Origin of the sequence: Paenibacillus sp. FSL R5-0636 (assembly GCF_037974255.1) — a bacterium.
In the GTDB taxonomy this organism is placed as follows: Bacteria; Bacillota; Bacilli; order Paenibacillales; family Paenibacillaceae; genus Paenibacillus_AQ; species Paenibacillus_AQ odorifer.
Genome location: NZ_CP150232.1, coordinates 461372 through 576714, shown reverse-complemented (window position 1 = coordinate 576714; position 115343 = coordinate 461372). Strand labels below are relative to the sequence as shown.

Sequence of the window (115343 nt, the reverse complement as noted above, 5' to 3'; positions counted from 1 at the left end):
AACGAGATCAGCTCTTCCATACCCAGAGCCGCGGGCGCAGGACTATCGCCCCCGTTCACGCCTGGCTGCATTTTCATCTTCATGCCAATGCGGCGGCGTCCTTCACGGCTCCAGCGCGAAGGCATCTGCACCGTTATTCCCCGATCGCGCAGCTGCTGCACCGTCTCCTTCAAAAAGAAATAAAGACGTTCTGGTTCCAAATCTGCCCCCGTAGGCGCAGGCTTAGCAAGAGCGCGCTGGATATCCGGCGATATCTTCGCAGCCCGGCCCAGCGCTATAAGCAGCTGCTGCTGGATATTGCGATAGCGTTTCCCCCATAACGTAAACTCTCGTTCCTTACTGCTCCAGATCGATTTGGCGGGAAACCAGAATTCCCCTTCTTCCTTATTCTCCGCCCAGAAGGTTAACCGCCAGACTTCATTATTGTCTTCTGGCGGCTCCAGCCGTAGCCCAAGACCCAGCTGCCCGCTCCGCGCTTCCTCTGGCTCTGAATGTGGCACATCGCTGCCAGCGGTCTCGTTCACAGTGACCAAAAGGTCCGTCACCTCTGCTGGAGTTCCTTGCACGGGTATATCTCGGCTTCCAGTGAGAAGGCTATTCCACCACAGTTCAGTTAAAGGAGAATAACCCCGGCGATAATTTGCTTTATAAGGGGTTAACTCACTTTCAATGCCCGCAATTACCTTTTTTATCTCAGCAGTCATTACAGCCTGCATAAAGGAGTAAAGCACATAAGCTCCAGCCTCATCGCGAGAGGATAGATCCCCTGCCTCTGCGATATGCGTTCCTAGTGCAAGAACAGGCATGGATGCTGCCAGCTGCAAAAAGATCTCTTTGTCCTCCTGCTTTCGGAAAGCTGGCGACCAGCAGACTGTCGCCGCCTGTTCTCCGCCGCGGCGACGTGAGCCCACGGGGCGTGGTGGCAAGGCTCCCGGCGTAATCCCGCCTGTACCCATCAGCTCCAGCGCAAAACGTGCCGCTGCTGCCCAGTAACGCAGTTCGCCGCCTGGCTCCACTCCCTGATCTCGGCATAACGTCTCATCCCATGCCAGAAGCAGTTGAAATGCATCGCTAGGAACCAAGGCGAGCCCTTCGAACGTTCGTCCGGGCAATCCGCGCCGGGCTGGCTTCCCCTCTACAGGGGGAGCCGGATCTTTCACTTCTGCCAGACGCAGAGCAGCAGTTGCAAAAGGACGCACTCCTCCCTGTAGCTCCATCCGCTTCACTACGCGAGTCCAAGCGTCAACCTTCGGCTCCGAAGTTTCGCCAGAGAAGCAAAATAAAACGTCCCCTAACCATATTGCATACAGATGCTTAGTCATCGGTGATCTCCTGTCTTTTAAGCAAGCAAAAAAAGAACCAGCCCCCCACCATCAGGAAGGGTAACTGCAACCTTTTCCGCGAGAAATAAATTTTGAAGCTATACAAGTAGAAGCCGCCTCTTCCTCTTTTAGAGAGGGGATGCACTCCTGCGGTAAATATAAGGATAAAGAACTAGGACAAAACTTATATTTTCTTGAATCTTCATCTCTTCATCTTATACGAAAAAGCGCTGATTTAAAAACATTTCTGCATATTTTCTGTAGATTTTTATGAAATAAAGTTGAAGGATATAGAAACACCCAGTAATTTGATTCATTTAAAATACCCCGCACTACTGCCCTGCTATCCAAGAATGTTATGACTCACTAGTCACTTCTTTTCTTTTTATAGTCTTAATTGTGCCAAAAAGGGGTATATTCTAAATAAGCAACACCCTATTAAAAAAGCTAGGGAGTGAATAATTTGAGACGTTATAATCCTTATAAATGGTGGAACCTCGTATTCTTTGTGGGTGTAATTATCGTAAATGTGCTGGCGGTAACCTTGCCTTTGGGCGGAAACAGTACAGGAGAGATCTCTGACAAATATAAGACTTACATGACTCCTGCTGGCTATGCCTTCTCCATTTGGTCGCTGATTTATTTATTGTTAGCCGGTTTCGTTATTTATCAATTCCGCTCCTATACAAGCTCTAGGGATTCTGTACGAGTTATTTCGTTCTGGTTTATCCTGAGCTGTGTTTTTAATATGAGCTGGCTTTTCCTCTGGCAGTATCTATACATCGAGCTTTCATTGATTGCCATGGTGTTAATGTTAATTTCAATCATTGTTATCTATCGCAAATCGCGCCAGATCGCAAATCCTACTTCAGGTGAGAAATGGTTGATCAAGCTACCCTTTATTATATACCTTGGCTGGATCTCTGTGGCTACTATCGTGAATGTTAGCGTTGTTCTAGAGAAAAATCATTGGGATGGATTTGGACTTAGCGGGATAACCTGGGCTGTGATCATGCTCTGCGTGGGGACACTGCTTGCGGTGTTAGTCAGCTATCCTAACCGAGACAGCATCTATCCTCTGGTCTTCGTATGGGCTTTCATCGCGATTGCCCTGGAACATAGAGAGGCTAATGCAGTCTTTGTGACGGGCACAATAACGGCAGGTCTTCTGCTGCTCTACAGCATTTGGCTATTGCTCACACCCCGCAGAAGATACAGCAGATACTGATTGTCCTTTTGATATTATAAAAAGGCAGGCTCAGAAGGTGATCCTTCTGAGCCTGCCTTTTTTGTAGATTAATTTAGAAGTGCGAAATCATATTTATTTTTTACGCGCTACCGCTTCGATCTCAACAAGGCCATCTTTTGGCAGACGGGCAACCTCAATGGCACTGCGGGCAGGATAAGGTTCTTTAAAGAAGGTGCTGTAAACCTCATTAACTGCTGCAAAATCATTCATATCCTTTAGGAATACAGTGGTCTTCACTACATGATCCAGTGATGCACCAGCCTCCTCAAGAATAGCTTGTACATTGCTAAGTGCTTGACGAGCTTGTTCCTGAACGCCTTCAGCCAAATTCCCTGTCTCTGGATTAAGGCCCAGCTGTCCTGAAGTGTATACCCAACTACCGGTGGTAATGGCTTGACTATAAGGACCAATGGCTCCAGGTGCTTTTGTAGTAGCTACTTGTTTTTTACTCATCTTGTTACCCCTCTCCATTAAACGCTGATCATTTATTGTCCATTGTAAGTCCTGTTCTCACCGTAATGCAAATTTATTAGCAGCCCGAAAAACTTATCGTTTTCCAATCACATGTATTACTTCATTCGTGTAGATATGCAAACCATGCGTGTCAGCAGAGGCAATGTTAACCATAGCTCTCGCCACAGTTACACCAGGAATGGCACGATATTTAGCTGCTTTGCCAACCATTACAAACTCCAGCGCTTTCATCAATCTAGCCGCGACGCGTTCTCCCAGTCTGAATTCCTCACGATGACCCAGCAGCAAGGATGGCCGAAACAAATGCAGCCCTTGAAAACCGATTTTGCTTAACGCTTCCTCTGCTCTACCCTTAGTCCGACTGTAGAAATTGCGCGATTTGGCATCTGCCCCCATGGATGAAACAACCAAAAACTGTTTAACACCGTGATCTCTCGCAATAGTAGCAGCTGCAAGCGGATAATCCAGATCAACACGTTCGAACTTCTCTTGTGAACCTGCCTTCTTGATCGTAGTCCCGAGGCAACAGAAGATGGAATGAACGCCTTCGAACGAATCGCTATACTCCGCCAGGTTCTCCCAATCCACAACGATTTGCTTAAGCTTGGGATGTTCTAAAGCTAATGGAGTCCGTACAAGCACTCTCACCTCACCCCAACCTTCACGATTCAGCAATTCCTCCGTAACCGCTTTCCCTACTAACCCAGTAGCCCCTAATACCAACGCAATCCTTAACATGGAATAGTCCCCTTTACTTCTATTCGTCCTTTAGAATACGACGGCCCAGCAGGAAGGCAAGAGCAATCATAAGCGTTCCCACTACCAACTGCATACCGTATACTTGGGTCCATTGCGGCCAGTGGGCAATTTTTTCATACAACTGTCCCCCGATAAGCGGGCCAAAAAAGGATGATAAACCCGTAAGCGCCGCATAGGTCGCCATATACATAGGCCGTTCTTTTTTCGGCGTGTCCCCAATAATAAAATTAAAGGCCAGCTGGTTGAAACCGCCTACACCTACACCAAAAACAATATGAGCGGCAAACAACACCAACAGCATCGGCAGCACAGACAAGAGTCCCCACATTAAAGAGGACAAGGCAATAATCGGCAACGTAAAGAACAACAGACGTTTATTGCTATATTTTGCATTTAGATTGCCCCAAACGTAGAAACTGGCCATCATAAAAAGAGTCTGGGACACATTAAGCAGTGATAACGTTTCATAATTTATATGAAGTAACTGCAACATGACATACGAATATAGCGGAACAGTTAGATTCTGCAGCAGCAACCAGGCGGCCAGAAACAAAGTAGACTTCATAAATAAAGTATCTTTAAGCGGTTTCTTAAACATCGGCAAAAATTTATGTTCTTCCGATTTCTCGAAAGGCACGTCGGGATAAAAAAAGAATACAACGACGTTAGAGATCGCGAAGATCCACACAACAATATAAAGAATCAGAAAGCCATGGCTCCCGGGATAACGATCCAAAACGATACCCCCACCATACATTACCAGACTACCGAGTGCATTCAGGAACGTATTACGAATCCCAAAATAACGTCCGCGCACACGTGCTGGAACAAGATCGCTGATCACAGAGCTCCACAGCACACCACCCGCCGTATTGGCAATAAATGCAGTAGTATATAAGGCTATAAAAGCCATGACCCAATACTCTTTAGGAAAAATAAACGGAATTAGCCCCGTAGAACTCCAAAGTATCCTATGCAGGCCGATAAAAGTAACCATAGCCCATTTGCGGCTTGGCAGCTTCTGAATCAAAAAAGCTACCCCGATCTGCATCACATTAACCAAGGTGGTAAGCGCTAGCACAAATCCAATTTGACTTGAAGTGGCTCCTAAATATAGTAGGAATCCTGTTAGAAACTGCCCTTGCAGCAGTACCTGGAAAATGGTCGATGGCACACCTTCCCAGGTAGCAATGCGCAAATTTCTGCGATGTACTGAGGTTTTACGGACACGCTTTGAACTAGTAACTGTGTGCTTAGTTTCCATGTTGTTCATAGAGAGGGGTAACACTCCTTTGATGCGGCATTTGCTTCATTCTACTCCGCATCAATCTACTGTCAATACGCCAAATTAACAAATAATATTGGAGCTTACTCTTCTATGATTTCGAGGGGTAAATAAAGCGAAAAACGGCTCCCTTTACCTTCCTCACTTTCTAAAGTAATGAAACCTCCGAGCAGTCTGGCCAAATCATTACTAATAGAAAGCCCTAATCCTGTTCCGCCATATTTTCGACTAATTGTTCGATCCGCCTGTTGGAAGGCTTCAAAGATCATGGCATGCTTCTCTGGTGCAATACCAATACCGCTATCTTCTACCTCAAATACAATCCAATGCTTCACAATAGCTCTTTCCCCACGTTCCTCTTGACGAATACGGAGTGCGACATGGCCAGACTTTGTAAATTTAAAAGCATTAGAAAGCAAATTGCGCAGGATTTGCTGAATCCGCTGCGGGTCGGAATGAATCATTTGTGGAACATTTTTTTCCATATCAATATTAAATTCCAGTTCTTTTTGTTTCGCTGTCACAGCGAACTGCATAGCCAGAATCTCTGGAATCTCACTAACACTTAAATCTTCATTAATAATATCTAATCGACCTGCTTCCACTTTGGACAGATCTAATATATCGCCAATAATCATCAATAATTCTTCACCAGAACGGCGGATAATAGCTGCATACTCACTCATTTCTGCTTCCGTAAGAGAATTATCATTGTCTTCAATTAATTGCGATAAATTAATAATGCTATTCAGTGGCGTTCTAAGCTCATGAGACATATTTGCCAGAAATTCCGATTTAAATTGCGAAGCCATCATTAACTGATCGGCACGCTCTTCAAGCTCGATCTTATTCTTATGCAGCTCCTCCGTCTGAGCAGACAGCTGTTCATTAGCACGCTCAATCTGTCCATTCCGCAAGAGACCCAATTGAAAGTCACGGATAATTAAGGAGAATAGAACACTTAGAACCAATCCGGCAGGGAAAGTAATCGGCATAATCTCTTTTATGTACTCTGGGGCGGGGATCACACCAAACACCATAATGTTGATTGCGTTCATTACATTTATGACTAGAATCACGATCAAACCTTTGTTCACCATACATAAGTTAGATCGTCTGACCCAGTAGCTAAGCGCAGCACAAACAAATCCTAGAATGGACAGATTAATGGTTCCGGCCATCGCCGCCTCATTTACTCCAAAAGTTAACCGTGTAAGACCTGTTCCTATACCGATCAAAACAAGAATGAAAGGATGCGGATAAGCCAGCGTTGATATAATAAGTGGCACAAAACGTAAATCAAAAATCACATGCTCACCCAGCCTATATCCAAAAAGAGTACTAATCCACCCGGCAAAAATGGCCAGTAATACCCAGCTTACCTTTTTTATTCCTACACTTGCATTTGAAATGGTGTTTTTATATATAAGATTAGCCAAATAGGCTACAGCTATTAGCATTGCGGTGTTTCCAAAAAATATTTTAAGATAACCCATAGATTCACTCCCACCTCGGCAAAATAAAAAACAACTTTCATCTCATAATACTACCATACTAAAGCCCCATTCGATAACTAACGCCCATGGACGCAGAAGAAGAGCGCAAATCAGATGCGATTTGCGCTCTTCTTCTGGAATTTTATATTAACGTCATTAGTAATGAATTAATCGCGGTAGGAACGTCCCCAGGTTTGGTACTCTTTCTCCGCGTCTTCTTTCGTATGTCCATAACGTTCTTGTAGTTTACCTACTAATTTATCCTTTTCACCGTCAATTACGTCAAGATCATCATCTGTAAGCTTGCCCCATTGCTTCTTGGCCTCGCCTTTGAGCTGTTTCCATTTTCCTTTAAATACATTGTTGTCCATTATAAGCTCATCTCCTTAGCTGAATTAATTAGGGTAGGATTGTTATCCCGTGTTACCTTTACTTACCCTTCCCCATTCGCTATGAATCTTTCCACATTTCAAGACATTCGCAAATTAAGTCGTATTCTGTCACATATATTTTTAAATATATGTATTCAAATCTTTTAAAATTTGATATAATCCAGATATAAATTAAATATTTAATTTTTTAAGTGATTTATTTCACAATGGTTTTCCTAGTCCATGTGCTAGAATGCCATCGGAGATAAAACAACATCATTAAATTTTTTCCTAATGTATGCCGATATAAGTCAAGATACTGTTACAAATGGGTAATAACGCATGAGATTAAAGTGACAAATATCATTTATAAAGTGATTTTTATCACTTCGCTCGACTATTAAAATGTTTTACATTTTAATATATATATTTTAAACTATATTTTTGGAGGTCATTTGAAATGAAAAAAGCTTCTGTTATCTTGTCGAGCGCACTTATCCTTGGATTGCTCGCAGGTTGTGGTAACAACACAGACAACGCCGCAGCCCCTACTAACGCACCAGCTGAAACAACTGCTCCTGCAACAAATTCCGGTAACGCTGGAACTGAAGCTGGGCAGTACAAAGACGGAGTTTACTATGGTACTGCTGACGTTGATGCTAAAACTGGCTGGCAATATTTCGCACTCTTAACTGTAGAAGGTGGAAAGATCACTAAAGCTGACTGGGATGCCTTTAACGTTAACACTGCAGGCGACCTGAAGAAAAAAGTTTCCGAAGATGGTAAATATGGCATGAAAGCTGGCGGTGCTTCTTCTGAATGGCACGAGCAAGCAGCTAAAGCTGAAGAATTCCTGATCGAAAAACAAGATCCAGCAGCTATAACTTTTGATGCTGAAGGGAAAACTGATGCCATCTCTGGTGTATCCGTACACGTATCTGACTTTGTAAAAGCTGCTCAAGCTGCTCTTGCTGCTGGTCCAGTAGAAGCTGGTCAATATAAAGACGGAGGCTACCATGCTGAAGGCGAAATGGACGCTGAATCCGGTTGGAAATCCACTGTTGACCTGACTGTTGCTAACGGTAATGTTGTAGCTGTTAAATTCAGTGGTTTGAATGCTGCTGGCGATGACAAGAAGCAATTCTCCGTTGATGGTAAATATGGTATGAAAGCTGGCGGCGCTTCTGCTGAATGGCATGAAGAAATCGCTTTGGCTGAAAAATACTTCCTTGAAAACAAAGGTGTTGCTCCAACGCTTGATGCTGAAGGCAAAACTGATGCAATTTCCGGCGTGAGTATTCATGTTGGTGAATATTTTACACTTGCAGAAAAAGCACTCGAAGGCGCGAAATAATTTCGCAGGACCTTCTGCAGCTAATCAGACGAATGAGGTGAATTTCTCTTGAAGAAGATAGTCATTTTGGGCGGCGGCTACGGCGGCGTACTCACGGCTAAAAAACTGGCAAAGAAATTTAAGAAAAACAAAGATGTTGAAATTACACTGATCGACCGGAATCCATATCACACTCTATTGACTGAGCTGCATGAGGTTGCCGCGAACCGTGCTCCAGAGGATTCAATCAAGATCGATCTTAAGAAGATTTTTGCGGGCCTTAAAGTAGATGTTGTTCTTGATGAGATCAGCAATATCGATTTCAAAAGCAGAAAACTTAAATCCGATAAAGCTACCTACGCTTACGATTACCTTGTAATCGGCACAGGTAGCAAACCAACCTTCTTCGGCATTCCAGGCGCAGAAGAAAACACCTTCTCCTTCTGGTCTTACGATGATGCGGTAGCATTGAAACGTCAAATCCGCGATATGTATACCAAAGCGGCTATGGAGAAAAATCCAGCTGTACGTCGTGCTATGCTAACCTTCGTTATTATCGGTGCCGGCTTTACTGGTGTCGAGCTGGTTGGTGAAATGGCTGAACAACGCGAGGAATTATGCAAGGAGTTCTTTATCGACCCATCCGAAGTAAGACTGATTGTGGCCGATATGGCTCCGAAGATTCTGCCTATCCTTCCAGATAAGCTGATTCAAAAAGCTGAAGCTCGCCTTCGTAAGCTGAACGTAGAAATCGTGACTGGCGCTAAAATCACCGAAGTAGGCAATGGTAGTGTTGCACTTGGTGAGAAAAACGTTGTCGATTCCCAAACAATTGTTTGGACTGCTGGTGTTGAAGGCTCCGAAATCGTTGGTGGACTTGAAGTACAACAACAAGGCCGCAAACGGATTGTTACGAATGAGAACCTGGAAAGTGTAGATCATAAGAACGTTTACGTAGTAGGGGACAACATTTTCTACATTCCTGAAGGTGAAACTCGTCCTGTACCACAAATGGTTGAGAACGCTGAACAAGCAGCTCCGATTGTTGCTGGCAACATTGCCGCTGACATTCAGAACACTGCTAAAAAAGCTTACAAACCAGGTTTCCACGGTACAATGGTCTCCATTGGTAGCCGCTACGGTGTAGCAAACGTTGGTCTGCCAGGTAAGTTCTTTATGCTTACTGGATTCATGGCAATGCTATCCAAACACTTTATTAATATGTTCTACCTGTCTCAGGTTGTCGGATTCAATAAAGTATGGACATATATGATGCATGAGTTCTTCCATGTTGAGAACCGCAAGAGCTTCTTGGGTGGTCACTTCTCCAAACGTTCACCTAATTTCTGGCTCGTACCACTTCGTGTTCTACTTGGTGGTATGTGGTTATACGAAGGTATTGAGAAGATCCAAAAGATTTGGAAAGATCCAGATAAGATTTTCTTGATTCCAGCTGCTCCTTTTGCAACGGATGCTTCATCAGCAGCCAGTGTTGCAGTAGATGCAGTTAAAGACACCGTAGATGCACAATCTGCAGCTTCAGCAGTATCCACTGCAAAAGAAGCTGTTGAAGCGTTGCCTGTACCTAACTTCGTATACAACATTACAAACTGGTTCATGGATTTGATGTTCTACAACAACGACGGAAGTTACACTTTCCTCGCGAAATGGTTCCAAATCGGTATGGTATGTGCAGAAATCGTCTTCGGTATTATGCTCATCGTTGGTCTCTTCACTGCACTCGCTTCTATAGCGACTGTCGCCATGTCGGTCATGATTTGGTCAACCAAAATGGCATCGACAGAAATGTTATGGTACGTTGCTGCTGGTATTGCCTGCATCGGCGGATCAGGAAGCACACTTGGTCTAGACTATTATGTACTTCCTTGGCTTAAGAAACAGTGGAAGAGAATTCCGCTCGTCAGACGATGGTATCTATACACCGACTGATAATAAAACCCTGAATTAGTGTAATTTATCATATAGAACATATGTGCAAATTGTATTTTATTAGGGTTAAATATTGATATACTTCAGAGTAATGTGTCCCTAGGACACATTACTCTCCTTATTTACAAGAAGAAAATAACCTTCCTAATCCTAGGAAATGGTGGTTTTTTCTTGAATGAATGGTTTTGTAGGGATGATCGGGGTATGGTTTCTTCCGGCAAAACCGACAAGAAGGAGAGAATCTTGTGAACAAACAACTCATAGAAGATACCCTCCGGTTGTTGCATACTGAAATGTCACCTATTGCCGGAATTGAGCTTCAGCCCTCTCCGGCTGCATGTGAACAGTTAATCTCGGTACTGGAACGCCATGATCTGGAATACAGCCGCAAAGTCAATTTGCTGGGTATTTACACTATTCTCACTTTGGCAGCAGAGCGCCATATGGAATGTATCCCACATCATCCCGACCTTACACGCAACATTTTGGATGGAGATTATTTGTATAGCTTTTACCTGCAGTTTGCGGTGAAATGCCGTGAGCTCGACTTAGTTGCTTATCTAGCTCCTTCGATCAAAAAAATGCAGATTAGACGGTCAAATGGAGACTTCGCGGAACATGATCCAGCTACTGGAATCGAAGAGTTCTTGATCCAAGAGTGCAGACAGCGTAATCGCACAAGCAAAGCCATTTGACAGGTGGGATCCATAAATGAAGCTGCATGAGGCCTTAAATATAGACATAAATGAAATCAACCGCGAAATCGTAAACCTTGTGGCGCGTGATAAAGATGTACCTAAGAAATCTCAGCTCGCGCAAAGTGTTCTAGAGCTTATAAATTCCGGTGGTAAACGCCTTCGTCCCCTCATGGTCATTGTTGGCAGTCGGTTTGGCCGTAAGGATACCGGCCGCAGAGCGCTTCAATTAGCTGCTGCTGCTGAATTTATTCATGCCGCCTCATTAATTCATGATGATATCATTGACCGTTCAGAGTTACGGCGGGGCGTACCCGCCTTACATATTAAGACGGGTACATTGTCAGCAGTACATGTTGGTAATTACATGTCCGCTCGGGTCATCGAGCTGCTGAGCAAATATACCGGAGATAAAAACAGATACGTTCATGACTTATCCTCTGTAGCTACCGCTCAGCTGTGTCTGGGTGAATATCAGCAAATGGAACATGCTTTTGATTATGAAATTACAATGGATCAGTATTTGGAGAAATCCTTAAACAAAACCGCTCTTCTTATGGCAACCTGCTTACGGGTTGGTGCTTTGTCCACTGAAAGCACCGAAGAAGTTGCCAATCTCCTTTATAATTTTGGAGAAGCCTTAGGGATGTCCTTTCAGATACAAGATGACTTGCTAGATTTCACACAGTCCGCCGATGTCCTAGGCAAACCTGCCGGTAGCGACCTGCGACATGGTCAGGTCACCCTGCCAGTGCTGTACGCCTTGCAGGACCCTAAGCTCTCGCCTGTGATCCGTGCAATCGGCCCGGATTCTTCCGACGCTGAAGTAGCACATGTGCTCACCCTAATTAACAATAGCGATGCCCTCGCTCGCGCTGAACGGGTCAGCCAGAACTATCTGGATAAAGCTGCAGCTATTGTGCAGCAGCTCTCCTCCTACCCGGCGCATGCTGATCTGGAAACGTTGCTGCAATATTTTGCGGACCGTGATCGCTAAAGCGTACGTTCTAATACAAATAAAAACGGATACCTCCCATTCACTTGGGGGTATCCGTTTTTTTGATTTAAACACATCATTTCATTGATCTTGTCGCAAATTCAAACCGATATTTTTCCGCTTCAACAAGACAAGCTAAACACGCAAACGCAGCGTAGCGCACATGAGCTCGTTTAGTCATTCTACTCCATCGGACGTAATTAGGGAAAACCTCCCTAAAATTAGCTACTAATCGCTCGAAAACTACGATATTAGGGAAAACCTTTCTAATAAAGTCCACTTTAGCATGCTTTTAAGAGTAACCAGCTATATTTCAGGGAGAAATTCCCTAAAACAGAGTTTAAAAATAATAAACGTAATAAGATTAGGGAGGTTTTCCCTAATCTTTGCATTTAGCTTCCCCCTTACAGAGCGGGGAGCGAGTCAACACAAAAAAGGAAAGCTAGCGTAGCCAGCTTTCCGATTCCTTTGCCTACCCCTTTTGGGTAGGCTATTGTCTTTTGTTGTTAGTTTGCGGGCAATGCGCCAATGCTCAGCCAGCCGGCTCACCAAAGCCAGCTCTCTAACTAACATAGAAAAAATCAATCAGCGTACACAATAATATCACTATGCTGATTACCTGATTTAGATTATAAGAAGCCACCTTCATCAGCTTACGATTCGAAGGTTTTATTATCTTATGCTCGGTCATCAGGAGCAATGTAGCGATGCCAATCCCAACCAGATACATCCAGCCGAGATCCTGCCATACGTATAGGAATAATAGCAGCATAATCATAATGAAATGTAGACCTTTGGCGATACGCAGCGCATTCTCTAATCCAAAGAAGCTCGGAATAGACCATAACCCATGCCGCCGGTCAAATTCAATGTCCTGAGTGCCGTAGATAATATCAAATCCGGCAATCCAGAGCATAACTACCGTTCCGATCACAAACGGTGTAAATGCGATATTTCCAGTTACGGCAAACCATGCACCAATCGGCGCGGAAGCAATGACAAAGCCTAAATATAAATGGCTGAGAAAGGTGAAACGTTTTGTATAAGAATAAGTCGATATCAATACGATTGCTACCGGCGATAAGAGCAGGCAGAGCAAGTTCAGCATGCCTGAAGCCACAATAAAGATGGCATAATTGACAATAACAAAGACAACCACTTCTTTTTCTGCCAGTAACCGTTGTGGCAAATGCCGATGTGCCGTACGAGGATTCTGTTCATCAAACGTACGGTCTGCCAGCCGATTGAATGCATTAGCGCCATTACGGGCACCGATCAATGCAATCAGACCCCAGATCATTACATGCCCTGATGGCCAGCCCCCAGCGGCCCACACCATAGAGATAATGGCAAACGGCAGCGAAAAAAGTGTATGAGAGAACATCACCAGTTCACTGAACATTTTCAGCTTTAGGCCTGCAGTTTTAAAAATGTTTAGAATAGCCATTCGTTTTCCTCTTTCTTCGCTACTTGAAATTCATTGTATTAGACATTAAGCTCCGCAAGGACTTCATTCAGGTTGTTAAGCAGCCCGTCGATATCCTCTTCCGTAATAATCATCGGCGGTTGAAAGGCTAGTACGTTGCGTCCTATACCATTTTTGCCGATCAGGTATCCTCTGTCTTTCATCGCTTCCAGCACTTGATCTGTAAGCGCCGCAGAGCCTTCAGCATTCTCACCAGCAAGCTCCGCTCCCAACATAAGCCCAATTCCCCGGACATCCACAATAAGCGAAGGATAACGCTCTTGAAGGGTCTTTAGCCCTGCTTTCAATTGTTCTCCGAGCAGCACTGAGCGTTCAGGAAGCCGTTCATCGCGAATATAATCAAGCACAGCCAGTGCTGTTGCAGCAGATACCGGATTGCCTCCAAAGGTTGAAGCCGACGGACGGTCCAGCGCAAGTGCAATCTCATCCGTTGTCGCAAAAGCCGCAACCGGAATTCCATTCCCCAGTGCCTTAGCCATACTTATAATATCGGGCACTACGTCAAAATGCTCCATAGCGAATATTTTGCCTGTACGACCAAATCCAGTTTGAATTTCATCAGCGATCAGAAGTACGCCGTATCTCTCCAGCAACATTTTGACCTCACTGAAGTAGGTTGGCGTTGGCATAATCATACCCCCATTGCCTTGGATTGGCTCTACGATCATCGCAGCGATAGTATTCCCCTTCTCCTCAAGCACTCGCTCCAGAGATTCCAGGGAGAGTGCAGCGGCTTCCTCCAGAGATAGTTCTGGATGATATGGGCGAGGAATAAACTCAACGTCATGATCCAAGTATTTATCGGTACGCCACATCGGCAGTCCTGTCACACTCATAGTTAGATTGGTACGGCCGTGTAGACCACTCTCCAATGCAATGAACCCCTTACGTCCTGTATACATCCGGGCGAGCAGCAATGCACCTTCATTAGCCTCTGAGCCGCTGTTCACGAAGAAGGTTCGGCGTAGACCGCCTGGCATAACCTCTTCCAGACGTTCAGCCAAATCCACATTTGGCTGAGTTAAATAGATCGTAGACGTATGCTGCAGCTGCTGCAATTGCTCAATCGTACGTCCAGTTATGGCTGGATTGCAGTGCCCACAAGCGACTACAGATACACCTGCGAAGAAATCTGTATATTGTTTGCCATTTTCATCATACACAAACTGCATCGAACCTCGCACAAGCTGAGGCGCATCGCGGTAAAAATGCTGTGTACACGGATAGAAATATTGCTTACGCCTCGCCACTACGGCTTCTCTTCCGATGAATTCTTGCTGTTCCATGATTAATTCCCTCTCTTCTTGTGAAAATAGTAACTTATTGATAGAGTACTGTGCATTCTTCTTACTAGCAGACGATATTTTGTCCCAAAAAATAGAATTAGTTAAATTGCAGCGAACCTAGAGTATAACCCGCATAAATGGGTTCAAGACCACCTAGCATGTCATCTTTCACTTCAGTACGATTCATAGCTTGTTGATAAGAAATTATAATTTCACGCAACTGCTGAGCACTATACGTCGCTCCTTCAATACGGAAGCTAGATATGCCTAGATCAATCATCTCACCAAGTAACGGTAAATAGCAGAGCTCTTTTGCGAACAAAAGATGGCAACGGCCGTGCTGATCACGATATACCGGATTCTCACCTTTGTCTGTTTTTAGAACCAATACATTATTGTGCACATATTGATTATCCTCTTCAGCGATAGGTTCCATTACTTCAGTATTCTCATAAAGGTCGTGCTCCATATACATTAGTGCAGGTGTACCATGTACAACAACTTCCAAAGGCGTGTCACAACGTGAGGCAAAGGTAGCAAAGTGCTCCAGCGTCATTTCCGGTGAAACCGAAAGCTGAGTCAAACCTAATTTTGCATATAATTGGGCGGAAAGATGATTGTAGACATTTAAACTACCATCTCCAATTAACGGATAACCTGTAGAGCTGTATCTGCGAATCGCTCCCAAATTAGTAACGATTATACCGTCGATCGGCAAGCGTTCTCCACCAAGCAATTGATCATATTGATCGAAATGCAGCTCGGTCATCATGCGTGGCAACCCTAAATATATTTTGCTATCGCCTTTTAGTTCACCAAGTTCCTTAATATCACGTTTTGTAAAAGGTCTGTCCGGTTCAAATACATCGCCCGGCAAATACAGACTATCCACACCCAGTTCCAATACTACGCGCGCCTGTTCCATATTATTCACACGTACAGCCAGCTTCGCTTTTGTTGTCTTAGGCTTCTTTTCTTGCGCCAAACGTTCCCGCAATTCCTCTACACGTTTTTCAGATAGCTCACGTTCTGCGGTTGGTGTGCTAAATACTTTTCCAGTGCTATAGAATTTGCCCGTACCTTCATAACGACGGTTGATATTAGCTAACCCTGGTTTACCAAAAGCATAAGCTGTCGAAAAGTCGCGCTTGCGGTTGTTGTACAGTTCTTTGGTATCAACCGTACGATCAAAACCAATCGGATCATCGATATATCGGTCAATGGCTTCGCCGTAGCTATTCGCCAGCATCACCATAAATTCCTTATCACGCATACGGCCCTCAATTTTAAAAGAAGTAATGCCTGATTCAATCAATTCCGGAAGATGCTCATACATAAACATATCTTTGACAGCCAGTGGATATTCAGCAGGATATACATATCCGTCTTTTTTAACCCGATAATCCCAGCGGCAAGGCTTCATACATTTCCCCCGGTTGCTGCTCATACCAAAAACATGGGAACTAAAGTAACAATTTGCACCATGCACAGAGCACATATCTCCATGAATAAAATATTCCAGCTCCATGCCACTCCGCTGACCAAGCAGCTTAGCTGTCTGCAGGTCCATTTCCCGCGAGGTAACTACACGAGTTACACCCAGATCACGCAGCGCATAGATCATCTCCAGGTTGTGAACATTCATCATTACTGAAGAGTGAATAGGAAGGTTAAGCTCCATCTCCCGAATAAGCTCCAACACTGCCATATCCTGAACAATCAAGGCATCCGGCCGAGCACTATCAAGAAAACGCAGGTATTCTCTAGCTTCTTCCACATCTTCCTCACTAAAAAGATTATTCACAGTGATATACACTTTTTTGTCTAGACGGTGTGCGATATCAAGTGCCTCTACAATCTCTTCATGAGTAAGATTATAACCTTTACGCATCATTCTCATATTCAATACAGGTCCACCAAAATAAACTGCATCACACCGTGATTGGATCACTTCCTTGAAAATCTCAAACGTTCCTGCGGGTGCGAGTAATTCAATTTCTCTACCGTTAAAATAACGTGCCATTCAAGTTCCCTCCCAAGTTGATACTACTAATAGGGAATGAGTATTATAACAAAGCTACTGCAATTCCCATGACCACAAACATCCCAATAAAAACAGTATCGAATTTGCCCCACCTTAGGCGGTGATACCGACTGCGGGGAGCATCCATGCGAAAACCGCGGGCTTCCATGGAATACACCAGATCCTGAGCACGCCTAAAGGCACTGGCGATAATCGGGACCAGCAGGGAGACTAACATCCGTCCCTTTTCCTTCAAAGGCAGCTCTTTTAGATCAGCTCCCCTTGAGGCCTGCGCTTTCATTATGATCTGCGATTCATCTAGAATCGTAGGAATGAAACGAAGTGAAATGCTGATCATCAGCGTGATACGGTCAGGGGATAAGCCAAGCTTTTTGAAGGGTGTCAAGATCCCCTCCAACCCTTGATTCAGCTTCCCCGGCGTTGTTGTGAAGGTCAGAAGCGCTGTAAAGGTGATAAGAAAGAACATGCGGATGACCGAAAATGCCCCTAATCTTAGCCCTCCCTCATAGATAGACCAGGAACCAAGAGTCAGCACTACCTCCCCTGTCTTCACAGACACCACCTGCACAATAAAGATAAATAACATTAAATAACGTAAAGGCTTAGCTGCTTTCAGGAAGTATTTAAGCGGAATCCGCGTGGAAGCCATAACGGCTATCGAAAAAATAGCCAACACAGCCATGGCCATCCACGAACGTGAGAGCAAGATAACAGCTACGTATAATAGCATGCCAGTGATTTTGGCACGAGCATCCAGCTTGTGCACCCACGAACCGGTCTCAATACTCCGACCTAAGATCAGTTTCTCATTCATGGTCATCCCTCTTTCCATCGGGCTTACCAGTGCTTATTGATTCCGCTGGCAGCGAAGCTATAAGCTCTGCCAGACTCTCAGCCGTCAAGCGGGGGACTTCATCCACAAGACCTAAATGATCAGCAACTGCACGCCAGTAACGAAGGGACTGCGGAACCGTCAAACCACACTGTTCCAGAATCGAAGGATCATCTGCAAGTGCCTTTACACTGCCCTGAAACGCCGTGCTGCCCTCTTTAAGTACAACCCAGCTGTCCGCATAGGGCAATAACTCATCCATCCGATGCGTAACGATAATGATCGTTCTGCCCTGCTCACGGCATAATCGCTCCAGCAAGCTGATAAGCTCTGCACGGCTAATGGGATCAAGCGTTGCCGTGGGCTCATCCAGAACGATGACCTCAGGGTCCATAGCTAGCACGGAAGCGATAGCCGCTTTACGCATTTGTCCACCGCTCAATTGAAAAGGATTCCGCTCCAGCAACGCGAGATCCAGCCCCATATCTGACATGGCCTGACGTGCACGTGACTTTGCCTCATCGAGACTCATACCGAAATTAAGGGGACCGAAAATGAGATCCTTTTCGACCGTATCTTCGAACATCTGCTGCTCCGGAAATTGAAATACCAATCCGACTCGGCGGCGCAGTGGCATTAGCTTAGGTGACTTCTCACCAGCCTGAATGGTTACATCAAGCACTTTTACCATACCCTCGGTTGGTTTCAGTATCCCGTTAAACATTTGCAGCAGCGTCGATTTACCTGAGCCCGTCGCCCCCGCAATACCAACCATCGAGCCAATGGGTACACTGAGGTTAATGTCCCGGAGCGCCGTCAGCTTCCAGAGGCTTCGTTCAGCGTAGGTGTAACTTACTTGCTGTAATTCTATGGCCATAACGTGTCTATAAGCTCCTTTTCACTGATCGGAACATCCACATGAATACCCTGGTTCTGCAGCTCGCGTGCAAGGCGCCAAGGATAAGGTTCACGCAGATGGCATTTTTCCAGAAGCTCCTCGTTCCGGAACAACTCCGCCGGTGTAACATCTGCAGCCAAACTACCTCCATGCAGCGCAAGCACCCGATCCGATGCCAAAATCTCATCTGCATCATGCGTAATCATGAGGATCGTGTACTTCCCTTCTGCCCGCATATCCTGCAGAATGCCGAGAAGGTCATTTCTGCTTCCTTCATCCAACATAGAAGAGGCCTCGTCAAAAATGACGATGCCTGGTTCCATAGCAAGAATGGAAGCGATAGCAACACGCTGCTTTTGGCCTCCCGACAGCTCACCCGGATGCTTGGACAACAGATGATTTATTCCTAGTCTTGTCGTATAGGAGTGCAAACGTTCAGCCATCTCTTCGTACGGCAAACAAAGCCCTTCCAGGCCGAATAGGATATCTTCCTCTACAGTGGCTCCAATAAACTGATTATCTGGATTTTGGAACACCATTCCGATACATTGCCGAATGCTTCCGATCGTTTCCTCACTAAGCAGCATGCCACTAACCTCAATCTCACCAGCCCCCTTAGGCAGCAGAGCATTAAGCAGCTTGACCAACGTAGACTTCCCGCAGCCATTAGGACCAACCAAGCTGACCCATTGTCCTTGTGAGATAGATAACGTTATATTTTGAAGAATCGGATGCTCGGGATCATAGCCAAACGATACCCCATCCAGAGAGATGACTGCTTGTCCTTCTCCCTCTAAGTCTTGACCTTCGTATGATTCATTCATGTTAGTCATCCTTCCGCTGATGTGACTAATCAGTCCAAAAATTCTTCAAACAGCGATATTTTTGACAATGACGCCACCAAATAACGGACTGCATAGCCCACGGCAATTCCTGTTACTACCCCAGTGATCAGCAGCATGGGAAGATAATAAAAAATACTAAGTGATGCAAATACCATAGAAGCTGCCAGCAGCTGACCGATATTATGTGCAATCCCACCAGCTATACTAATTCCGATCAAGCTTATACTCTTACCTTTGCCACTAATCAGCATCAGCACAAACATAACAACAAAGCTAAAAAGTGAACCAAATAAACTAAACAGCAAGCTTGAGAAGGTACCTAGCAGAAATGCAGTAAGCAGTGTTTTGAGGATGACAAGCAGGAAAGCATCCCGTCCACGTAAAAAGTAAATACAAGTCAAAATCATAATGTTGGCCAGTCCGAGCTTAGCACCCGGCACCAGTCCCATCCCGGATAACGGAATCTGTGCCTCTATTAAACTTAACACTACTGCCACTGCGGCGAAAATCGCAATAATCACTGTTCTTTTTAAAGCTGTTGCAGATTCACTACTGGACATAGGCATCTATATCATCCTCCCCCGACGCACTGGTGATTTCGACTAATACTCTATGCGGTAGACAGACAATCGTCTGTTTGGGCAGGGTAATAAAACCAAAACCTAGGCAAACTTTATCAGCGCAATCGGCATCGTACATTTCAATCCCGTAATCATGCACCTTCAAAATGTTATAGCCGCGTTCCGTGCGGACCTCAATGGTTTGTTCTTCTTTTGTAAGCTTTACCGTTTTAAATAACTCACCGTCCACCGTTACATTGGCTATGAGATTTTTACCGGCCCCACCTTTGTCATCATTGTCCGAAAACCATCTCGGTACGAGAAAAGCGAGCGCAGCAATCAATACGATGGAAATCAGCCACACATCTGCGCGTTTCATAAAAATCTCCCTTATTTTTTAATTAAAATCCAGACTTATTAATTATAACGGTCTACCCTCAATCCTTCAATCAATGTTGGAGTTTATTGTCAGTTTTAGAGAGCTGTTCACAAAATAGGCACGCAAAATAACCCCAGCAGACACAAGCCCTTCGTCTCTGGCATTTTCAGTTGTAGTTTGTAGCGTTTGCAAAAATATCCAACTTACATTTTAGCCCATTTGCACCGAGATCGCCCATCTCCTCTGGTTTACTAGCTTTTCCGGAATAATTCACAATTAACCCAATTTAAGTTACTTTCGAAATCTAAGCGCTCCCTATCGAGGTTTGTTTCTCTCTAGAATCAAATAAACCTTATCTTGGAATTCATTATTATATTTGCCTTTTAAACAATAGTGTGTTATATTTATATGGTATTTGTTTTTCGATATATTGAATATCCCCACCAAGAAGATGTCAGGCCGACTATTATACACATCGGCATTTTGGACAAAGAGGCTTTATGTTTTCTTGCAGTACTCTTCCTTTTTATGAGATTAAATTCGAAATATAGCATTCCGATTCACACTGGCGCGGTCAATGGAGCCGCAAGGGCAAAAGAGAGGTAGGGCTTTTGTCGTATTGGAAGGATTATTCTCGCCACACGGCTGCTGGAAATAACAAGGAATCAAGACACCCGTTACTCACGAACGGCGGGGGATGAATATAACGAGAAAGCATGACGGTACGATCCTTATTCAAGGACTACGTCATGTGTGGAAAAATATAGGCGCCCGATAACCGCTACCTAGCGGATATCGGGCGCTGTCTACGTTCAGGACTTATTTTACATATCGGCTTACAAAAGCTGTTACTACATCTATATACCCCGCCTTATCCGTATCATAAGACAATCCATGCCCCGCTTGCGGCACTATGAGCCTCTCTTTTGGACTCTGGCATGCCTCATACAATTCATTCATCATAGCAAAAGGTACAAAGTTATCCGCATCCCCATGAATAAAAAGAATCGGAACCTTCGCTTTCCGCACTTGTTTTAATGTAGAGGCTTCACCAAAACCATACCCCGCCTTCAAGCGGGTGATTAGACTTGCACTTTGAACGAAAGGGAAACTTGGCAAACGATACATGCGTCGTAGTTGGTAAGATAATTGTGCTTTTACTGAGGTATAAGCGCAGTCCGCAACAATAGCTTTTACCTGCGGCGGAAGATCTTCCCCTGAGGTCATTAGCACTGTAGCACCGCCCATAGAAACACCGTGAAGCACAATTTGAGCACTAGACCTAGTCTTTTTAATCATGTATTCAATCCATTGCAAATAATCTTTTCGTTCCGGCCAACCAAAACCAATGTAATCCCCTGCGCTATCTCCATGCCCCCTTGCATCGGGAATTAGGATGTTAAAGCCTAAGTTCTCGTAGTAGATTTTGGCGTACGCCCCCATATCCTTTGCTTTACCTGAATAACCGTGGGCTAGAATGGCTGTGCGTCCCGCAGCACGATTAGATTGGAGTAAGAAACCTCTTAGTTTAAGTCCATCTGCAGATACGATCTCAATATTCTCGAAGCTCTGGCGAGAGACCCAATCCTTCCCCTCCCCCCAAGAAGCTCCGGCAACCGGAGGATCAGCCTTCAGATTAGGATTATTACTTAGAAATACCTTTGGTGCTCGTTTAATAGCAATACCATAGAAGAAAAATCCCACATAGATTAGAATCCCTATGATGATTACAGCGCTAATAATGAACCATATCAATTCGCCTTCGCCATCCCCTCTTCATTTCTTTTGCAACAAGAGTATACCATCTACTTAGAATGCACCAAACTATCGCAATCATGACATACAAATAGAGCCGCCATCGGGACACCCCCCGAAAGCGACTCTATGTTGCTCTACCGTTTATTATTTATTCTTTTTGGAGAACTTGGTTCTCATTAATAATCCGATAAGTGCAAAACCCAAACCTGCTACATAGTAAGGTGCAGGACTTGATTCACCCGTTTTTGGCAATTCCTTCACAGGTGGCTTACCTAATGGGATCGTATCGTCCACTACGATGATTTCATCAGGTGTTGGTGTTGGCGTTGGTGTCACTGCCGGTACCGGACCTAATGGGATCTCATCATCATCAACAAGTACTTCTGTGCTATTCGACGGTGTTGGTACTGGCGCTGGTGTCGGCGAAGCTACAGGCCCAAGCGGCACAGGATCTTCTGCAAGAACTATAGTGCCAATTACGGATGATGGCGTGGGTGTCGGGAACACCGAAGTCTCTGGTGTTGGTGTTACCTCTGGCGTTACCGTCGGTGTCGGTGTTGCTTCAGGCGTTACCGTCGGTGTCGGTGTTGCTTCTGGCGTTGGCGTCGGCGTTGGTGTCACTGTTGGCGTCGGCGTCACTGTTGGCGTCGGCGTCGGTGTTGGTGTCGGCGTTGGCGTCACTGTCGGCGTTGGCGTCGGCGTCGGCGTTGGTGTCACTGTTGGCGTTGGCGTCGGCGTTGGTGTCACTGTTGGCGTTGGTGTTGGCGTCGGCGTTGGTGTCACTGTTGGCGTTGGCGTCGGTGTTGGCGTTGGTGTCACTGTCGGCGTCGGTGTCGGCGTTGGTGTCGGTGTCGGTGTCGGTGTCGGCATTGGTGTCGGCGTCACTGTTGGCGTAGGCGTTGGTGTCACTGTCGGCGTCGGTGTCGGTGTCACTGTTGGCGTCGGCGTTGGCGTTGGTGTCACTGTCGGCGTCGGTGTTGGCGTTGGTGTCACTGTCGGCGTCGGCGTTGGTGTCACTGTCGGCGTCGGTGTTGGCGTCGGCGTCGGCGTTGGTGTCACTGTCGGCGTCGGTGTCGGTGTCACTGTTGGCGTCGGTGTTGGTGTCGGTGTCGGCGTCGGCGTCACTGTTGGCGTCGGTGTCGGTGTCGGCGTTGGTGTCACTGTCGGCGTTGGCGTTGGTGTCACTGTCGGCGTTGGCGTTGGTGTCACTGTTGGCGTTGGCGTTGGTGTCACTGTTGGCGTTGGTGTCACTGTTGGCGTTGGTGTCGGCGTTGGTCCAGGTTCATCACCATCGTATGGATAGTGGTGAAATTCACCACCACCAGTCCCTTTGAGTGAAGCCGCCACTAAAGTACCGTTAATCTGACCATTAATAAAATCAACATGAGCATAGGGGGCAAGTATGCTTCCCATTACACCTATGCCTGCCATATCAAGATACGCAGCTTGGCTAAAGTTAAGCAAAATTTTCTTGCTGTTCAACACGTTATTAGGTAGAAATCCGAAGTTTTTCATTTTTACGTTAGAACCATCAATATTAATAATTGCTGTAGATCCTGAAGGAACATTTATTGTAATTCCATAGGTATTAGAGACGTTATCTCCTGGAACATTAAAAACATTGACCGCAGGATCTGTACCTGTCAGGGTAAGACTGCCATATTGGTACACTGTTGTTCCATTCGCCGGCAATGCTGCAAGTTCTGCTGATTTGTCCTTCAAAGACTGACCTACGGCTGAAAAGTCAATCGTACTCCCCTGTCTTTTTGTACCTCCCTTGAGGAGCGTTACATTCCCTGAAAAATCTCCCCCGTGCACGATATTCCCATAAACAGTACCTCCGTTGAAAGTAAGATTCCCTCCAACAACAAGTGTGTCAGTCAAGGAAACCTCAGCAGCGGTCAACCTATCTCCAACACTATAGTTGGTTAAAGTAACGTTACCTCCAGCAGCAAACCTTCCTTCCGTATCCGAAACCGTTGTTATATCCCCTAGAATAAACACGTTGTAGACCCCTGCAATTCCCAATGTAGAAGAACTACTAGCTCCAGCAACTCCAGCTCCTAATGAGGAAAGCCCACTACCTACCGTCAAAATCCCAGCTAATACAAGCGAGAGTAACGGTCTTATTCTTCTTTTCAAATGGCACACCTCCTAAAACTATGATTTATATTAATCAGAATAATTACCAGAAACTCTAAAGGACCTAACAACAAAAAAGACCGCCAAAAAGAAGTGGAATTCCCTTCTCATGGCAGTCGGACGGTCATTGTGCCTTTAAGACACTTTAGACTCCTGGACTTTGCGTCCCGCCCTTTCAGACGGTTTGCTATTATCATGACTATATATATGTATTACACTGCAAGTCCAGAACTGGTAGCCGAAGCATTCTCTCCAATAACCGTCTATGACTTTTAATACTTTTTGAATTAATAACAGTTTAGCGCCCGGCACCCACAATTGTCAATCAATTCCTTTCGATGATCCCCCTCATTATTACCATACAAAAAAAGCGCCTAAAGGCGCTTCGCATAAGGTTTTTCATTAAATTTTAAAGTAACTGTATATAGCCCAATATGGATATCCATAAGGGAACACTCAGAATTAAACCAAAAAACAATCCACGCTGGAGGCTGCCCTCTTTTTCCATCATAATTCTCCTTTATGTGCGTCCGATACATTAATTTTTATTATTACAATTTTAATATAATTTATTCTTCGTTATTTAGTTGTGAATTTAATCACATTGAATAAGCTGTTTAGAAATACCATTGATTATTTTTGGAATATCGGGGTAGAATACGAATATACGTTCCTATTAGAGGTGATGAGATTCATGCATAGAGCAGAAAGCAGGGACAACATGCTGGTGAAATCTTATTTATTGCTTCCGATGATTTTATCAGCTTTCGAACGGGACTCCGCCATTTTATCTACACACTTACGAACACCCGCCCCTTATCTGGAGGTGCTTGGAACAGCTGCTGCAGTAGCTACAACAGATCTAAGGGATGTTCGTGCAGAAATGAGAAGACGGGGAATCAAGGTGTATGAGCAAAACAGACTTAATACGGGAATTGAAGCCAAGTATATATGTCGTGGCTATCACGAACGAATGCTGCTGTTGAATGACATTGTTGCGGCTCAGGCTGCCATCCATATGCGCAGATACCTAGGGCTGGATATTTCCTCTTTTAAGAGTTACGAAGAACAGTATCAGATTAAATAAAGCTGTATAGAAGCCGCTCTACTCTCCCCCCAATCAATTAGTGAACAAAAAAATAGGCCTTACCATGGGAGTTGGCAAGACCTGAGAGAGATATACCACAAAACACTGGGGGGTGTTTGGTGTCTTCAATATATACCTCGAACCTGAAAAAAAGCTGATAGGCACATAAAAATTACATTAAAAATATCATTCGCCGTTCAGAAGTGATCCGAATGCTCCCACAAGCTTAGCCGACCTTTGGCTGGAATTGGATGGCGCAGTGAGTGAACCTCTTCAAGCTTCCAGGCAAAACGTCCTTCGCTATAGTCGCCAAAATCATATTCGTTCCCATTGATCCATTCCCTTAAATCCACCTCTGGAGTAACCACATAACATCCCGCGAGCTGACCTGTAGCAATAATAGCTCCTGTCGGCAAATTATTTGCTGTATAGCCATGTTTCGCCAATACTGATTTGTACGGTTCCTGTTCACAAATCTTTTTGTCAATCCTCATTCCGGCATGGATGCCTAACTCGCCGCGGTAGGCTGTTCTCCATGAACGAGTTTCAAACTCTTTTTCACCAAGAGCAATTAAGGTCGCCCAAGGCTGCCGTATTGTTATACACCGCATGATATCTATCCCCTTTGTTTATGTTGGACGTTTGTCACGGATGCCACGGATCTCGATCTCGCGTTGTGTAATCTTGCTCTCCTAGACTTGATAAATAATCCCAACCGTTTGGTCGATACTCATTTCCATGATTGATCGCCTCTAAAAATAAGAACATTCATTTTTATTATATACAAACAAAAGTTCTTATAAAAATATCAATATTATTGACATTCACCTGTAACTCCCCACAATTTAAACAAATAAAATAATTAAAATTGATAAAGGAGAATATAGTTTGTATACTAATCAAGTAGTTAGTGTGCAAACTATTTAAAGAGGGGAATTAATTTATGGACAACCCAGGACAGTTATTAATAAGAGTAAGTCTTGAAATGAAAAAAAGCTTAACAAAAAAACTTTTACTTTATAATGTAACAGCTCCTCAATGGGCAGTATTAAAAGATATATCTATTCATTTAGAAGGAACAACTCCAGCTATGATTGCAGAGCGAACTTACTCGGATCGCCCTACAATAACGGGTATACTCGAGCGACTTAAAGCAAAAGGACTTCTGGACATTAGAGATAATCCAAATGATAAACGATCAAATCTTGTATTTATTACAGATTCGGGAATGATAATTAAGAGTCAAATAGAAGTTCTTAGTGACGAAATCATGGATAACGCACTTAAAAATATTTCTGAACAAGAAATGTCCACGTTTATGAACGTGCTTAAAATGATCTATTTAAATATTAGTTAGGGAAGTGAGACTTATGATTCTAATCACAGGGGCAACCGGTAATGTAGGACGTGAAGTGGTTAACGAACTAAGGAAAAGTGAAACACCTTTTAAAATTGCCTCCCATCGAAAAGACAGTGAGTATGTTTATTTTGATTTTGAAAATGCTGATTCTTTTCGTCCAGCGTTAACAGGAGTGAAAAAATTATTTTTACTGCGCCCTCCTCATATAGCTGACGCAAAAAAATATTTCCAACCCCTCATAGATATCGCAAAGGAAGTCGGAGTTGAACACATTGTGTTTCTATCTCTATTGGGCGTAGAGAAAAACCCAATTGTTCCACACCATAAAATTGAAAAAATCATTAAAAAATCAGGAATTCCATATACTTTTTTACGCCCAAGTTTCTTCATGCAAAACTTAATTTCTCAACATGGGGAAGAGCTACGTAAAGAAAAGGAGATCTATGTACCCGCAGGAAAAGGCAAGACTAGCTTTATCGATGTTCGTGATATCGGTACTGTAACAGCTAGAATCCTAACTGAGAATGGTCATGAAAATAAAGGTTACTCGTTAACGGGAACTGAAGCGCTAGATTACTATGAAGTAGCTGAAATTTTATCTGAAGAGCTAGGAGAAACAATCAAATATGTTAATCCATCAGTTCTTCAGTTTAGAGATAAAATGTTAACAAAAGGAATTCAAAAAGAATTTGTGACTGTTATGATTGGAATTTACTTCACTGCAAAAATTGGATTAGCCAAAAAAATCACGCCCGATTTACAAATATTACTTGGTAAAAGACCCATTACATTCAAAGAATTTGCACATGACTATAAGTACGAATTAGTTTAATCATGGTGGTTTTTTGGCTAAACCATCAGGAAGCATTTCAGGATACATTGTTACTGCCGCGTGCGAGGGGAATCAATAAAGGTCGTCATAATGGATATGCTGCTGTTTATTCTTATATTGGTAATGTACAAAATGCTATGCCTGTGCAACCGATTTTAAACTAATGTCGTAACCACTAGAGGGGAAGGTCCATGATTCAAAAACCACGTACTACTATTAAATGGACTCTTATTTTTGTTTTTTTGTTATTAGTCACCGCCTGTAGTAAGAATGATGAAGTTTTGAAAGGAATTGTACATACAATAGATGTAGAAAATAAAAGAATTTTAGTAATTTCCGAATTAAAAGAAGAAGACTTGAACAAGGAATACAAGGAGGTGCTCGAATCTAATGAGTACTCTCAAGCCATTTGGGTAAATAAAGTTGCACCTTCTAAATATAAAAAAGGCGATGAGATTAATGTATTTTTTGAAGTAAGTGATGATTCATTCCCTGCACAAGTTACCGCCAAAAAAATCACCAAAATCAAGAATTGAGCAAAAAGAATAGAATCTACTATAAAGAAGCGGCTTCTCCAAAGGGACGGCGCTTCTTTATTATGAATAATCTCTCCCGGACGAAACATTTGCATAATCTGAATATAATAATTCTGGAACATTCTGTAAACTGAAAAAGCTCACCAACCGAAGCCAGTAGGCATAATCCCAAGCATTTGGGAATTTACTCTTTGTTGGAATTACTGAAACCTTACGAAACAACTATAGGAGCTTATACTTAATTCTCATTGTTCAAAAAGCATCTCAATCTGGTGAAATACTAATAACATTCGTAGATTGGAGGTTTACCATGACAGAAATTGACGAGAGAAAATGGGGACAACAGGATCCTATCAAAGAACCACCAGATCGTTATGCACAGTTTTTAAAAGTTGTATCACTAACCTTCGTGGCTGTCACATTCACTATTATTTTCACTGAGATGAACAGGGGCAGCTTTCCCCTTAAGCTCATTTTCTTTGTTATTGGACAATTCTTCATTTATGGATATGTGATGAAAAATGTGTCCAAGACCTCAGAAAAATTCAAAAATTTCTGCAAGAAATTAAAAATAAAACTACCCATTCTCTACATTCTATATTTCTTGTTTCTCTTCTATATTGGGCAACCATATTTATAAATTTACTCTGTGCAAAAAAGTGACCCCACCACTTTCGGCAGGGTCTAGATCTATTTTATAAGGGGGTTATGTGATTACTATAATCCTCTTAGCTTAAATAAGTATGAAGCCCGTCTAAAGATTTGCTGAAATATTATTATTTTTATCGAAACCGATCAAATATAGTAACGTATCAATCTTAATTTTCAAATTACTACATATACAAAATGGAGGTGTGTATAAAGATGAAAATATTGAGTCTATTGCTTGTAGCATTGTCTTCCATTGGAGTAGTTGCCACATTCGGATTTTCAACATTCAGCTTAATCACAGGAATTATAGGAGGGCTTATTGCAGCATTTGCAATTTCAGGCTACTTGCAGTCTGTCAGACGTGATTACCCCAATGAGAGCTATGAGAATAAACAAGTTAAGTATCAATCGAACTATAATACTTGGTAAGCAAAAGCCCCACCTTAAACTGGTGGGGTTTTTCATATTCCCAAACACTTGTAAAATCACTTTGTGATATTAATGGTAGAAGAAACAAACGAGGGATAATGGCTAGCTGTAGAAATGCTTTCACCGAAAATTCATTCCTTAGTTCATAGACTACTTGAGCTTTGTCTTGTTTGGTGATTTCCCCTTGTTTTGAACCTCTAGTTTAATCTGTGCAGGATATGATGTATAGCCCTTTTTAAAAGCTTCTTTCCCATGATGTTCATATTGATTAATCCAATTACTGTATGACAATTAAATAGAAGAGAGCTGCTAAAACAAACCGGTATAGAGCAAACCACTCCAATCGAAGTCGCTTAATCAGTTTGATGAACGTCACTACTGCAATCATTGCCACAAGAAAGGATGTCGCAAAGCCAATTAACATTAGAAGTAAATCGTCAGAACTCAGCAAATCACGATTATCGTACAAATCCAACAAGCTTGCACCAAACATAACTGGCACAGAAATAAGGAATGTAAAATCTGCGGCGGCTTTTTGGCTAGTGCCAAGCAACAGGCCACCTGAAATTGTCGAACCTGATCTCGAAAATCCCGGCCATAACGCCAAGCATTGGAACAGACCAATTCCGAAAGCCTGTTTATAATTAATCCCATCGATAGTATCAGCGGTTTCAGTCCGCCTATTTCGCGCTGCAATGATCATCAACACGCCACCAACAACTAGACCGATCAAAACAGGGGTTGGGCCAAATAATTGGCTTTTTATTGTGTCCTTGAAGAGAAGATATAGGATTAATGCTGGTAACATAGCCAAAATCATATGAATGACATTTAATCCTTTGCTTTTGGAAAAATCCATTCTAATCATATTAACCCCAATTTCCAAATACCTTTTCCAATAAAGAATTAGAACTGCCATCACTGCACCCAACTGAATAACAATTTTAAAAGTTATTGCAGCATCTCCCTCAAAGCTAAGCAAATCGCCTGCTAAAATAAGGTGTCCAGTAGATGATACTGGTAAAAATTCAGTTAAGCCCTCTATTATGCCAAGTATTATTGCTTTAATTACGTCAGTCATCAGTGGATTGTCCCCTTTCGAAAATAAAATCATTTAATTTCCAGTATAAGGGAGACACGTAAACTTCCCCATCGATTAACCTAACAATATTCAATTCAGAATGACATAATTGTCACATTGCTCATTATTTCAGTCTTAAGGGGGCTTTGGTTTGCAAAACACAAAATATTAAGTATAATGTTACTGTCGAAACGCTAAGGCGTCTGTACAGGATGGCTACCTGGCACTGATGATGGCAGGCCAAGCGCTTTATAAAGTTTTCTTTATGTGTATTTATACTTTAGGAGCGTGGTTATCTATGAAAATTAATATTACCGCACATTTTAACATTGATATTACTTTATCTCTTCATCTGTTAGCCGTAGCCAGTCTTGCTTATGAACTCAGTTCACTGACGAGCTCGTGAAATTCGAGCGAAAAGTATCTGTACTAAGACACCTTGTGGTGTCTTTTTTATTTTTATAGTAATTACCATCTAACCGATCTGCCCCCGCAAGAAAAAAGCAGCTTATGCTGCTCCTCCTCCACCATCCTTCATTCTGATTGCTGTCAGCTTGCGACACGCCTTCCATCTGCTCGACAGTGACCACTAGTCATACCGTTTTCATTAGCGATTTCGCCATGTCTTATCTTTTAGAAGAATGTTAGAAGCCAGGGGATTTAATGAAAAATGACGCGGTCCCGAAACCTCGGAAATCCGCGCCACGTATGGTTTTTTGGGATGCTGGTGAAGGGAATTGAACCCCCGGCCTACGCATTACGAGTGCGTTGCTCTACCCCTGAGCTACACCAGCTTAAGGCTGATTTTTCTGTCAAACAAAAAATATTATACAACTTTCAGCCAGAAACGCAAGCCTATTTCTCCCTGTTTTCCGCCCTCCTAAACTGCTAATCCACCTGTAGCTTACGCTCCACAGACTCTAACTTTCCACGGCTAGTGGAGGGTTTATCGCGGCGGTCGTCTATTTTAAGTGAGGTAGAGACACGTTCTGCACCTGCGGCAAAAGGAGACTCATGCAAAGCTTCTACCGCGGCAAAAATGCGTTGCAGAGGCCCTTCGATGATCGTCCCCATGGACGTAAGTTCATATGTAATCCCTTCTACTGTCTTCAGCACCCGCTGCATATCCGCAACATAGCTGCTAAGACTGGTACTGCCTGTTCCAATTGGAATAACTGTAACTTCAGCAATAGGCATGAGAATACCTCCTCGAAATTTTATAGTACCTATCTTCTTCCATTGTAACAATTCCACCGCTCTGTCACAAACTAAGCAAGATTATCCTCCCTTATCTTTTCTATTTCTTCTGATTACTTCAAAATATGACTTTGGGCTAAGAGTATTTTCTCATGCGCAAATTCTAGGGTCATCTGCACTATATTTATGGACTCTTTGTGGCATCTTTTCGGACAATTTATGAATCATTTCGCATCTCCCTGTGGATCAATTGTGGATTACTTATGGACAGCCTGTGGATCATTTGTGGAGTACTTTTAAAGAACCCGCTCCCCGCGCGGGTTTTCTAAAAAACTGTTTACAAACACAACATCTTGGGTTATTTTTATCTAACGACAACAAAATATAGTGGAGACAGGCGCTTTGATCCTTAACCGGATTTAGAGCTTAATAGGGAAGCGCGGTGAGAATCCGCTGCGGTCCCGCCACTGTAACCGGATGGCCTTCTTAAGCTTCTGGGAAGCTTGAGAATCCACATCTCCCGGCAGATGCCACTGAGGGTTAGGAACACCCTTGGGAAGGCGCCGAGAGATCCCACGGAAGCCAGGAGACCTACCTGTTTCGACGACACCAACTATTGATGCCTGCGAGGAACAGGGATGGTGTCCGCATGCGGTCATCTACGTAGAGACCTCTGCAAATATCCGTGTGGATATTTACATAACGCATCGGGCATTTTCTGCCATCCTCGGGTAGGGGATGCTTTTTTTATGTAATCAGAACAAATATACGACTGCTTATGGCAGTCCAACTTCCTATGGATATATGGATTTGATGATAGATGTTTTTCTTTTATACTGAGAGGAGAGCTGTACAATGACGTTGTTGGAGAGACAATTTAATGGAGTAGAAAATGCACGGGAAGTTCTTTTAGAAGAGCTCATTGATTTAGGCCGGGATATTATCGACAGTCGGGATATGGACCTATTGCGCGAGAATGCCAATTTGAATGGAGAGAGTTTCTCCGGTAAAATGAGCAAGTTCGGCAGTGAATATTCAAAATGGTACGCCCGCAATTTTACGATGCCGCCGCAGCTAGTGCAGGCTATTGATGACAATGTCGTCTATGTGCATGATCTGGATCAATACGCGATTGGAACGACGAACTGTATTTTTATCCCGTTTGATAAACTTCTCCGTGAAGGTTTCAATACCGGCAACGGCAGCGTTCGTCCTCCGAACTCAATAATGACTGCTATGTCTCTGGTAGCGATTATTTTCCAATCCCAGCAAAATGCTCAATATGGTGGTGTATCCGCCAATAAACTCGACTATGATCTGGCACCTTATGTAACCAAATCCTTCGCCAAGCTGTTCCGCAAGGGTCTGGATTATTTTGAAGAAGGACAAGCTGATGAATCTTTGGGCGAGATTACGATGAGCCGGACCGATCTGGCGGAGTTATATCCAAGAGCGTTCCGTTTTGCACTAAAGGAAACCGAAATCGAAACCCTGCAAGCGGCTGAAAGTATGGTACATAATCTGAATACCATGTCCAGCCGATCCGGTGGACAAATACCGTTTACCAGCATCAACTACGGTACTTGTACTTCACCAGAAGGTCAGCTTGTGATCAGTTCTCTGCTAACAGCAACTATGAACGGACTTGGCAGCGGAGAAACACCAGTGTTCCCGATTCAAATCTTCAAATGCAAGCAAGGAATCAATCAACAACAAGGCGATCCTAACTATGAACTGTTCCTAAAAGCGGCTGAATGTTCTGCGCGCAGACTATATCCAAACTTCGCTAATCTGGACGCTCCGCTCAACTTGCAGTATTATGATCCAAGTGATCCTGATACGGAGTTCGCTACAATGGGCTGCCGAACCCGAGTGCTCGGTGACCGTTTTGGTCGTAATCATTGCTCTGGAAAGGGCAACCTTTCCTTTAATACACTGAATCTGGTTCGGCTAGGTCTGGCACACGGCACAGTAACAGGCAGACGTACCATCGCAGACGAAGCTGGCTTCTATGAAGATCTAAATCATTATATGGATATTGCGCTGGAAGGACTTCTTCATCGGTTCCACATTCAAACCGCACAAAAAGCTAAAGCTTCCGATTTCATGATGCGAGAAGGCGTCTGGGAAGGCGGCGAGCATCTTGCACCTGATGACACTGTAGGCGATCTGCTAAAGCATGGCAGTCTGTCTCTTGGCTTCATCGGTATGGCGGAATGTATGAAAGCTATGTACGGCAAACACCATGGCGAGGATATGGAAGTTCATGCCAAGGCGCTGGCTATTGTGCGTCATATGCGGGACTATTGCGATCGGAAAAGTGAGGAACTGGATCTCAACATCACTCTGTTCGCAACTCCAGCAGAAGGTTTGTCCGGTAAATTCACAAAAGTTGACCGCAAGGTACTGGGTTCCATTCCGGGCGTAACCGACCGTGAATATTATACGAACTCTTTTCACATCCCTGTATACTTCGATCTGGGTGCTGCTCAGAAGATCAGCTTGGAAGCTCCTTTCCATGAATATTGCAATGCCGGGGCTATTTCTTATGTCGAATTAAACGGCAATGCCCGCAACAACCCATCGGCTTTTATCAAAATCATTAAATATGCGCTCGAACAACAGGTCAGCTATTTCAGCATTAACCATCCGATTGACCGCTGCTCCAGCTGTGGATACGAAGGCGTAATTGGGACAAACTGTCCTTCCTGCAACGCACATGAGAATGACGTGCACATCCGCCGTTTGCGCAGAGTTACAGGTTATTTAACCGGCGACTATCAGACCCGCTTTAATGCCGCCAAACAAGCTGAAGTACGGGATCGCGTTAAGCATCTATGAATATTTGCGGTTACTATCCGGAGTCGATTAACGAGGGAGAGGGCATGCGGGCCGTCCTCTTTCTCAGCGGCTGCCGCCATCGTTGCCCGGGATGTTTTAATCCCGAGACATGGAACTTTAAATATGGAGAAGTCTTCACCTTAGAACGACAACATGAAATTATTGCAGAAATCGCCGCTAACCCTTTGCTGGATGGTCTGACACTGGCAGGCGGCGATCCTTTTTTCTCAGCAGAAGAGTTGCTGGGGTTCATTCATGAGCTTCGCGCTGTACTGCCAGGCTTCTCAATCTGGATTTACAGTGGTTATACGTACGAAGAACTTACAGCCCTTCCCGGTACGCCGGAATGGGATCTACTTAAGCAGTGTCAGGTGTTAATAGATGGAAGATTTGTAGAAGAACTGAAAGATACTACGCTTCTCTACCGGGGAAGCTCCAACCAACGCATTATCGACATTCCGGCCAGCATGAACGGCTCGGAGGTCTTTCTGTGGCAGCCTGCTGCGCTATAATATATCAATTTTTGATATTGAAAATTAATTTGAAATAAGAAGGGATGAACTAACCATGCCGCAATTCGTAGTAAAACCGGATAATCGCCAACTGGCTTTTGATGAGAACCGTCTTTCCGTCTACGCTGACCGTATTCTGGAAGGTCTCGATCAACTAAATAAAGAAACTTTGCTGCGTGGAGTGAATTCCAAACTGCGTCGTGACTCGGTAAGCGGAGAAGAAATCAGCAACGCCTTCACCATGAGCGCTCTAGAGCTTGTAACAAAAGAAGAGCCTACCTGGAAGTTCGCAGCTGCCCGCGCCCTTCTGACAACCCTTTATAAAAAAGCTGCTGTTCATCGCCGCTACAAAGCTTATCCAGAAGAGCCTTACGGTGAATTGTATCCACTAATTACGGATCTCGTGAAAAAAGGAATCTATCGCGAAGAACTTCTAAGTCATTACACCAAAGAACAAATTATCGAACTAGGTGGGTGTATCGATTATACACGCGACCTTTTGTTTGACTATATCGGTCTGCTTACGCTATCCGACCGTTATTTGGCGCATGATTTTGACGGCCGTGTGATGGAGCTTCCACAAGAACGTTATATGATTATTGCCATGTACCTGATGCACCGTGAGCCAGCTGAGAAACGTCTTGAGCTTGTAAAAGAAGCTTATTGGGCTATGAGCAACATCTACATGACTGCTGCTACACCTACAATGTCTAATGCCGGCAAAAAGGTCGCTGGACAGCTATCCAGCTGCTTTATTGATACTGTAGACGATTCCCTAGAGGGTATCTTTGACTCCAATACAGACGTAGCACGTCTAAGCAAAATGGGTGGCGGCATCGGCGTTTACCTTGGAAAAGTACGGGCACGTGGTTCGGATATCCGTGGCCACAAGAACACAAGCTCCGGCGTAATCCCTTGGATTCGCCAGTTGAACAATACAGCAGTCAGCGTAGACCAGCTGGGCACACGTAAGGGTGCTGTAGCTGTTTATCTTGATGTATTCCATAAAGATATTCTCGCTTTCCTTGATCTTAAGCTGAACAACGGTGACGAGCGTATGCGTGCACATGACGTGTTCCACGGGGTCTCCCTGCCTGACCTGTTCATGGAAGCTGTAGAATCGCGCAGCCACTGGAACCTCTTCTGCCCTCATGAAGTGAAAAAGGTCATGGGCTGGACTGATAAAAATGGCCGTCCACTAGGATTGGAAGATTTCTACGATGAAGAGCTTGGCAAAGGTACTTTCCGTGAAAAATATGCTGAAGCTACAGCGAACCTGGAATTATCCCGGATCACTGTTCCTGCGATCGACATCATGAAACGGATTATGAAATCACAGCTAGAGACGGGTACACCGTACATGTTCTACCGTGATACCGTGAACCGGACCAACCCAAACCGTCATCAAGGTATGGTTTTCTCCTCCAACCTGTGCACAGAAATTATGCAGAATCAGTCTGCAACAGTAATTGAACAAGAAGAATTAGTAACTAAAGATGGCCAGACCCGGATCGTTATTTCCAAAATCCCTGGCGACTTCGTAGTCTGCAACCTGAATTCAATTCACTTGGCACGGGCGATTCCAGCTGGCGTATTAGAAAGACTTGTTCCGATCCAAGTCCGTATGCTTGATAACGTAATCGACATTAATAATATTGAAGTTCTGCAGGCACAATACACGAACAGCCAGTACCGCGCAGTAGGTCTTGGCACATTCGGCCTGCATCATCTATTGGCACTCAAGGGCATTCGTTGGGAATCCGATGAAGCCGTAGAATATAACAATCATTTATATGAACATATCAACTACCTGTTGGTTCGTTCGAGCATGGAGCTCGCCCGTGAAAAAGGCCGTTATCCGAAATTTGCTGGCTCCGATTGGGAGACTGGCGCATACTTCACTTCCCGCGGGTATGTTAGCGGTGAGCAAGAAGGTAAATATGTAACGACTGAGCAATGGCGCGAGCTGCAAGAAGAAGTAGCTAAGGACGGCGTGCGTAACGCTTGGATGTTCGCCATTGCGCCAAATGGATCTACATCGATTATTGCCGGCTCCACCGCCAGCATTGATCCGCTGTATGAACTGCTATCCTATGAAGAGAAAACAACTTATAAGATCGCTAACCCAGCACCGGATCTGTCCGACAAAACGATCTGGTACTATAAGACAGCATTTACAATTGACCAAAACTGGTCGATCCGCATGGCTTCTGCTCGCCAGCGTCACGTCGATCAAGGCCAAAGCTTTAACCTGTATGTTCGTCCTGACATCAAGGCTACCGAGTTCCTGGAACTGCATCTGAATGCCTGGAAGGGCGGCTTGAAATCAACTTATTATGTGCGTAGCCGTGCTTTGACTATAGAAGAGTGTGAATCTTGCGCTAGCTAATTATCTTAGTGCCCTGAATAGAAAAACGATGATGAATTTCGTAACTGCGAGGAATGTTTGGGCTTCCGGCCGCTGTTGTCATCAGATGTCTTGATCTTTACCGCTATTAGCGGATGACATCCGATGACAGCATATGCTTTCGATGCGAGCTTTCCTACGGAAAGCTTTCGGGCGAACGCTGACGCTCCTACAGCTCCAAACTTCCTCTCCGTTACTCCATCACCATCTTTCTATGAACAAGACACCAAAGAAAGATTACCCGCGCAAAAAATGGAGGGATAAGAAATGCAATTACAAAAGATTTTTAATACTGAAGCACCTAATCAATCCACACGCATTATCGACGGTGAATGCTCAGGTATTCTGAACTGGAACGATATTCGCATGCCTCATATGTACAAGCTGTATAAGGTGCTGCTGCTTAATCACTGGATCGCGGATGAAATTCCAATGTCCAAGGATGCGCAACAATTCCCGATGCTGGATGCCGAGGAACAACGCGTATTTAAGATTAATATCTCCCTACTCGCTGTGCTGGATTCGATGCAGACGATGTTCGTGAGCGACGTGAAGCGTTATTTCACCGATTCCTCTTTGGAAGCTATCTCCGCTATTATCGGGCAGCAAGAAGTGGTGCATAACCAATCCTATTCCTATGTTCTATCCTCTATCGTGTCGGAGAGTGAGCAGAAGGAAATTTTTGAATATTGGAAAAAAGACCCTGTCCTGCTGGAACGCAATCAGTTTATCTCTGATATTTATCAAGAGTTCCGTGATAACCCTACGAGACAGACCTTTTTCCATGCGCTGGTAGCAGATCTCATCTTGGAAGGGATTTTCTTCTACAGCACTTTCGCCTTCTTCTACAATCTGGCCCGTGACCAGAAGATGATGGCGACCAGCCAAATGATCTCTTATATTCAACGTGACGAGAATCAGCACTGCTACTTCTTCGCAGAAGTATTTAAGCAGCTGCTCGTAGACTTCCCTGAGCTGAACACCAAAGAAAACATGGATTACGTATACCGTACCATCGACCGCGCGGTAGAGCTCGAAACCAACTGGGCTTACTACACACTTACTAACGTGCGTGGCATTGATCTTAACGAGCTTAGCGACTACATCAAATATACAGCGAACAAACGTCTGACTTTGATGGGTATGGAAAAAGCTTACCAAGGTGTTGACGTTAACTGTATGCCTTGGATCAAACCATTCTCCGATGATGCGCTTAATGCTACCAAAACCGACTTCTTCGAAGCCAAATCCCGCAACTACGGTAAGGTTGGCGACGATAACGGATTCGACGATTTGTAAGACCGGATATATAACGAGCCCTATATATAAAAAGAGGCCATTCTCTACTTTCACAGTGAGATGGCCTTTTTGCTATAGCTTATATAATGCAAAAAGCGCCCCTCTCCCCTGGTATCAGGGATGAAAGAGACGCTTATACATTTGTTATTAGCACTAAGCACAGAAGGCTTGCTACTTAGTCTTATGCCTTGCGTTCCACACGATGTGTAGTTTCTTCTGCAAGCTCATCTAATGCATCGTTCAGGCGTAGCTTCAGCTCCTCAGCAAGCTCTACCACTCCGTGATCATTACGAACCACTTGAGAATCCACGGCATAAACGCCGCCAAGAATGTAACGTGCGCCCAGTACGGACAACACAGGTTTCAATGCGTAATCAATTGTGAGCAGATGTGCAAGACTGCCGCCCATGAACAGCGGGAGTACAACTTTCCCGGCCAATCCCTTTTGTGGAACCAGATCTAAAAAGGTCTTCAGCACGCCTGTATAAGAAGCTTTATAAACCGGGCTAACCACGATTACCGCATCAGCTTCCGCTACAAGGCCATTGGCTTTGACGATAGACTCACTTTCAAACTTAGTGTGAATCAAATCCTCCGCGGGTAGTTCTGCTACGTTAATACGCTCAACCTCGAAGCCCCGATTGGTTAAGCTGGCCTCCGCATATTCTATAGCTGCATTGATACGCGATACCAGGGAAGGCGTTCCGTTAATCACAACAATTTTAGCCACTTTTCCACCTCTTCCATCCCACTTAAGCAGCTCACACTGCTTTATTTATTATCCCGACAAAATTACTTTAAATTAATACTAATCCTAACGTAGAATTGATATTTTTGTCAAACCATAACCACTTGCGCTCCTCCCGCTCTTAAGTTATACTAAGCAACAATATTAAATCCAACAATCAGGCCAATGATCGGCATCCAACCGTGAGGCGTCGGCGACCGGAGTCTACAACAACTCCCTAAGTTCACCGGGTTTCGCCCGTTACCGCGAAGACCAAAGAGGGTCGGATTGTTCCTGCAGTTAAGGAGATTCGATCAACCTGGGTGGCACCGCGAGCTGACGCTCCTCGTCCCATGGATGAGGGCGTTTTTTGCGTTTTTTTAACCAAAAAGGAGCGAAACGGTATGCTGGATATGAACTGGATCAAAGACAATCAGGAACTTGTAAGAAACATTACGGCTTGGAAAAGAGTCGACTTCCCACTGGATGAACTGCTGGAATGGGATGAGAAACGGCGCGAATTGCGCCAAGATACGGAACAGTTGAGAGCCCAGCGTAACGGCCTGACCAAAGAGGTTGAACGACTTTTACGACAGGGTGACAGCGTGGCAGGAGAAGCAGTTAAAGAACAAGTAAGAGAACTGAACAACCGCCTGAATCTCTATGAGGCAGATCTAACTGAAGCAGACCGGCGCTGTGGAGAACTCATGCTGCTCGCACCAAACCCTGTATCGCAGGATACACCGATCGGTCATGATGATAAAGATAATGTAGAACTACGACGAACCGGAACGTTGCCGGAATTCGGCTTTAAACCGCGTGATCATGTGGAGCTAGGCGAGCTCCACAATATCATCGATATCCCCCGTGGCGTCAAAGCAGGCGGTCCACGCAGCTATGTGCTGAAGGGTGCAGGCTTGTTGTTACATCTGGCTGTACAGCGGCTGGCCATTGATGTACTGACTGCCCGCGGCTTCACGGTGATGGATGTTCCCGTGATCGTCCGTCCGGAAGCGCTGGAACGTACGGGCTTCTTCCCCGGCGGGATGGATCAGACCTATGAGCTAAACGGAGACAATCGCTGGCTGGTAGGCACATCGGAGGTGTCGCTTGTTTCGCTGTATAGCGATGAGATTGTCGAACTGGATTCGCCAATGCGGCTCGCCGGAATGTCGGCCTGCTTCCGCCGTGAGGTAGGATCGGCGGGACGGGACGTGCGTGGCCTGTACCGTGTTCATCAATTCTCAAAAATTGAACAAGTTATCGTATGTCGGAATGATGAGGGCGTGTCGGAGGGCATGCTGCAGGAAATTCTTGCGAATGCAGAGCATATTCTACAGCTCTTGGAACTCCCCTATCGGATCATGGCTGTCTGCACAGGAGATATGTCCCTGAAGACACATAAGCAGTATGACATCGAGACTTGGATGCCAAGCAGAGATGCCTACGGAGAGACACACTCGGCTTCCAACCTGCTCGATTTCCAGGCTCGTCGCTCGGGCATTCGTTACCGGGATACAGACGGTAAGCTGCAATACTGCCACACCTTAAATAACACCGCAGTGGCTACACCAAGGATCCTAATTCCGCTGCTGGAGAATCATCAACTGGAGGATGGATCCATTTACATTCCGCAGGCACTGCGTAAATATATGGATGGAATTGAACGGCTTGAGCTTCCGCACCAGTAATACTGTGTTGTCCAAATAGATTTTAAATTAATAATGCCCTTCCACTTCTCGATAAGAAGCTGGAGGGGCATTATTTTTGTTCCGATACATTCAATATAATTTTAATCTCTATTGTTTTCCCTATGTAAAAATTAACAAAACTCTAGAATAAATTTGTCGTAATCCATACTGAATTCAACAATATACATAACATGCAATTAACATGTTGGTGATCTATTAACCATAAAAATACTAGATTTATTATTAATATTGTATTTATGCACTGTTTTTATACTAAAATCACAACATTTCAATTTTTAGATTTAATTGATGCAAACTTTAATTTATATTCATGTAAGACAACCTTTCATTTTACATTTGAATGCTAAGATTTAATAGGTTGTAAATAAAAGATTCGAGGGGAGAATGACTTATCCAAATGATTATTTCTTCAAGAGTAAGAAAATGGTTCGCTACTGGACTGGCAATGTTAATGGTTGCCGGCAGTGTGTTACCAGCTGTCCAGACTGCCGAGGCAGCACCGGATAATAGCAACATTGTTATCTCGCAGGTCTATGGTGGTGGTGGAAACGGCGGAGCGGAGTTTAAAAATGATTTTATTGAATTATACAATCCTACGAATCATCCAGTAGATTTGAATGGATGGAAAGTTCGGTATACCTCAGCGGCCGGAACCTTTAGTAGTGGAACAGACTTAAATGGAACTATCCCGGCAAATGGATACTTCCTTATTGAGGAGGCCGCTGGAGCTGGAGGAACTAGCGACTTGCCTGCTCCTGATGTTAGCAAGGGAATCCTTGCTATGAGTGGTACAAATGGCAAAGTCGACCTCGTTGATAAATCAGGTACAACGATTGATTTAGTTGGCTACGGAACAGCCACAAATGTCGAGGGAATTGCGACCGCTGCTCTCTCCAATACGACAGCCGCTATCCGTAAAGCTGCGGCTGATGCACCGGCAGACAGCCGCGGTCTAGATACGGATAACAACTCTACGGATTTTGTTGTCCAAGCACCAAGTCCACGAAACAGCAGCTACGGTACATTACCTGAATTACCGGAGACTGCTAGTTCCGTATTAGCTTCACCAGCCTCTAATGCCTGGCCGGTAGGCACAGAAATATCTTTAAATTCTCCAACGGTTGGAGCATCCGTCTACGCAGCTGTTTATGGATCAGGTGGTTCAACTAATTTTCAACCTTACACAGGGCCTATTACCTTAACTGAGGACACTACGATTAAAGCGTATGCTTCAGAACCAAATGTGCCAGACAGCCCTGTATCGACTTTTGATTACACGATTCTGGCCAAAACAGATGTTGCAACAGCACGCCTTGCTAGTAAAGGTCAGAATATTTTAACAGAAGGTATCGTAACTCACATTAATGCAGCAAAAATTTATATTCAGGATGAATCTGGCGGGATCGTACTTTATGGATTTCCAGAGTTCGCAAACGTTGGAGATCGTGTTGAAGTAAGCGGCACAATGGATATCTACAGCAATCTGCAAGAAATCAAATTCCAAAGTGGACTTCAATACAATGTAGCTGCACAAAATGTTGGGGTGCCTGCACCAAAATTGATCACCGCAACCGACTTGTCTGCCGCGAACGGCGAAAGCCACGAAGCTCAGCTGGTAACTATGAATAATGTGACCATAGACAATGTAAATGGCAGCACGGTGACTGCTAGCCAAGGTGGACAACAATTCACAATTTTTTCAACCCTGCCTAAACTAGTTAAGGGTAAAACCTTTGACAATATCACTGGGGTTATCGAGCAATATAATACGACTTATCAATTCATTCCACTTAACGAAAATGCTTTGGTGGAAGAAACTTTTTCCGTTATGGCCAGCCCTGGCGCAGGTCGCATCATCAAAGGAAGTTCTGTGACCCTTTCCAGCCCTACTCTTGGAGCACAGATTTACTACACGACCAACGGAACTGAACCAACAACAGCAAGTAAACTTTATTCAGATCCGATTACAGTTAATCAAGATCTTACCGTCAATGCAATTGTCGTAGCAGATGGCAAGACAAGTAAGGTTTATACCTTTGCTTATAAAGCGTCTGAACTCCCTCGTATACATGATATTCAAGGAGAATCTCATGCTTCTGAGTATACAGGTCAGAACGTTTCTGATGTAGAAGGCATCGTTACCCAATACGGGTACACCTTTGCAACTGGCGCTTATAGAGGTTTCTTTATGCAAGATCCTCAGCCAGACGATAATGTAAACACTTCGGAAGGTATTTTTGTATACAGCACTAATTCATCCCTTAAACCTCAAATTGGAGATTTAGTCCAAGTTAGTGGAGCTATTTCCGAATACAACGAAGGTAACGCAAGTAATTTAACCTCTACTCAAATTACTATGACTTCAATAAAAGTGGACTCCTCTTCAAGTTATACTGTGCCGGTGCCTGTTGTACTTGGTAAAGGCGGGAGAGCAATTCCGTCTACCATAATTGACAATGACGGCATGGCTAATTTTGAGCCTAATGAAGATGCAATTGATTTCTACGAATCGTTAGAAGGTATGCTAGTCAAGCTCCCTACCCCTACGATTATCAGTCCTTATTGGACAAGTGGTAGCGGAAATTCTATGCTCTATAACATCCCTACAAGAGTAGAAAATGATACACCTGATGTCATCACACCAGCTGGTGGATTAGTTCTCAAAGAATACAACCAATACAATCCTCAGCGCCTCATCATCGCTTACGGAAATCCGGGGCAAGAAGTCATCACCGGAGATAAGTTCGCTGGAGATGTTACTGGTGTCATCGGATACAACAACGGTAACTTCAAAGTGATTCCGGAAAACGGTAAGCTTCCAGCCATCACTCCAAGTACCTTTAAGCAAGAAACAACTACTCTTGAAGTCAATGATAGTAAGTTGTTGATTGCATCGTATAACATTGAAAACTTCTACCCCGGTGTCGGAGCAACAAAAATCCAGAAACTAGCCGACTCCATCACAAACAATATGAAAAAACCTGACATTATCGGCGTTGTCGAAATGCAGGACAGCAATGGTGAAACCAATAATGGAATCACTGAAGCAAGTGCAGCCGAACTGATTAAAGCCATTGAAACCGCTGGCGGTCCTGTATATAAATACACAGACATCGCTCCGGAGAACAATATGGATGGCGGTGCCCCAGGCGGAAACATTCGCGTAGGATTCCTGTACAATCCAGCAAGAGTACAGCTTGCAGACAGTGTGAGCGGACAAAAAGGTACAGCTACACAACCCGTTGGATATAATGCAGCGGCAGATCAATTGACCTACAATCCGGGCCGAATTGATCCAACAAACTCTGCCTTTGCAAGTTCACGTAAACCCCTTGCTGCACAGTTCGTATTCGGTGGCGAAACAGTAATTGTGATCGCTAACCATTTCAATTCAAAAGGCGGCGATACCGGTCCTTTCGGAAACGTTCAGCCCCCTGTATTGTCCAGTGAAACACAGCGCCATAAAATCGCGGCGGTCGTAAACGGATTTGTCAAAGAGGTTCTGACTGCAAATCCTAAAGCCAACATCGTAGCTCTTGGTGATTTGAATGACTTCCAATTCACTAAAACTGCAACCCTCTTAAAAGGTACAGAACTAGACAATTTGATCGATACATTGCCTTTAAATGAGCAGTATACGTACACCTATGACGGAAACTCTCAAGTGCTAGATCATATTCTTGTCAGTAAAAATCTAACGGCTTCTTCTAAAGTAGATGTCGTTCATCTAAATGCCGACTTCTCACCATCGAATGGCCGGGTATCCGATCATGATGCGGTTTTGGCACAGATTGATTTTAATACTGCTGAAGACTTCCCACTAACCATTCTGCACACCAATGATACACATGCAGGATTAGATACTGTCAGCTCGCCAAACAACATCTTACGCCGTGTAACAGCAATCCAAGATGCCAAGGCGACTACAGAGAATCCTATTCTTGTAGACGCAGGTGATGTGTTCTCCGGAACACTTTACTTCAATAAGTATCTGGGTCAAGCAGATCTGGCCTTTATGAATCTGGTCAAATATGATGCTATGACTTTCGGTAATCATGAATTTGATAAAGACTCTGATGTATTATCCAAATTCATCGGCAACGCTAAGTTCCCATTCGTCTCCTCCAACGTGAACTTCTCAGCGGATGATATTCTTAGCAAAATGTTCACCAATGAAATCGGCCGGTCAGGTAATGCTGGAACCATCTACCCTGCGCTGATCAAAGAAGTAGACGGCCAACAGGTCGGCATCATGGGTCTGACGACAGAAGACACGGCGAACATTGCTTCACCAGGTAAAGTGACCTTTGAGAATGCCTTCGCTAAAGCGGAAGCAACGGTCGCTATGCTTGAAAAAGAGAATGTTAACAAGATCATTGTTCTCTCACACCTTGGCTACGAAGAAGATCTCAAGTTAGCCAAAGCTGTTAACGGCATTGATATTATCGTTGGGGGGCACAGCCACACGCAACTGAATCAAGCCGTTGTTGATAACAGCGATCCTAACGCACCGAAACTTATTGTACAAACCGGTGAAAAAGGGCTTTTTCTTGGACAACTTGAAGTTAAATTTAACCAAGATGGCGTACTGACCGATTGGAAAGACCAATTAATCTCCATCGATGCTAAGAACGGCACTAACTACGTTATCGCAGAGGACCCAGAGGCCAAAAAGATCCTGGATACCGAGTATAAGCCGGGTATTCAAGAACTAACCAATGAAGTAGTAGGAAATTCAGAGGTTGTTCTAAACGGCGTTCGCGATAATGTGCGCACAAAGGAAACCAATCTTGGTAACCTGATTGCCGACGGCATGCTTTATGCAGCTCAAAAAGCGGGCACTAATGCCGTAATCGCCCTGCAAAACGGTGGCGGTATTCGCGAATCCATCAACGAAGGACCGATCACACAAGGCGAAGTACTCGGCGTACTTCCATTCAACAACGATCTGGTTACGATCACTTTGACTGGACAAGAAATTAAGGATGCCATGGAGAACGGGGTTTCCAAAACGCCGGCAGCAGACGGACGTTTCCCACACGTTGCAGGGTTGAAATTCTATTACGACTCTACGAAACCTGTGAACGAACGTGTACTGCGTATTGAAGTGAAAAACGGGGATAAATACGTCCCTCTGGATCTGAACGCATCCTACGAAGTAGCTACGAATGCTTTCACAGCTAAGGGTGGAGATTTCTATACTTCACTTGAAAAGGCCTATAAAGAAGGTCGCGTGAATCTGCTGTACCTACCGGACTTTGATGTATTTACGAAGTATCTGCAGAAGGTTGGAACGGTCACTGCGAACACTTCCGCCGTTGAGGGCCGGATTGTTGATCTAAAAGGTGCACCACTGCCGGAGACAAATCCAACTCCGACACCAGACCCAACACCAGTACCAACACCAGATCCAACTTCAGTGCCTACATCAGTACCAACATCGGCTCCAACAGTACCAACCGCTACAGCTACACCATCACCAACTGTTGCTCCAACTGCGGCACCAATTGCTTCAGCACAAGTAACAACAATTAATGCTGCTGATCTAACCAAACAACTTGCTGAACTGCCAGCGGGTAGCCAAGAGCTGGTTATTCCGGTTAAAGCTACTACAGGCGGCGCTCAAGTAGTGCTTCCAGGCAGTGTGCTTGTAAAACAAGCAGCAGCACAGCCTAACACAGTTCTCACCTTTACTACTGATGGCGCTTCTTATTCCTTGCCACTCCGTGTTGTAAACAGCGCAGCACTTGCCGCTCAATTAGGCACCAGCGACTTTACAATTACGGTATCTATTCTACTAGCGAATTCGGGAACACTAAGCAGCACAAACCAAGCTATCGCATCACAGCTAGGTAATGCTACTTTAGCTGCTCCAGTAATCGAATTCAGCGTTTCAGCGCAAGCCGGAAGTAAGAGTGTGCCGCTGAACAATTTCGGCAGTACTTATGTTAATCGGACGATCAATGTACCTACTTCCTTAAATTCAAATAACGCAACGGCAGTGGTCTTCGATCCTGCTTCAGGTAAGATCTCCTTCGTGCCTGCTATCTTTGTTCCTAAAACAGATGGAACAACGGACGTTACGATTAAACGGAACAGCAACAGCTACTACACCGTTGTTAAGTCTTCCAAAACGTTCGCAGATATTAACGGACACTGGGCTAAATCATCCATTGATCTATTAGCTACCAAACTAATTGTCAGCGGAACAAGCAACGATACGTTCTCTCCTTCACAGTCGATCACACGTGCTGAGTTCGCCACATTAATTACGCGTTCTCTGGGACTTGCGACAGGTAATGGTGAGACCACATTTAAAGATGTAAACTCAAGTGCTTGGTATGCTGATGCTATACGCACCGCAGCAGAAGCCGGTTTGATTTCCGGTTATACCGATGGCAGCTTTAAGCCGGGTAGCCCAATCACTCGCCAGGAAATGGCCTCGGTATTAGCGAAAGCCATCAAGTACACAGGTAAAACCTTAAATGCCGATCCTGCGGCACTGGCTAAATTCAGTGACGCAGCAAGCATTCCTGCTTGGTCTCAAGCAGCAGTAGCAGAAATCGCTGCTGAGGGAATTATCCAAGGAGCAACAGACGGTTCCTTTGCTCCACAGAAGCTGGCAACTCGTGCCGAAGCGGTTACGATGCTGGAGAAGACATTGAAATCTCTCCAATTTATCAACTAGCAAAAGCTGATCTCCAGCTCTGAAGACAAAAAGGCGGTTTCCCGAGTGCGTAATGCACCCGAGGAACCGCCTTTTTTAATAAACCAACCTGATCTGTAGGAAGTGTTATGATTCCATCCCAGCTTCACTCTCTTCGTAATGGCTCGTATCCCCATGCAGCAGGATTTCCGGCACACCATCCGTAAAATCAACCCTGCATAAGCAGGTCGGATAAATGTAAGGCAGATCCCAGAGCTTAGGCAGCGCTCTGCCCTCAAAATAGGCCATTAACAGCTTAATCACTACTGTATGTGTGACAATAAGAATGGTCTCACCTTGATGGTTAACGAGAATTTCCTGAAGCTTACCCAGCGCCCGTGCCTGCACCTCTGCGAAGGTCTCACTGCCCTCCACTTTAAACTGCTCAGGGTCTTGCCAGAAATTACGATGCTGCTCCGAATACTCGCTCTCCAGCTCAGTAGAATCACGGCCTTCCCACACACCCATGCCAATCTCTTTGAACGCCTCAGAGGTCTTAAGCGGAGTACTCCGCTCTCCACGAATAATCTCAGCTGTGCGCAGCGCCCTTGGGCTGGGGCTTGCATAGATGACATCCAGCTGTTCAGTGCGCATTCCCCGGCTCAGCCATTCTGCCTGTTGCACACCAAGAGCCGTCAGTTCAGAATCCATATGTCCCTGCATCCGATGCTGCACGTTCCATTCCGTTTGACCATGCCGGGTTAAAAATATCGTTGTTGTACTCATGCCAGCTTCTCCTTCCGTTTCCCCTATCCAATGAGTTTTACTTCCTGTTCTGTTCCATCCAGTTCACTGCATAATCTACGATTTCCCGTTGCGGAATCAATTGAGCGGTTGCGGAAGCAACCTGTCCATATGTAATAAGTCCCGTCTCTTGTCCAAACTGATCTGCCAGCTGAACGAAATCGTCAGAATCCCAATCCAGTTCCTTAAATTCAACCCACTGTCTAACTCCATCCACCATGATGGGCGCCCCGCCAAGGGTTTCCTTCTTGCCAGCATAAGATGCGCGGCATTCGGCAAGATGCAGGGAAGTATTATTAAGATTGCCTACACCCAGCAACAGTACATGTCCGCCCAGATCGTAAATACGAGCCAGCGGAGAATCTTCCCCCAGGCCCATTTCAAGCGCATGACCATACATAATTTCATCTCTATGCTTGCCCCAAGCGGCAAACGAATGTATCGGATGGTCACTGCGTTTTACTCCGTTTTGTTTACGGAAGCAGTCCGGAATAACCCCCATTCCTCTAAGCTGGGTCAGGTCTGGATCATAAGGCGGCATCTGCTCGCGGATACTCTGCCACCACGCCTCCGGCACCGGTGGGTTGCTCCAGCCTGCGGGATCAGTCAGGTCACTTGAATGAGTAGGCATTACCAGCGTGCCAGATTCTCCGAGGACCTCCTCCAATGCCAAAATAACAGCGACCGGGCCCCCGGCTACCCATTGGCCTAACGATTTAAAAGAAGAATGCAATAAAATCGTCATGCCCGCCTTAACGCCCAGTCGACGAAAATCCGCTGCTAATGTCTGAACCGTAATCAAATTGCCTTGTATTTCTTCCACCCTTCATTCCTCCAATGAATCTTCTCAAATCCATTATATAGGAGGGCCGCTTCTAAATGCATCTTCAATAGCCTCAACACTCTTCGGATACTATTTTCGCTCTATAATCACCTGGGGAAATCCCCTCCAGCTCTTTAAAAACACGGGCAAATTGTTTACTGTTCTCGAAGCCTACCTCTTCTGAGACTGTTGCGAGCTTACTGCAGCCTTTTGCCAATAGCTCTTTAGCGTGACGGATACGGACCTTTTTTAAATAAATAACAAAATTCTCACCGGTATATGCCTTAAAGGCTTCGCTAAAATAAGAATAATTCAAGGATACATGATTGCTGACCATAGCCATATTCAGTGGACGGGCGTAGTTGGCTTCAATATAGCTCAGTGCCTCTTCCATATCCGCATGCTCGGTATGCGCAGACCTTACACCTACAATGTATTCATTCACACTCAAGAGTAAGTTCTCCAGCGCACGATAATATTCGTGGAAATGACGATAGTTGTACATATTGCCTACCGTACGATACAGCTTCAATACCTCTACCGAGGCTTCGCCATGCACCCGAAACACTTCATCCAACACCAGCTCGTTTACATTCTGTCCCACGGACTCCAGATAAGCTAGGTCCAGTTCCTTCAAATGCTCAGTTTGAAAAATCACAGATAGAAGATGCTTCATCTCCTTCTCGCGTTCTGTTCCCAGCATATTGAGCAGCTTGCGAAGCTCCTCCTTAGGTAACGGAAAGTTAGACCGTCCCTGGCCAACATCCCCATAATCCAATAAACTCACTTGCGGATATAAAAAAGTATATTGCAGTGCCCGGCATGCTTCCTTATAACAGGAACGGAGGTCCTCAAGACTTCCTCCTTCGCTGCTAATCCCAATCGATAATCCCTTTATTTCCTTAGCTTCAGCTTGTCTGGACAGCTCCATAAAATCCTGTTTTCTACTCCCGATCAAGACTAATTTGCCATCCCAATCCGTTGTGATTTCCGAGAAAAACTTTTCAAGCGGTCCGATCAATCGTTCCGCCAGTCCCTGAACATCCCCCGACTTCATTTTTGTTCCGTCATTGTAATAGTAATTCAACACACCAACTGTAAAAGGTGCTTGCAGATCACTTAGCCACTCTTGCTGCTCACGCTCCAGCGGAACCTCCTGCTGCATTAGCAGTCCCCGTAAACGACTGGACCGCAGTTCCCTGCGGAAGTGTTCCGTTTCCTGTTCCAGCTGCCTTGCGCTGAGATCCTGTTCTTCCTGTTCCTTATCGATATTCTTCAAAATTTCGAACAACTCATCTCGGCGAATCGGCTTCAGCAAGTAATCCTTTACGCGATAACGAATCGCGCTTTTGGCATATTCGAAATCATCATACCCGCTTAAGATCAGCACTGCCGGGCTTTTCTCACCACTTGTTACCTTAGATATCTGCTCCAACAGCGTAATTCCATCCATCACTGGCATACGTATATCTGTAATAATAATATCTGCACCTTCGGTCTTAAATATCTCGAAACCCTCTGCGCCATTACTCGCCATTGTGATGGTATACACGGACGGAAATTCTCTTTCTATCATAGTCTTGAGACCGTAACGGATATTCTTTTCATCATCAATGATCAGTAGCTTCTTCATAGTTGTTTTTCTCCTGTCAAAAGAACTTTCGGCAAGGTCAGACGTACCATCGTCCAACTCCCTGCTTCACTCTGTACTACAAGCCCATATTCATCACCATAAAAGATTTGCAGTCGTTGATGTACATTTCTCAGTCCAATACCACCTGTTCGGCGGTCAACATCTCTCTGTTCTGAGGCACTCTCACAGCGCTCATCTTTCGCATAAATCGCCTCGTTCAAAGCAACCAAACGCTCTGGAGTTAAGCCGATGCCATTATCACGAAGCTCTATACAAATATCACCTTCCGTTTCCGAAATATGAATATGAATGTTCGGGTCCTGTAAATTCTCTTTCCCGTCGCACCAAGCATGCTTAACACTGTTCTCTACAATAGGCTGTAGTGACATTTTCAGCACCTCCAGCTCCAAATATCGAGGTTCAATATGAAGCACTAACTTAACCGGATATTCAAAACGAATATTCATCACTTCAATGTAATTTTCAATGTGGCGGACTTCATCCCGCAGCTTCACATACTCTCCGGACCATTTAAAATTATAGCGCATCATCCCACCCAGCGAGGTCAGTGCGTCCGAGATCGTTCGCTGGTTCTCAATTTCAGCCAGCATTTTTATATTTTCCAGCGTATTATACAAAAAATGTGCGTCAATCTGGTTATGCAGCGTACGCAGCTCAGCCTCTTTAGACAACGCCTGCTTGCTCACTGCCTGAGCCACCAACGTATTGATGGTATTCATCAGCTTGGAGAAATGATGGGCAAGCTCCCCGACTTCCCCTCCACCACGAATCATTATTCCAGTGTACGCTTCACCTCTGCGCACTTTTTTCATTGTTTCGGTCAATCTACGTAGATTTTTTAGAATAAAGGCATTTGTCACATAAGCGATCAGCGTTAGTAAAGTAATAAAACCAACATTGGCTCCAATAATTAAGTTGCGCGTGCGGGAGATATCCTTCATCACTCCCTCCATTGACACTACATTTAACAAATAAGCATCAATTCGTTCTAGCGGAGTGTTAATTAACAAAAACGATTTACCATTCTCCGAGTAATTACTGTCCCATTCGCCAGTTTCCCGGAACTGCTTATACCGTTCTGCAATCATATCAGCCATCTCTAGATTATCCTGCAAAAAAGAATTGTCCGGCCTGGTGAAAAGCTGCAGCTCACTATCCACAAGGAACATCTGGGTCTGATTATCCCGTACATCTGTATACGTCTTGGGTGTAAACCGACTCAGCAGCATATCCACCTGCACCATGCCGATATGATTGTCTGCTGGCCGACTCTTCTCACGCAGCAAAGAAACCTTTGGCAGACTCTCCGTCGGTGCTCCCAAGTATCTCTGCATCAAATCCGGATCACTTTTCTGAAAAGACCAGTATTCCTGCCCCTTCAATTGAAGCGCTTTCTGAAACCATGGGGTGGAAGAAACTCGCTCTTCGCGAAAGATAATCGGCCAAATTTCATGCACCTTATTGCTTCTCGAATACAGCCGTAAATGCTCAATATTCGGATTATTAAATTGAATACGAGTCATATTCACATAGGCATTTGTATTAAAATCAACCAAATCTACTAGCTGCGGCTCGGTTTCATTCGCTAAGAATTTTTCTACTTCGGCATCAGAATAAGCCATTTGTGCCGCCCGTTCCATCGCCTCAATCTGATTATGAATGTGCAGCTTCTCCATTTGCGACAAATAATCATTTTTCTCGACGGCATCGCGGAGATAGGTATTATTAATGGCTTTATAGGAATAGACAGAAACCAGCATACACGGGCCTAAAACAATAAAAACATAAGCTGCAATTAAACGGCTCTGAAGAGATCTCCGCCCCCACCAATAACTAAAAGAATGCCATAATGCTCTGATTCGATCTCGCCTATTCACTTTATACACTTCTGTCCTGTCCACCTCGCTAAAATAGTGAATATTCAAATACTTAATAACTATTCCTTATTATAATTCGAAAATAACCCAAAAGCCCGCAGTTAGCGGGCATTTTGGGTCACGCTTTTTATTTTATGGACAGCTTCACTTTATTCTCTTCATATTTCTTTTGTTGGTAGGCATCAAATACATCTTCGCCTTCCTTCTTTCTCTTCTCTAAATACTCATTCCAAATCTTATCGAATTCCGCATCGGAAGAAGCCATGAGCAATTTCGGCATAGTTTTACCGCGCAACTGTTTCAGCTTCGAAGCGATGATGCCTTCAGGAGAGTTTCCTGTTGGTTCGATTTGTTGGAACTCAGAGGAGCCTATGGATTTACCTCTAGTCCAATCTTCCAATTGCTTAAATGGTTCTACCGATTTAGGAGCCCATTGGTCCGTAATGTTCGTATTTTGCAGCATCCAGAATGTAAAGGAAGATCCGATTTGCTTATCAAACGTCGAACGGTCTTTATTCATCAAATCAAACACTTCTGGTTTAAATTGATCTTTTCCATCAATCGTATCGTAGCTGACACCTTTTTCGCCTAAGAACAAGTCTTTGTTGCCTTCTTCACTGTTCAAGTAGCTGAGGAAGCGGATAGCACGTGCTTTATCCTTAACATCTTTGGAGATCAGCGTTACCGTCCAACCGGAGATACCAGGGCCATCAAGGGTTGGTTTATCCAAGTTCGTATTGGAAGGTCCGTCAACAGCGATATACGTTTTGGTTGGATCCTGTTGGTAAATCGTTCCTAGCTGTGCTGCAAAGTCTGTACGTTGATACAGCATTGCGAAATAACGGCCTTGGGCAATTTTTTCTTCCATTTGTGGGCGTTTGTCGATAAAGATATCTTTAGCCAGCAGACCGTCTTGATTCGCTTGACGAAGTGCCTTCATCCAGCGGATATATTCAGGATCAGTTTCACGAGCATATACCTTGCCATCTTTTTCTCTTGGGATTGCCAAGAAGTTCTGCAGGTAACCTTCCAAAGAATCGTTACCGTTCTCGGTAAATTCATGCAAACCAAGTGGAATAAGCGGCTGTCCATTTACGTCAGGGAATTTCTCTTTCGCTAATTTAAGCGCATTCAAGAAACCTTCTGGTGTGCGCATATCTGGACTTCCAATAGCTTCATACATATCCTTGCGGACAGCGAATACTTGGTTGGATACGTAATTTTCTCCATATTTCTCATAGTCGGCAGGAGAGGAAGAAGAGTTAGGATAGCCATACACATTGCCGTCTTCTTGTGTATACCAGCCCAGCTTATCAGCATCGGATACTTTAAAGAAGTACGGATCATATTCATCAGCAAGTTTGTTCAATGGAAGAACAAGTTCACCTTCGACCATTTTCTTAATCGCATCTTCCCAGAAACCCAAAGTGATGAAATCAGGCAATTTACCGGATGCAATCAGCGTATTAAGCTTCTCATTCTCGTTACCAGCCGGAACGATAAAATTAATATCAACTCCGGTCTTCTTAGTTACATATTGGGAGGTTGGGTCCACGCCCCATTTATTAGGGAACCATGAGAAGTTCAGGTACCAGTCAAATGTAATGGGTGAAGTATCAATCTTCCATCCCGGTTCATCTGCTGATAATGCAGCAGCAGTCGGTTCAGCACTTGCCTCCGTATTAGTAGCTTTAGCGCTGTTAGCATTACCTTCGGCATTCTTGCCAGCATTATTCCCGCTGGAGCAGCCTGCGGCTGACAATGACATCATTATTGCGAGAAGCAGAACTCCCATTGCTTTTGGCTTACGTTTCATGCCCATGCTTGTTTACCCCTTTTCTATGAATGTTAATTATAAGCTCAACCCCAGTGCCTACAGCTGTAGGCAACCAGAGGAGTTATCACTGCTAGACATCAGCCCTTAATGGAGCCGATCATCATCCCTTTAACGAAATAACGCTGCAGGAACGGATACACGAATACTATCGGCAATGTGGTCACTACCATCGTCGCCAGCTTAATGGACTGTGACGTTACGCTTCTCGTAACGCTGCTGCCTTGTACAGCGACCATCATTTGACTAGAGCTCGATTGTGCGACGACCCGGAACAAATACGTCTGAATCGGCTGCAGATCAGTATTATTGATATAGATCATACCCGTGAAGTAATCATTCCACTGATACACGCCATGGAACAGCGCAATGGTAGCAATTACAGGCATGGATACTGGAAGTACGATTCTTAAAAAGATGGACCAATCATTAGCACCGTCAATCCGTGCCGCTTCTTCCAGCCCATCGGGAATCTCCCGGAAAAAGGTCATGAAGATAATAAGATCAAAGAAGCTAAACATAACCGGAATAATATAGACTAGGAAATTCTCCAATAGGTGAAGGTCCTTCATCAGCAGGAAGGTAGGAATGAGTCCCCCGCCAAAAAAGAGAGTCACTGTACCCATAAGCATGTAGAACTTACCGCCAATGAGGTTTTTTCTGGAGAATGCATAAGCTACCATCGCTGTGAAAAATACATGCAGTACAGTACCCAAAAGTGTTTTGGCGACAGTAACCCACATCGCCTGCATGATGCCGGGGCTGGCAAACACGGCCTCGAAATTCTCAAAGCTGAACATCCGCGGCCACCAGTAGATTCCTCCCCGCATGGCGTCATTACCGTTATTGAAGGCGTTAACCAATACGTACCAGATCGGGTAAAGCGTTATGAAGCAGATACATAACATGATGAGGTTATTGATGATATCGAACAGGGCCTCGCCCTTCGTTTTACGCTTAAGTGCAAACATATATGGTCCTCCTTATCCTAGAACAACGATGTATCGTTGATTTTTTTAGATACTTGGTTGGCAATCAGCAGCAAGATTAGAGCGATAACCGATTTTAACAATCCAACTGCAGTTGAGTAAGAGAAGCGGCCTGAGAGAATCCCTGTATAGTACACATAGTAATCAATTACATTACTTGCACTATCATTCAGTGAGTTGCGCAGGACCAGAATCTGATCAAAGTTGGAGTTCAGCACTCCGCTGACCGCGAGAATGAAGAGAATGCTGATTGTCGATTTAATCGCCGGCAAGGTAACATACCACATCTTCTGAAATCTGCCCGCGCCGTCGATTGTCGCCGCCTCGTACATTTCAGGAGATACACCGGAAATTGCTGCTAAATAGATAATCGCTGACCATCCAAGTTCTTTCCAGATATCAGAGGAGATAATAATTGTCCAGAAGTAACCCGGCTCAGCCAAGTATGTAATTGGCTGATCAATAAGATGAAGCGCTAGCAAAATGTTATTGATAATTCCTACATCAGCAAGCCATGTAGCCAAAATCCCTCCGAGTACCACCCATGAGAGAAAGTGGGGCAAATACGAAATCGTCTGTATAGTCTTCTTGAATTTCATTGAACGAACTTCGTTCAGAAATAGAGCGAAGATTATCGGCAAGGGAAATCCGATAATTAGCTTAAACAAGCTAATGCCGAGTGTATTTTTAATTACATTCGAGAGATTGTCATCATCCATGAACTCTTTGAAATGTGTAAGTCCCACCCATGGGGCTTCTGCAATCGTTTTAACGATGTTGTAATCTTTGAAAGCAATGATAATTCCATACATGGGAATGTAGTTAAAGATTATCATCCATGCAATGCCGAGTAGAGCCATTGTCTGCAAATGACGCTGGGCAATGAACCTCTTCCAAAGCGGACTGCGATTTACTTTACCGGTTTCGAAATTGCCAGGAATTAACGGCTTCATCGCTGAGCTTACTTCCATGCTTTTTTTGTTCTCCATCCTTTGGACCTCCAGGCTCTATATCTGTATTTAATCTAAAGCGCTTACAATGTTTATGTATCCATTGTATTTGCTTTTGCCTGTCTCCGTAAGGCTTTGAATTTCGGATTATAGGTTTCATTTTTCGGATTCATTGAAAATTTAAGGGCGAGCCGCAGCTCGCCCCTCTATTTTTATGCTAATACTGCTTGAATTTGCGCGATTTCTCCACGCCGCAGAGCCTCTGCCTCTTCACCGCGCACGAACGCTCCAGATATTTTAGTCATAGTTCCATTACGGTATACAAGCATCAAAGATTGAATGCTAACCTTCTTCTCGCCAAAGGTATTTTCACGTTTTGGGTTAGAATAGATTACCTCCGTATTCCCAAGGAAAGTGAAGGACAGATTGCCCTCTTCATCAAACAGCCATCCTGGCAATACCGGATCGAGAGACAGCGTAAGCGCTCCATCCTCCATTCTGAAAACATGGCTTCCAGCCATCATTGTTCTCCACATGCTTAAGAATTCCGCGGTCGATCCACTAAGTCTCGCTACGAACCCTCTACCGTGGTTATTTGGATCAGGATTGCCTCCAGTTGCGATAAAAGATGAATTCTCCAGTGTACTGCGTCCATAAACAGCAGGATCAAGGAATGGCACCAGCGACGTCTTCAGCTCACCGTAGAATTCCTCGTACAGCCCGCCCTTCAGCAGCTCAAGCAGATACTTATAGGACATGTGCAGGAAGTTAGACTCCCGTTCTAGCCAGCCTGGTGTAAAGGCTCTCATTCGTCCGATTTCATGCGATTCACCTTCTAGACTAACAGAGGTCTGATACATAGATGTTGCCCGATCATACAGCTCTGTTTGCTTAATCAGATTATAGATTTCTTTTGCCTGCACCGGGTTCTTCATCGTCTTCAACCAGCGGGTAGGTCCTTCCAGGAAATAAGGCAAGGCATAAGCCTTAAACTCCTCAACCACAGCTTTTGGCAGTCCGTATCCGCTAATTACTGGCTGACCCTCAGCATCTGTTACCTGATGGAATTTCTCCGCTTCAAAACGGAAATAGGTGGGGGTAAGTCCATTGCCCATTTCTACCGCCTTGTTGATCCCCTCATCAATTTTAACTAGGAACTTGGAAAGGGCTTCGCGGATGTGCTCCAGCGTTACTGCGGACTCAACACCAGTAATGCCAAACCGGATACTTGCTCTATAAGCTTCACGGGCTGAAGCTACTGTATCCCAATAGTTGAATTGTTCCACTTCTCCTGCTAGGACAGCAGTTACCGCGTGATATACCACTTCAAGCAGCTCCGCGATTTCTTCTGGCAGCTTTACAGCTCCCTGTACATTCTCAGCACCGTTCAGCACATCCAGCAAAAAGACTACAGTACGCTTCAGCTCAAAAGTCTCACTCATTCCGGAGCCAAACAATCCTGGCAGACCGTTCATGGCATCGTTCCAGCCCGGCTTGTTGCCTTCCATCTCCACACCCATGCCGTAAGGGTCAAGCGTAGCAAATTTATTCAAAGCAAGAGACAACATCTTCACGAACAGATTGGTGTGGTAAATAGCACCTTGCCCACCTTCAGCACGCAGCCAATGGGTATCTCCTGCTTTCCATTTCAGCTTATGCAGCTTCTCCTCATCCTCCAGGAGGGCGCCATATTGCCGGGCTTTTCCATCACTAATTACATACTTCTCACTACGTGGCAGCACATATGCTGGGCTGTCATAGAACGCATAAGTGTTATCCCCAAATAAAAGCTCCTGCTTCTTGTCAGGGAAGATGTCCAAATAACCTACTACGAGATCCAAATTATACGTCCAGTGATCAGACCAGAAGCCTTCGCCAAAAGCAGCCTCAATGTTTTGCTGTGACAGGGCTAGCAGACCCGACAGAAACTCCTGCTCACTAACCTTCAACGTAACGTTATGATCCGCAATGTAATTGATCAGGCTGCCTGGGGTGAACCGACTGTTGCATAGCTTAACAAGCTCAGCTTGATGATCCGCAGCCGCTTCTCCGATCCATTCCGCAGCCTTCGCTCTGCTGTCTGACTTCACTTCAAAGGTTGTTCCTTGAACACTAAGTGGGTTGTAGCCATCTGCTTGAATTAAGCTATAGAACATTTTGATGTTGAAGCTGCCCACCTTCGGATTAAAAAACACATCATTCCGGCGGTTCTGATTCATATCGCGGAAGTTTCCGTTCCCCTGTGAATAGTATTCTGGGGCAAGCGAGAAGAAGTTATAGTCGCGCTCCAAATCGCCATGTTTACGGGAATATAAATGAACCACAAAGCCATCTCCGCCATTGTCAAAAATAAAAGGATAGCCTCCACGCAGGAAGTTATCGAGATAGGACTGACGGCAATAAGCATCAAACACAGCCGATGAAGTGTGCGTGGCAATGTCTTCTGTTAATTCCTCTGTCAGACCTGCGGCTTCTTGGGATTTGGACAGAATATATTCATCTCGGCATAAATGCTCTGCCTTTTTATTGATTTTATCGATGTCATTTACATGCCCAACCAAAGTATTCAGGGTCAAGCTGCTGCCGGGTGCCAAACGTCTAGCCACACCACTGAAGCCGCAAGGAACCTTATTGACTGGATATTGTGGAAGCTCACTCAGCTCCGAAAGCGTTAATCCCGCAAAGCGGTCTGGGTAAGTAAGAGAGGTATTGCCGCCGAAAATAAGCTCGAAATCAACGATTGGCGCGACTTTTTCTCCTTCTCCAGTAAACGACAGATAGAAATGCCCATTTGTGATTTCGCTAACCTGCGCGCTATCGTTGGTGCTGGAACGCAGCTTATAGAACGGAATACCGTTCTCCAGATTGTATACGTCCATCCAGCTGCGCAGCAGGTTACCAATCTCCTTGTAGCCGCTGTTTTCTACTCCGTAAGGCAAGATCTCAGGCAGACCATCCATCAGCTCCAGTTCAATCTCTTTGCCCCCGATATTCTCAATCTCCACCCGACGTACCAACGCGGCATAATCGTCATTAGGCAGATTGAAATAGTGTACGGTCGTCTTCAGCCCATGCCCGGCATGGCTTTCTTCAAGGGTCAGTCCGTTAGGCAAAATGGTCATGATCCGCTTGGCGGCAGGATCTGGACGTGCCGATTGAAATGGCTCATAAATCTCTTGCTCGCCTTTTATTTTAATAAAGGTTCGGAAGCCGGTGGTTCCTACGTCTTTATAAGAGATATTTGCTGGAGAAAATTCCATGATTGGCGAGTTCTTGTCGCGTACTCCAAAGCTGCAAATCGCTTGCCCCCGGTTCACATAAAAAGTCCACATTGGAATTCCCTTAAGACCTGCAAGACCTGGCAGGAAACTAGAGAAAGGCTTTCCTGTATCAAACTGCTCCATTACAAAATTACCTGATTCGAAATAATAATTACTCACGTTAATGTCCTCCTAAACTGTTACTTATTTATGAAATCAGATGCGTTACGATAGAATGAGGGGATAGCTCGCAGTTGGCAATCTCTTCGCCAAGCCCCAAGGTTACCGTGCGAGCTTCTTCGCTCTCATTCATCAATATGACAGCAAGGCTGCCGTCCGGATTACGGAATGCTGTGGATAGGATTCCTTCCGCTTCAGAAGTAATGCCAATCCGTACCGCACCTGGCGCGATAAATTTACTGAAATGCCCGATATAATAATAAGAGCTGTTATAGTGCAATTCGTCTGTTGTTGTATCTGCAATAATTGGAGCATCACAGAGATTCCCTACATGATTGGGCCCGCCGGTCTCATCCAGTACCAGGTTCCAGTCCAGATACCCTTCTGTCCATGCATTGAGATCCCCAATCATATTTCTGCCGTAACGTTCACCTGTAAACCATTCGCCAAGCTTGACGCCGCCCTCTTGACAGCCCTCAGTGAACAATAGATGTTTGTCAGGAAATAGATCATGTACCTTCTCTACCTTGTCGAACTCCTCACCACCATACCAGTGGATGCCTGTACCCCACACATATTGTGCAGCTTCAGGATCAGACAACACGACCGAAGCACGTTCGACCATAATATCGCGGTTATGATCCCAGATAACAATGTTCACATCGGAATGGCCTGCCTGCTGCATCACTGGACCGAGATGATTTTTAACAAAATCGCGTTCCTCTTCCGCACTATAAATGCAAGAATCCCAGACTTGAACAGCAGCCGGCTCATTCTGCACGGAAACCGCCCAAATAGGTACGCCTTCCTTCCCATAAGCTTCAATAAATTTGGTATAGTAGCGTGCCCAAACTTCAGCGTATTCTGGCTTGAGCGATCCTCCATTATTCATTTCACCATTTGTTTTCATCCATGCCGGAGGGCTCCAAGGAGAGGCCAACATCGTGAACGGTCCACCTTTTACCTGCATTGCATCCTTAATCAGCGGAAGCACCCACTTATGATCATGGGAGATATCAAAGGTAGCCAGCTCCGTATCATGATCAGCGACATAAGTATAATTTCCAAGCGCAAAATCACAGCTATGAATATGAACACGACCCATGTTATAGCCTAATCCCTCTACCGGATGAAAGTAGCGATGAATAACCTCTGCCCGTTTCTCAGGACTGAGCCGTGACAACGTATATGCCGCAGCTTCTGTGAAAGCGCCGCCAAATCCTATCATCTTTTGGAACTCCTGCTCTGGCTTAAGCTCTACATCGGCAGATCCAGAATCTACTCTTGTGCTAAAAACAATTGCCTCTTTCGGAGTTAAGCGTTCCCCTGTATCTTTTGCAGTTACTACAGTTTGAACTTTTGCCATTTCATCCATCTCCTCTAATTGTTTTGTTACTAACAACAAGCACTGTCTTTACTGGATCACCATCCGATGTTAGGGTTCGGAGCGATGGGCCACTGAAACGTTTGAGAAAATTCAAGGAAGCCTTCGGTAAACTTTGATTTCAGCTCATTCGAAACCTAAAATCGAAACCGGTTTCGATTGTTGCGAAAAAAAATGATCTAACGAAGAGCAGGAAAAAAAAGCGGCATAACAATATACCCATTATAGCCCCATTCCTCTGAATAAGCTGTAGCAAATACCACATAGGAAGAATTCGAGCTATGATGTCCTCTACTTTATCAGGACTCTTTTCTTTTCGTCAAGATTTATCCTGTGGGCAGCAGCCTGCTCTCTGTACTTATGGAATTTGATACAGCCCTAATTTCCGCTCGGAGGCGCACAGGATTCCCGTTCGATCACTTCTACCGGAACTAGAACCGCTTCCTTATCCAACTGTTTCCCTTCAATCGATGCTAAAAGAATGTCCGCTGCTCGGCTTCCTAAAAGTTCCGTATCCTGACGAATGGTTGTCAATGCAGGTGTAACATACTCAGCTAGATCAATATCATCGTACCCCACAACTGAAATGTCCAGCGGTACGGAAAGTCCACTATCTTTTACCGCCATAATAGCCCCTAAAGCTAACATGTCACCCGAAGCAAAAACAGCGGTTGGCCGATCAGGCAGCTTAAGAAGCTCCAGCATCGCTTGATAACCACTTTCACGAGAATAAAAAGCTCCATTCACAACATAGGACTCCGGCACTTCAAGCCCCTGCTGCTTCATAGCGTTCTTATATCCTAACTCCCGGGTTTTACCAGGGAAAGTGTTCATACCTCCGGAAATATGAGCAATCTTGCGATGACCCAAAGAAACTAAATACTCTATCGCAAGCTGAGCTCCAGCCGTATTATCCGAACATACCGTATGCGACTGCGTAGTCTCAAAATCCAGAATCACAGTAGGAATATCACTCTCTAGCAGCTCACGGAAATAAGGGTCCTCGTAATCAGACAAGAATACGACAACTCCATCTACACCACGAATTCGGCAATTCTCCAAATAACCACTTTGTTTACCTCCAACATCCTTGGAAATAAACATGAGGGCATACCCCTTATCCACAGCAACCTTCTTAAAGCTCTCAATCACAGCGCTAAAAAAGGGATGGCGAATACCAAATCCCGTATTCTCTACAAACAATACACCGATGGTCCATGATTTCTTAGTAGTCAGTGTACGGGCATGGGAATTCGGCAAATATCCCATTTCTTGGGCAACCCGGAAAATTTCCTGGCGAGTCTTCTCCCGTACATCGGAATAATTATTAAACGCCTTGGATACCGTTGTAGGAGAGTAACCGGTTCTTTTGGCAATATCATATATAGTTGTCAATCCGGTTCACTCCTTGCCCAGACTAATGAAATACCTTCTGATACCTTCTGTTCACTGCAATTTTAACGTCTTTCGGTACCGCCGTCCAGCAAAAAGTAACTTTGTACGGAAGGAAGCAGCGTAAAGACTTGGATCAAAAGCCCTAGACTCATATAGATCAGATGTATGATTGCCACACTGTTCAACATATACGTCTGCACCATAATCCAAATAATTAACCCAAATCCGATATATAGGGACAATGCCCAGAAGCTATATAATTTCTTAAAGGGATTCAAAGTATTCACCCAGCGCAATTCTGGTCTCTTGATCAACCCATAAAACACAAACAAGGGCAGGATACCAAATACGATGAATAGCAGAATACCCGGAATTAAAAAATCTGAAAATGGCGATCTTTCCAGCATAGATGTGGGCATGTGTATCAGATCACCACTAGGATCTATGACCATTGACCCGCCTCCTGCTAACGCTCCAACCCCCAAAAATATATGAAGAATATAAAGCAATGTTACCGTAAACGGCCTTCTTTTGGTTGGTTCCATTTCAATACCCCTTCCCATGTTAAAAAAGTAGAGCATTCCTTACTGCTCTTTTCAATTTTACATGTTTTTCCTGAACGTCACCAAGATAGATATCACACAAAAAGCCGTATTTGAGCTTTTTTTGAGTGCGATGTGAACGATTGTATTTTACGCTATACTAAGATTAGAACGAAATGTTAACCCTGCCGACTGAATCTAATAAATAAAATACATTGGATCCTAAAAAACAAGGAGACAGGACGGGCGCAAAGACGCGCTGAACCTAACATATCTATGAACGATACCCATCTTTTATCCACCAAACAATGTACCTATTGCCAGCAACAGAAGCCGCTCTCTGAATTTCGTAAACGTACCGGCAAACGTTCCAAAGGCCAGTCTCGCCGTGGTGCTTGTCGGGAGTGCCGCAAACAACGACAAAACATAGATCTGACCCTTGCAGCAGGTCCCATTCCAGTACAACCTGTTACTATTGAAACCCCTTCTTCGGCTGTCAAAGAACGCTCCAAACAAGGAAAGCCTTCTTCCACGGTTGCTTCTTCACCGCAATCCAACCCAAATCAGCGCATACGGGGCTTGGAACAACGAAGGAAACATTCTCATTCTCAAGGCGCGAAACTGAGTCCCGAAGATCCAACGCAATTGATTCCCTCTGCCAAAGGGAAAATTCTAATGCGTGGCCACAGTGATAAAGGACGGCGCTGGCATCAGGAAATTGACTACGAGCTTGCGGTTACTCTAGTCAGAGAACATGCCGCTATCGTAGTGAATCGCCGAACCATCCGCAGGATATACAGCAATAAGGATTTCCGTGCTTATATATTGACCAGAGACAACTATACCTGCTACTTCTGTGGCTCCTATGGAGACACTATAGATCATCTGCTGCCCCGTGCTAAAGGTGGTCATACTACTCCGGATAATTGCGTTTGCGCTTGTACGTTATGTAATCAGACCAAGGCCGATCAGTCCGTTGAGGATTTTATGAGCAGATAAAATAGAAAACGCCCCAATCTCAGTTGATTAGGGGCGCTTTTTAAATTAAAGGTGAATTTTATTATTAGTTAGCAACAATATTTTTAACTCGTCCTACCTGTCCACTGGTTAAACGCACCTTGATGCCATGCGGATGTCGAGGTGAGTTGGTGAGAATATCCTTCACCGTTCCATGTGTTAGCTTACCCGTCGGCTGATCCTGCTTAAGCACAATATCCACTTCAAGCCCAGGACGAATATCGGCTCTTACCTGTCCGTTCATGATGTAATCCCCTTTCAATGGGTTATAATGTTGTCAACTATACTAGATAAGGAGGAGACGTAATGGCCTTCGGCATCAACAGAGAAGAATTAACCCGCTGGAAAAAAGCAGTCTCCGCAGGAGAAATCGCCTTCTTAACCCATTACTGGCTAGACCCGCGTTTTCCCGGCATGACTACTGTCACCAAGGTAGGCTGTAGTGACCTAACCAGATTAACCTATTGGTGTGAGGAAAATGGACTGCCGGCTAAATATATTCATAATCGTTCCCCATTCCCCCACTTTGACCTTATGGGACCCAAACAAGCAGAAATCCTTCGGAAGGAAGGCTTATGGGAACAGTTGGAACGTTTCAAAATGCTCTAAAATTATTTCTTTTTACGTAAATCCTGCATGATCTTGCGGCCGGTAGGTGTCTGTGCTAATCCGCCACCTGCGGTCTCGCGGTGTTTTTCTGGCATAGCTGAGCCTACCTCAAGCATGACCTTGATTACTTCATCTGAAGGGATCACGCTACGTACACCAGCCAGTGCCATATCGGCGGCGGCGAGCGCGGTCACTGCACCGAATCCGTTTCTAACGATACAAGGAATCTCTACAAGTCCTCCCACCGGATCGCAAATCAGTCCTAATGTGTTCTTAAGCGCCAGTCCAACAGCATGCACTGCTTGTGCAGGCGTCCCTCCACGCAGTTCGGTTAAAGCTCCTGCCGCCATCCCGATGGCCGATCCGACCTCGGCCTGACAGCCACCCTCTGCGCCAGATACAAACGAATTGTTGGCAATGACATAACCGATTGCTCCCGCAGCGAACAAACCGGAAACCATATAATCATCATCCCAGCCAAACCGTTCCTGGCAGCTGAGAAATACACCCGGAATAATTCCGCATGAACCTGCGGTAGGTGTAGCAATTATTCGGCCCATTGAGGCATTAACCTCGGATACAGCCAAAGCATAGGCCATTGCTTGACCAGCGGGTCCACCTAGGCATGGTTCATCTGCTGCGTTATAGGCTCCTACACGCTGGGCATCCATTCCCGTAAGGCCGCTGCGCGAAGTGGTATCTTCATGCATCCCACGATGAACAGCTTCTTTCATGACCCCATAATACTCACGCATAGTGGCAAATTCCTGTTCACTGGAACGTCCAGATTCCGCGCTTTGCTCTTCGAGCATAAGAGCTCCAATGGTGAGGCCACGTTCCTCACATAATACAGCCAGTTGGCTAAGTGTTTGAAAATTCATGTTAAGCTTTCCTTCCCCTTCTCATCTTGCTTACCTTCGTTTAAATTAACCAATTTCACCGATTTCACCGCAGTGAGCGCTTTAAGCGCTTCAATAAGCTCAGGAGTAGCAGCTTCATCCAGCTCCAGTACCGTTAAGGCTGCACCGCTGCGATTCTTCCGATCAAGAGACATATGCCCTATATTAAATTGTCCGTTACGCATCACTTCTGTAACACTCGCCAGAACACCTAAATAATCCATATGATGAATCAATACCGTCGGATACATTCCCGTAAGCTTTACTCCAAAACCATCCACATCGACGATCTCAATGTTTCCACCACCGATGGATGTCCCCGTTAAAGTCAGCTCACTTCCTGTCTCTTGTCCGATAAGATGCAGTTTAACCGTGTTAGGATGAGGAAACAATCCCGTTCCTTGCTCAAAAGATACTTCCATCCCAGCTTCAGCCGCCAACTCCAGAGAGTCGGGTAACCGATGATCATCGGTAGCGTAATCCATAAGTCCTCCGACAATAGCCCGGTCTGTACCATGTCCCTGATAAGTAGCTGCAAAAGAACCAAAAAACGTCACTTCTGCCACACGCGGCACTTCACCCAGCACCTGCCTTGCAGCCCTTCCGATCCGTGCTGCACCGGCTGTATGCGAGCTTGAAGGCCCGACCATGGCCGGACCAATAATTGAAAACACATCTTTAAAACGCATAAAAGACCTCCTGCCTGCAAATAGGCAATTATCAAACTCATATATAGTATACTGCACTGGCAGTCGGAGTTCACCGTTACATTTGCTGTGATATATCCACTTCTAATCTAATGATATTTTACTTAGATAGTATCTTCATTTCGCATCTTATGTATCACAAGATATCCTGGGAGTATAACATAATTCCACCTCTATACTGCCAGCCTATCCCTTCCCAGAATCCTCTTCCTTGTTCATTGGTTCCTATAACCATCAGATGGCATTTTGCAATACCAGCTGCATGTAAATTACCGAGACAACGCTTTACAAGCTCACGCCCGATGCCCATGCCTCGGCAGTCATTACTAACCGCCACATGATACATATAACCTCTTCGCCCATCATGTCCACACAATGCAGTTCCTACAATCCGGCCGTCTTCATTCTCGCAGATCTGGCTGAAGCCAGCATTACGCTCCAGATAACGCGCAACCTCCAGCCTCGAATCTGCTTCGCTGAGTCCCATTCCCTCTGTATTTTCCCATAGCTGGTAGGCAGCTTCATAATCATCCGCAATCATCTCTCGATAATTCATGTCTATCCCCTCGCTTGTATAGAATGACAAAAAGCATAAAGAGTACTCCGCGGAAGCTTTTCCAGCATCAGCAGCGCTTCATAAGGGTCACCTTCCAAACCCAGCACTTGCGCGAAGGCAGGTTCGGTCTTCCACCCGTTCGTTTTCATTGTAATGATCTGCTGGCGAAAATCATTATCCAGCTGAGCTAGAATTTCCGCTTCAATGATCATATGTAAGGAACCATTCTGCAGAGCTGTGGGTCGCGGCTGCCCAAACAGTTCTATAGGCCAGCCCCCGGCCATAAAGTTAATTTTCGTTCGAGGGACCCCATCAACCACACGCGATACACTAGTAAAATCATCCATGGTTCCGAAATATCGACTAACAATGTCCGTAAACATTACGGAATCATGAACCTCACAAATAATATCCAGGTCGCTGCCCTTCACCTGAATTCCAAGCGGCACTGTGCCAACCAGCACCGGGTTATAGTCGGCCAGCAAACTCATAATATTTAATTTTCTTAACAGGGCATAGACCTCTTTTTGCACTGGAGTTCCGTGATTCAAATAATCTATATTTCGCCAATCATTCATCTCGGACAAACGCCCCTCCGACTAGGATATAAACACAGGTATAACTGGATAACAGCGCACGCTTTTCTAGGCGCATGCATAGAAATATACGGAAGATAGAAGGCAAGGAGGAGTGTATGTAAAAATGAATCCCACCTACCCCTACTATGGGGAACAAACGATATGTAAGGAACAGCCTATTGCTTTTCCCCCGCAGCACCAAGACCGTCAGCCAGGTCTAGAGAGTCTAATGAATCCTCGCCCCATCAGTGAAGATCCGGAGATTGCCGGCAGTGGAAAGCTGAAAGGAAAAATTGCACTCATCACCGGAGGCGACAGCGGGATTGGTAAAGCGGCGGCCATTGCTTTTGCAAAGGAAGGCGCAGATGTCGCTATAGCTTATTTATACGAAGCTTCAGATGCAGAGGTCACTCAGCGGCGAATTGAAGAATTAGGGCAACGTTGTTTGCGGATCGAAGTAGATTTACGCCATAAGGAAAACTGCTTCAAGGCTGTGGAGCATACCCTTCGCACTTTTGGCAAGCTGGACATCCTCGTCAACAATCATGGCGTCCAGTATCCACAAAAAAGTATTTTGGATATCACGGAAGCACAGCTCTACCAAACGTTTCAGACGAATATATTTCCATTCTTTTACCTGACGCAAGCCGCACTTCCATATCTAAAAAAAGGCGCAGCCATCATCAATACTGCGTCCATTACTGCCTATCAAGGAAATAAAGAGCTTATAGATTATTCCTCAACTAAAGGTGCGATCGTATCCTTTACCCGCTCTTTAGCCTTATCACTCGTAGACTCTGGCATTCGTGTCAATAGTGTAGCTCCCGGACCCGTATGGACACCACTAATTCCCTCCAGCTACTCCGCAGATGAGGTTAGTGTATTTGGGACGGATACACCCTTTAAACGTGCCGCACAGCCATATGAGTTAGCAGGAGCCTATCTTTATTTAGCGGGACCGGATTCTTCGTATGTTACCGGGACATGTATTCATGTCAATGGTGGAGACATGGTCACCAGCTGATGCATTACACCACGAGAGGAATGTATATCAAATGAATAAGATAAACGATTATGATATCTCTTCTGTCCGCCTGAGCAGTGGCATGTACGCATTAACCAAATTAGCCTGCGCAGGGTTAACCTACGTCCTTGTTACCTTACTTATGCTTGGATTTCCACAATCCGACGGAATCCCTAAAGGCTGGCCACTATCGATTCCTTATGCCATTTATGCTTATGGATTGCCTGCGGCGTTAGTAGCGGATATACTGCTGCATATTCTGCGTTCGAAATCGCAAATCCTGCCTCTGGCTGTATACGTCGTCACGGGTTTCGGCGCAGGTTTATGGCTGGCAGCGGAACAAGGTGCAGAGTATCTGCTATGGGGTCTGGGTGGAATTCTGGGACTGCTCATTCTTCGAGTGACCCAGCTTGGTGTGGAAAGATTCCCTCTGTTGCTGCCAGTATTCGCCCTGTTTCTGCCACTGCTCTGTTTACTGCTGTCATAAGCCTTATTAGGTGTATTCAAAGCGCTTCAATGATATCTCCGGCAATGATAGCCGCCGGATTATTCCGCTGACGGGCTGCTCTCTCTCCTGCTAATCCGTGCAGGTATACCCCAAAAGCTGCTGCCTGCGTAGCATGAAGTCCCTGAGCCAGCAGGCTGGAAATCATGCCCGTTAGCACATCACCGGCTCCACCAGTGCCCATGCCGGGATGGCCTGTGGTATTTACATAAGCTTGCCCTTCAGGAGTTGCTATCACGGTATGCGCTCCTTTTAACACAAGTGTAACCCCATGCTCCTTGGCATAGTCCATAGCCAGACCGATCCGGTCACGCTGGACCTCAGCCGTAGTTAGGTTGGCTAGACGAGCCATCTCACCTGGGTGAGGGGTCAGAATTACAGAATGACGCCGCACCCAACTCTTATAATCGGAGTCAGCCAGAATATTTAAGGCATCCGCATCGATAACCAGCGGGCAATCACTGCCTTCCCAAAGACTGCGAAGCCAATCTGTATCTCCCGGGAACCGTCCAAGACCAGGACCCACAGCTATTACATCTCGCTCTTCGCTTAACTTCAGTAGCTCTGACACGGTCTCAGCCACCCAGTTTCCCTCTTCACTGCCACCTACATCAGCCAGCATCAATTCAGGAACAACACCGATGACGGAAGGTAACAGCTTCTTAGGAAGCGCCCACGTCACCAGTCCGCAGCCCGTGCGTAGCGCAGCACGGGCTGCGAGTAGTCCAGCACCGCTCATCCGTAGGGTGCCGGCGGCAAGGAGTACATGCCCATAAGTACCCTTATGGCCTTCAGGCGACCGCCGCCGGGCCAGATCGACACCCAGATGGGCATGCAGCACTTCCGGTGTCAGCAGGTGTGCCTGCACACCGCTGTTAAGAGCCAGAGCAGTCGGAATGCCGATGGCCCGTACCTTGACATGCCCCGCTGCGCCTGCACCGGGGTATTGCAGGAGGCCTCGCTTGAGAAAGGCGAGGCATACCGTCACAGATGCATGAATGCAAGGCTCATGCATCTCTCCTGTGTCCGCGTTCAGACCACTGGGGATGTCCGCGGACACAATGACCTTACCGCTGCTGTTCGCTGCGGCAATCAACTCCGCATAGGCGCCGCGCGGGGCTCCCGCGCCGCCGGTGCCGAGCAGCGCATCTAAGATGCCGCTGCACTCGGCAAGGTCCAGCCGATCCCTGCCGTATACTACGGCAGGCAGGCCCATGGCTGCAGCCGCATCGCGCTGCAGGGCGGCCTCGCCGGAGAGCGAATCCGGCGGCACCGCATAGACGAGCGTGACGGCGATGCCGGTCTCGCGAAGGTACCGTGCGGCGGCGAGGCCATCGCCGCCGTTGTTGCCTTTGCCGACGAGGATGAACCATCGCTCGGCTGCGGCAGAGGCAAGCGTCAGCGCATGATCTGCGCTGACCTTAAATGCCTTGCCTGTGCCACCCAGCGCGGCCTCCCTTAGCCCGGTATCGTTCCTTTCGGCTGCATTCCTGCAGCCTGCCCCGCCTCTCTCCCGGCAAAGCGTGATGATCTCCTCGGCGATAACTCTTCCCGCATTCTCCATCAGCGCAATCGCTGGAATCCCCAGCTGCTGGATCGTTTCGCTGTCCAGCTGCCTCATTTGCTCAGCAGTTACCAGATACATGATTTAGCCCCTTTCCGCTATCTACCGTTCCAAAGCTTCACACGCAATTCCAAGTACAAGTCCGAGCGCAAGTCCGGCGCAAGTCTGATATCAGTAAGCGACAGTAAATCTGGCCCGACTAAAATTCCCTTCCTCCAGCTCGTCCACCATAGCTACAGCGAAATCCTCCACACTAATCTTGCTTTCACCATTCTCATCTAGAATAAGACGGTCCAATCCGATGCGAAAATGACCTGTACGACGACCTGGATGAACTACCGCAGCAGGACTGAGATACGTATAATCCAATTCTGTATTTTTGTAAATCTCATAAGCCTGCGCATGCGCCTCTGCAACTGGTTTAAACTCTTCCGGAAAATCCGGTGTATTCATCAGCAGCTCTCCAGTTTCAGTCTTTAAGCTACCTGCACCTCCAACAACCAACAGCCGATTTAACCCTGCCGTCTGCATACCCTCCACCAACGCTTTTGCCGCCGTAATCAGATCCTGCTCTTGCCCCGCTCCTGGTCCATAAGCACTGATTACCTCTTCATGGCCACGGACTGCAGCTGTTACTGAAGCCGGATCAAGAATATCCACCGTTGTTACATGTAAACGCTCGTGTTCGAGAGTTATTGACTCTGGATTGCGTACCGCAGCTGTTACTTCGTGTTTTCTTTTTAATGCCTCCTGTACAATTGCCTTTCCAAACGTTCCTGAAGCGCCCAATATTACAACATCCATCTTGTTGTTCCTCACATTCTACGAGCAAAGCCATTATCGTGCAGCCTTCTGCTCAATTATTTTTTTGATGCTCATCTGAATAGCTTTTCCCTTACAGCCTTTAAACATTATTTATCCCCTGAGATCCAATCGAAACCAGATCGCACCTACTAACCCGCTTTCAGACCAAAAACCCCTTAACCAATACAAGGGGCACTCTCTACTAAAAAAAGCAGCATGTATTCGCCTTAGCTTAGCGACGCAAAAACATTCCCTGAGAACGTGGCATAACCGATTCAAAACCATATTGTGCGTAGAGCTTCGAGGCTTCTCCATCTGCAATCAGACTTACATACGCCTTGTCTGGTACAGTATTAAGGAATTCTCTGATTTCCCGCATGATCAGCTTTCCCAAACCTTGTCCTTGATGTAAAGGCTTGACCGCGATATCCGTGACCTGAAAAAAACATCCCCCATCGCCAATCACCCGCCCCATCCCGATTAGGTTATTCTCCTCATACAAAGTTACCGCAAAAATAGAACGAGGCAAACCGATCGCTGCACCTTCCACACTCATTTCACTCAGCCCAGCTTCTTTTCTCAGCGCCAAATACTGTTCCACTGAAGGCTGTTCATGGCGTATATCAAGCTTACTTGTTGTTTCCACCCGCACTCCTCCGTTCAGCATTGCTGTTCCCACTATATACGACTGCATGGTTCACAGGCAAGGCTCACTGCTAGGGATGTTTTTGAAACTGAGGGATAAGTTTTATATTCTTGAATTCCTTTACTGACTGTGTGGAATAGTATCTGTAACAATATTTATAAAAGGGTGGGTGAAGCATTATGTCTCCTGTAGCCAAGCTGTTCAAATGGGGAACATGCCTTTATGAAGCTTTTCTGGCTCTGCCGTTGATCGGCGGACTCTTTATCATTGCAAATGGTTGGGTCCCTTTGGCCATTGCCTTTTTGCTCCACGCTGTAGCCATTGTTGTGCTGCAGAGAGAGCATAAACCATTCATGGGTAACGTTCTGGGCATTATCACCTCGATTTTAGCTTTTATTCCGATCGTTGGTTGGATTATGCATGCCATCACTGCGTTCATCCTGTTAATGGAGGGCGTATCCGCCTCACGCCAAGCCCCTCGTTATTAACAAACGTACCTGCAACATCAAAATATGTAACTGTCCCACGGGCCGAATCATTTGTAAAAGTCGTAAAAGACAGATCATCCTCTGCGACCTATGGACCCGGATGACGTATTGCTGTTACTGGTGGGCGGTCTGCTTCAACACTCATCATCCCCGGCGACTTGCGAACCCGTATGACGTATTGCTGTGTTCTTACTCATGAGCGGTCTGCTTCAACACTCATCATTCCCGGCGACCTACGGACCCGGATGACATATTACTGTGTTCTTACTCATGAGCGGTCTGCTTCAACACTCATCATTCCTTGCGACCTACGGACCCAGATGACGTTATTTGCGCCTTTTCAGCTTTTGGAGCGTGGTTTCGGACTCCAGGGACGTTATTGCTTAGAATCAGGTCCATATGTGGTGTTTTTTATGCCAATAGCAGCTATGCGGTCCGTTAGCGTGGCAAATGTGGCATAATACTGCGTTTAGCGTCAACTGAGTCCGATGGGATGCGTCATACGTGCCAGAATATCCAAGCATACAAAGAAAAGGAGTTGCCCCAGCAGCCATTACGTGGCTTATGTGACAACTCCATAATCTTTTATCCAAAAAGATGAGATATATCTTTATGATTGCCCAGAGATTGAATCAACGTCCCGCGGATTGAGAATCGGCCCGCCGCCCGCCGTTTTCACCAATATAACGTCCATTTGCGTTGCCACTGCTATTCTCAAACCGTTTGCGTTCCGTACGCTCCATCTGAACAATCTGACCTTCATGCACCACAATATGCAATGAGCCAAATTCCATATCATCCAGAAGTCCTGCAATCCGCGTAAGCCATAAATCGTCCACTTTCAGCGGTTTAGCCATTCTCTAGCCTCCCTTTCTCACCAAAGGATTGTATCCGCCTAAATTCATTATTTCTTCAATTCCGTCATTACCAACCAGTATACTATGAATTAACTTAGCATGGAACTAAAAGTCATGTCAATGGGCATTTTTTCGCGACAACCAGCTTTTAATAATCATCGTTACCAAAGCCAATAACAGGAGCAAAGAAGCTACTGCAAAAGATGCTGAAAATTGATATTCGTTATACAAAATCTCAACATGCAGCGGCAGCGTATTCGTCTCCCCACGTATGTGCCCGGACACCACAGAAACCGCACCAAACTCACCCATGGCCCGCGCATTACACAAAATAATGCCGTATAGTAATCCCCATTTAATATTAGGCAGTGTGACTCTGAAAAAGATTTGCCACCCATGTGCTCCGAGTGTAATTGCGGCTTCTTCCTCCTGTGTACCCTGATCCTCCATCAGCGGGATTAACTCACGCGCTACAAAAGGAAACGTCACAAACAACGTGGCTAGCACGATACCCGGAAGCGCAAATACAATCTTGATATCATGTGCGCTTAGCCAAGGACCAAACCATCCGTTAGCACCGAAGACGAGCACAAAGATTAGACCGCCGATGACAGGCGAAACTGCAAAAGGGAGATCAATCAAGGTAATTAGAAACCCTTTGCCGCGGAAACGAAACTTGGTTACAGCCCACGCCGCTGTTACACCAAAAAAGGTATTCAGAGGCACCGTTACCGCTGCAACAAGCAGCGTCAATCGCAGCGCTGAGCGGGCATCCGGATCAGTCAGGGCAGCTATATATACATCCCAGCCCTTCTTCAGCGCCTCGGTTAACACAACAACTAATGGCAGAGCAATCAGCCAAAAAAGGACTAGCCCAGCCGCTCCGATCAACACCCATTTTACAATTGGGGTTTCTGTTGTCGCGGACGAGGACGCATTCTTTTGTAGCCGGGGGGTGTAGAGGGGGACGGTACCGGCCAAAATTATTCCTCCTTTAAGGGTTTTACGAAGACAAGATACTTCGAGTATGCAGTATCGACAACAGATACGAATTGTCTCCGAGTAAGTTTGAACATGATCGGATGTCAGCTGTCACGGAGATTACCCTCAACGAGAAGTCTTACGAACCCAGCGCTGAAGTGTGTTAATAACAAGCAGCATAAGGAAGGAAATGAAGAGCAATAGCAGGGCTACGGCGGTAGCTCCGGCATAATCATATTGCTCCAGTTTAGACATGATAAGCAGCGGAGCAATCTCCGTCCTCATCGGCATGTTACCGGAGATGAATACGACGGAGCCGAATTCACCGATGCCCCGGGCAAAAGCTAGAGCAAAACCTGTTAGCAGTGGCGGGAACAGCTCAGGCAGTACTACTGAGCGAAAGGTTCTCCAGCGGCCTGCGCCAAGGGTTGCCGAAGCTTCCTCCATATCTCTGTCCAAATCCTCCAGCACCGGCTGCACCGTCCGGACAACGAACGGTATGCCGATGAACATCAAAGCCAAGGTAATCCCGAGCGGAGTGAATGCCACCTTTAATCCCAGCGGCTCAAGCCAAGACCCAATCCAGCCATTGCCTGCATAGAGCGCCGTCAAAGAGACACCGGCTACAGCTGTCGGCAAGGCAAACGGGAGATCGATCAGCGCATCAAATATTCTTTTGCCCGGAAATTCATAACGTACCAGTACCCACGCCAGCAAAAGTCCTAGAATTGCATCTACAAAAGCGGCCGCAGCAGCTGTCGACAGGCTCACACGATACGAGGCTAATACCCGCGGGTCCGTAGCTACATCCCAGAATTTCGCCCAGCTCAGACCTGTAGAATTGAACAGCAGCGCCGAAAGTGGCAGTAGAACCACTAGACTCAGGTATAGTACACTGTAGCCCATCGTCAGCCCGAAGCCGGGCAGTATTTTGCGCCGTGTTGCTGCTGGTGTAGCCGTAGTGGTGACATTCATCCCCTATTCATCCTTTCTCGCCTTCGGCCTTTTAGCCGATCAGCCCCTACCGGGACAAATCTCAATGATTACATCCTGCGTTTCATTCATCTGTTATTTGGCACCTGGCACATAAATCTTGTCAAAGATCCCGCCATCATTAAAATGCTTCTCTTGCGTTTCTTTCCAGGTTCCGAATTTGTCAGCCAATGTGAACAGCTTGATTTCCGGGAACTTATCTTTGTATTCTTCTTTCACGCTATCTAATGTAGGACGGTAGTAGTTTTCAGCCGCGATTTTTTGTCCCTCTTCACTATAGAGGTACTTCAAGTACGCCTCGGATACCTCACGCGTGTCTCTTTTATCCACAACCTTATCTACTATAGCTACTGGCGGTTCAGCCAAAATACTCTCCGAAGGATTCACGATATCAAATTTGTCCGGTCCCAGCTCTTCCACAGATAAATAGGCTTCATTCTCCCATGCGATCAGCACATCACCAATTCCACGCTCCACAAACGTTGTCGTAGATCCACGCGCGCCGGTATCCAGCACTGGCACATGCTTGAACAGTTCTTTTACAAATTCCTCAGCCTTAGCCTCATCGTTATTGTTCTGGTCTAGTGCGTAGCCCCAAGCTGCCAAGTAGTTCCAGCGTGCTCCACCTGATGTTTTCGGGTTTGGTGTAATAACCTCTACGCCCTCTTTGAGCAGATCTGGCCAATCCTTGATTCCTTTCGGATTCCCTTTGCGTACAAGGAACACGATAGTCGAGGTGTAAGGCGAGCTATTATGATCGAATTTACTTTGCCAGCCCTCATTGATCAGTCCCTTTTCCTGCAAGGCATCAATATCATAACCAAGTGCTAATGTCACAACATCCGCTTCCAGACCATCAAGCACAGCACGGCTTTGTTTCCCTGATCCACCGTGGGATTGTTTAATGGTGACCTTCTGTCCTGTTTCTTTCTCCCAATAGGCAGCAAAAGCTTTATTATAATTCTCGTACAATTCGCGAGTAGGGTCATAAGATACGTTCAGTAGTTCTACTGGATCTTTAGATGGAGTTTTTGTTGCTTCAGCCGCATTTGTGGCCTCCGCTGAATTGGTTGTTGCTGGTGCGTCTGTTGCCGGACTAGCACTATTGCCGTTATTGTTATTGCTGCCGCAAGCAGCAGTAAGCCCTGCCGTCAGCAACAAGCTAAACCCTACAAGAAGCCCTTTATTCATCTTTTTCTTCATCTCTTCCACTCCCCCATGTTTTTTCTCGTACCAGACAAACCCTTGGGTAACACAAAAAGAACGGAGGAAAGCCTACGTATGGCAGGTCAAACCGGTCCTAAGACCGTGTCTGCGAGCCTAATGCAGGCGTTCCTCCGTTCGTACGGTAAGAACTTTCTTCAATTATTCCTATCTACTTAGTTGGTTTATATGGATATAATACTGAAACCCTTTAACTGTGTCAAACCTTTTTTTCCAGCCTATGTCAAAGAAAACTCCCACACACCACACCGTACAAGCTATGGGGTCGGTTCCTGTAAGATCCACTTGTTATTGATGCTATAAAGTAATATTATTGCTACAGCTTATGGGTTAAGAGAAAATACCGCTTTATGTCAGGGGAGAGACTCATGGGTATGGAGTTAGAGTACGTCCCTGCGCCGTTGAAACCACGGCTCCACAGACGTATGGCTCAAGAAATTGGACGAAGAATTAGGGGAACCTACCGTTACGATACAGCAGTTTGGAGAACAGCTATAGCCGGTCTTTGGATAGTATGCTTTTTAGCCTTTAGTAGTGCCGTGTTAGGCATTCCTACTGGATTAGGTAAACCTACGGATATCGCTCTTGCTGCAGGTGCAGGCACTGTCCTGCTGGCGTTTTCCGGCAATATCTTAGCTGTTCTGCTAGCGTTGACCGGACTGCGTATCCCAAGATTATTTGCAGGCTGTGTATTGAGTGATTTTGGAGCTATTCTACTAATCTTATATTACGCAGATTTTGAGATTGAAGCCGCGGTTGTCATCGCGGTCGTGCTTGCACTGCTAGGGGCATTAGGCGGACTAGCCATCGGCCTGCTCCGCAGCAAAAGAATAACACTAGGGCTTCTGCTAACAGTGGCGGTGACTTTTTCCCCACTTGCGCTGGCAAGCGGAGTACAAGAACTGCCTATTTCAGAGTCGGTCGATATCAACGATACGGAAGTCGTTCCACTGACAGCCTCCGATCCGGGAATACCAGGCAATCTAGCTTATCAGACCTTCACCTATGCCAGTGGTACCGATCTTCATCGTGCCGAATACGGCAAGGATACAAGCTTGATATCCTCTACGGCCGATGCTTCTGCTTATATTAAGGATTGGTCAAAGCTGCGCACTTTATTCTGGGGTTTCGATTATAAGGCACTTCCCCTGAATGGTCGCGTATGGATGCCAGAAGGTGAAGGTCCATATCCAGTAGTGCTGATGGTGCACGGCAATCATATGATGGAAGATTACTCTGATGGCGGGTACGCTTATCTCGGCGAACTATTGGCAAGCCGGGGATTTATCGCGATCTCGCTCGATGAGAATTTCCTGAATTATTCTGCTTGGTCCGGCATTCCGGACAATGATTTTAAAGTACGTACTTGGATCCTACTGAAACATTTAGAGCAGCTAGCAGATTTTTCAGATGATCCGGGCAGTCCTTTTTATCAGAAAATAGATTTCACAAAAACCGCCCTGCTCGGCCATAGCCGCGGAGGACAAGCCGTAGCTATGGCCGCGGATGCCACTCGTTGGTTTAAGGATGATCCGGTGATGGCGGCAGTTAATCGCTTTAATATAACCTCTGTAATTGCGCTTGCACCGACGGACAAAACAATAGATGACCAGCAAGCCCGTCTCAAAGACATCAATTATTTGACCTTGCAGGGAGCCCGCGATGGAGATGTACATGATTTCTATGGTGATCGGCAGTATATACGCACTTCCTATTCCCAAGGATCATCTGCTTTCAAAAGCTCGCTGTATATTGCGGATGCCAATCACAGTCAATTCAACAGCGATTGGGGCGGGTATGATCAGACCTTGCCAGCTGGACTCTTTTTAAATCGGACACAAATCATGGATGCAGACAAACAACGGCAAATCGCCAAGGTCTATGTATCAGCTTTCTTAGAGACCACCTTGCATGAAAAAGAGGAATACCAAAGCTTGTTCCGGGATTATCGCAGCGGACTGAAGTGGTTACCAGATACCGCCTACTACAATAGATTCCAAAGCGGGGGATATCGTCCTGTAGCCACATTTGACGATGACCGTAACAAAAACACTGTAGAACTGGGAACAGCAGCAGCATCGGGTGTTTCTTGGTCAGAAGAGTTAGCTAAAGACCGGGAGTCAAAAAGCAAAGCCACCTATGGTGTTGTCCTTGAACGCACAGCCAGCAAAAACGAAGAGGCTTATTACAACATTAAGCTTAACGACAGCGTCCGTACTGAAACTGCTCTTTTAGGGGCAGATGGCCTTACGTTCTCCATGGCAAATCTGAATGGTGACATGAATGAAGAAATGGATGCTCCACAACCTCCAAAGGTTGAGGTGGAGTTAACTGACCATAACGATACCTCAGCACGCTTGACGCTGGATGAAGTAATGGACATACTGCCACTTCCACAAACTCAGTTCACGTTATTCCCATGGCTTGAAGAGCGGATAAACGATGGCAAATACGGCGACCTTTCCGAAGCTGTATTTCAAACCTACGAGATGCCGTTCGAACAATTTCAGGAGGAAGAACCAGAGCTGGATCCTGACAACCTGACGGAAATCACCTTCTATCTTGAAGAAGAAGGCGACCGGATCATGCTTGATGACATCGGTTTTTACGATTTAGGTATCAGAAATACATTTTAACAATCACTTGCTATTATCCTTAGGTCTTCATTTGCAAAATAGGGCTATTCCCAACCTCCACTCACGAAAAAATGAATGGATTACGGGAATAGCCCTTATTTTTACGACATACAATAACCTAGTCTCAGCTACAACGCTTGCACACAAACAGGTGACTTCATTTCCAATTCATTTCCTGTAGGGATTAATCTGCCACTCTCACTATCGATGGAGAACGAGGTAATATTATCACTATTCTGATTAGCAGCAAGCAGCTTATCCCCAATAATTGCAAAGTTACGCGGAGTACGCCCGCCGGTAACCTGCCAATCCACTGCTTCAAGCAGACCCGTTAATTTATCGATATGGAACAGGGCGATACTGTCTTGTCCGCGATTGGAGACATACAGGAATCTGCCACAAGGGGAGACATGAATATCGGAAGCTGTATCGTCACTACCAGCAGTATAATTATCAGGAAGCGTGCTAAGATGTTGTAAACTATTTAGATTTGCATCCTGTTCATCATTAGCAAATGCCGTTACTGTACAATTCAGTTCATTCGCCAGGTAAATCCATTGTCCAGAGGGATGCACCGCCAGATGACGTGGACCTGAACCAGGTGGCAGATTAAGCTCACGATGTTTTACCAGTTTGCCCTCTTCAGGGCGATAGATCACAATTTGATCCAGTCCCAAATCGCACACCAGCACATGTCTACCACTTGCGTCCGGAATGACAGAGTGCGGATGCGGAGCCTCCTGACGGTCTTCACGAATGCCTGAACCCACATGTTTTACTTGGTCGGACATTTCTTGAAGCGAACCATCTTCATTTACAGGAAAAGCATTAACATTGCCTCCCGAGTAATTGGAGACGAATATGTAATCTTCCTTAGGACTAATGGAGACATAACAAGGAGCGCCGCCTTCCGTAGAACGACTTCCAAGTGATTGCAACGCTTTAGTTGCGGGATCAATTGCATATGCGTAAACCTCACCTTGATCCTTCTCACTAACTGCATACAACACGCTGCCTGCACTATTCACAGCTAAAAACGATGGGTTCTCAATTCCCTCGGTACCCTCAAGAATTCTCATTTCCCCCGATAAAAGACTAAGCGCACATAACTGAATCGCCTTCTCATTCTCAGAGTTATACGTTCCTACATAAAACAATGCCTCATTAGCCCGTTCCATAATAGTGGCTCCTTTATCTTTATGTATTGTATTACTTCTTACTTACCCTTTACTAATAGGGGTTTACTCATAATTTTATAATATTTTTTCACTATAGCATGTTTATAGTTGTAATACATTATCGAAACTGCATTTAGAGCCTACTCCCTAACTATTCCGGAAGAAGTAAGTTTTTCCATGTGGTTTAAAGATGGTCACAAAGGTTAATAGTAGACATCGCAAACAACAAAACGAAGGAGTTGAAGTAACATGAGTTTTCTATGGATGTTAATCGTTGGTGGGGTTATTGGTTGGTTGGCTGGTCTGATTATGGGCAGAGATATTCCTGGTGGTGTTATCGGTAATATCATCGCTGGTATTATCGGTTCATGGCTCGGTGGCGTGCTTCTGGGAAGCTGGGGACCTAAAGTAAGTGATTTCTACTTCTTCCCTTCTTTGATCGGTGCGGTTGTGCTGATCTTTATCGTGAGCCTTATTCTCCGCTCGACAAGTGGACGCAGCCGTTCGTAAGTCTGGGCTGAGATAATAATATTCGCATCAATAAATCCTCGTCAGAGTATGCTCTGGCGGGGATTTTTGTATGTATCGCTCCTTTAAGAAATAATTCCTAAGCTGGAATTGTAGCGGGTATGGAGCCAATACACTTCAATGTTTTGCCATCGTTTTTCTGTTATAATGAAGATACAAGTGACTGAAATCATAGAGAGGTCGTGTATCATGGGTAACATAAACCCCTCGCTTCTACATATTGGCTCTACATTAGGGGCTTTGTTCATGGCGCTGATGGTTATTTTCATTCGTCTAAAAGCAAGCGCACGTCCGGTTACCATTCGAAAAATATGGATTCCACCTCTCGGTATGTCGACGGGTTTTGCCATGTTTGTAGCACCTGCGGTCAGGTTCCCATTATGGTGGGCGGCAGTCGCCTTTCTGATTGGCTGGTTCATCTTCGCGTATCCTCTTATACGCAGCACCCATTTTGAACAACGTGATGGACAAATTTATGCTCAACGCTCCAAGAGCTTTGCGTTTATCCTGCTCGGACTTCTTCTAGTCCGCACTTTACTCCATGAATTTATTAACCGTTATGTGTCTATCCCACAGTCCGGTGGTTTGTTCTTTATTTTAGCCTTCGGCATGATTGTTCATTGGAGATTTTTTATGTTCAAGCGTTATAAGGCTATGACTTCCTCGGGGAGTCTGCTGCCCCAGCCATGATTGTCAACAATGATCCTAAGAAGCCATCTCAGGGTGCTTACCCGATATCCTTGAGATGACTTCTTACCTCTTGTAACTCAAGCTTATGTTATATCCTCTGCTTTTTTCTACTTTCCACCCTTTTTTGACATCAATTAGCCATCCTCTTATTACATCCTCTTTTAGTACTTTACATACACTATAGGGATAGATCACCTAAAATATCTAACTCATTATGTCACCTATTCAGCATTAAAAAGAAAAAATATACTCTTTGTAAGTCCGATGTCAGGTAACCTGCGAAGGGATACGTTAAACTATAAGCATACCTAACGATAAGCTTCCAAAAGACCTTAATGCTGAAATAAATATCATTTGGAAACCTATACTGCGTATAACTTTTAGAGAGTGAGGACAAGGCAATTGAAAAGTAAATCGAGAAAAGTAGCCATCGTCGGGGCAGGAATGGTGGGTTCAAGCTGTGCTTACTCCATGGTTAATCAGGCCATTTGTGACGAGATAATGATGATCGACCGCACCTATGATCGGGCTATGGCACAAGCACTTGATCTCTCGCACTGTATGGATTTCACAAGCACACGCACAAAGGTATATGCCGGAACCTATAGCGATTGTGCAAAGATGGATGTAGTTATCTTAACCGCTGGTGCTAATCCAACAGCCGGGCAGACCCGACTTGACGTATTGGAAGCCTCTGCTGTTATTACTAGAGAAATCATTACCAACATCATGGCTGGGGGATTTGATGGAATATTCGTAGTCGCCGCTAATCCGGTCGATATTGTCACTTATATGGTCTGGAAAATATCAGGTCTGCCTCGCCACAGAATTATCGGTACCGGAACCTCCATTGACTCGTCGCGCCTAAAAACACTGCTCTCCGATGTGTTCTCCATTGACCCGCGTAGTGTTAATGGCTACGCGTTAGGTGAACATGGCGAATCTCAATTTGTAGCTTGGTCCCATGTGACAATTGGCGGCAAGCCTATTCTACAAATCTTGGATCAGCATCGCGAGCGGTTCCCGCATCTGGATCTGGAGGATATCTCCCGCAAGACAAAAGATGCCGGCTGGGAAATTTTCACCCGTAAAGGCTCCACACATTTCGGGATTGGCAGCGCACTTGCCTACATTACCCGTTCGATCCTGAATGATGAGCACAAAATTATCGCCGTATCCGCCATTCTGGATGGAGAATATGGACATAGTGGTGTATGCACGGGTGTGCCCGCCATTATAGGCAACACTGGGATTCAAGAGCTGCTGGAGCTTAATTTAAATACAGAGGAAACCCAGAAATTGAACAACTCCTGCAATATTGTACGTGCAGGCATCGAGAGTCTACAGCTGGAAGAAAGCATTTAATCTCATAAAGAACAAAAAAAATCGCTACTTTGGGAATTGATGAAATAAGCCCACCAGCTCCCAAAGAGCGATTTTTTGTATTATAAGGAGATGAATCTCAGTTTATCTCCTACTTTTTAAACTTCTCGATTTCTTCTTTCAGCACAGACATCACTTCATTAAGTGATTCCGCCGAGGACACGACATCCTTCATAATCTCCGTCTGCTCCGCTGAAGCTAATGAGACCGCCTGAGCATTCTCAGCAGATTCTTTAGCTATTCCGAGCATATCGGATATAGAAGCCGTTATTTCTTCTGTGCCAGCTGACATCTCTTCATTAATTGCTGACACATCCTGTATTTGCGACGATACTTCACGGATCGAAGAACGGATATGATCAAAGGAAACACCGACGTTTTGCATTTTTCCCATTCCATCGCCAATTTCCTCAATACTCTTCTTCATGGAATCCGCTGCACTTGTTGTCGAAGACTGAATGCCGCCGATCAGCTCCACTATACTAATGATGGAACTGTTCGTCCGCTCCGCTAACTTCTTCACCTCATTCGCAACTACACCGAAGCCACGGCCATGTTCTCCAGCTCGGGCAGCCTCAATAGAAGCATTTAAAGATAATAAGCTTGTCTGATTGGATATCTCAGAAATTACATCCACAATTTGTCCGATTTGTTCCGATTGCTCACTTAATTTACCAATCATCTCGGCTGTCTGATTAGCTGTGGAACTGATAACAGCCATCTGTTGCAGTGTAGATTGGATTTCCAAATAGCCACTCTCTACTTCTGAGTTGACCGTCTCAGCCTGATCTGATACCGCTGCAGAGGACTCAGCAATACGTTGCAAACCTACGGCCATCTCTTCCGTTGCTCTTGCCGATTGCTCCGAGCCTCTGAATTGCTCTTCCATTCCTTGAGCCACTTCTTGGATAACTGTTGCTACCTCTGCTGAAGTATAAGACGACCGTTGAGCCGATTTCAGCATTCCTTCTGAGGAATAAGAAACCTCCACTACCGTTGTATCAATCTTGTTGACAATACCGGAGAGTGTCTCAATCATATCATTGATATTTTGACTCATCTCGCCGATTTCATCTCCGGATTGCACTTTAACCCTCTCATTCAGATGACCCTCTGCCACCTTTTTCATAGTGGAGGAAATAGCTTTAATGGGTCTAACGATAAGGCGAGTAAGGTAGAGAGAAACAAAAATTATGACGAGTATAACTGCCAATAAGATGAACATTGCTGTTCTTTGTGCAGAGGTCACTTTGGCAAAAACCTCTTTCTCCGGTACTGTTACAAGAAGCTTCAGGTCAGTATCTGGAATGGTCTTAAAGTATGTAATGACTTTCTTACCATCTTCGCCCTTATAAGTTTCGGACCCCTCTTTGTTGCTCAAAATCTTGTCAACGACCTTCTGAAGAGCCGGCTCTTTAGCGTAATCGGTAATTTTTTTGCCCATACGACTGACGTCTGGATAAGTATAATACATGCCATCATTTGAGATTACGTATCCAAATCCGGTATCCGCCATAGTAATTTCATTACTCATTTGGGCAAGAACTTCAGGAGTAATCGAGAAGACAATACCTCCCATAAATTGCTTATCCTTATCCATGACAGGAACTACGATCGGAATGATATATTTATCAAGCTGCTCCAGATAGGACATTTCCCCCAACACAGGCGCATGCGTTTCTTTCGCTTTCAAGAAATAGCTCGCATCTGCTACACTTGCGGTCATGTTCATCATATTAGTTAACTGGCCGTCTTTACTGATGACACTGTAACCTTCTGTCTCACTGTCACTTTCCTCCAGCACTTCTATCACAGGGAAGATACTCGCTGGATTCGTAAAATCGAACTCAGGATGCTGGGACACCAGATCCTTTACGGACGAGGTTTTGTTGGATAGCCACTCATCCATCCGGAATGTGTTCGTATTAATGGTGTCCTGCGCCATTTGCTCACTGTCTGTGCGTGTGACATTGCCGAAATAATCAAGTAAAAATATGGTCGCTACCATGAGCGGCACGATTGCAATAGCTAATATAACAGATGACCACTTAAGTTGAATTGACGTCGCTTTTCTCTTCGTTACATTTTTTCTCATTTTTTTCATCTTGTTTCCTTTCATTTCATTTTCATTCACGATGAAATAGCCTCCTCACTCCATTTGTTATAATGTCTCCTGATGTGGATATATCTTCTATATCGGCAAAAAAAGACAAATTCTTTGCTGGCAAATAAAAAAAATAAGCCCTAAGACCCCTAAAACTGGAATCCTAAAGCTCACTTTTGTTGAAATCATTTATTTAAACACCAAAGATACTTAACCCTCGTCTTGCACTTTTAAAGCTCGAATACTGTTCAGTACGGCTAGTACGGTTACCCCTACATCTGAGAATACAGCCTCCCACATCGTGGCAATCCCGAATGCACCGAGCAGAAGGAATATAGCTTTTACACCTAAAGCAAAAATAATATTTTGCCATACGATGGTCCGTGTACGCTTGGCAATTCCGATAGCTACAGCAATCTTCGAAGGTTCATCGGTCATAATTACAATATCCGCTGCTTCAATGGCAGCGTCGGAACCGAGTCCCCCCATAGCGATCCCGACATCGGCTCTAGCCAGTACAGGAGTATCATTAATTCCGTCTCCGACAAAAATAATCTTCTCGCGTGGAGACTTTTCACGATCCAGCTTCTCGATGGCCTCTACCTTATGCTGTGGTAAAAGCTCTGCGTGTACCTCATCTACCCCTAACTGCTTCCCTACATCTTCAGCTACGGCGGAAGCATCACCTGTCAGCATCACCGTCTTGCGTATACCAAGCTTTTTGAGGCGCTGAATGGCCTGCAGTGAGTCCTCCTTCACTTCATCGGCGATCACCAGATAACCTTCATATTGATGATCTACCGCAATGTGAACAACTGTACCGCTCTGCTCTGGGACCTCATAAGCAATCCCCTCCCGCTCCATCAGACGTGCGTTGCCTGCAAATACGGTCTTGCCTTCGATAGTTACTTCGATACCATGACCAGAGATTTCATTGTAATTCGTGATAGCTTCCTTAGAAATCTGTTCACCATAAGCCGTCCGAATCGACTCAGCGATCGGGTGATTGGAATGGCTCTCCGCATAAGCGGCTGTCCGCAGTAATTCATCCTTAGATTTGCCACCCGACGGATAAATCCCCGTCACCTTAAACTGTCCCTTGGTCAATGTTCCGGTTTTATCAAAGACAACTACCTTCACATCATTTAGGGCTTCCAGGTAGTTGCTTCCCTTAATCAGAATACCGCTGCGTGAAGCAGCACCAATCCCTCCGAAGAATCCCAGTGGAATCGAGACCACAAGCGCACAAGGACAAGAGATTACGAGGAATACAAGTGCACGGTAAATCCAATCCGAAAATGTCGCACCACTGATCAGCAGTGGAGGAACGACGGCCAGCAGGACTGCTGTGATCACTACTACAGGTGTGTAGGCACGTGCAAATTTAGTAATAAAGTTCTCGGTTTTAGCTTTGTTGCTTGATGCATTCTGCACTAGCTCCAGTATTTTGGATACGGCCGACTCTCCAAAGGTCTGCGTAACTTGCACAGTAATTACGCCGTTCCGGTTAATAAAACCACTTAACACCGCACTTCCTGGACCAGCTGATCGTGGTACTGACTCTCCAGTAAGTGCCGATGTGTCCATCATGGCGTTACCTTCAAGTATTGTTCCGTCAAGGGGTACCTTCTCACCGGGTTTAACAACAATCAAATCTCCGATGGCTACTTCCTCAGGTGAGACCTTCTTCAGATCATTTCCAAGCTTGAGATAGGCAAACTCGGGGCGAATATCCATAAGTGCCGTAATAGATCGGCGTGAACGATTCACAGCCAGACCTTGGAACAGTTCTCCAATCTGGTAAAACAGCATTACTGCCACGCCCTCTGGATACTCCCCAATCGCAAATGCACCGATAGTTGCCAGAGCCATCAGAAAATTCTCATCGAACACCTGGCCACGGATGATGTTCTTAACCGCCTGCCAGACAACTTCACCACCCACAATGAGATAGGCTGCCAAAAAGATTAGCAGTTCAACTACTCCATCCACGGGCAGGAATATCCCAGCTAGAGCAAGAATTCCACCAGCGCCTAACCGCAGCAATATTTTGCGTGTGTCGCCTTCCCCATGCTCATGTGTATGACCATGACCTTCAGCATCCTCATGACCATGATGATGTCCAGCAGCTTGATGATCGTGAACATGCTCGTGTCCATGCTCGTGAGCATGCGTATGTTCATGAGCACCGCTATTGCGCGCCTTGTGATTTCCCCCAACCTTCTCTTTCACATTTACGTGGGGCTCGAGTGCCTTCACCGTTTTCTTCGCTTCTACAATCGCTGATTCCTCATACCCTGCGGCGGTTTCCAACGTCATTGTTTTTGTTACAAAATTAACGGAACAAGACGATACACCTTCAATCTTCTTCACCTTATCTTCAATTTTCATCGCGCAATTGGCGCAATCCAAGCCTTCTAATTCCCACTGACGTTTTAATTTTCCTTGCATTGTATCCATACGGCACATCTCCTCAAATAAAAACCATATATGAGCACTTGTTCATATGTTATCTTAGCCCTATTATATTCCCTTTATATTTCAAGGTCAATACGCGATATACACCATTTTTCTACATTATCTTAAAAATTAAATCAATTGACCTTTACGTGAAAATATGTAAAATCATGTATGACCGAAAGTAAGTTTCTTACATACGAATGACCCCATTATCAATGAAGCTCGATGGGCAAATGATTTACACAGAAGGGATGAATTTAGAACATGTCAAAGCTAGCCAAAACGTCTTCTTTTTCACAGAAACACCCCATTTGGAGCGTAGTTATTATCGAGGTGTTATTACTTGTAGCCGTAACTGCCGCCGGGGCTTACGCAACCATTAAGGAACTTGCGTACAACGCCCCTGTACTTATCTCCTTCATCCCAATCGCGCTTGTACTCATCATCTACTTTACAGTTAAGCGCAAATGGAGCACGCTCGGCTTCCGACCTCTAAACACCATATCCTCGGGCAACTGGATCTATTATGCCCCACTAGTAGTGGTCCTGATTACCATATCCTTTAAGGGTTTTCGTGAGATCAGCGCATCCGAGGTACTGTTCTTTATTTTCTTCACCCTGCTGGTCGCTTTTGTGGAGGAAAGCATCTATCGCGGTTTGATTTTTAAGACCTTGCTTCCTAAAGGGGCTAAAACAGCAGTGATCACTTCAAGCATTCTCTTCTCTATTACCCACTTACTTAATGCATTATCCGGCACAGATATCACACAAACTCTTCTACAACTCGTATATGCGCTTCTGATCGGTTTTGCGCTAGCCTTGCTGATGCTAAAAAATAATAATATTCTTCCGCTGATATCCTTTCATTTTATACATAATTTAATTCAGTTTGTGGGCAATGATAATACGAGTGAATACATGGGAATCGATCTATTTATCCTGCTAGTGCTCGCAGTGCAATGTGTCTGGCTAGTGTTGTCCTTTAGAAAACCAAACCTAACGAAGAACCTAAATCAAGCCAGTTAATAAGCTAAATCCTTACTTCAAAATAGAAAGCTTCAGTTGATTCAACTTGGTTTCATTAGAGCAATATTTGTCGCAACCCACACAGCTAACGGACCCAGTTGACCCTAAAAGCAGTATTATCCCCGATTTAGCATATTATCGGACCCCATAGGCGCTATTGACATGAAAAAGAGCAAAATCAGACCTCTTTCTAAAGAATAACTGCACTGAGGTCCGCAACTCAGCTCAAAAAGCGATAATTGTGCAAATAACGTCAGCTGGGTCCGTAAGCCGTAGTGGATGGTTAGGACTCGTCCGCATAATAAAAAGAGGGACTCCCAAAAGCCATCCAATGGCTGCTGGGAGTCCCTCTTTTTTTGCAACTAGCTATTCGTGTCGGACATGCTCGTGGGTCTGCAAAAAGATCTGCTCCACATGCGCATCGTTCAGCGAATAGAATACCGTTTTCCCCTCTTTACGGCGCTTCACGATCCGTAGATTCCGTAAATAACGGAGCTGATGGGATATCGCAGATTGGCCCATATCAAGGATCACGGACAAGTCATGTACACATAATTCTTGCTGTGACAAAGCGTAAATGAGCCGCACTCGTGTTGGATCACCCAACGCTTTGAACATTTCTGCCATTTTATCAGTAATCCCACGGTCTGGCAGGATCAATGCAATGGATTCCGGTTCAAGCTCTGAACCCTTGCATGTATTGTCGCAGTCCTCTAATGCCGTTGGCTCCATGCTCTCGCCCTCCTCCATCTTAGCTAATTATATTCTTTAATTATAAGAAAAACAGCACGGGATGTCCATTGAGGAGGAGTTTATAGCATCTGATTGTGAATCAGACTGCTTTACGATAAAAGGAGATTAGTCCTGCGGCAAAAAAGACAATCAAGCTCCCTCCCACTATCATCATCAGTGTCTCTAAAGGCAGATTAAAGGCACCAAATCCGTCATCACCATAAGGACTCATGGCTAACATCGGCTGTACCCAAGGATAATAGGGGCCGTAGGTTGAAGAATTAGCGATCAGTATATTGGGAATAGTCAGACTCACATTCAGCGCCAGCGGTGCGCCGAAGCTGCTCCAGCTTTGCGAGATCGCCAGCTGCAATGCGGCGAGTGGTAGGCAGGCTACAAAGCCGCCAAATACTGATTTTAGCAGCAGCGCCCAAGGGATTGGATCTGGAGCCCCACGGAACAAGCCCATTCCCAGCACCATAACGAGGAACGTTATTTGCACAGCAGCCAGCAATCCGATGATCATCACATATTTTGAGAGATACACCGACAACCGGGTTACAGGCAGAGACAACAATAGCTTCCAGCCACCGTCATGATGCTCATAACGACAGATCAGGGCCGCAAAAATGCCTGAAAGCACAGGCAGAAACAGCAAAGCATGCATCATTGACATCACACTTAACAGCAGCTCCCAAGTCATCTTCTCGCCTTGATTATCCGATAACAATCCGGGAACCAGTGATAAAACCGGACTTCCTATGACTAAAAGCCAAACATATGATTTAGACATTTTTAATCGCTCTGAGGATAATACTCTCCAAAATGACTTCATCTTAATCCACATCCTTTCGAGCGAAATGCACTGCACCCGGCAAAAACACCAGCATTCCCAGCAGCAGACCCGCACCGCTGAACAAGAGGCGATTAGAGGAGTCCCACGCCAAATATGGCCATGTTAAAGGCACCCACTCCGAAAGGAACATGGAGAAAAATGACGTCAAAGATAATGTGATCCCCAGGGCAACCGGCAGTGTCTGATTACGATTAGCCAGGGAAAGCCACAGCTGTAGCGCGATGACCGGCAGAGCCGCAATATAGGACATAAAGCCAATTCTGAGTACATCCACATAAGGAATAAGATCAGCTTTGAAGCCCAAAATAAGCCCTAAAACAACTATCCCCACTGAGAGCAACAAACAGGAAACTGCCACAAGCAGCAGACAGAGCGTTAGCTTAGCCATAAACACTGAAGTACGGGAGATAGGCAGTGCCAAGAGCTGCTTCCACGAGCTCATCTGATGTTCGACATTTGCAATCAGCGAGCATACTAAAGTGCCTCCCAGAAAAAGAGCTGTGGGCACAAACCCGGACACATTATCCAGTAGTCCTCCCCATAAATCCGCGCTATACTGCTGACGCAGATAATCATAACGAAGGCCAAAGTTAAGGCCCTGCATGGCTACTAGACCAATCGGTCCTAGAAACACTAGAAACCAAATTCCTTTGCCGCGGATTTTAAGCCAATCCGCTGACAACGCCCGCCACATCATGATTCCCCGCCTCCCACAACCTGTAGGAAGAAGTCCTCAAGCGATTGTCTCCGCTCCTCTACACGATAGACAGCGTGCCCATTCTCTACCAAAGCCTTGACAAGCAGTGCTACTCTTGCATCGTTCATTCTTGAAAAAATCAGTCTTTGCTCTTGTAGTGTCCCTTCATACCCCCGACCTCCAGCGAGACGTAACGCAGACTCTGGTTCCGAAACCGCAAGGCGTATCTCGCCAGCAGCCTGTTGTTGCAGATTAGCTATTGTATCTTGGTACACCATTTGCCCTTGGCGAATAATACCCACAGTATCTGCCATTTGTTCAATTTCACTAAGCAAGTGACTGGATACTACAACCGTAATTCCTTGCTCCTGTGGCAAACGTTTGATAAGCCCACGAATTTCCTGAATCCCTGACGGGTCGAGTCCGTTCGTTGGCTCGTCCAGAATAAGCAGCTCTGGATTCCCTAACAAGGCAGCTGCGATACCAAGTCTCTGCTTCATCCCGAGGGAGAACCCTTTGACCGGACGTCTCTCTTCCCCGGTTAGAGAAACAATATCTAGCACCTCAGCGATTCGTGACTTCGGAACATCCAGAATGCGGCGGATCACTTCGAGATTGTCCACAGCGCTCAGATGCCCATAATACGAGGGGGATTCGACAAGCGACCCTACCTTCCGTAAAATTTGCAGCTTATTCTTCCGAAGATCCTGGCCGAACACTTCAATTTTTCCAGATGTCGGTGTAATTAGGCCAAGCAGCATACGGATTGTTGTAGTTTTCCCAGCTCCGTTGGGACCCAGAAAACCATAAATCTCACCCTTGCGGATATTTAAATTCAAATTTTCTACCGCAGCCCGGCCACGATATTTTTTCAATAAATCCTTAGTTTTAATCACTGTTTCTTCCATGTTCTTCACCTCGGTATACAGCATAACGTCCCAAGGTTAAGAACAAGGAAGTGCCAAGTTTAAGTTTTGTTTAAATTTCACGACGCGGATCAAAGATTACAATAGAAGTGCCTTCGCCTGTGCTCTCCATAACCCATTCCAGCTCCATATGCTTCATCAAAAGATCGACGATAGACAATCCCAAACCTGCCCCCTTGTAGTCGGATGGACTCTGAATGCCTCGACCATGATCCGCAATAATTATGGCACGTTGTTCATTACGTTGCTCCGTTGAGATCCCGACATAATGCCCGCTGCTGGCATGTCGTACAATGTTTTGATACAAATTATCGAGAATACGGCGGAACCAGACCTCATCCACCCTCCAGAATAGCGGTTCGGCTTCCAGGTTAATATCAATGTCGAAGCCCTCTTTTTCCCATACGGGGTACCAAGCAGCCGCACTTTCCCGCAACAAGCGTAAAACATCTTTACGTTCCAGCTTTAAGGTTACCCGTCCACTATTGAGCAGATTGTAAGATAAAAGATTCTCGATCAGGACGCTAAGATCCGCAATACGCTCATCCATAAGCTGTAAGGACTGCTTACCTTTTGAGGTCAGATCCTCTTTGGTCATAACATGGATATGGCTGCGAATGACGGTTAGGGGTGTGCGTAAATCGTGAGATAAATTCGAGACTAGACGCTTACGCAACTCTTCCTCTTCTATTTCCCTGCGTCGGCTTTCATCCAGTTTGGTTACCATCGTATTAAAAGCTTCCTCCAGGCGACCTATCTCGTCCAGTTTGCCTGTCACTATAGACTTAGGCATTCTATCCGGGCCTGTAATCGTCATCGCGGTTTGCAGTTGCAATAGCCGTTTGCGAATTTTTCTAAAGAACATCCACGAAACCAGAGCGAATCCTCCAAAAAGGGTAAATAACACAAAGTTATACCAAGCCCAAGCCCCTAATCCCCCATAAGCCCCTTTGTTCAGCAGCTCACTTGGAATTTGCATCACTATAAATCCCTTGCCTGCCTCCACTTTGTCCCCCACGAAAGCAACGATGGCTAAAGGATCACGATTCGTACTTTCTTTCATAAATGAAATAGCCTCAGCCGCAGTCCACTGATCAGGAACTTCATGGTAAATCTTATCCTTATCCCCTTCATCAGGCGTGAGAATCAACTGGGTTTTTCCCTGCCCGTCTACCCAAAACATAGTAGCTTCAGTGTATTTTTGACTCAATTCATGCAGCCGCTGATTTATGGCTTCCGAAGAAGCATTTCCTAAGTGAAGTGCCTCTTTATGCCACATAGTTTCCAGCGGTGCAATATTCGAATACAGGGATGTATCTACAGGCGGGGCACCTTGGGTCACTTCGTTAAGAATATTGTAGCCAACAAAAGACAACGGAAGGACCACAGGGATAAATAGCAGTGCAGATACGATAATTAGCAAATACCCTGATAACAAAGAGGAGTTACGTTTCTTGCGAATGCGATCCAATCCTCTCATGCTCTTACCCGGTATCCGATCCCACGGACAGTTTCGATAATTTCCGGATTACCCGGATCAAGCTCCAGCTTTTCGCGCAAATAACGAATATGTACCATCAGAGTTTTATCCCCTTCGATATAAGCCTCACCCCACACGGCCTCGTAGATCTGCTCCTTCGTCATAATCTGGTTAAGATGACGCAGCAAATAGGAAAAAATCTGAAATTGCTTGCCTGTAAGCATGATTTCTTCCTGAGTCTGAGCATTTATCACGCGGTTATCCCCTTCATATACGACCAGATGTTTAAGTGTGAGCGAATCCTGTACAGATGCCCCATTCCGTCTGAGCAGCACCTCGATTCGAGCGGCCAATTCATCCGGATGAAAAGGCTTGGTCAAGTAATCATCTGCGAATTCCAAACCTTGCAGCTTATCATCAATCGAGGTTCGGGCGGAGAGCATTAAAATGGGCAGCTTAGGGTAGGAACGTTTCAATCGTTGCCCGATCGTAAACCCATCCAGACCAGGAAGCATAACATCGAGAATAGCCAGTTGGCAGGCGCCGGCTTCTTCCATCGCACCTTCGCCGCTTCGTAGCCAGCGGACACTATATCCTCTTTCGCTTAAATCAGCAGACACTACGTTGCCAATCTCACGATCATCTTCAATATATAACAGAGTAACGCTCATGTAGCTTTAGCTCCTCCCCGATATGAATACCTAAAAAGTTGAAGTCATTATAACACATCAAACAGCCCTCCTACCCCATAGGGGATAGGAGGGCTGTTTGATCAATTCAAGGCTATAGCTTATGGCTGCCATACTCCATGCTCTTTATTGCTACCTACATACTCAATACGTGTTGGAGTAAGCTCCAAAATCACATAATTAGGATCATCAGGTCCAGTAAACCATGGCTCCAGCTCTTTATTCCATACCTTGGAGCGCAAGCCTTCATCCTTAGAGACGGTAGCGGTCGCTTCAATCTCCAGCACATCTTTGCTTCCGCCGGCCTCATAGCCAAGCAGTACAAAAGCATTCGGATTATCGGATAACTCCTCCACTTTATGAGTTTTGCGATTTGTAGCCAAATAAATCTTCAAACCCTCATGGAAAATGGCCATATAACGTACTTTCGGCTTATTTCCTTCTTCGATCGTACCAAAGGAACCGAACTTGTTGTCATCCAATGCTTTAATAATGAGTTGTTCCAGTTGTTTGTTATCCATTACGTAAATCTCTCCCTTCAAGCATGTAAACAAAAGTTTATATATCCAAGCTCACCGTTTGGATTTATCATAACAATGGTGCTTATTATAATGTACCCTTCAGGTTCACATTGAATCCGACCTTACTCCATAAACTACATCAAGATAAGGAGCTTACTTCGTGAAAAAACTGATTTGGATCGGCTGTCTCTCCTACTTCGTTATCGGTCTGGCACATGTTGTGCTGGGATCTATTCTGCCCGTTCTACTGCAACATTATGATCAAAATTACAGTGCTGGCGGTGAATTAATCTTTAGTCAATTCGCTGGTTTTTTAGCAGGCGTGTTGGTCTCTCCCCTACTTAATCGCCGCTTCGGTAAACGTGGAGGCATCCTCATTGCCACCAGTCTTCTAATAGTTGCAGAAGTTGCCTATGCCTTTCTACCGCCTTGGGGCTGGATGTATTTTATCGCTGTTGCCGCAGGTTTTGGTTTCGGGATGATCGAAGCGGTTATCGGCACCATCATTATTGGTGCTGTAACCGAAGGAACGGCTATTGCGATGAGCCGGCTCGAAGTTCTATTCGGGATAGGCGCACTCGTGATGCCGCTTATCGCCAGTCCGCTCATTGCTGCCGGAGCGTGGAGATTGGCCTTTCTAATCGTCGCTGCCTTCTCTTTGATTTCTCTTATCCTCTGGGCAAGAGGACACTTCGGTAATCTACAACGCATGCTGGATGAACGTGCCTCTGTCCAAGGAGCAGACAATTCGCATTCCTCAAGCTCACGTTCTAACAAAAAATTTCCGTATAAAGGTAAGCAATGGATTCTGTTAGGGATCTTCATCGTTTTCTTTTTTCTTTATGTAGGCACAGAGATGAGTTTAGTCAACTTTATGCCGGCTATCTTTATTGCCAAGCTAGGGATGACAGAGTCTACGGCAGCACTGACAGTCACTTTCTTTTGGCTAGCGATGTCTACAGGAAGATTGTTTGCGGGTGTAATTGCCGAAAAAATATCTTATCGCGTGTACATTCTCAGCAGCTGTTTACTAACCTTGTTACTGCTGACACTCTTTCCGTTCACTGACAATCGAATGACTGCTTTCATTGTAATTCTGCTGCTGGGGCTGTTTATGTCCGGTATTTTCTCCATTGCATTGGTTTTCTCCAGCAAAATGCTGCCTGGCACCGAAGAGTCAACACCCAGCATTATGATTGCTTCCGGAGGCGTTGGTGGTGCTTTGCTACCTCTGTTTACGGGCTGGTCTATGGACCATTTAGAAGTGGCACAAACAGCCGGATTACTTGCCACTTTTGCTGCCTTCTTGTTCCTGCTAAGCATTGCCGCATGGAGATTCCAAGCCAGGCAAGCGGTGGAAGGAAAGAGTTCCCGTATTTAGAATAGTATCAACGTTATCCTTTTAGGGTAATGTGATCTATAAGCATATTCTGAGCACAAGGATGGACAATGAATGAATGAGTCTTTAAATGAGTCTTCAACTGAGCCTTTGTTACATACTGCGCTTATGCAGTTTATATTTCCCTTCTCTATAAAAAAGGGCGATTCTAAGCAGCTTATCCAGCAATTACAGGACGACGGATTCACACGTTTTTTTCTGGATAACAAAGAACTGGAAGCTGCCTATTATGGAGAAGGTTACTGTGTTTCCCATGAACGAATGGAGCGCACCTATTTACCGTTTGCCGCACACGTCCTTTTTCCGCGCAGGAAGGATGCCGACTCGTTTCGCCGTTTTTCCAGAGTAAATAATCTCGACTGCATTCTGGAGATTCCGCAGCAATCTATATTTTTCAAAATTCTCTCGACGGATATATTCATATGTCCCTTTCAGCTTGGATTCGTGACGATACGTGTCCAGCTGGAGGGGGATTCGATTCCCTTTAGTATTGCACTAGAATTCGCGGATCGTTTCCGTGCGCTAGAGAAAACCTTCATACAGGATGACTACACTTATATTCATTGCGGGGAACAGACCTATGAGATGGTAGAGGATTTTGTCTTCCGAAATTTGGTGGATGGACTGGAGCCATATCTGGATCAATCGGATATCAATGGGGCTTATTTTGAGACCCTTCCTTTTTTCGTAGATGAAAGAATGCAGGTGCAAGCTTTTTACGGCTTTCAGAATGAAGAAAGTTCTGATGAGATTAGTGTAAATCTACGCTATCGCGCCTCACAGCTTGATGGAATTGATCTGAACGGAAAGCCCTATGCCAGTGCAAGCGATCCAGCGTATATTGCAAACTATTGTCATGAGCATTCCTATAATCGCTGGGGCCCAGACACGTATTATATGATGAATGAGCAGACCTTTTGCTGCATGACCCGGGCTGAACAGGAGATTGCTGTTAGTCTAGCCAACCAGATGTACGGGCAATATTATTACGGATTTTTACTCAATATTTTCCACAAAATCGTTCTGCTGAAGCTCGCCAATATGCACTCCCGACTTCGGATTAATCATGATTATGAGGAGATAGACAATCTAATTTACTCCATTAATAAGTTCTCGGCGAAGTTCTACTTCTTGGAGTTGATTTCGCAGTCGCAGGGCCGGGAGATATTTCTTCAGCTGCGCAAAGTATACGGAAACGACGCTTTGTTCGAGGAAGTGAAAGAAACCTTAAATGACCTGTTTCAGTATCAGGATAAGTTTCAGTCCAAGCGACGGGATAATCTGCTGATGATTCTCACTGTATTTACGGTAGTAAGCGGGATTTACGGCATGAATCAGGTCATTGACGATCTGGATGGAAAGATTCAATGGAGTAAAATGATTGGATATTCCCCCTTTGAATTTCTTGCCCTCTTCGTGATCATGAGCGGGATTCTGATCAGCGTTGTCCTCACGCTAGGGGCGCTGGTTAGTGAGCTTAAACGGCGTCACCGCAAGAAATATAAAGATCTAGACTAGCAAAAAAGAAACTACTGGATTGGAAAAATTCAGGAGTGCACTACTAGACATTCCGAGTACAGCCGTCTATAATACACCGTATGCGAGAAATATAAGATATAAAGTATGGGTACAAAACTTATACTTACTTATATTGCACATAGAAATACCCGTTAACTTCATAGAACCAGGGGTGCTGGAATTGGCCGGCTGAGATTGTATCCCACAAGATACTGACCCTTATACCTGATCTGGATAATGCCAGCGTAGGAATCGCCAATTGGTTCTGGTCCCTGTGACCTTGACTAACCTTGCGCCAAGCCAGCGTCCCGATCACTCGGGGCGCTTTTTTTGTAAGATCACTAAAAGATGTAGAAAAACGTACATACTACACTTTACGGTTCATGTTGTGAAGACGGGATTCTTGTAACCTTAAAGGAGAGAAGAAGACATGCACCTCAAAAAAGCACTTACGTTGTGCCTCACCTGTGTACTCATTCTTGCCATTGCCGGATGCGGCAGCAACAATGGGAATACAGCCGGAAACAAAGCAAATGCTACTGATCCAACTGCAGCGGCTGGGACGGATGCTCCAAAAGAGCTCACCAAAGTTAAAGTCGCACTCGACTGGACACCGAACACAAATCATACCGGTCTATACGTAGCTAAGGATCTTGGTTACTACGCTGAAGAAGGCCTGGACGTCGAGATCGTTCAGCCAGGCGCAGCGGGTTCTGATACTATGGTTACCTCTGGCGAAGCCGCTTTTGGCATCAGCGCCCAAGAAGGATTAACGCTAGCCCGTCTACAAGGCGTGCCCCTTGTCTCGATAGCAGCTATTATTCAGCATAATACGTCGGGATTCGCCGCTCCAGTAGATCGCAATATTAAATCACCAAAGGATTTCGAAGGTAAAACCTACGGAGGCTGGGGCTCACCGGCCGAAGAAGCAGCCATGAAGGCCATCATGGATCCTGAAGGTGGCGATGTGAAAAAGGTGAAGCTGATCAGTATCGGTGAAGCTGATTATTTTACCGCCGTCAAACGTGACATTGATTTCGCCTGGATTTTCTACGCTTGGACTGGCGTTGAGGCTGAGTTGCGTGGCCAGCCATTGGATATGCTGTACTTAAAGGATTATGCGCCACAGCTCGATTATTACACGCCTGTGCTGACGACGAGTGAGAAGCAAATTGCAGATCATCCTGAGCTGGTGAAGGCCTTCATGAAAGCCACATCAAAAGGTTATCAATATGCCATTGATCATCCGGAAGAGGCTGCCGGTATGTTATCGAAGGCCGTTCCTGACCTGGACGCCGACCTTGTCCTAGCTAGCCAAAAATGGCTTAGCCCAAAATACAAGGACGATGCTGCCCGCTGGGGCGAGCAAAAAACCGAGGTCTGGCAAAATTACGGCGACTGGATGTATGATCTGAAGTTGCTGGATAAACCGCTGGATGCTGCTAGTGCATTCAGTAATGATTTTTTACCGGCGGAGTAGAGAGCGGACTTCAGAACCAAGAAGGTTGGACGTTACTTGAGGAAGGAGGAACGGAGCGTAGTGATGTGCTACGTGAGTACCGGACTTCCCAAGTTCGTTCAAGATTCGACGTCGAGTTTGCTTCCTGAATTACTTCGTTATCAAAGTTGGCTTTTTGAACTCACCTTATAATTTAAGAGCTCAAAAAGTCGGCTTTCAGAACCAAGAAGGTTGGACGTTACTTGAGGAAGGAGGAACGGAGCGTAGTGATGTGCTACGTGAGTACCGGACTTCCCAAGTTCGTTCAAGATTCGATGTCGAGTTTGCTTCCTGAATTACTTCGTTATCAAAGTTGGCTTTTTGAACTTACCTTATAAAATGAGAGGATTGATTATTGTGGCTAACACCCTACTAAGCATTCAAGTAATTCCAAAAACTCCGAACAATGAGGATTCCATCCCATACGTAGATAAAGCGATTGAGGTCATTCAAAAATCCGGTGTTAAACATCAGGTGAATCCGCTGGAAACCACAATGGAAGGTGAGCTTAGCGAGCTGCTGGAGGTTGTGCGTCAGATGCAAGAGGCGTTGATCGAAGCAGGCAGTCCAAGCGTAATTTCGCAGATCAAAATCGCTCATAATCCTAACGGAATCAGCATGGATAAATTGACGGAGAAATATCGGCCGTGAGATCGACCTGGAAGCTAATATGGCCGCCCCTTGTGGCGGTCGTCTTCTTTTTAACCGTATGGCAGCTATCTGTATCTGTATTTCATATTGAATCCTGGATTCTGCCGAGTCCTGCTGATATTGCCCGTGAATCCACCAGTAACGCTTCTGGTCTTTGGGCTCATACGATGGCTACGCTGCGGCTCACTTTAATTGGTTTTCCCATCGGTACGGGGGTAGGTCTGATCGTCGCTTTGCTTTTGCATCTTTTGCCTTGGGCTAGACGGGCTTTTTATCCACTCATTATTCTGAGTCAAAATGTTCCCTCCATCGCGCTCGGCCCCCTGCTCATTATCTGGTTCGGCTTTGGTCTTTTGCCCAAAATCGTGCTGATTACACTAGTATGTTTCTTCCCTGTAGCTGTCGCTGCGATGGGCGGCCTGGCCCAAAGTGATCAGGTCATGATGAATTATATGAAAATGGCTGGCGCAAGCAAGTGGCAAATCTTTACCAAGCTGGAGCTGCCCTCTTCTATCCCGGCACTATTTTCCGGTGTAAAAATATCTGCTACTTATGCGGTTATGGGCGCCGTGGTCGCTGAATGGATTGGCGCGGATAAAGGTATTGGCTATTATATGCTTCTGCAGAAATCGGCTTATCGTACGGATCGGATGTTTGTCGCTATTGTTATTATTGTACTTTTAAGTCTTGTACTCTTTGCTATTATTGCATTGCTGGAAAAATGGCTGGTTCGCTGGAAGCCGCGCCGTAACTCATAGAAAGGAAGATGCCTGTATGTCTCAAGCGATGCAAATGCAACACAGAACAACAGAAGTCATCAGCTCTCCTGAAGCTCATACCGCGGCACCCGCCCTTGAAGTGAGCGGCATCTCCAAATCTTTTTTCCATCGTCGCCGTGAGACAAAAGTTCTGAATAATGTCTCTCTCAAGGTAGAGCAACAAGAATTCGTTTCGATCGTTGGTCCTTCCGGCTGCGGAAAAAGCACCTTATTCCATATGATTGGCGGCCTTGTGAAACCCGATGCAGGCACGATCCGCATGAACGGTAAGGTCGTTACAGGTCAACGCGGTGAAATTAGTTATATGCCGCAGCAGCCTGCTCTTTTTCCTTGGCGTACGATTGAGGATAATGTGCTGCTTGCTGGGGAGATCAAGGGCGCACTGCGGGATGGAGCCCGCGAGGAAGCACGCCAGTGGCTTGCCAAGGTTGGGTTAAGCGGGTTCGAACATGCTTATCCGCATATGCTGTCTGGCGGGATGCAGCAGCGTGCAGCTTTTCTCAGAGCATTGCTCGCTCCGCAGGAGCTAATGTTGCTGGATGAACCTTTCAGCGCACTCGATGCACTAACTCGCAGTGAAATGCAGCGCTGGCTGCTTGAGCTGTGGGAAGAGAATCGCCGCTCTGTGCTGTTCATTACTCACAACATCGAAGAAGCGTTGCTGCTCTCTAATCGTATCTATGTATTTTCCGGCCGCCCCGGCTCCATTCTGCATACAGTCGATGTGCCATTTCCGCGGCCACGCCGTGATGAGATTACGGACTCTCCCGAGTTCCTTAAGCTCAAACGCCAGTTGTCACAGTGGATGCGAGAGGAACAAGCTAAAAATAGGCAGCCGCTAGCTTAATCGCTAAGCACTGTAAACTGATATCGCTGGTATAGCGGTGTCAGTTTTTTATTTTGCAGCGATAAACTCCCTAACATATTTACAATTGGTGCGGATGTATCTGCTCATTTAACAAATTTCACTCATCATAGTAGGGATCACATTAAATGTGTGGCGAAAACGGCCTCCGTGTTGGTAATGGATAGTAACCGGGTTGGGCTGGGGACATTTACGGGATTTATACCGTTGATTTGTTTCGTCGGACCGGACTCGGCTCATTCTACGGGATTTATACCGTTGATTTGTTTCGTCGGGCCGGATTCGGCTCATTCTGCGGGATTTATACCGTTGATTTGCTGCTTCGGGCTGAATTGCACCCGATCTAGGGCATTTTTGCCTTTCTTTTACCACTTCGGGCGGAATCGCACCGATTCTAGGGCATTTTTGCCTTTCTCTTGCCTCTTCGGGCGGAATTCCAGTGACTCAAGGGAATTTATCCCCTTATTGTACCCCTTTAGCTTTTAGCTTGAATTAAATACGAGGCTATGGCATCAACCAGAATCGGTGTTGTTTATTATTATTAATTTGTTTAAAGGTCACAACTATAGTCGCACTTACATTCTACTCGCTACTCTTACACTTACTCCCACTACTCACTTTTACTCCTACTCCTTACCTCAATCCTACTACTTACTCTTGCCCTACTCCCTACCTCCATCCCACTACTCACTTTTACTCCTACTCCTTACCTCAATCCTACTACTTACTCTTGCTCCTACTCCCTACCTCAATCCTACTACTCACTTTTACTCCTACTCCTTACCTCAATCCCACTCCTTACTCTTGCTCCTACTCCTTACCTCACTCCCACTACTTACTCTTGCCCCTACGCCTTACCTCAATCCCACTACTTACTCTTGCCCCTACTCCTTACCTCACTCCCACTAACCACTATTACTCTTCCCCCTACTCCTCACCTCACTCCCACTAACCATTATTACTCTTCCCCTTACTCCTTACTTCCTACTCTCACACCTGCCCCCTCTTCCTCTCACACCAACCGAACCTAAAAAAGGCCCCCATAAACGAGGCCTTTTCTTCATTTCTTAATCATAGCTCGGAACACGAATTTGGGCAGCACTGCCTGTCTGCGCCATCGCGACTTTTGTCCCTTCGCAACTGGAGCGAACAAAAGTCGATGCAACCACTCCAGATTGAGTTTTTTCCATAGCGCTGGTGCAGGAGTAACTTTTCCCGCTATTACATCCAAGCTGCCCCCCACGCCAAAAACAACTTTTACCTGCGTAAGCTCCTGTTTGTGCTTATATACCCATTTGTCAGAGTATGGCGCCCCCATCGCAACGATCAGAAAATCCGGCTGTGCACGCTGAATCTCTGCTACAATGGCAGGCTCCTCTTCCTTGGTAAGAAAACCATTATGTCTTCCTGCAATCTTCACATTCGGATATAACTCCGTGATCTTTTCGACCGCTTTACAGCTGGTAAGCTCATCTGTTCCCAAGAAATAAAAACTCCATCCCAAGCTATTTCCTTGCTCCAAAAGCTCAAGAAGCAGCTCATATCCAGTTACCCTCTCAGCAATAGGATCGCCTTTTCTTTTTGAAGCCATCACAATGCCAATCCCGTCAGGAGTGATTAAATCCGCTTCTTGAAGTATGGTTCGTAGCAGCTCGTCCGATTGACTTGTTATCGTAATTTCCGGGTTAGCCGTGATCAAATGGAAAAGTTTCGGTTCTCCGGATTGAATATGTTTTGTTAGATGAAGTGTTGTCTCATGTAGTGTTAGTTTTGAAAAGGGAACTCCTAATATTGAAACTGTCCCGTCCATGTAATCACCTCTCACTAAAATTCCACTTCAATATACCTTACCATAATCAAGAGGAGGAAGGGGAGTCATTTAAGTTACTTAATCACTACAGCCACTTACCCAAACACTATAGCCACTTCAACCACCCGACCATTCCACCACCCTAGCCACCACAGCTACTACGCTACTACAGCCACTACAGTCCACCATAGCTTCACCTCATAATAACCACTTCACTCCCTCCGCCACCTCTCCAGCCACCACAGCTACTACGCTACTGCAGCCACTACAATCCACCATAGCCACTTCACCTCACAATAACCACTTCACTCCCTCCGCCACCTCTCCAACCACCCCAACCACTCAACCACTACACTCACCCTATAGCTCCACTCACTCCTCCATAAACTTCCACCACTCTACTAACCAAGGTTCATCGATCCCCCGCATGCGGAATTCCTCTACAAGTATCTTCCGGAAACGTTTTTCCATTTTGACAAAGTTATTATCCTCCTGGTACATAGGGGCAAAGGATTCATCATCTCTAATAAAACTCCAAAAATCGCCCGCACACTCCGTAATCTTTCGTCCGACAGTCGTGTGTTTGGCTACAGGTACCAGCCATTTGTCGTAGGGGTAGGGATAACCTTCAATAGTAATGGCACAGCGTAATGCTTCTTTATAAAGAGAAACCGCTAAAAATAAAATAGGAAAGGCATCGCCACGCACTACAGGATTATCTAAGCTTTTGGCATAACTTCTTAACTGTATGTATGAATTCTTACGAAATCTCATTAGGACTTCAGGTTGGAGGGGGACATAGGCATCAAAAAGTGACTTTACATCCAATCGGTCATAGTAGATATAAGAAACAGAAGCATTCCACAGCCATTCCATACTTCCGCTCATTAACGCCTCTTTGATTTCTGAAATTTTATGCAGCGTGTAATGCCCGGACTTGCCACTTGGGAGTCGTAAATCCATAAAAAAACTACTTTGCTCAGGGATCAGCCCCGCTTGTTCGAACCGATGATTAATGCTGCTATAATACTCGTCCTGACAAATAATGATTACATCCACATCCGACTGCTCATCCACCACACCAAGTGCGGTCGATCCATCAAGGAGAATACTTACCCGCTGACTCTCCTCTTTCATTAACGGATGATTTAGAATTTCTTGCGTGATATACTGCCCAATTTCCTCTAACAATTCACTATGAAGCTGCGTCTTATCAGGTGTTAATAAAATATCCGACAACACTGATTTCACCATCTCAACCCCAACCTCCAATCAATCTCAATTTTTCAAAAAAATAAAACGCTTACACATAACCTAATATTTGGATAATGGAGTACCATTCTACACTCCTAATATATATCTTGCAAGGATAAATGAAGTACCCTTTTGCCTAAGCCTAAATATAATGAAGTATCTATTTACTTGGAAAGGGGTAAAAGCATGGCGCAGCCAAAAGTGATTGCTACAGTCCGCTCTGCCGGACCGATCGGAGATATAAAAGTAAATGTCGTCACGAATCGAGTATACTTTGTAAACCCAGACACCGAGGCTGGAACTATCGGGGTATTGGAGGGCAGAACTAATCGCATTATCGCTCGGATCCCTGTAGGAAGACTGCCGTCTCAGCTCGGAATCAACCCCCAAACCAACCGGATTTATGTACCTAACTTCCGTGACGAAAATGTCTCTGTCATAAACGGGCGGACAAACCAGGTAATCAAAACTGTCAAAGTAGGCCGATTCCCAGACAATATCGGAGTGAATGTTCTAACCAATCTGATTTATGTAACTAGCGCATTCGGAACCCTATTCGTCATAGACGGGAAAACAAATCAGGTCCGCAAAAAGATTGAAATCGGTGGACGCCCTTCCAGAATCGTTATCAATGAGCTTACAAACCGTGTCTATGTGACCAATACAGCAAATGATAGCGTCACCGTCATTAACGGAACTACACAGGCTATCATTGCGACAATAAAAGTCGGAAGTAACCCCGTGATAGCGCCAGCACTTAATAAAATTACCAATCGTATTTATGTCGCTAATAACTTAAGCCGGTTTCTTTCTGTGATCAATGGCCGAACCAACAAATTGTTGCGTAATGTACAGCTGGGACGTCTGCAAAGCGAGGTCGTTATAAATCCCCTGACGAACCGTATTTTTGTTTCAAGTGCACAAGTTGAAGGTAAAGGAAAGCTATTCGTCATCAATGGAAATAACAACAAAATCATTACAACAAAGGTTCTTCCTACTTCCTCCAACATAACCATTAATCCGAATACAAATCATTTATTTGTTGGTAATTTCGATAAAAATCATATGTCCGTTTATAACGCCACCACGTTTAAACGGCTCGCAAGATTCCCCTCTGTATCAGGCAGTACTGTGCTAAACCCGCTCATAAATAGAATTTATGTAGGTGGAAACGACTCCATAACGGTCATTCAGGATGGACCAAGACTCACTCAGAGCTCTATTTTTAATTAAGACAAAAAAGACGCCCACCACAGGTGAGCGTCTTTCTGCATAGCAAATTACATCGATCTAGCGGATGAAACTTGTTTAACAGCCACTTTTTCTTCGACTGTTTCTGTATCCTTAGGCTGTATCCCTCTTTTTATGAAGAAAGCTAGGATAAAGGCAATGATGGCTACGCCTACTGACACTAAGAACGCATCGTTAATTCCTTCGATCGTTGCTTTTGCGATGACTTGGTTTTGAATACCAAGCAATTGCTCTGCAGAAGGTTTAGCCGTTAATTTACTCACAGCTTCTGCTACCATATCTTTGACATGTGAAGTGGTACTGTTAGACATAATCGTTACAAGCAGCGCCCCGCCAATCGCCCCGGAGACTTGCTGAATTGTACTGTTCATGGCTGTACCATGCGGTGTATATTTAGCCGGGATGGAGTTCAGACCATTGGTCATCACAGGCATCATAACCATTGAAATCCCGAACATTCTCACAGAATACAAAATCATAAGTGTCGAATATTTCGTTGTTTCAGTTAGATCACTAAAGAAATACGTACTGATCACTACGATAGCCAGACCCATTAACGCCAAGACTTTGCCGCCGAATTTATCGAACAATTTACCTGTGATTGGAGACATAACCCCCATAATCAACGCACCAGGCAACATTAGGAGTCCCGAATCCAGAGGTGAAATGCCTCTAATATTTTGCAGGTAAATCGGCATTAACATCATCGCTGAGAACATCGCCATATTCAGTGTAATCGAAATCGCTGAGGATAAAGCGAACATCGGATATTTGTACACTCTGAAGTTAAGCATAGGCTCCTTCATTCTCATCTGGCGCATTATGAATATCACTAAACCAATTACCCCGATAATAAGGGTGGAGTAGACCATTGGATCATCCCATCCTTTATTCCCAGCGGAACTGAAGCCGTATAGAAGACCCCCGAACCCAATCGCTGATAGAACTACAGATAGAATATCGATTTTAATAGCCACATCTTTTTTAGGATCATGCAGTTTGAAGAAGGCAAGAATGAACACCAATACGGCGATAGGTGCAATCATAAAGAACAGCACAGGCCATTCATAATGCTGAATAATCCATCCTGACAGTGTAGGACCAATGGCTGGTGCAAAAATCATAACCAAACCAAACATCCCCATGGCCGAGCCGCGTTTTTCAGGTGGAAATGTGGTAAACAATACATTCATTAATAATGGCATCATAATTGCGGCCCCTGAGGCTTGGACCATTCTCGCAATCAATAATACAGGGAAACTTGGAGCAAAGCCTCCAATAAAGGTCCCTATTGCAAATAATCCAATGGCGATTAAGAATAATCGTCTCGCTGTATACTTTTGAATTAAAAAGGCCGTTGAAGGAATCATGATCCCGTTCACTAGCATATAACCCGTCGATAGCCACTGTACCGTTGAGGCACTGACATCAAAATCCTTCATAATCGATGGTAAAGCTATATTGAGTAGTGTATTACTTAGTAAAGCAACAAATGCACCAATCATAAGGATTGCCAAAATCCCATAGGACGCTTTACTTTCTTTCGTTTTCATTTTGGAATCCTCCATTCTATAATCATACCGTCGGTTCAAATTTGAACTTATGTTACAATGTAGAATATATTACTCTTATATTTACTGCTTGGCAAGTCAGAATTCATTTAAAAACTAAATTGTATTAAGTGGAAATATAAGCTAGTCTATTCTACGTGAAGTGTTTTTTTTGCACAAAAGAGTCCAGCTTAAAGGGGCACCTAAGATGATAAATAAACGGAAAGAGCAAGTGATTCAAAAAGCACATGAATTATTTATTGAAAAAGGCTACCACGCCACATCCATACAGGACATTCTGAATCACAGCCGGATCTCCAAAGGATCTTTTTATAATTATTTCCCTTCCAAAGGGGATCTCTTTAAAGCTGTATTCACCTCTATTCATGACCAGCTGGAAGAAGGCAGAAATGGCCTGCTCATTGGCCAGGACCCCTCTGACATTGATATATTCGCTAAACAAGTTCAACTGGTTATGAAAATCAATAAGAAAAATAAATTGTTGCAGCTGGTTGAAGATGCCCTGGTCTCCAATGATCCGGACTTAATTACGTTCATCAAAAAAACTAAATTCACCTTATTAACCTGGGTGCATGAACGTTTCCTGCATATATTTTCTGAAGATAAGAAGCCCTATCTACTGGATGGAGCCATCATTTTCACAGGCATCTTGCAACATATGCTGCAAATTAACAGTGCCATGAATGAAGTCATTACCTCTCAACAAATCATTAATTATTGCACTACTCTTATCCAGACGATTGTTGAGGATGTAAGCGAAAAGGGAATCCAACTTATCTCCCCCGATCATGTAGGGAAACTATTGCCTGTTGCTGAATACACTGATTTTTTTAATAATGATTTATCGTTTGCGACCGTGAGCTTAAAAAAAATCATAGATAAATCATTCGCCGCTGATGATCCTAACCTGTCCAATGCACTAAAGCTGTTATATTTTATCCAAGAAGAGATCATGAACAACAAGGAACCAAGAGAGTTCTTAATCGAAAGCGCCCTGCTCTCCTTGAAAATGTGCCCTCAATTTAATGAAACGAAGGAATTTGCGCATTATCAGACAGTGTTATCTGCAATGCTCTAAGCACAATCAAAGTATGGCTTCAATCATTTAAGCGTATTCTAAACGCAAGGTACGAAACTAAAAGTGTGGTGACCGATTTGTTCAAGCTTTTATTAATCGAAGATGATACAACGCTGTTTAATGAGATCAAAGAGCGGCTTACGCAGTGGTCTTATGATGTATATGGCATTCAAGATTTCAACAATGTTACACAGGAATTTACGGAAATCAAACCTGATTTAGTGATAATTGATATCCAATTACCCAAATTCGATGGATTTCATTGGTGCAGAATGATTCGCTCTCACTCTAACCTGCCGATTATCTTCTTATCCTCCCGGGATCATCCGACAGATATGGTGATGTCCATGCAGCTGGGAGCCGATGATTATATCCAAAAGCCCTTCCATTTCGATGTACTCATTGCCAAGGTGCAAGCCATTCTCCGGCGGGTGTACAATTACAATTCGGATAACATTGAACTCAAAACGTGGTGCGGAGCTACCGTCGATTATGAGCGGAATTCAGTGACCAACGACACGGGATCGATTGAGCTTACCAAAAATGAGATTTTCATATTGAAATTACTCATTGAGAAAAAGAATAAAATTGTCACCCGCGAGGAATTAATTAATAGCTTATGGGACGATAAGCGCTTTATTAGTGATAACACCCTCACCGTCAACGTAAATCGGCTGCGCAAAAAGCTGGACGAGCTTGAATTAGGGGCGTTTATTGAGACGAAGGTTGGACAAGGGTACGTAGCCATTGAAGAGGATTGTCTATGATTAAAAAGTACCTGCTCGAAAGACTCGGTTGGATTTTGCTTTTTCTCTTTGTACATCTATTTATGCTCTTTATCACCTTTATGGACCCGACCATCCCCCTGTCTTCAGTGCTCTATCTGGTCTCTTTATCGATGATTTTTTTCGTAATTTTTCTAGTCATTCGCTATCCTAAGGAAACCAGATTTTATAAAAGCTTAAATGAGCGGGACGATGATCTCGATCTGACAAGCATCGCTCTTGCCGAAAGTCCTTTTGAGAAAATCATCGAAGAGAGCATCACCAACCAAGTGAAATTGTTAAAGCGGACTGCTTCAGACAATTTAATGAATTTGGAGCAAGAGAAGGATGAGCTGTTATCCTGGATTCATGAAGTAAAGACTCCACTGACCGCAATGCATCTAATGATTGAGCGTATAGAAGATGATGTTATGAAGGGGCACTTGACCTATGAGTGGCTGCGTATTCACCTGCTGCTGGATCAGCAGCTCCATCAAAGACGGATACCCTTTATTGAAAACGACCTGTACATGGAGCAAATCGATATAGAAACGCTTATTTTTAGTGAGATTAAGACATTACAATCTTGGTGTATTCAGAAGGGAATCGGCTTTGAGTTGAACTTAGAAGCTGCTGAAGTGCTTAGTGATGCTAAATGGCTGGCTTTTATCCTCAGACAACTCCTAACCAACGCCGTAAAATATAGTGAAGCTTCTGATATTACAGTGAATAGCTACCAGCAAGCTGAACATATCGTTCTTGAGGTGAAGGATTGCGGGCGCGGGATAGATCCGAAGGACCTGCCGCGCATCTTCGACAGAGGGTTTACTTCCACTACTGTACATCGCGACAATGCCGCCACAGGCATGGGCTTATATTTAGCTCAGAAAGCAGCTCAATCATTACTCATCATCATCGGAGTTCAATCCAAGCTCGGAGCGGGATCAACATTTACGCTAACCTTCCCACTCAAAAATGAATTCGTTAAAATCTCAAGCATGTGACAACAATGTCACATGCTTTTATATTTTGTTCGGGCAATCGCAGGATAAGAACAATAAACTTTTTTATAATAAGGCTATACAAGAAGAAACGAAGGAGTGAATCATTATGGCAATTCTAGAAGCTACTAAAATTCATAAAAGCTATGGCAATAAATTAAACAAACAATCCGTGTTAAGCGGACTCGATATTCGTATAGAAGAAGGCGAATTCGTTGGCATCATGGGGCCTTCCGGTTCAGGTAAAACAACCCTACTCAACGTACTCTCGTCGATCGACAAAATCAGCAACGGATCTATTACCATTGAGGGCAATGAAATCTCCAATATGAAAGAGAAGCAGCTCGCGGAATTTCGCAAAAATCATTTAGGTTTTATTTTTCAAGAATATAATCTCTTGGACACACTGACGGTAAAGGAGAATATCCTGCTGCCACTATCCATTACCAATACACCCAAGAAAGCCGCCAATCAGAAATTCGAAAGTCTCGCAAAGGAATTGGGGATTTTGGAATTAAAAAATAAGTACCCCAATGAAATCTCTGGCGGTCAAAAACAACGTACCTCAGCAGCTCGTGCCTTCATTCATGATCCAAGTATTATTTTTGCTGATGAGCCTACCGGGGCGCTGGATTCTAAATCCGCTTCTGATTTATTAAATAAGCTAAGTGAACTCAATCAAAAACGAAAAGCAACCATCGTTATGGTTACACATGATCCAGTGGCTGCCAGTTATTGCAGTAGAGTTATTTTTATAAAAGATGGAAAAATCTATACGCAACTAAATAAAGGAGAACAATCAAGACAAGTTTTCTTCAACGACATTATAAAAACACAGGGTGTATTAGGCGGTGTGCAGAATGAGCATTAATGTATTAATGATTCGAAATCTGCGAAAAAACATTCGAAATTACTACCTATACGTGTTTGCGCTAGTTTTTAGTGTGGCCTTATATTTCGCCTTTGTCACCTTGCAATATGATCCCTCGATGGATGAGCTGGAAAGCTCTATCAAAGGGGGCGCAGCAATCATGGCTGCCTCGATTTTACTAGTCGTAATTGTCTCTATTTTCCTGTTATATGCTAATACGATCTTCATCAAACGACGCGGTAAAGAAATTGGCTTATTTCAGTTAATTGGAATGACCAAAAATAAAATCTTCCGCATTCTTTCGGCAGAGAACTTTATTCTGTATTTCGGTTCCTTGGTCCTGGGGATATTGGTTGGCTTTTCTATCTCAAAATTAATCCTCATGATCTTATTTAAGATAATGGGGGTCGATGCTATAGCCTCCCTTCATTTCTCTATCGAAGCTTTGATTCAGACGTTGATCGTATTCTGTGTGATTTATCTTTTGATCATGCTGATGAATTATGGATTTATTAAAAGACAAAGTATTTTATCCTTGTTCCGGGTGACCTCAACAACAGAAGGTACAGTGAAAAAGTTATCCTTCTTTGAAATGATCATAGGGATTGTCGGAATTGGCCTAATCCTACTGGGCTATGTGCTCTCCTCTAAATTACTTACCGAAGACGTAACCTCAATGAATCAATTGGCTATATCCATGATTACTATTTTGGGATCCGTCATTATTGGGACCTATCTATTTTATAAAGGCTCGGTAAGTTTTATTTTTCATATCATTCGTAAGCGGAAAAACGGCTATCTGAACATTAGAGAGGTTCTATCTCTTTCCTCCATTATGTTTCGCATGAAATCCAATGCCGTATTATTAACCATCATTACAACGGTATCGGCACTAGCGCTGGGTTTATTATCCCTTAGCTACATTTCCTTTTACTCTGCTGAGAAAACTTCCAAGCAATATGTCCCAACGGATTTTGTATTCACGAATGCCCAAGAGGCTGAACAATTTACAAAGATCCTAACGGCAAATGATTTAGTATTTACAGAAAGAAGGACCCAAGTCCTTCAGGTCGATGTAGATGTTGAAGAGATTCTTGTTAAAAAACCGGACGGAGACAATATGTTTTCAAATATTATGACCCTGGCGGTCATAAGTGAAAATGCACTTGAAGACGTTGATCTAACTCCAGATAAAGCTTATTTCACGAAATCAAGCAGTACATTGGATAATTTTGTTACTATGAAAGATAAAGGTGCGATTGAACTCAAAGGGTTACATGAGGTTTTTCCGCAGGATTATAAAAGATTAGATATCGAAAGTCCCATTTCAGGGTATTACACAGGTGGTGGCTTACCGGTTGCGGTTGTAGACGAATCGATCTTTAAGCGCTTAAAGAAGGATTTAGATCCTGCCCTTCAAAGAGGATCCTCCCTTAATATCGGGATTGATATGAAAGTCCGGGCCAGCGTTGAACAGGCAAATGAACTTTTCAAGACCTTAAAATTTGATGAGAATAACAAACAAGACTCTCAATTAGAGTCGATAAAAGGTCAAAAACAAAATATGGGACTCATTATGTTTATCGTTGCTTTTCTGGGGTTAACCTTCTTGATTACCTCCGGATGTATTCTATACTTTAAACAAATGGATGAAAGTGAAAATGAAAAACCTAACTACACCATTCTGAGAAAGCTTGGATTCACGCAAGGTGATCTGCTCAGAGGTATACAGATGAAACAATTGTTCAACTTCGGTATTCCATTAGTCATAGGTCTGCTTCACAGCTACTTCGCCGTTAAATCCGGCTGGTTCTTATTCGGCACAGAGCTTTGGACACCGATGATTCTGGTGATGCTGTTATACACTGCTTTGTATTCGATCTTTGCAATATTGTCCGTCTTCTATTACAAAAAGGTGATTAAAGAGGCGCTTTAAAATAACGAAGGTGTTCCTAAATCCATCATGGCTTAGGGACACCTTTGTTTGATTTGATATCATTTACAGGTAGGAGGCACCGGCATCTATCGGACACAGATGAACCTCTTTCTAAGCAAAAGCGTCACTGGGGTCCGTAACGCTCAGAGGACCTGTGGAATCCCTCAGCTATTCACAATCCCCAATACAAATCCATCATAACCTTTGCTTCCCACCGTCTGAATGGCAGTAGCCGAAATTCTAGACTCTTCAGCCAACAGATCATAGAATTCCCGTACGCCTACTACACGAGCGTCTTCGCTATTCTCATTAATGACCTCACCTTCACGAATCACATTATCTCCAAGGATCACCGATCCGGGCTGGGAGAATTGCAGCGCCCACTTTAAATAGTTAGGATTACTCGGTTTATCGGCATCTATAAAAATAAAGTCGAAGGGTTCAACGCCCTCTTGTTTCATCTGAGACAGTTGCTCTAATGCATCCCCTACACGAAGCTCTACCAGATGATCCACCTCGGCAAGCGAAAGATTAGCTTTAGCTACCTGCGCATGAATGGGATCCAGCTCCAAAGTAACTATCTGTCCATCAGACGGCAGGGCTCTTGCCATCCAAATCGTACTGTACCCGCCCAAGGTGCCAATCTCCAAAATCCGGCGTGCACCTTTCATTTGCACCAGTAGATTCAGGAATTTCCCCTGACTGGGCGAAACATCAAAGGGCGGCAGCCCTGCCTGTTGATTGGTGACCAACACTTCTTCCAACACAGCGTCCTGTGGAATCAGGCGCTCTGTAATATACTGATCGACTTTATCCCAAGTAGTCGTTTGATTCATATTTATCACTTCTCCTTTAGTATTTGTTCATGGTTGAAATCCGGAGACAAAGGCGATCGCTACGCTCCTACAGTTCCAAACCTCCTCTCCATTACTCCTTTCCCTAATCTCATCTTTCCAAGTTCATCTTTATATCTGTATTGTAAATCAGTTATAATCATAAATATAATATATCTTTAAGTATAATTTATACATTTAATATATAAATTGAAGAATGGGAGTTTAACCATGAACCTACATGCCTTACGCTTATTCCATGTAATCGCATCGACAGGCAGTGTGACACGCGCTTCAGAAATTTTAAATATAAGTCAGCCTGCCATCACTGCGCAGATTAAGAAGTTCGAAAAAGAACTGTCCTTTGCCCTATTTAAACCTCAAGGCAGAGGAATTGCTTTAACGGATGCAGGGGAAGAGCTTACTCTACTCGCCAAGCGACTGTTCGCCGTAGAACAACAAATTGAGCAATTCGCTCAAGATTATGTTAACGGCACTAACGGAAGTATCCGTCTAGCCGCAACGTATTTGCCTGCTCACTTTCTCATTCCTACCTGGATTGCAAAGTTTAAGCAACAATATGAACAAGTGGAGATGATGATCACCACTACCAACTCAAGTGATGCCCTCAAGCAGCTGTTAAATGTAGACGTGGATATAGCTATTTATGGAGGAATCGCCGAGGCTTATCCAGATACAATCCAGACAGAAGAGTTATTTCAGGACGAGTTATGGTTTGTAGTCGCACCCGATCATCGTTATGCCAATCAGCAAGTTTCTCTATCCGAAATGATGAAGGAACCCTTTGTTATGCGTGAAGAAGGAAGTTCAACGCGGGAGCGATTATTATCTTTATGCCGCACATACAACACACCCGCTCCTATCATCTCTTTGCAATTTAATGGACTACATGAAGCCATCAAAGCCGTTATCGCCGGATATGGTGCAAACTTCGTTTCTTCATTAGTCGTACGCAAATATGTAGAGCGTGGAGAATTGTGCCGAGTATATGTAGAAGGAATCCATCTGAAGAACACCATTGCGATCTGTACACGTAAAAATGAGCCCTTATCAGCAGCCGCAGTGAATTTAATTGAGATGATTCGTCACAATCCTTATACGATATAGCGGAATGATCGCTCATTCCCAACAAAAGAGGCCTTCCCTTTCGGGAAAGCCTCAAAGTTTCTTTTTTACACCGTCCGATCCAATTTAACTTCAAACGCACCTCCAGTTACATAATCCATGTACCTAGTATTTCCATCGAAATCCAAATAAGCTTGATAGCGGGTACGAATAGCCGCTGCAGAAATCAGATCCAGCACCTTCTCCTTGGCTACCCACATCACTTCAGATGTTTCCTCCGAAATACTTAATTCTCCTCCCACGGGCTTGCAGATAAAGTCTAACATGACCTTGGTAGGAACATCCGTCTCACCGTCATACCATTTATGCATACCTGTATTCGAATACACGCCAATCAATTGAGAAACAACGACATCTATTCCACTTTCCTCTTTAATCTCGCGAATTAGTGCATCCATTAGGTTTTCTCCAACTTCCACTTGTCCTCCAGGAAATACCCACCCACCATGATGTGTTTTTACTAAAAGAATATCTCCCTCTTCATTTATTGCAATTCCACCCACCGCTACAATATGTGTTGGCCAAGCCATCGATAGCACCTCTTTTTTTAGAAGAGTCTAGCAATTTATCGATAATCTGTAAACGATATT

General features: G+C 44.9%; 100 protein-coding genes, 1 tRNA gene and 3 riboswitches (2 of these 104 running past the window's edge). Of the genes, 41 read left to right on the top strand and 60 right to left on the bottom strand.

The window, feature by feature from the left end:
- Positions 1 to 1322, bottom strand: partial view of a DEAD/DEAH box helicase gene (locus tag MKX34_RS02535; RefSeq protein WP_076297306.1) — the start only. Its footprint begins 1765 nt before the window's first position; 1322 of the gene's 3087 nt are visible here — the first part of the coding sequence; its start codon is at positions 1320 to 1322; the stop codon falls past the left edge of the window.
- 463 nt (positions 1323 to 1785) lie between these two features.
- Here MKX34_RS02535 and MKX34_RS02530 point away from each other — a divergent pair, with 463 nt between their 5' ends.
- Positions 1786 to 2550 (top strand): TspO/MBR family protein, encoded by a 765-nt coding sequence (locus tag MKX34_RS02530; RefSeq protein ID WP_038568517.1) that lies wholly within the window; start codon positions 1786 to 1788, stop codon positions 2548 to 2550.
- 93 nt (positions 2551 to 2643) lie between these two features.
- Here the strand turns inward: MKX34_RS02530 and MKX34_RS02525 are convergent, their stop codons facing one another.
- From MKX34_RS02525 to MKX34_RS02505, 5 genes are all read right to left on the bottom strand, one after another.
- On the bottom strand, positions 2644 to 3024 hold the full coding sequence (locus tag MKX34_RS02525) for a RidA family protein (RefSeq protein ID WP_036682524.1): 381 nt from the start codon (positions 3022 to 3024) through the stop codon (positions 2644 to 2646).
- Between the two features lie 93 nt (positions 3025 to 3117).
- On the bottom strand, positions 3118 to 3783 hold the full coding sequence (locus MKX34_RS02520) for an oxidoreductase (protein WP_038568515.1): 666 nt from the start codon (positions 3781 to 3783) through the stop codon (positions 3118 to 3120).
- Between the two features lie 19 nt (positions 3784 to 3802).
- Entirely contained in the window at positions 3803 to 5068 is a 1266-nt protein-coding gene (locus tag MKX34_RS02515) for an MFS transporter (protein WP_036682545.1), read from the bottom strand.
- Positions 5069 to 5172: 104 nt separating this feature from the next.
- Complete coding sequence (locus MKX34_RS02510; RefSeq protein WP_076297305.1) at positions 5173 to 6585, bottom strand: ATP-binding protein; 1413 nt, start codon at positions 6583 to 6585, stop codon at positions 5173 to 5175.
- 167 nt (positions 6586 to 6752) lie between these two features.
- Positions 6753 to 6956, bottom strand: a complete 204-nt coding sequence (locus MKX34_RS02505; protein WP_036682530.1) for a CsbD family protein — start codon at positions 6954 to 6956, stop codon at positions 6753 to 6755.
- 460 nt (positions 6957 to 7416) lie between these two features.
- On the opposite strand from MKX34_RS02505, the gene MKX34_RS02500 reads away from it, so the two are divergent.
- From MKX34_RS02500 to MKX34_RS02485, 4 genes are all read left to right on the top strand, one after another.
- Positions 7417 to 8310 carry a hypothetical protein gene (locus MKX34_RS02500; RefSeq protein ID WP_036682532.1) on the top strand — a complete coding sequence of 298 codons (894 nt, stop codon included), beginning with the start codon at positions 7417 to 7419 and terminating at the stop codon, positions 8308 to 8310.
- A gap of 48 nt (positions 8311 to 8358) precedes the next feature.
- Complete coding sequence (locus MKX34_RS02495; RefSeq protein WP_036682533.1) at positions 8359 to 10239, top strand: FAD-dependent oxidoreductase; 1881 nt, start codon at positions 8359 to 8361, stop codon at positions 10237 to 10239.
- Positions 10240 to 10484: 245 nt separating this feature from the next.
- Positions 10485 to 10934 (top strand): hypothetical protein, encoded by a 450-nt coding sequence (locus MKX34_RS02490; protein WP_036682535.1) that lies wholly within the window; start codon positions 10485 to 10487, stop codon positions 10932 to 10934.
- Positions 10935 to 10950: 16 nt separating this feature from the next.
- Positions 10951 to 11931, top strand: a complete 981-nt coding sequence (locus tag MKX34_RS02485; RefSeq protein ID WP_036682537.1) for a polyprenyl synthetase family protein — start codon at positions 10951 to 10953, stop codon at positions 11929 to 11931.
- Positions 11932 to 12493: 562 nt separating this feature from the next.
- On the opposite strand, the gene MKX34_RS02480 is transcribed toward MKX34_RS02485, so the two are convergent.
- From MKX34_RS02480 to MKX34_RS02435, 10 genes are all read right to left on the bottom strand, one after another.
- The gene (locus MKX34_RS02480; protein ID WP_036681005.1) at positions 12494 to 13378 is read right to left on the bottom strand and encodes a UbiA-like polyprenyltransferase; all 885 of its coding nucleotides are present in this window, start codon (positions 13376 to 13378) and stop codon (positions 12494 to 12496) included.
- Between the two features lie 38 nt (positions 13379 to 13416).
- Positions 13417 to 14703 (bottom strand): aspartate aminotransferase family protein, encoded by a 1287-nt coding sequence (locus tag MKX34_RS02475; protein ID WP_076297304.1) that lies wholly within the window; start codon positions 14701 to 14703, stop codon positions 13417 to 13419.
- 97 nt (positions 14704 to 14800) lie between these two features.
- A complete protein-coding gene (locus MKX34_RS02470; RefSeq protein WP_076297303.1) occupies positions 14801 to 16726 on the bottom strand; it encodes a U32 family peptidase in 1926 nt (641 codons plus the stop codon).
- Positions 16727 to 16769: 43 nt separating this feature from the next.
- Positions 16770 to 17561, bottom strand: coding sequence for an energy-coupling factor transporter transmembrane component T (locus MKX34_RS02465; RefSeq protein WP_036681014.1), 792 nt, complete (start codon positions 17559 to 17561; stop codon positions 16770 to 16772).
- Positions 17554 to 18456, bottom strand: coding sequence for an ATP-binding cassette domain-containing protein (locus tag MKX34_RS02460; protein ID WP_036681017.1), 903 nt, complete (start codon positions 18454 to 18456; stop codon positions 17554 to 17556). Before MKX34_RS02460 ends, MKX34_RS02465 begins: the two co-directional genes overlap by 8 nt.
- Complete coding sequence (locus tag MKX34_RS02455; protein WP_051491165.1) at positions 18447 to 19301, bottom strand: ATP-binding cassette domain-containing protein; 855 nt, start codon at positions 19299 to 19301, stop codon at positions 18447 to 18449. Before MKX34_RS02455 ends, MKX34_RS02460 begins: the two co-directional genes overlap by 10 nt.
- Positions 19302 to 19330: 29 nt before the next feature.
- The gene (locus tag MKX34_RS02450; RefSeq protein WP_036681020.1) at positions 19331 to 19888 is read right to left on the bottom strand and encodes a Gx transporter family protein; all 558 of its coding nucleotides are present in this window, start codon (positions 19886 to 19888) and stop codon (positions 19331 to 19333) included.
- Positions 19872 to 20261 carry a NusG domain II-containing protein gene (locus tag MKX34_RS02445; protein ID WP_036681022.1) on the bottom strand — a complete coding sequence of 130 codons (390 nt, stop codon included), beginning with the start codon at positions 20259 to 20261 and terminating at the stop codon, positions 19872 to 19874. Before MKX34_RS02445 ends, MKX34_RS02450 begins: the two co-directional genes overlap by 17 nt.
- 819 nt (positions 20262 to 21080) lie before the next feature.
- Positions 21081 to 22016: an alpha/beta hydrolase gene (locus MKX34_RS02440; RefSeq protein WP_305953669.1), complete on the bottom strand. Its 936-nt coding sequence runs from the start codon at positions 22014 to 22016 to the stop codon at positions 21081 to 21083.
- Positions 22017 to 22163: 147 nt separating this feature from the next.
- The gene (locus MKX34_RS02435; protein ID WP_339204335.1) at positions 22164 to 24161 is read right to left on the bottom strand and encodes a choice-of-anchor A family protein; all 1998 of its coding nucleotides are present in this window, start codon (positions 24159 to 24161) and stop codon (positions 22164 to 22166) included.
- Positions 24162 to 24269: 108 nt separating this feature from the next.
- Positions 24270 to 24360: riboswitch (cyclic di-GMP riboswitch) on the bottom strand.
- Between the two features lie 495 nt (positions 24361 to 24855).
- Between MKX34_RS02435 and MKX34_RS02430 the strand changes: the two genes are divergently transcribed.
- Positions 24856 to 25248, top strand: coding sequence for a hypothetical protein (locus tag MKX34_RS02430; protein WP_051491249.1), 393 nt, complete (start codon positions 24856 to 24858; stop codon positions 25246 to 25248).
- A gap of 197 nt (positions 25249 to 25445) precedes the next feature.
- Here the strand turns inward: MKX34_RS02430 and MKX34_RS02425 are convergent, their stop codons facing one another.
- On the bottom strand, positions 25446 to 25859 hold the full coding sequence (locus MKX34_RS02425) for an ASCH domain-containing protein (RefSeq protein ID WP_076101343.1): 414 nt from the start codon (positions 25857 to 25859) through the stop codon (positions 25446 to 25448).
- Positions 25860 to 26191: 332 nt separating this feature from the next.
- Here MKX34_RS02425 and MKX34_RS02420 point away from each other — a divergent pair, with 332 nt between their 5' ends.
- The 5 genes from MKX34_RS02420 (at position 26192) to MKX34_RS02400 (ending at position 29056) form a co-directional block, all read left to right on the top strand.
- Positions 26192 to 26605, top strand: coding sequence for a MarR family transcriptional regulator (locus tag MKX34_RS02420; protein WP_076297302.1), 414 nt, complete (start codon positions 26192 to 26194; stop codon positions 26603 to 26605).
- A 13-nt stretch (positions 26606 to 26618) separates the two neighbouring features.
- On the top strand, positions 26619 to 27440 hold the full coding sequence (locus tag MKX34_RS02415) for an SDR family oxidoreductase (protein ID WP_036682566.1): 822 nt from the start codon (positions 26619 to 26621) through the stop codon (positions 27438 to 27440).
- 191 nt (positions 27441 to 27631) lie between these two features.
- Positions 27632 to 27976: a DUF3221 domain-containing protein gene (locus MKX34_RS02410; RefSeq protein ID WP_036682568.1), complete on the top strand. Its 345-nt coding sequence runs from the start codon at positions 27632 to 27634 to the stop codon at positions 27974 to 27976.
- A gap of 310 nt (positions 27977 to 28286) precedes the next feature.
- Positions 28287 to 28616, top strand: coding sequence for a hypothetical protein (locus MKX34_RS02405; RefSeq protein ID WP_076297301.1), 330 nt, complete (start codon positions 28287 to 28289; stop codon positions 28614 to 28616).
- Between the two features lie 224 nt (positions 28617 to 28840).
- Entirely contained in the window at positions 28841 to 29056 is a 216-nt protein-coding gene (locus MKX34_RS02400; protein WP_038568499.1) for a hypothetical protein, read from the top strand.
- A gap of 277 nt (positions 29057 to 29333) precedes the next feature.
- Here MKX34_RS02400 and MKX34_RS02395 read toward each other — a convergent pair whose 3' ends face one another.
- The 3 genes from MKX34_RS02395 to MKX34_RS02385 form a co-directional block, all read right to left on the bottom strand.
- Positions 29334 to 30137 carry an undecaprenyl-diphosphate phosphatase gene (locus MKX34_RS02395; RefSeq protein ID WP_076297300.1) on the bottom strand — a complete coding sequence of 268 codons (804 nt, stop codon included), beginning with the start codon at positions 30135 to 30137 and terminating at the stop codon, positions 29334 to 29336.
- Positions 30138 to 30859: 722 nt separating this feature from the next.
- Positions 30860 to 30931 (bottom strand) — tRNA-Thr (locus MKX34_RS02390).
- A 94-nt stretch (positions 30932 to 31025) separates the two neighbouring features.
- Positions 31026 to 31334, bottom strand: coding sequence for an MTH1187 family thiamine-binding protein (locus MKX34_RS02385; protein WP_036682575.1), 309 nt, complete (start codon positions 31332 to 31334; stop codon positions 31026 to 31028).
- Positions 31335 to 31712: 378 nt separating this feature from the next.
- Positions 31713 to 31948: riboswitch (cobalamin riboswitch) on the top strand.
- A gap of 241 nt (positions 31949 to 32189) precedes the next feature.
- Between MKX34_RS02385 and MKX34_RS02380 the strand changes: the two genes are divergently transcribed.
- The 4 genes from MKX34_RS02380 to MKX34_RS02365 all read left to right on the top strand — a co-directional run bounded on the left by MKX34_RS02380 (position 32190) and on the right by MKX34_RS02365 (position 38393).
- A complete protein-coding gene (locus tag MKX34_RS02380; protein WP_036682578.1) occupies positions 32190 to 34175 on the top strand; it encodes an anaerobic ribonucleoside triphosphate reductase in 1986 nt (661 codons plus the stop codon).
- A complete protein-coding gene (gene nrdG, locus MKX34_RS02375; protein WP_036682580.1) occupies positions 34172 to 34687 on the top strand; it encodes an anaerobic ribonucleoside-triphosphate reductase activating protein in 516 nt (171 codons plus the stop codon). Before MKX34_RS02380 ends, nrdG begins: the two co-directional genes overlap by 4 nt.
- A gap of 55 nt (positions 34688 to 34742) precedes the next feature.
- On the top strand, positions 34743 to 37076 hold the full coding sequence (locus tag MKX34_RS02370) for a ribonucleoside-diphosphate reductase subunit alpha (protein ID WP_036682582.1): 2334 nt from the start codon (positions 34743 to 34745) through the stop codon (positions 37074 to 37076).
- Between the two features lie 285 nt (positions 37077 to 37361).
- Entirely contained in the window at positions 37362 to 38393 is a 1032-nt protein-coding gene (locus tag MKX34_RS02365; protein ID WP_036682584.1) for a ribonucleotide-diphosphate reductase subunit beta, read from the top strand.
- A 181-nt stretch (positions 38394 to 38574) separates the two neighbouring features.
- Here the strand turns inward: MKX34_RS02365 and ssuE are convergent, their stop codons facing one another.
- A complete protein-coding gene (ssuE, locus tag MKX34_RS02360) occupies positions 38575 to 39123 on the bottom strand; it encodes an NADPH-dependent FMN reductase (protein ID WP_076103859.1) in 549 nt (182 codons plus the stop codon).
- Positions 39124 to 39524: 401 nt separating this feature from the next.
- Here ssuE and serS point away from each other — a divergent pair, with 401 nt between their 5' ends.
- Positions 39525 to 40811: a serine--tRNA ligase gene (serS, locus tag MKX34_RS02355; protein WP_076101338.1), complete on the top strand. Its 1287-nt coding sequence runs from the start codon at positions 39525 to 39527 to the stop codon at positions 40809 to 40811.
- 418 nt (positions 40812 to 41229) lie between these two features.
- Positions 41230 to 47520, top strand: a complete 6291-nt coding sequence (locus MKX34_RS02350; RefSeq protein ID WP_076297299.1) for a 5'-nucleotidase C-terminal domain-containing protein — start codon at positions 41230 to 41232, stop codon at positions 47518 to 47520.
- A 105-nt stretch (positions 47521 to 47625) separates the two neighbouring features.
- Here the strand turns inward: MKX34_RS02350 and MKX34_RS02345 are convergent, their stop codons facing one another.
- From MKX34_RS02345 to MKX34_RS02295, 11 genes are all read right to left on the bottom strand, one after another.
- Positions 47626 to 48264: a histidine phosphatase family protein gene (locus MKX34_RS02345; protein ID WP_076103855.1), complete on the bottom strand. Its 639-nt coding sequence runs from the start codon at positions 48262 to 48264 to the stop codon at positions 47626 to 47628.
- Positions 48265 to 48301: 37 nt separating this feature from the next.
- Positions 48302 to 49105 carry an AAC(3) family N-acetyltransferase gene (locus tag MKX34_RS02340; protein ID WP_038568488.1) on the bottom strand — a complete coding sequence of 268 codons (804 nt, stop codon included), beginning with the start codon at positions 49103 to 49105 and terminating at the stop codon, positions 48302 to 48304.
- A 73-nt stretch (positions 49106 to 49178) separates the two neighbouring features.
- A complete protein-coding gene (locus MKX34_RS02335; protein ID WP_076297298.1) occupies positions 49179 to 50738 on the bottom strand; it encodes a response regulator in 1560 nt (519 codons plus the stop codon).
- Positions 50735 to 52645 carry a sensor histidine kinase gene (locus MKX34_RS02330; RefSeq protein ID WP_081384018.1) on the bottom strand — a complete coding sequence of 637 codons (1911 nt, stop codon included), beginning with the start codon at positions 52643 to 52645 and terminating at the stop codon, positions 50735 to 50737. The genes MKX34_RS02335 and MKX34_RS02330 overlap by 4 nt, the downstream gene beginning before the upstream one ends.
- A 118-nt stretch (positions 52646 to 52763) precedes the next feature.
- Entirely contained in the window at positions 52764 to 54458 is a 1695-nt protein-coding gene (locus tag MKX34_RS02325; protein ID WP_036682600.1) for an extracellular solute-binding protein, read from the bottom strand.
- Positions 54459 to 54550: 92 nt separating this feature from the next.
- A complete protein-coding gene (locus MKX34_RS02320; RefSeq protein ID WP_036682603.1) occupies positions 54551 to 55441 on the bottom strand; it encodes a carbohydrate ABC transporter permease in 891 nt (296 codons plus the stop codon).
- Between the two features lie 17 nt (positions 55442 to 55458).
- Positions 55459 to 56412, bottom strand: a complete 954-nt coding sequence (locus MKX34_RS02315) for an ABC transporter permease subunit (RefSeq protein ID WP_051491255.1) — start codon at positions 56410 to 56412, stop codon at positions 55459 to 55461.
- A 209-nt stretch (positions 56413 to 56621) separates the two neighbouring features.
- The gene (locus tag MKX34_RS02310; protein WP_076101331.1) at positions 56622 to 59849 is read right to left on the bottom strand and encodes a cellobiose phosphorylase; all 3228 of its coding nucleotides are present in this window, start codon (positions 59847 to 59849) and stop codon (positions 56622 to 56624) included.
- Between the two features lie 28 nt (positions 59850 to 59877).
- Positions 59878 to 61215, bottom strand: a complete 1338-nt coding sequence (locus tag MKX34_RS02305) for a glycoside hydrolase family 30 protein (RefSeq protein WP_076297296.1) — start codon at positions 61213 to 61215, stop codon at positions 59878 to 59880.
- A 396-nt stretch (positions 61216 to 61611) separates the two neighbouring features.
- Complete coding sequence (locus tag MKX34_RS02300) at positions 61612 to 62628, bottom strand: LacI family DNA-binding transcriptional regulator (protein ID WP_036682614.1); 1017 nt, start codon at positions 62626 to 62628, stop codon at positions 61612 to 61614.
- 62 nt (positions 62629 to 62690) lie between these two features.
- Positions 62691 to 63080: a hypothetical protein gene (locus MKX34_RS02295; RefSeq protein ID WP_235219475.1), complete on the bottom strand. Its 390-nt coding sequence runs from the start codon at positions 63078 to 63080 to the stop codon at positions 62691 to 62693.
- A gap of 366 nt (positions 63081 to 63446) precedes the next feature.
- On the opposite strand from MKX34_RS02295, the gene MKX34_RS02290 reads away from it, so the two are divergent.
- The gene (locus MKX34_RS02290) at positions 63447 to 64169 is read left to right on the top strand and encodes an HNH endonuclease signature motif containing protein (protein ID WP_052096736.1); all 723 of its coding nucleotides are present in this window, start codon (positions 63447 to 63449) and stop codon (positions 64167 to 64169) included.
- Positions 64170 to 64233: 64 nt separating this feature from the next.
- Here the strand turns inward: MKX34_RS02290 and MKX34_RS02285 are convergent, their stop codons facing one another.
- The gene (locus tag MKX34_RS02285) at positions 64234 to 64431 is read right to left on the bottom strand and encodes a YwbE family protein (RefSeq protein ID WP_036682616.1); all 198 of its coding nucleotides are present in this window, start codon (positions 64429 to 64431) and stop codon (positions 64234 to 64236) included.
- 62 nt (positions 64432 to 64493) lie between these two features.
- On the opposite strand from MKX34_RS02285, the gene MKX34_RS02280 reads away from it, so the two are divergent.
- Positions 64494 to 64796: a hypothetical protein gene (locus MKX34_RS02280; protein ID WP_036682619.1), complete on the top strand. Its 303-nt coding sequence runs from the start codon at positions 64494 to 64496 to the stop codon at positions 64794 to 64796.
- Positions 64797 to 64798: 2 nt separating this feature from the next.
- Here the strand turns inward: MKX34_RS02280 and sdaAA are convergent, their stop codons facing one another.
- The 4 genes from sdaAA to MKX34_RS02260 form a co-directional block, all read right to left on the bottom strand.
- Positions 64799 to 65677, bottom strand: coding sequence for an L-serine ammonia-lyase, iron-sulfur-dependent, subunit alpha (gene sdaAA, locus MKX34_RS02275; RefSeq protein ID WP_036682621.1), 879 nt, complete (start codon positions 65675 to 65677; stop codon positions 64799 to 64801).
- Positions 65674 to 66384 carry an L-serine ammonia-lyase, iron-sulfur-dependent subunit beta gene (gene sdaAB, locus MKX34_RS02270; RefSeq protein ID WP_036682623.1) on the bottom strand — a complete coding sequence of 237 codons (711 nt, stop codon included), beginning with the start codon at positions 66382 to 66384 and terminating at the stop codon, positions 65674 to 65676. Before sdaAB ends, sdaAA begins: the two co-directional genes overlap by 4 nt.
- A 154-nt stretch (positions 66385 to 66538) precedes the next feature.
- A complete protein-coding gene (locus MKX34_RS02265; RefSeq protein WP_076103846.1) occupies positions 66539 to 66958 on the bottom strand; it encodes a GNAT family N-acetyltransferase in 420 nt (139 codons plus the stop codon).
- Positions 66959 to 66960: 2 nt separating this feature from the next.
- Complete coding sequence (locus MKX34_RS02260; protein ID WP_076297322.1) at positions 66961 to 67536, bottom strand: DUF4269 domain-containing protein; 576 nt, start codon at positions 67534 to 67536, stop codon at positions 66961 to 66963.
- Positions 67537 to 67660: 124 nt separating this feature from the next.
- Here MKX34_RS02260 and MKX34_RS02255 point away from each other — a divergent pair, with 124 nt between their 5' ends.
- Positions 67661 to 68560 (top strand): SDR family oxidoreductase, encoded by a 900-nt coding sequence (locus MKX34_RS02255; RefSeq protein ID WP_076297295.1) that lies wholly within the window; start codon positions 67661 to 67663, stop codon positions 68558 to 68560.
- Between the two features lie 31 nt (positions 68561 to 68591).
- Positions 68592 to 69047, top strand: a complete 456-nt coding sequence (locus MKX34_RS02250) for a hypothetical protein (protein ID WP_076297294.1) — start codon at positions 68592 to 68594, stop codon at positions 69045 to 69047.
- Positions 69048 to 69063: 16 nt separating this feature from the next.
- On the opposite strand, the gene MKX34_RS02245 is transcribed toward MKX34_RS02250, so the two are convergent.
- From MKX34_RS02245 to MKX34_RS02235, 3 genes are all read right to left on the bottom strand, one after another.
- Complete coding sequence (locus tag MKX34_RS02245) at positions 69064 to 70710, bottom strand: bifunctional ADP-dependent NAD(P)H-hydrate dehydratase/NAD(P)H-hydrate epimerase (protein ID WP_076297293.1); 1647 nt, start codon at positions 70708 to 70710, stop codon at positions 69064 to 69066.
- A gap of 90 nt (positions 70711 to 70800) precedes the next feature.
- A complete protein-coding gene (locus tag MKX34_RS02240) occupies positions 70801 to 71433 on the bottom strand; it encodes an NAD(P)H-binding protein (protein ID WP_076297292.1) in 633 nt (210 codons plus the stop codon).
- A gap of 232 nt (positions 71434 to 71665) precedes the next feature.
- Complete coding sequence (locus tag MKX34_RS02235; RefSeq protein WP_256717653.1) at positions 71666 to 72079, bottom strand: GNAT family N-acetyltransferase; 414 nt, start codon at positions 72077 to 72079, stop codon at positions 71666 to 71668.
- 179 nt (positions 72080 to 72258) lie between these two features.
- On the opposite strand from MKX34_RS02235, the gene MKX34_RS02230 reads away from it, so the two are divergent.
- Entirely contained in the window at positions 72259 to 72567 is a 309-nt protein-coding gene (locus MKX34_RS02230) for a hypothetical protein (RefSeq protein WP_038568468.1), read from the top strand.
- Positions 72568 to 73199: 632 nt separating this feature from the next.
- Here the strand turns inward: MKX34_RS02230 and MKX34_RS02225 are convergent.
- The 4 genes from MKX34_RS02225 to MKX34_RS02210 all read right to left on the bottom strand — a co-directional run bounded on the left by MKX34_RS02225 (position 73200) and on the right by MKX34_RS02210 (position 76601).
- The gene (locus tag MKX34_RS02225) at positions 73200 to 73424 is read right to left on the bottom strand and encodes a YezD family protein (protein ID WP_036682638.1); all 225 of its coding nucleotides are present in this window, start codon (positions 73422 to 73424) and stop codon (positions 73200 to 73202) included.
- 117 nt (positions 73425 to 73541) lie between these two features.
- A complete protein-coding gene (gene cysW, locus MKX34_RS02220) occupies positions 73542 to 74405 on the bottom strand; it encodes a sulfate ABC transporter permease subunit CysW (protein WP_036682641.1) in 864 nt (287 codons plus the stop codon).
- Positions 74406 to 74531: 126 nt separating this feature from the next.
- Positions 74532 to 75380, bottom strand: a complete 849-nt coding sequence (gene cysT, locus MKX34_RS02215; RefSeq protein ID WP_036682643.1) for a sulfate ABC transporter permease subunit CysT — start codon at positions 75378 to 75380, stop codon at positions 74532 to 74534.
- Between the two features lie 93 nt (positions 75381 to 75473).
- A complete protein-coding gene (locus MKX34_RS02210; RefSeq protein WP_036682645.1) occupies positions 75474 to 76601 on the bottom strand; it encodes a sulfate ABC transporter substrate-binding protein in 1128 nt (375 codons plus the stop codon).
- Positions 76602 to 76990: 389 nt separating this feature from the next.
- Here MKX34_RS02210 and MKX34_RS02205 point away from each other — a divergent pair, with 389 nt between their 5' ends.
- Positions 76991 to 79258, top strand: coding sequence for a hypothetical protein (locus tag MKX34_RS02205; protein ID WP_076297290.1), 2268 nt, complete (start codon positions 76991 to 76993; stop codon positions 79256 to 79258).
- A gap of 128 nt (positions 79259 to 79386) precedes the next feature.
- Here the strand turns inward: MKX34_RS02205 and MKX34_RS02200 are convergent, their stop codons facing one another.
- Positions 79387 to 80436: a lactonase family protein gene (locus MKX34_RS02200; RefSeq protein WP_076215053.1), complete on the bottom strand. Its 1050-nt coding sequence runs from the start codon at positions 80434 to 80436 to the stop codon at positions 79387 to 79389.
- A 249-nt stretch (positions 80437 to 80685) separates the two neighbouring features.
- Between MKX34_RS02200 and MKX34_RS02195 the strand changes: the two genes are divergently transcribed.
- The 3 genes from MKX34_RS02195 to MKX34_RS02185 all read left to right on the top strand — a co-directional run bounded on the left by MKX34_RS02195 (position 80686) and on the right by MKX34_RS02185 (position 83019).
- Entirely contained in the window at positions 80686 to 80946 is a 261-nt protein-coding gene (locus tag MKX34_RS02195; protein WP_036682650.1) for a GlsB/YeaQ/YmgE family stress response membrane protein, read from the top strand.
- Positions 80947 to 81153: 207 nt separating this feature from the next.
- Positions 81154 to 81654: a cytochrome c biogenesis protein CcdC gene (locus tag MKX34_RS02190; protein ID WP_036682651.1), complete on the top strand. Its 501-nt coding sequence runs from the start codon at positions 81154 to 81156 to the stop codon at positions 81652 to 81654.
- A gap of 402 nt (positions 81655 to 82056) precedes the next feature.
- On the top strand, positions 82057 to 83019 hold the full coding sequence (locus MKX34_RS02185) for an L-lactate dehydrogenase (protein WP_036682652.1): 963 nt from the start codon (positions 82057 to 82059) through the stop codon (positions 83017 to 83019).
- 109 nt (positions 83020 to 83128) lie between these two features.
- Here MKX34_RS02185 and MKX34_RS02180 read toward each other — a convergent pair whose 3' ends face one another.
- Both MKX34_RS02180 and MKX34_RS02175 read right to left on the bottom strand, forming a co-directional pair.
- Positions 83129 to 85171, bottom strand: a complete 2043-nt coding sequence (locus MKX34_RS02180; RefSeq protein ID WP_235219477.1) for a methyl-accepting chemotaxis protein — start codon at positions 85169 to 85171, stop codon at positions 83129 to 83131.
- Between the two features lie 180 nt (positions 85172 to 85351).
- Positions 85352 to 87601: a heavy metal translocating P-type ATPase gene (locus tag MKX34_RS02175; RefSeq protein WP_076297289.1), complete on the bottom strand. Its 2250-nt coding sequence runs from the start codon at positions 87599 to 87601 to the stop codon at positions 85352 to 85354.
- A gap of 264 nt (positions 87602 to 87865) precedes the next feature.
- Here MKX34_RS02175 and MKX34_RS02170 point away from each other — a divergent pair, with 264 nt between their 5' ends.
- Positions 87866 to 88627 carry a CPBP family intramembrane glutamic endopeptidase gene (locus MKX34_RS02170; protein ID WP_076147366.1) on the top strand — a complete coding sequence of 254 codons (762 nt, stop codon included), beginning with the start codon at positions 87866 to 87868 and terminating at the stop codon, positions 88625 to 88627.
- A 366-nt stretch (positions 88628 to 88993) separates the two neighbouring features.
- Here MKX34_RS02170 and MKX34_RS02165 read toward each other — a convergent pair whose 3' ends face one another.
- The 7 genes from MKX34_RS02165 to MKX34_RS02135 form a co-directional block, all read right to left on the bottom strand.
- Positions 88994 to 89359: a metalloregulator ArsR/SmtB family transcription factor gene (locus tag MKX34_RS02165; protein WP_036682656.1), complete on the bottom strand. Its 366-nt coding sequence runs from the start codon at positions 89357 to 89359 to the stop codon at positions 88994 to 88996.
- Between the two features lie 100 nt (positions 89360 to 89459).
- A complete protein-coding gene (locus MKX34_RS02160; RefSeq protein ID WP_036682657.1) occupies positions 89460 to 90194 on the bottom strand; it encodes an ABC transporter permease in 735 nt (244 codons plus the stop codon).
- Position 90195: 1 nt separating this feature from the next.
- Positions 90196 to 90912, bottom strand: a complete 717-nt coding sequence (locus tag MKX34_RS02155; protein WP_076101308.1) for an ABC transporter permease — start codon at positions 90910 to 90912, stop codon at positions 90196 to 90198.
- Positions 90909 to 91820, bottom strand: coding sequence for an ABC transporter ATP-binding protein (locus MKX34_RS02150; RefSeq protein WP_076297288.1), 912 nt, complete (start codon positions 91818 to 91820; stop codon positions 90909 to 90911). The genes MKX34_RS02155 and MKX34_RS02150 overlap by 4 nt, the downstream gene beginning before the upstream one ends.
- A 70-nt stretch (positions 91821 to 91890) precedes the next feature.
- The gene (locus MKX34_RS02145; RefSeq protein ID WP_076297287.1) at positions 91891 to 93318 is read right to left on the bottom strand and encodes a HAMP domain-containing sensor histidine kinase; all 1428 of its coding nucleotides are present in this window, start codon (positions 93316 to 93318) and stop codon (positions 91891 to 91893) included.
- Entirely contained in the window at positions 93315 to 93989 is a 675-nt protein-coding gene (locus tag MKX34_RS02140; protein WP_076297286.1) for a response regulator transcription factor, read from the bottom strand. The genes MKX34_RS02145 and MKX34_RS02140 overlap by 4 nt, the downstream gene beginning before the upstream one ends.
- 119 nt (positions 93990 to 94108) lie before the next feature.
- Positions 94109 to 94528 carry a pyridoxamine 5'-phosphate oxidase family protein gene (locus MKX34_RS02135; RefSeq protein WP_036682665.1) on the bottom strand — a complete coding sequence of 140 codons (420 nt, stop codon included), beginning with the start codon at positions 94526 to 94528 and terminating at the stop codon, positions 94109 to 94111.
- 160 nt (positions 94529 to 94688) lie between these two features.
- On the opposite strand from MKX34_RS02135, the gene MKX34_RS02130 reads away from it, so the two are divergent.
- From MKX34_RS02130 to MKX34_RS02100, 7 genes are all read left to right on the top strand, one after another.
- Positions 94689 to 95909, top strand: a complete 1221-nt coding sequence (locus MKX34_RS02130) for an MFS transporter (protein WP_076297285.1) — start codon at positions 94689 to 94691, stop codon at positions 95907 to 95909.
- A 72-nt stretch (positions 95910 to 95981) separates the two neighbouring features.
- Complete coding sequence (locus MKX34_RS02125) at positions 95982 to 97445, top strand: hypothetical protein (protein WP_076101301.1); 1464 nt, start codon at positions 95982 to 95984, stop codon at positions 97443 to 97445.
- Positions 97446 to 97603: 158 nt separating this feature from the next.
- Positions 97604 to 97714, top strand: a riboswitch (TPP riboswitch).
- Positions 97715 to 97875: 161 nt separating this feature from the next.
- The gene (locus tag MKX34_RS02120; RefSeq protein WP_076101299.1) at positions 97876 to 98925 is read left to right on the top strand and encodes an ABC transporter substrate-binding protein; all 1050 of its coding nucleotides are present in this window, start codon (positions 97876 to 97878) and stop codon (positions 98923 to 98925) included.
- A 375-nt stretch (positions 98926 to 99300) separates the two neighbouring features.
- Complete coding sequence (locus MKX34_RS02115; RefSeq protein WP_036682688.1) at positions 99301 to 99594, top strand: MTH1187 family thiamine-binding protein; 294 nt, start codon at positions 99301 to 99303, stop codon at positions 99592 to 99594.
- The gene (locus tag MKX34_RS02110; protein ID WP_036682669.1) at positions 99591 to 100352 is read left to right on the top strand and encodes an ABC transporter permease; all 762 of its coding nucleotides are present in this window, start codon (positions 99591 to 99593) and stop codon (positions 100350 to 100352) included. The genes MKX34_RS02115 and MKX34_RS02110 overlap by 4 nt, the downstream gene beginning before the upstream one ends.
- A gap of 34 nt (positions 100353 to 100386) precedes the next feature.
- Positions 100387 to 101220: an ABC transporter ATP-binding protein gene (locus MKX34_RS02105; RefSeq protein ID WP_076107449.1), complete on the top strand. Its 834-nt coding sequence runs from the start codon at positions 100387 to 100389 to the stop codon at positions 101218 to 101220.
- Between the two features lie 230 nt (positions 101221 to 101450).
- Complete coding sequence (locus MKX34_RS02100; RefSeq protein WP_339204307.1) at positions 101451 to 101585, top strand: hypothetical protein; 135 nt, start codon at positions 101451 to 101453, stop codon at positions 101583 to 101585.
- Between the two features lie 713 nt (positions 101586 to 102298).
- Here the strand turns inward: MKX34_RS02100 and MKX34_RS02095 are convergent.
- Complete coding sequence (locus tag MKX34_RS02095; protein ID WP_076297284.1) at positions 102299 to 103048, bottom strand: WecB/TagA/CpsF family glycosyltransferase; 750 nt, start codon at positions 103046 to 103048, stop codon at positions 102299 to 102301.
- Between the two features lie 372 nt (positions 103049 to 103420).
- Positions 103421 to 104302, bottom strand: a complete 882-nt coding sequence (locus MKX34_RS02090; protein ID WP_076297283.1) for a nucleotidyltransferase domain-containing protein — start codon at positions 104300 to 104302, stop codon at positions 103421 to 103423.
- A 186-nt stretch (positions 104303 to 104488) separates the two neighbouring features.
- Here MKX34_RS02090 and MKX34_RS02085 point away from each other — a divergent pair, with 186 nt between their 5' ends.
- Positions 104489 to 105535 (top strand): YncE family protein, encoded by a 1047-nt coding sequence (locus tag MKX34_RS02085; protein ID WP_076297282.1) that lies wholly within the window; start codon positions 104489 to 104491, stop codon positions 105533 to 105535.
- Between the two features lie 47 nt (positions 105536 to 105582).
- On the opposite strand, the gene MKX34_RS02080 is transcribed toward MKX34_RS02085, so the two are convergent.
- Positions 105583 to 107106 carry a DHA2 family efflux MFS transporter permease subunit gene (locus MKX34_RS02080; RefSeq protein WP_036682711.1) on the bottom strand — a complete coding sequence of 508 codons (1524 nt, stop codon included), beginning with the start codon at positions 107104 to 107106 and terminating at the stop codon, positions 105583 to 105585.
- A 205-nt stretch (positions 107107 to 107311) separates the two neighbouring features.
- On the opposite strand from MKX34_RS02080, the gene MKX34_RS02075 reads away from it, so the two are divergent.
- The 5 genes from MKX34_RS02075 (at position 107312) to MKX34_RS02055 (ending at position 112774) form a co-directional block, all read left to right on the top strand.
- Positions 107312 to 108202: a TetR/AcrR family transcriptional regulator gene (locus MKX34_RS02075; protein WP_235219480.1), complete on the top strand. Its 891-nt coding sequence runs from the start codon at positions 107312 to 107314 to the stop codon at positions 108200 to 108202.
- Between the two features lie 77 nt (positions 108203 to 108279).
- The gene (locus tag MKX34_RS02070; RefSeq protein WP_036682713.1) at positions 108280 to 108969 is read left to right on the top strand and encodes a response regulator transcription factor; all 690 of its coding nucleotides are present in this window, start codon (positions 108280 to 108282) and stop codon (positions 108967 to 108969) included.
- Complete coding sequence (locus MKX34_RS02065) at positions 108966 to 109970, top strand: sensor histidine kinase (protein WP_076185674.1); 1005 nt, start codon at positions 108966 to 108968, stop codon at positions 109968 to 109970. The genes MKX34_RS02070 and MKX34_RS02065 overlap by 4 nt, the downstream gene beginning before the upstream one ends.
- Positions 109971 to 110076: 106 nt before the next feature.
- Positions 110077 to 110838, top strand: coding sequence for an ABC transporter ATP-binding protein (locus MKX34_RS02060; protein ID WP_038568421.1), 762 nt, complete (start codon positions 110077 to 110079; stop codon positions 110836 to 110838).
- The gene (locus MKX34_RS02055; RefSeq protein ID WP_038568418.1) at positions 110828 to 112774 is read left to right on the top strand and encodes an ABC transporter permease; all 1947 of its coding nucleotides are present in this window, start codon (positions 110828 to 110830) and stop codon (positions 112772 to 112774) included. Before MKX34_RS02060 ends, MKX34_RS02055 begins: the two co-directional genes overlap by 11 nt.
- Positions 112775 to 112938: 164 nt before the next feature.
- On the opposite strand, the gene MKX34_RS02050 is transcribed toward MKX34_RS02055, so the two are convergent.
- Complete coding sequence (locus tag MKX34_RS02050) at positions 112939 to 113610, bottom strand: O-methyltransferase (RefSeq protein ID WP_076297281.1); 672 nt, start codon at positions 113608 to 113610, stop codon at positions 112939 to 112941.
- Between the two features lie 228 nt (positions 113611 to 113838).
- Here MKX34_RS02050 and MKX34_RS02045 point away from each other — a divergent pair, with 228 nt between their 5' ends.
- Complete coding sequence (locus MKX34_RS02045) at positions 113839 to 114735, top strand: LysR family transcriptional regulator (protein ID WP_076297280.1); 897 nt, start codon at positions 113839 to 113841, stop codon at positions 114733 to 114735.
- A gap of 65 nt (positions 114736 to 114800) precedes the next feature.
- On the opposite strand, the gene MKX34_RS02040 is transcribed toward MKX34_RS02045, so the two are convergent.
- Together MKX34_RS02040 and MKX34_RS02035 are read right to left on the bottom strand one after the other, a co-directional pair.
- Positions 114801 to 115283, bottom strand: a complete 483-nt coding sequence (locus MKX34_RS02040) for an NUDIX hydrolase (RefSeq protein ID WP_076297279.1) — start codon at positions 115281 to 115283, stop codon at positions 114801 to 114803.
- Positions 115284 to 115318: 35 nt separating this feature from the next.
- A protein-coding gene (locus MKX34_RS02035; RefSeq protein WP_076297278.1) for an ABC transporter ATP-binding protein crosses the window boundary here: on the bottom strand, positions 115319 to 115343 show its 3' end. The gene runs 1691 nt beyond the window's last position; 25 of the gene's 1716 nt are visible here — the last part of the coding sequence; its start codon lies beyond the right edge, outside the window; it ends in the stop codon at positions 115319 to 115321.

Coding starts and splice junctions, on each gene's coding strand:
- MKX34_RS02065 (WP_076185674.1), top strand. CDS start 108,966: ATGATTAAAAAGTACCTGCTCGAAAGACTCGGTTGGATTTTGCTTTTT.
- MKX34_RS02085 (WP_076297282.1), top strand. CDS start 104,489: ATGGCGCAGCCAAAAGTGATTGCTACAGTCCGCTCTGCCGGACCGATC.
- MKX34_RS02170 (WP_076147366.1), top strand. CDS start 87,866: ATGTCAAAGCTAGCCAAAACGTCTTCTTTTTCACAGAAACACCCCATT.
- MKX34_RS02050 (WP_076297281.1), bottom strand. CDS start 113,610: ATGAATCAAACGACTACTTGGGATAAAGTCGATCAGTATATTACAGAG.
- MKX34_RS02305 (WP_076297296.1), bottom strand. CDS start 61,215: ATGGCAAAAGTTCAAACTGTAGTAACTGCAAAAGATACAGGGGAACGC.
- sdaAA (WP_036682621.1), bottom strand. CDS start 65,677: ATGAATTTTCAAACACTTAGCCAACTGGCTGTATTATGTGAGGAACGT.
- MKX34_RS02240 (WP_076297292.1), bottom strand. CDS start 71,433: ATGGATGTTGTAATATTGGGCGCTTCAGGAACGTTTGGAAAGGCAATT.
- MKX34_RS02280 (WP_036682619.1), top strand. CDS start 64,494: ATGGCCTTCGGCATCAACAGAGAAGAATTAACCCGCTGGAAAAAAGCA.
- MKX34_RS02320 (WP_036682603.1), bottom strand. CDS start 55,441: ATGTTTGCACTTAAGCGTAAAACGAAGGGCGAGGCCCTGTTCGATATC.
- MKX34_RS02460 (WP_036681017.1), bottom strand. CDS start 18,456: ATGGCCATAGAATTACAGCAAGTAAGTTACACCTACGCTGAACGAAGC.
- MKX34_RS02365 (WP_036682584.1), top strand. CDS start 37,362: ATGCAATTACAAAAGATTTTTAATACTGAAGCACCTAATCAATCCACA.
- MKX34_RS02265 (WP_076103846.1), bottom strand. CDS start 66,958: ATGAATTATCGAGAGATGATTGCGGATGATTATGAAGCTGCCTACCAG.
- MKX34_RS02095 (WP_076297284.1), bottom strand. CDS start 103,048: ATGGACGGGACAGTTTCAATATTAGGAGTTCCCTTTTCAAAACTAACA.
- MKX34_RS02045 (WP_076297280.1), top strand. CDS start 113,839: ATGAACCTACATGCCTTACGCTTATTCCATGTAATCGCATCGACAGGC.
- MKX34_RS02060 (WP_038568421.1), top strand. CDS start 110,077: ATGGCAATTCTAGAAGCTACTAAAATTCATAAAAGCTATGGCAATAAA.
- MKX34_RS02245 (WP_076297293.1), bottom strand. CDS start 70,710: ATGTATCTGGTAACTGCTGAGCAAATGAGGCAGCTGGACAGCGAAACG.
- MKX34_RS02450 (WP_036681020.1), bottom strand. CDS start 19,888: ATGCCTATGTCCAGTAGTGAATCTGCAACAGCTTTAAAAAGAACAGTG.
- MKX34_RS02335 (WP_076297298.1), bottom strand. CDS start 50,738: ATGAAGAAGCTACTGATCATTGATGATGAAAAGAATATCCGTTACGGT.
- MKX34_RS02140 (WP_076297286.1), bottom strand. CDS start 93,989: ATGAGCGTTACTCTGTTATATATTGAAGATGATCGTGAGATTGGCAAC.
- MKX34_RS02210 (WP_036682645.1), bottom strand. CDS start 76,601: ATGAAGAAAAAGATGAATAAAGGGCTTCTTGTAGGGTTTAGCTTGTTG.
- MKX34_RS02520 (WP_038568515.1), bottom strand. CDS start 3,783: ATGTTAAGGATTGCGTTGGTATTAGGGGCTACTGGGTTAGTAGGGAAA.
- MKX34_RS02165 (WP_036682656.1), bottom strand. CDS start 89,359: ATGGAGCCAACGGCATTAGAGGACTGCGACAATACATGCAAGGGTTCA.
- MKX34_RS02105 (WP_076107449.1), top strand. CDS start 100,387: ATGCAACACAGAACAACAGAAGTCATCAGCTCTCCTGAAGCTCATACC.
- MKX34_RS02120 (WP_076101299.1), top strand. CDS start 97,876: ATGCACCTCAAAAAAGCACTTACGTTGTGCCTCACCTGTGTACTCATT.
- MKX34_RS02395 (WP_076297300.1), bottom strand. CDS start 30,137: ATGACTGACGTAATTAAAGCAATAATACTTGGCATAATAGAGGGCTTA.
- MKX34_RS02445 (WP_036681022.1), bottom strand. CDS start 20,261: ATGAAACGCGCAGATGTGTGGCTGATTTCCATCGTATTGATTGCTGCG.
- MKX34_RS02075 (WP_235219480.1), top strand. CDS start 107,312: ATGATAAATAAACGGAAAGAGCAAGTGATTCAAAAAGCACATGAATTA.
- MKX34_RS02455 (WP_051491165.1), bottom strand. CDS start 19,301: ATGAATGAATCATACGAAGGTCAAGACTTAGAGGGAGAAGGACAAGCA.
- MKX34_RS02260 (WP_076297322.1), bottom strand. CDS start 67,536: ATGAATGATTGGCGAAATATAGATTATTTGAATCACGGAACTCCAGTG.
- MKX34_RS02090 (WP_076297283.1), bottom strand. CDS start 104,302: ATGGTGAAATCAGTGTTGTCGGATATTTTATTAACACCTGATAAGACG.
- cysT (WP_036682643.1), bottom strand. CDS start 75,380: ATGAATGTCACCACTACGGCTACACCAGCAGCAACACGGCGCAAAATA.
- MKX34_RS02400 (WP_038568499.1), top strand. CDS start 28,841: ATGAAAATATTGAGTCTATTGCTTGTAGCATTGTCTTCCATTGGAGTA.
- MKX34_RS02315 (WP_051491255.1), bottom strand. CDS start 56,412: ATGAAGCCGTTAATTCCTGGCAATTTCGAAACCGGTAAAGTAAATCGC.
- sdaAB (WP_036682623.1), bottom strand. CDS start 66,384: ATGCGTTTTAAAGATGTGTTTTCAATTATTGGTCCGGCCATGGTCGGG.
- MKX34_RS02510 (WP_076297305.1), bottom strand. CDS start 6,585: ATGGGTTATCTTAAAATATTTTTTGGAAACACCGCAATGCTAATAGCT.
- MKX34_RS02250 (WP_076297294.1), top strand. CDS start 68,592: ATGAATAAGATAAACGATTATGATATCTCTTCTGTCCGCCTGAGCAGT.
- MKX34_RS02295 (WP_235219475.1), bottom strand. CDS start 63,080: ATGGTCATAGATCCTAGTGGTGATCTGATACACATGCCCACATCTATG.
- MKX34_RS02040 (WP_076297279.1), bottom strand. CDS start 115,283: ATGGCTTGGCCAACACATATTGTAGCGGTGGGTGGAATTGCAATAAAT.
- MKX34_RS02230 (WP_038568468.1), top strand. CDS start 72,259: ATGTCTCCTGTAGCCAAGCTGTTCAAATGGGGAACATGCCTTTATGAA.
- MKX34_RS02175 (WP_076297289.1), bottom strand. CDS start 87,601: ATGGATACAATGCAAGGAAAATTAAAACGTCAGTGGGAATTAGAAGGC.
- MKX34_RS02145 (WP_076297287.1), bottom strand. CDS start 93,318: ATGAGAGGATTGGATCGCATTCGCAAGAAACGTAACTCCTCTTTGTTA.
- MKX34_RS02200 (WP_076215053.1), bottom strand. CDS start 80,436: ATGGAACGGGCTAATGAGGCATTGTTTTATGTAGGAACGTATAACTCT.
- serS (WP_076101338.1), top strand. CDS start 39,525: ATGCTGGATATGAACTGGATCAAAGACAATCAGGAACTTGTAAGAAAC.
- MKX34_RS02325 (WP_036682600.1), bottom strand. CDS start 54,458: ATGGGCATGAAACGTAAGCCAAAAGCAATGGGAGTTCTGCTTCTCGCA.
- MKX34_RS02160 (WP_036682657.1), bottom strand. CDS start 90,194: ATGAAGTCATTTTGGAGAGTATTATCCTCAGAGCGATTAAAAATGTCT.
- MKX34_RS02150 (WP_076297288.1), bottom strand. CDS start 91,820: ATGGAAGAAACAGTGATTAAAACTAAGGATTTATTGAAAAAATATCGT.
- MKX34_RS02370 (WP_036682582.1), top strand. CDS start 34,743: ATGCCGCAATTCGTAGTAAAACCGGATAATCGCCAACTGGCTTTTGAT.
- MKX34_RS02470 (WP_076297303.1), bottom strand. CDS start 16,726: ATGGCACGTTATTTTAACGGTAGAGAAATTGAATTACTCGCACCCGCA.
- MKX34_RS02475 (WP_076297304.1), bottom strand. CDS start 14,703: ATGGAACAGCAAGAATTCATCGGAAGAGAAGCCGTAGTGGCGAGGCGT.
- MKX34_RS02080 (WP_036682711.1), bottom strand. CDS start 107,106: ATGAAAACGAAAGAAAGTAAAGCGTCCTATGGGATTTTGGCAATCCTT.
- MKX34_RS02055 (WP_038568418.1), top strand. CDS start 110,828: ATGAGCATTAATGTATTAATGATTCGAAATCTGCGAAAAAACATTCGA.
- MKX34_RS02480 (WP_036681005.1), bottom strand. CDS start 13,378: ATGGCTATTCTAAACATTTTTAAAACTGCAGGCCTAAAGCTGAAAATG.
- MKX34_RS02485 (WP_036682537.1), top strand. CDS start 10,951: ATGAAGCTGCATGAGGCCTTAAATATAGACATAAATGAAATCAACCGC.
- MKX34_RS02430 (WP_051491249.1), top strand. CDS start 24,856: ATGCATAGAGCAGAAAGCAGGGACAACATGCTGGTGAAATCTTATTTA.
- MKX34_RS02195 (WP_036682650.1), top strand. CDS start 80,686: ATGAGTTTTCTATGGATGTTAATCGTTGGTGGGGTTATTGGTTGGTTG.
- MKX34_RS02380 (WP_036682578.1), top strand. CDS start 32,190: ATGACGTTGTTGGAGAGACAATTTAATGGAGTAGAAAATGCACGGGAA.
- MKX34_RS02125 (WP_076101301.1), top strand. CDS start 95,982: ATGAATGAGTCTTTAAATGAGTCTTCAACTGAGCCTTTGTTACATACT.
- MKX34_RS02350 (WP_076297299.1), top strand. CDS start 41,230: ATGATTATTTCTTCAAGAGTAAGAAAATGGTTCGCTACTGGACTGGCA.
- MKX34_RS02290 (WP_052096736.1), top strand. CDS start 63,447: ATGAACGATACCCATCTTTTATCCACCAAACAATGTACCTATTGCCAG.
- MKX34_RS02420 (WP_076297302.1), top strand. CDS start 26,192: ATGGACAACCCAGGACAGTTATTAATAAGAGTAAGTCTTGAAATGAAA.
- MKX34_RS02410 (WP_036682568.1), top strand. CDS start 27,632: ATGATTCAAAAACCACGTACTACTATTAAATGGACTCTTATTTTTGTT.
- MKX34_RS02405 (WP_076297301.1), top strand. CDS start 28,287: ATGACAGAAATTGACGAGAGAAAATGGGGACAACAGGATCCTATCAAA.
- MKX34_RS02415 (WP_036682566.1), top strand. CDS start 26,619: ATGATTCTAATCACAGGGGCAACCGGTAATGTAGGACGTGAAGTGGTT.
- MKX34_RS02345 (WP_076103855.1), bottom strand. CDS start 48,264: ATGAGTACAACAACGATATTTTTAACCCGGCATGGTCAAACGGAATGG.
- MKX34_RS02425 (WP_076101343.1), bottom strand. CDS start 25,859: ATGCGGTGTATAACAATACGGCAGCCTTGGGCGACCTTAATTGCTCTT.
- MKX34_RS02205 (WP_076297290.1), top strand. CDS start 76,991: ATGGGTATGGAGTTAGAGTACGTCCCTGCGCCGTTGAAACCACGGCTC.
- MKX34_RS02525 (WP_036682524.1), bottom strand. CDS start 3,024: ATGAGTAAAAAACAAGTAGCTACTACAAAAGCACCTGGAGCCATTGGT.
- MKX34_RS02190 (WP_036682651.1), top strand. CDS start 81,154: ATGGGTAACATAAACCCCTCGCTTCTACATATTGGCTCTACATTAGGG.
- MKX34_RS02155 (WP_076101308.1), bottom strand. CDS start 90,912: ATGATGTGGCGGGCGTTGTCAGCGGATTGGCTTAAAATCCGCGGCAAA.
- MKX34_RS02255 (WP_076297295.1), top strand. CDS start 67,661: ATGAATCCCACCTACCCCTACTATGGGGAACAAACGATATGTAAGGAA.
- MKX34_RS02500 (WP_036682532.1), top strand. CDS start 7,417: ATGAAAAAAGCTTCTGTTATCTTGTCGAGCGCACTTATCCTTGGATTG.
- MKX34_RS02225 (WP_036682638.1), bottom strand. CDS start 73,424: ATGGCTAAACCGCTGAAAGTGGACGATTTATGGCTTACGCGGATTGCA.
- nrdG (WP_036682580.1), top strand. CDS start 34,172: ATGAATATTTGCGGTTACTATCCGGAGTCGATTAACGAGGGAGAGGGC.
- MKX34_RS02515 (WP_036682545.1), bottom strand. CDS start 5,068: ATGGAAACTAAGCACACAGTTACTAGTTCAAAGCGTGTCCGTAAAACC.
- MKX34_RS02505 (WP_036682530.1), bottom strand. CDS start 6,956: ATGGACAACAATGTATTTAAAGGAAAATGGAAACAGCTCAAAGGCGAG.
- MKX34_RS02465 (WP_036681014.1), bottom strand. CDS start 17,561: ATGAATGAGAAACTGATCTTAGGTCGGAGTATTGAGACCGGTTCGTGG.
- MKX34_RS02385 (WP_036682575.1), bottom strand. CDS start 31,334: ATGCCTATTGCTGAAGTTACAGTTATTCCAATTGGAACAGGCAGTACC.
- MKX34_RS02135 (WP_036682665.1), bottom strand. CDS start 94,528: ATGGATAACAAACAACTGGAACAACTCATTATTAAAGCATTGGATGAC.
- MKX34_RS02285 (WP_036682616.1), bottom strand. CDS start 64,431: ATGAACGGACAGGTAAGAGCCGATATTCGTCCTGGGCTTGAAGTGGAT.